The organism is Bradyrhizobium sp. 142 (genome assembly GCF_023074015.1).
Classification (GTDB): Bacteria; Pseudomonadota; Alphaproteobacteria; order Rhizobiales; family Xanthobacteraceae; genus Bradyrhizobium.
Window position 1 is genome coordinate 1 of record NZ_JADPKQ010000448.1, and the last position, 90,569, is coordinate 90,569.

The 90,569-nt window shown below is 63.1% G+C and carries 53 protein-coding genes and 4 pseudogenes; 43 read left to right on the plus strand and 14 right to left on the minus strand.

All coding sequences use genetic code 11. The features are described from left to right. Nucleotides 1-325, minus strand: a 325-nt coding sequence (locus IVA82_RS40965; RefSeq protein WP_247493871.1) for a hypothetical protein, incomplete at its 3' end; no start/stop codon positions are given. 156 nt (nucleotides 326-481) lie between these two features. Further along, nucleotides 482-2,221 carry a DUF87 domain-containing protein gene (locus tag IVA82_RS40970; RefSeq protein WP_148743211.1) on the minus strand — a complete coding sequence of 580 codons (1,740 nt, stop codon included), beginning with the start codon at nucleotides 2,219-2,221 and terminating at the stop codon, nucleotides 482-484. Between the two features lie 445 nt (nucleotides 2,222-2,666). On the opposite strand from IVA82_RS40970, the gene IVA82_RS40975 reads away from it, so the two are divergent. Continuing rightward, nucleotides 2,667-3,635: a catechol 2,3-dioxygenase gene (locus IVA82_RS40975; RefSeq protein WP_247385978.1), complete on the plus strand. Its 969-nt coding sequence runs from the start codon at nucleotides 2,667-2,669 to the stop codon at nucleotides 3,633-3,635. Between the two features lies 1 nt (nucleotide 3,636). Here the strand turns inward: IVA82_RS40975 and IVA82_RS40980 are convergent, their stop codons facing one another. Together IVA82_RS40980 and IVA82_RS40985 are read right to left on the minus strand one after the other, a co-directional pair. Next, entirely contained in the window at nucleotides 3,637-7,167 is a 3,531-nt protein-coding gene (locus IVA82_RS40980; protein ID WP_247385981.1) for a molybdopterin cofactor-binding domain-containing protein, read from the minus strand. After that, complete coding sequence (locus IVA82_RS40985; RefSeq protein WP_247385982.1) at nucleotides 7,167-7,649, minus strand: (2Fe-2S)-binding protein; 483 nt, start codon at nucleotides 7,647-7,649, stop codon at nucleotides 7,167-7,169. Before IVA82_RS40985 ends, IVA82_RS40980 begins: the two co-directional genes overlap by 1 nt. Nucleotides 7,650-7,915: 266 nt before the next feature. Between IVA82_RS40985 and IVA82_RS40990 the strand changes: the two genes are divergently transcribed. From IVA82_RS40990 to IVA82_RS41025, 8 genes are all read left to right on the plus strand, one after another. Further along, nucleotides 7,916-9,373, plus strand: coding sequence for a 6-hydroxynicotinate reductase (locus IVA82_RS40990; RefSeq protein ID WP_247385984.1), 1,458 nt, complete (start codon nucleotides 7,916-7,918; stop codon nucleotides 9,371-9,373). After that, nucleotides 9,370-10,269: a UPF0280 family protein gene (locus tag IVA82_RS40995; protein WP_247385986.1), complete on the plus strand. Its 900-nt coding sequence runs from the start codon at nucleotides 9,370-9,372 to the stop codon at nucleotides 10,267-10,269. The genes IVA82_RS40990 and IVA82_RS40995 overlap by 4 nt, the downstream gene beginning before the upstream one ends. Before the next feature lie 27 nt (nucleotides 10,270-10,296). Further along, the gene (locus IVA82_RS41000) at nucleotides 10,297-10,881 is read left to right on the plus strand and encodes an amino acid synthesis family protein (RefSeq protein ID WP_247385988.1); all 585 of its coding nucleotides are present in this window, start codon (nucleotides 10,297-10,299) and stop codon (nucleotides 10,879-10,881) included. Nucleotides 10,882-10,921: 40 nt separating this feature from the next. Continuing rightward, entirely contained in the window at nucleotides 10,922-12,124 is a 1,203-nt protein-coding gene (locus IVA82_RS41005; RefSeq protein ID WP_247385990.1) for an ABC transporter substrate-binding protein, read from the plus strand. A 145-nt stretch (nucleotides 12,125-12,269) separates the two neighbouring features. Beyond that, a complete protein-coding gene (locus tag IVA82_RS41010; RefSeq protein ID WP_247385992.1) occupies nucleotides 12,270-14,159 on the plus strand; it encodes an ABC transporter permease in 1,890 nt (629 codons plus the stop codon). Beyond that, nucleotides 14,156-14,947: an ABC transporter ATP-binding protein gene (locus IVA82_RS41015; protein ID WP_247385995.1), complete on the plus strand. Its 792-nt coding sequence runs from the start codon at nucleotides 14,156-14,158 to the stop codon at nucleotides 14,945-14,947. The genes IVA82_RS41010 and IVA82_RS41015 overlap by 4 nt, the downstream gene beginning before the upstream one ends. Beyond that, complete coding sequence (locus IVA82_RS41020; RefSeq protein WP_247385997.1) at nucleotides 14,944-15,648, plus strand: ABC transporter ATP-binding protein; 705 nt, start codon at nucleotides 14,944-14,946, stop codon at nucleotides 15,646-15,648. Before IVA82_RS41015 ends, IVA82_RS41020 begins: the two co-directional genes overlap by 4 nt. A gap of 16 nt (nucleotides 15,649-15,664) precedes the next feature. Next, nucleotides 15,665-16,120, plus strand: a complete 456-nt coding sequence (locus IVA82_RS41025) for a MarR family transcriptional regulator (RefSeq protein WP_247385999.1) — start codon at nucleotides 15,665-15,667, stop codon at nucleotides 16,118-16,120. Between the two features lie 164 nt (nucleotides 16,121-16,284). Here the strand turns inward: IVA82_RS41025 and IVA82_RS41030 are convergent, their stop codons facing one another. After that, nucleotides 16,285-17,481 carry an amidohydrolase family protein gene (locus IVA82_RS41030; RefSeq protein ID WP_247386001.1) on the minus strand — a complete coding sequence of 399 codons (1,197 nt, stop codon included), beginning with the start codon at nucleotides 17,479-17,481 and terminating at the stop codon, nucleotides 16,285-16,287. Nucleotides 17,482-17,638: 157 nt separating this feature from the next. Here IVA82_RS41030 and IVA82_RS41035 point away from each other — a divergent pair, with 157 nt between their 5' ends. The 8 genes from IVA82_RS41035 (at nucleotide 17,639) to IVA82_RS41070 (ending at nucleotide 21,624) form a co-directional block, all read left to right on the plus strand. Further along, nucleotides 17,639-18,412, plus strand: a complete 774-nt coding sequence (locus IVA82_RS41035) for a ferredoxin--NADP reductase (protein ID WP_247386003.1) — start codon at nucleotides 17,639-17,641, stop codon at nucleotides 18,410-18,412. A gap of 198 nt (nucleotides 18,413-18,610) precedes the next feature. Beyond that, the gene (locus IVA82_RS41040; RefSeq protein ID WP_247386005.1) at nucleotides 18,611-18,937 is read left to right on the plus strand and encodes a hypothetical protein; all 327 of its coding nucleotides are present in this window, start codon (nucleotides 18,611-18,613) and stop codon (nucleotides 18,935-18,937) included. 104 nt (nucleotides 18,938-19,041) lie between these two features. Further along, nucleotides 19,042-20,343: a cytochrome P450 gene (locus tag IVA82_RS41045; protein ID WP_247386006.1), complete on the plus strand. Its 1,302-nt coding sequence runs from the start codon at nucleotides 19,042-19,044 to the stop codon at nucleotides 20,341-20,343. Between the two features lie 104 nt (nucleotides 20,344-20,447). Further along, complete coding sequence (locus IVA82_RS41050; protein WP_247386007.1) at nucleotides 20,448-20,633, plus strand: hypothetical protein; 186 nt, start codon at nucleotides 20,448-20,450, stop codon at nucleotides 20,631-20,633. Nucleotides 20,634-20,643: 10 nt separating this feature from the next. Then, the gene (locus IVA82_RS41055) at nucleotides 20,644-20,841 is read left to right on the plus strand and encodes a hypothetical protein (protein ID WP_247386008.1); all 198 of its coding nucleotides are present in this window, start codon (nucleotides 20,644-20,646) and stop codon (nucleotides 20,839-20,841) included. Next, on the plus strand, nucleotides 20,747-21,082 hold the full coding sequence (locus tag IVA82_RS41060) for a hypothetical protein (RefSeq protein ID WP_247386067.1): 336 nt from the start codon (nucleotides 20,747-20,749) through the stop codon (nucleotides 21,080-21,082). The genes IVA82_RS41055 and IVA82_RS41060 overlap by 95 nt, the downstream gene beginning before the upstream one ends. Next, nucleotides 21,083-21,346: a hypothetical protein gene (locus tag IVA82_RS41065; RefSeq protein WP_247386013.1), complete on the plus strand. Its 264-nt coding sequence runs from the start codon at nucleotides 21,083-21,085 to the stop codon at nucleotides 21,344-21,346. 32 nt (nucleotides 21,347-21,378) lie between these two features. Beyond that, a complete protein-coding gene (locus IVA82_RS41070; RefSeq protein WP_247386014.1) occupies nucleotides 21,379-21,624 on the plus strand; it encodes a hypothetical protein in 246 nt (81 codons plus the stop codon). A gap of 35 nt (nucleotides 21,625-21,659) precedes the next feature. On the opposite strand, the gene IVA82_RS41075 is transcribed toward IVA82_RS41070, so the two are convergent. Further along, nucleotides 21,660-22,904, minus strand: coding sequence for a DUF763 domain-containing protein (locus IVA82_RS41075; protein WP_247386016.1), 1,245 nt, complete (start codon nucleotides 22,902-22,904; stop codon nucleotides 21,660-21,662). A 214-nt stretch (nucleotides 22,905-23,118) separates the two neighbouring features. Beyond that, nucleotides 23,119-23,927: pseudogene (locus IVA82_RS41080) on the minus strand (tripartite tricarboxylate transporter substrate-binding protein). A 114-nt stretch (nucleotides 23,928-24,041) separates the two neighbouring features. On the opposite strand from IVA82_RS41080, the gene IVA82_RS41085 reads away from it, so the two are divergent. The 8 genes from IVA82_RS41085 to IVA82_RS41120 all read left to right on the plus strand — a co-directional run bounded on the left by IVA82_RS41085 (nucleotide 24,042) and on the right by IVA82_RS41120 (nucleotide 31,239). Beyond that, nucleotides 24,042-24,752 (plus strand): TetR/AcrR family transcriptional regulator, encoded by a 711-nt coding sequence (locus IVA82_RS41085; protein ID WP_247386020.1) that lies wholly within the window; start codon nucleotides 24,042-24,044, stop codon nucleotides 24,750-24,752. Nucleotides 24,753-24,819: 67 nt separating this feature from the next. Next, a complete protein-coding gene (locus IVA82_RS41090) occupies nucleotides 24,820-25,779 on the plus strand; it encodes an amidohydrolase family protein (RefSeq protein WP_247386021.1) in 960 nt (319 codons plus the stop codon). Beyond that, nucleotides 25,779-26,663, plus strand: a complete 885-nt coding sequence (locus IVA82_RS41095; protein ID WP_247386023.1) for an amidohydrolase family protein — start codon at nucleotides 25,779-25,781, stop codon at nucleotides 26,661-26,663. Before IVA82_RS41090 ends, IVA82_RS41095 begins: the two co-directional genes overlap by 1 nt. Beyond that, nucleotides 26,660-27,961 (plus strand): C4-dicarboxylate transporter DctA, encoded by a 1,302-nt coding sequence (dctA, locus tag IVA82_RS41100; RefSeq protein WP_247386024.1) that lies wholly within the window; start codon nucleotides 26,660-26,662, stop codon nucleotides 27,959-27,961. The genes IVA82_RS41095 and dctA overlap by 4 nt, the downstream gene beginning before the upstream one ends. A gap of 67 nt (nucleotides 27,962-28,028) precedes the next feature. Next, entirely contained in the window at nucleotides 28,029-28,742 is a 714-nt protein-coding gene (locus IVA82_RS41105; protein ID WP_247386026.1) for a PIG-L deacetylase family protein, read from the plus strand. Continuing rightward, a complete protein-coding gene (locus IVA82_RS41110; RefSeq protein ID WP_247386027.1) occupies nucleotides 28,739-29,422 on the plus strand; it encodes a 4-carboxy-4-hydroxy-2-oxoadipate aldolase/oxaloacetate decarboxylase in 684 nt (227 codons plus the stop codon). Before IVA82_RS41105 ends, IVA82_RS41110 begins: the two co-directional genes overlap by 4 nt. 27 nt (nucleotides 29,423-29,449) lie before the next feature. Continuing rightward, a complete protein-coding gene (locus tag IVA82_RS41115; RefSeq protein WP_247386028.1) occupies nucleotides 29,450-30,319 on the plus strand; it encodes a hypothetical protein in 870 nt (289 codons plus the stop codon). After that, complete coding sequence (locus tag IVA82_RS41120) at nucleotides 30,316-31,239, plus strand: NAD(P)-dependent oxidoreductase (protein ID WP_247386062.1); 924 nt, start codon at nucleotides 30,316-30,318, stop codon at nucleotides 31,237-31,239. The genes IVA82_RS41115 and IVA82_RS41120 overlap by 4 nt, the downstream gene beginning before the upstream one ends. Here IVA82_RS41120 and IVA82_RS41125 read toward each other — a convergent pair. Beyond that, the gene (locus IVA82_RS41125; RefSeq protein ID WP_247386030.1) at nucleotides 31,223-32,497 is read right to left on the minus strand and encodes an amidohydrolase family protein; all 1,275 of its coding nucleotides are present in this window, start codon (nucleotides 32,495-32,497) and stop codon (nucleotides 31,223-31,225) included. The genes IVA82_RS41120 and IVA82_RS41125 overlap by 17 nt on opposite strands. Nucleotides 32,498-32,650: 153 nt before the next feature. Here IVA82_RS41125 and IVA82_RS41130 point away from each other — a divergent pair, with 153 nt between their 5' ends. After that, nucleotides 32,651-33,070 carry a nuclear transport factor 2 family protein gene (locus IVA82_RS41130; RefSeq protein WP_247386033.1) on the plus strand — a complete coding sequence of 140 codons (420 nt, stop codon included), beginning with the start codon at nucleotides 32,651-32,653 and terminating at the stop codon, nucleotides 33,068-33,070. Nucleotides 33,071-33,256: 186 nt separating this feature from the next. Beyond that, nucleotides 33,257-34,165, plus strand: a complete 909-nt coding sequence (locus IVA82_RS41135) for an amino acid ABC transporter substrate-binding protein (protein WP_247386034.1) — start codon at nucleotides 33,257-33,259, stop codon at nucleotides 34,163-34,165. A gap of 328 nt (nucleotides 34,166-34,493) precedes the next feature. On the opposite strand, the gene IVA82_RS41140 is transcribed toward IVA82_RS41135, so the two are convergent. Both IVA82_RS41140 and IVA82_RS41145 read right to left on the minus strand, forming a co-directional pair. Next, complete coding sequence (locus IVA82_RS41140; protein ID WP_247386036.1) at nucleotides 34,494-35,612, minus strand: glycoside hydrolase family 172 protein; 1,119 nt, start codon at nucleotides 35,610-35,612, stop codon at nucleotides 34,494-34,496. Between the two features lie 106 nt (nucleotides 35,613-35,718). Continuing rightward, entirely contained in the window at nucleotides 35,719-37,344 is a 1,626-nt protein-coding gene (locus IVA82_RS41145; protein WP_247386038.1) for a long-chain fatty acid--CoA ligase, read from the minus strand. Nucleotides 37,345-37,520: 176 nt separating this feature from the next. Here IVA82_RS41145 and IVA82_RS41150 point away from each other — a divergent pair, with 176 nt between their 5' ends. From IVA82_RS41150 to IVA82_RS41180, 7 genes and pseudogenes are all read left to right on the plus strand, one after another. Continuing rightward, on the plus strand, nucleotides 37,521-39,374 hold the full coding sequence (locus IVA82_RS41150; protein ID WP_247386039.1) for an NAD(P)/FAD-dependent oxidoreductase: 1,854 nt from the start codon (nucleotides 37,521-37,523) through the stop codon (nucleotides 39,372-39,374). A 39-nt stretch (nucleotides 39,375-39,413) separates the two neighbouring features. Further along, complete coding sequence (locus IVA82_RS41155) at nucleotides 39,414-40,244, plus strand: lytic murein transglycosylase (protein ID WP_247386041.1); 831 nt, start codon at nucleotides 39,414-39,416, stop codon at nucleotides 40,242-40,244. 108 nt (nucleotides 40,245-40,352) lie between these two features. Beyond that, complete coding sequence (locus IVA82_RS41160; protein ID WP_148741211.1) at nucleotides 40,353-40,574, plus strand: hypothetical protein; 222 nt, start codon at nucleotides 40,353-40,355, stop codon at nucleotides 40,572-40,574. 12 nt (nucleotides 40,575-40,586) lie between these two features. Continuing rightward, nucleotides 40,587-41,009 carry a hypothetical protein gene (locus tag IVA82_RS41165; RefSeq protein WP_148741210.1) on the plus strand — a complete coding sequence of 141 codons (423 nt, stop codon included), beginning with the start codon at nucleotides 40,587-40,589 and terminating at the stop codon, nucleotides 41,007-41,009. Between the two features lie 390 nt (nucleotides 41,010-41,399). Continuing rightward, a pseudogene (locus IVA82_RS41170) lies at nucleotides 41,400-41,836 on the plus strand (MaoC family dehydratase). Between the two features lie 89 nt (nucleotides 41,837-41,925). Further along, complete coding sequence (locus tag IVA82_RS41175) at nucleotides 41,926-42,417, plus strand: hypothetical protein (protein ID WP_247386042.1); 492 nt, start codon at nucleotides 41,926-41,928, stop codon at nucleotides 42,415-42,417. A 6-nt stretch (nucleotides 42,418-42,423) separates the two neighbouring features. Next, a complete protein-coding gene (locus IVA82_RS41180) occupies nucleotides 42,424-42,582 on the plus strand; it encodes a hypothetical protein (protein ID WP_247386045.1) in 159 nt (52 codons plus the stop codon). 22 nt (nucleotides 42,583-42,604) lie between these two features. On the opposite strand, the gene IVA82_RS41185 is transcribed toward IVA82_RS41180, so the two are convergent. Together IVA82_RS41185 and IVA82_RS41190 are read right to left on the minus strand one after the other, a co-directional pair. Further along, nucleotides 42,605-45,793: a multidrug efflux RND transporter permease subunit gene (locus IVA82_RS41185; RefSeq protein ID WP_247386046.1), complete on the minus strand. Its 3,189-nt coding sequence runs from the start codon at nucleotides 45,791-45,793 to the stop codon at nucleotides 42,605-42,607. Between the two features lie 184 nt (nucleotides 45,794-45,977). Continuing rightward, nucleotides 45,978-47,222 carry an efflux RND transporter periplasmic adaptor subunit gene (locus IVA82_RS41190; protein ID WP_247386048.1) on the minus strand — a complete coding sequence of 415 codons (1,245 nt, stop codon included), beginning with the start codon at nucleotides 47,220-47,222 and terminating at the stop codon, nucleotides 45,978-45,980. 204 nt (nucleotides 47,223-47,426) lie between these two features. On the opposite strand from IVA82_RS41190, the gene IVA82_RS41195 reads away from it, so the two are divergent. From IVA82_RS41195 to IVA82_RS41230, 8 genes and pseudogenes are all read left to right on the plus strand, one after another. Next, the gene (locus tag IVA82_RS41195) at nucleotides 47,427-48,044 is read left to right on the plus strand and encodes a TetR/AcrR family transcriptional regulator (protein WP_247386049.1); all 618 of its coding nucleotides are present in this window, start codon (nucleotides 47,427-47,429) and stop codon (nucleotides 48,042-48,044) included. 593 nt (nucleotides 48,045-48,637) lie between these two features. Further along, nucleotides 48,638-49,159, plus strand: a pseudogene (locus IVA82_RS41200) (IS5/IS1182 family transposase); the annotation flags it as partial. Between the two features lie 561 nt (nucleotides 49,160-49,720). Beyond that, the gene (locus tag IVA82_RS41205) at nucleotides 49,721-53,692 is read left to right on the plus strand and encodes an LEPR-XLL domain-containing protein (RefSeq protein WP_247386051.1); all 3,972 of its coding nucleotides are present in this window, start codon (nucleotides 49,721-49,723) and stop codon (nucleotides 53,690-53,692) included. Nucleotides 53,693-57,377: 3,685 nt separating this feature from the next. Then, nucleotides 57,378-80,627, plus strand: a complete 23,250-nt coding sequence (locus IVA82_RS41210; RefSeq protein WP_346659690.1) for an Ig-like domain-containing protein — start codon at nucleotides 57,378-57,380, stop codon at nucleotides 80,625-80,627. A 27-nt stretch (nucleotides 80,628-80,654) separates the two neighbouring features. Then, nucleotides 80,655-81,518, plus strand: coding sequence for an efflux RND transporter periplasmic adaptor subunit (locus IVA82_RS41215; RefSeq protein ID WP_247386052.1), 864 nt, complete (start codon nucleotides 80,655-80,657; stop codon nucleotides 81,516-81,518). Between the two features lie 40 nt (nucleotides 81,519-81,558). Then, complete coding sequence (locus tag IVA82_RS41220) at nucleotides 81,559-83,436, plus strand: HlyD family secretion protein (RefSeq protein WP_247386053.1); 1,878 nt, start codon at nucleotides 81,559-81,561, stop codon at nucleotides 83,434-83,436. Between the two features lie 25 nt (nucleotides 83,437-83,461). Beyond that, the gene (locus tag IVA82_RS41225) at nucleotides 83,462-85,609 is read left to right on the plus strand and encodes a peptidase M50 (RefSeq protein ID WP_247386055.1); all 2,148 of its coding nucleotides are present in this window, start codon (nucleotides 83,462-83,464) and stop codon (nucleotides 85,607-85,609) included. Beyond that, complete coding sequence (locus tag IVA82_RS41230; RefSeq protein WP_247386065.1) at nucleotides 85,602-87,599, plus strand: DEAD/DEAH box helicase; 1,998 nt, start codon at nucleotides 85,602-85,604, stop codon at nucleotides 87,597-87,599. Before IVA82_RS41225 ends, IVA82_RS41230 begins: the two co-directional genes overlap by 8 nt. Nucleotides 87,600-88,906: 1,307 nt before the next feature. Here IVA82_RS41230 and IVA82_RS41235 read toward each other — a convergent pair. Beyond that, nucleotides 88,907-89,416 carry a hypothetical protein gene (locus tag IVA82_RS41235; protein ID WP_247386056.1) on the minus strand — a complete coding sequence of 170 codons (510 nt, stop codon included), beginning with the start codon at nucleotides 89,414-89,416 and terminating at the stop codon, nucleotides 88,907-88,909. 152 nt (nucleotides 89,417-89,568) lie between these two features. Here IVA82_RS41235 and IVA82_RS41240 point away from each other — a divergent pair, with 152 nt between their 5' ends. Further along, a complete protein-coding gene (locus IVA82_RS41240; protein ID WP_247386061.1) occupies nucleotides 89,569-89,922 on the plus strand; it encodes a hypothetical protein in 354 nt (117 codons plus the stop codon). Nucleotides 89,923-90,124: 202 nt separating this feature from the next. Here the strand turns inward: IVA82_RS41240 and IVA82_RS41245 are convergent. Then, a pseudogene (locus IVA82_RS41245) lies at nucleotides 90,125-90,569 on the minus strand (transposase); the annotation flags it as partial.

Sequence of the window (90,569 nt, forward strand, 5' to 3'; positions counted from 1 at the left end):
GCCGATCCAGACGAGGCGAGTTCCAGATCAGGCGCAAGTCTCGCCGCGATCGCATGCGGGCAAAGTTGAAAGCCGTGAAGCGGGAGCTGCGACGGCGCAGCATCAGCCAGTTCTCGAACAGGGTAAATGGCTGCGGCAGGTCGTCACCGGCTACTTCAACGACCATGCGGTGCCGACCAACAGTCGGGCGCTCAGCGCCTTCCGCTTCTTCGTCATCGAACTCTGGAGACGCACGCTCCGGCGCCGCAGCCAGACCGATGGCATGGGGTGGGAGACGATCAGTCGCCTCGCCTGTGACTGCCTCCCCAGGCCCAACATCCGTCATCCTTGGCCGCGAGCACGCTTCGCCGTCACTCACCCGAGGTGGGAGCCGTATGCGGGAAAGCCGCACATACGGATCTGTGCGGGGGGCGCTCAGCAATGAGCGTCCCTACCGCGACCGCTGCGCTCGCAGTGACGAAGTTGGGGGACTAGCGCGCCCTTATCGCAGGGGCTTCTTCAGCAGCGAGAAGCGGTCCGGATCCAGCCCCATCGAGGGCTGCAGCATCGGCGCTTCGGCGCTCGCCAGCGTCTTGGCGGGCGGCGCCGAGAACACCGGATCGTTCGGCACGTCGCGCTGCGAGGTGGCGCCGCGCCAGCGTTCGAGCACGGCACCGACGAAATGCATGTCGTGACCGGCGGTCACGGAGGGAACGCTGCTGATGGTGGCTTCGCCGCGCGGCAATTGGTGCGGCGGCACCTCCTTGAAGCGCAGCCGCGTCGGCAGCGCGACGCCTTCGCCGAACGCCAGCACCTCGCGGGTGCCGAGCGAGGGCACGAAGGATAGCAAATTCGCGGCCGCATCCGACACCGCGGCGCGGAGCAGCGCCTGGTCGCGTTCGTTGGCAAGACGCATCGTGAACAGCGTGTTGCATTGGGAGATGATGGTGGCGTCGAGCTCGGCCGGACGCTGGGTGATGAGGCCGAGATAGACGCCGTATTTACGGCCTTCCTTGGCGATGCGCGACACCGCCTTGCGGGTCGGCCCGAAGCCGACATTGCGGTCGGCAGAGGCGTAGCGGTGGGCCTCCTCGCAGACGAACAGCATCGGCGAGACGCCGTCGCTCCACAGGCCGAAGTCAAAAGCCATGCGGCAGAGCACCGAGACGACGGAATCGATGACTTCAGCCGGGAAGCCGGCGAGCTGCATCACGGTCATCGGCTTGCCGTTGGCCGGCAGGCGGAACAGATGGCTGATCACTTCGGCCATGGTGTCGCCGCCGACATTGGCGTTGTCGAACATGAAGGCGTAGCGCGGGTCGTTGCGGACCGCCTCGATGCGGGAGATCAGCTTGTGATAGATGATGCGCGACGAGCGATTTTCCAGCTTGCCCATGCGCTCGTCGATCAGCGAGATCAGGTCGACGAGGCGGTACGGCACCGGCGTGTCGACGGTGAAGCCGATCTGCTTGGGATCGATGCGCTTCAAGCCGATGCGGTCGGCATTCTGGTACTGCGTGTAGACGCCCTTGGCGATCGGGATGACCTCGGCGAGAACGTCGAGCTCCTCGGGCACGCCGGCGCGGCCGGCGAACAGCACGTCGACGATTTCCTCGAAGTTGAACAGCCAGAACGGCAGCTTGAGGTTTCGCGGGTTCAGCACCAGTGCGCGGTCGCCGAAGCAGCGGCCATATTCGTTGTGCACGTCGAGCAGGAAGATGCGCAGGTTCGGGCGTGCCTTGAGGATCTCATTGAGCAGCAACGAGACACCGGTCGATTTGCCGACGCCGGTCGATCCCAGCACCGCGAAATGCTTGGACAGCATTTCCTCGACATCGACATAGGCGACGACCGAGCGGTCCTGCTGCAGGAAACCGACATTGATCTGGTCCGATCCGGTCGGCGCATAGATCGTGCGCAGCTCCTGGCTCGTGATCAGGTCGACCGAATCTCCGATGGTCGGATAGTTGGTCACGCCACGCTGGAATTTGGCTTTGTCCGACGCATTGAGGATTTCGCCGAGCAGATCGACAGACGCGATGGCGATGTAGTTGTCGGCGCTCGAAAGATTCTCGCAGGACACCTCGGTGATCATGGCGACGATGACCGAACTGGCGCAGCGGATGCTGACGAATCGGCCCACGGTCGCCCGCACCTCCGAGATCGGCATTTGGCTTTCCGCCAAAAGCCCGACCCTGGCGAGCGATCCGCGAACCGAAATCACGCGTCCAAAAGCTGTCACGATGGATGAACCTGGCAAGAACGAGGAGATTTGCTCCCAGACTATGCCCGGCGGTCGCTGCACAAACGGTTAAGCGGCAGGCGGCGGTGCTTCGTTAAATCCGCGACAATTCGGCCGGCAAGATTTGTTCCTAGTGCATACTTGCAGGGAGAAATGGCGGGAGAAAGCTGCATTTTGAGGTCGGTGGGCCGAAAATGCCCTTAAGGAAGATTTTACCATTCGAGCAGCTGGCCGGGGGCTTCCGTGCGGCCAAAGCGGACACCGACCGTGGCACGGGGTGCGGAACAGGGTCGCTTTGGTTTGTTGACGAGACCTAATCATTTGTACATTAGTACAAATGGAGGGCCGTCAGTAATCGCCGGGTATATGTGCACGCATTGTCGTTGCGCCGTGCCCGATCCCGCGATCCGGTGACGTGGATCGCACCAACGTCTTGGAGGAAACCATGCAGCCCGAACCGATCCTGGATCTCGCTCATCTCGGCCACATGGAACTGCTGACGCCGAAGCCGGACGAGAGCCTGAAATTCTTCGTCGACGTCATGGGCATGACCGTAAGCGGGCAGAAGGACGAGTCGGTCTATCTGCGTGGCTGGGACGATTACGAGCGTTATTCGCTCAAGCTGACAGCGTCGAAAACCTCCGGCATGGAACACATGGCGCTGCGCGCGCGCAGTCAGCAGGCGCTGGAGCGTCGCGTCGCGGCACTCAAGGGCTCCGGCTTCGACATCGGCTGGATCGACGGCGACATGGGGCAGGGACCGACCTTCCGCTGCCGCGATCCTGACGGCCATATCGTCGAGCTCTATTACGAGACCGAATGGTATCAGGCGCCGCCGGAGTTGAAGCCTGCACTGAAGAACCAGGCGCAGCGCTTTCCCGCGCGCGGCGTCAATGTGCGGCGCCTCGATCACCTCAACTGTCTCGCCGCCGACATCAAGGCCAACCGCGAGTTCTTCGAAAACTACCTCGGCTGCCGCCTCACCGAGCAGATCGTCCTCAATGACGGCCGCGAAGCTGCGATGTGGCTGACGATGTCAAACAAGAGCTACGACTTCGCCTATTCACTCGACCATTCCGGTGTGCCCGGACGTTTCCACCACGTCACCTACGCGCTCGACAGCCGCGAAGAGATTCTTCGCGCTGCAGATATCTTCCTGGAGAACGGCGTCCATATCGAGACTGGGCCGCACAAGCACGCGATCCAGCAGACCTTCTTCCTCTACGTCTACGAGCCCGGCGGCAACCGCGTCGAAGTCGCCAATGCCGGCGCGCGCCTGATCCTCGCCCCGGACTGGAAGCCGATCGTATGGACGGAGGAGGAGCGCAAGAAGGGCCAGGCCTGGGGATTGAAGACGATCGAGTCGTTCCACACCCACGGCACGCCACCGGTGGAGGTCAAGAAGCACGGCTAATCTAATGCGTGGACGATCGCACGCGTGTGATCGTCTCGCGCACGCCGGTCCAAGCCGGCTTGTCAGGCGCAAACTGCCCGCGCAGGAAGGTTACGAGCTCCTCGATCTGCGCGTCGCTCATGCTGTGCCTGAAGGCCGGCATGTAGCCGAGGTCGCTGGAGGCAGGCTCGCTGATGCCGTGCAGGATGACCTGCACGAGATTGTCCGGCGATGCGCTGTGCAGATTGCTGTTGAGCGCGAGCGAGGGCCGGCTGCCGAACAGCGGCAGACCGCCGACCTCATGGCAGACGGCGCAGGCGCCCTGATAGAGCCGCGCGCCGGTGGACGAGGCGAAGGTGACTTGCGTGGCGGCTTCGAGCCTGGCGGCATGCGCATCCTGCGCCTGCGCATTGCTCGCGGCATCGTTGAACGAGCCGAGATAGACCGCCATCGCGCTAATGTCCTGGTCGGGGAGGGCGGCAAGATCCCTGACGACCGGTGCCATTGGACCTGCGGCGACGCCGTGATAGCGCGAATGGCCGGTGCGCAAGTACGCGAAGAGGTCGTTCTCGCTCCAGGGCATCGGCGAATGCGAGAGCGACGTGAGCGGCGGCGCCTCCCAGCCCTCGGCAAAACCGCCGGCGAGATAGGCGCCGCGCTGCTCGGCGCCGAGCGCATTGCGCGGCGAATGGCAGGCGCTGCAATGGCCGAGACCTTCGACCAGATACGCGCCGCGATTCCACAGCTCGGATTTGGTGAAATCAGGTTTGAGCTCGCGCGTCTGGTGAAACAGCGCGTTCCATCCCGCGAGCAGCGGGCGAAGGTTGAACGGGAAGGCGAGCGTATTCGCCGGCGCTGTCGCACGCGCCGCCGGCTGCGCGATCAGATAGGCGTAGAGCGCCTGCATGTCGGCGTCGCTCGTCCTGGAAAAATGCGTGTAGGGGAAGGCTGGATAAAGTTGCCGTCCGTCGCGATGGATCCCGTCGCGCATCGCGCGCTCGAAGGCGGGATAGGACCAGGCGCCGATGCCGGTCTCGATGTCGGGAGTGATGTTGGTCGAGTAGATGATGCCGAACGGCGTCTCCAGCGCCCGGCCGCCGGCGTTGAGCGCACCGCCGATCGTGGTGTGGCACTCCGCACAATTGCCGAGCGCCGCCAATTGCTGACCGCGCGCAATGGTCGCGGCAGAATAGACCGACGCATCTGGACGCGCGATCGGCGCAATGGCGCGGCCCGGAAGGCACGCTGCACCGATGCCGATAGCGGCCGTGACGACTGCCGCAATCGCCGCGAAGACGCCGGTTCGTCCAGCGAGCGGATTTTGCCAGACGCGAGACGACTGCGAAGTGGCGGGCGCGGGCAGCGCCTGCGGTGTGACCGCACTATCGCCGTGCAGCCCCTTGAGAATGCGCTCGGGCGTAAACGGCGGCTCGCGAAAGCGCACGCCGGTGGCATCGAAGATCGCATTGGCGATCGCAGCCGCGCTCGGCACCGATGCGGATTCGCCGACGCCGAGCGGCGGCTGGTCCGGCCGCGGCAGCATCAACACGTCGATCTTGGGCACATCGGGGAATGGGATGATCGGATAGGCGCCCCATTCGCGCGCGGCTACCGCGCCGCGCTCGAACGAGACCTCTTCCATCAGCGCGCGGCTGGTGGACTGGATGACGTTGCCGTGGATCTGGTGGCGGACGCCGTCCGGATTGATCATCAAGCCGGAATCCTGCCCCGCGACGACCCGCGTGACGCTGACTTCGCCCGTCGTCTTGTTCACGGCAACGTCGGCAACCCAGGCCGACCACGCCGCGCCATAGCCGGGAAATTTGCTGTGGACGTAGAGCGCGTAGGCGAAGCCGCGTCCATGCACGACCTCGCCGTCCTGTTCCTGTCGCACCGGCCGCGGCGTCCAGCCCGCGCGCTCGGCGACCGCGTTGACGAGATCGACGGCGCGCTGGTCTTTCAGATAGCGCAGGCGGTATTCGATCGGATCGACGCCGGCCTCGGCCGCGAGCTCGTCGATATAGGACTCGTGGGCAAAGGTGTTCGGCAGCGCCGACACGCCGCGGAACCAGGCCGCGCGCACAATCGGCGCCATGTCATGTGCGACGACGCGCATGTGATCGTAATCGTAAGGCGGGATCGCCGTGCGATCGCCCATCTGCAGCACCGCAGGCTCCGGCGAAATCCGTCCCGTCAGCAACAGCGCCAGGGTCGGGGCGGCGTTCGAGGGGTAGCGTGTGGCGAGATCGTAACCGGCGACGCTGCCATCGGCGTTCAGGCCGCCATTGACGTCGATGAGCTGCGCGGTGCCCTTAGGCTCCCAGGCGTGCTCCTGCTCGCGCGTCAACTGCACGCGTACGGGCCTGCCGACCGCGCGCGACAACAGCAGCGCGTCGGCCGTGACGTCGTCGGCGCAGTTGCGGCCGTAGCAGCCGGCCGCCTCCAGCCGGATCACCTCGATTTCGCTTTCGGGGCGCTCGATCAGCAGCGCAAGGTCGCCGCGCAGCAAATGGGAGTTCTGCGTGCCCGACCAGACCCGGATGTTGCCGTCTTGAAAATCTGCGACCGCGCAGGAGGGGCCGATCGAGGCGTGCATCTGATACGGCCATACATAGGTCCGCGGCATCGGACTGGCGGCGTCGGCGATTGCAGCGTCAACGTCGCCCTTGTCGATCAGCGTGCGCGGCGTCGAAGGATTGGCGCGCAGCGCCTGCTCGACGTCGGCCAGATCGGTAAGCGCAGGCGTCGGCTTCCAGCTCAGCTTGAGCTGCATGGCGGCCAAAATCGCGTTCTCTTCGCGCTCGGCGACCACGCCGACGAAATCGCCGATGCGCACGATGGCGACGAGGCCGGGGATGTCGCGCACCGAGGATTCGTCGACCGCCACCAGGCTGGTGCCGACGAACGGTCCGGCATCGACGCCGGCATAGGGCGGACGGATGACGCGGCCGTGCAGCATGCCGGGCACGCGGATGTCGTGCACGAAGGTCAGCTCGCCCGTGGCTTTGGCCGGCAGATCGACGCGAGGCATCGACTGGCCGACGATGGCATAGTCGCTGACGGCCTTGACCGCGACGTCATCGAGAAGCTCGAGACGGATCGTCTCGCCGCCGATGAGTTCGCCGTAGCTGACGCTGCGATTGTCGTGACCCCGCACGAGGCCGTCCTCGATCCGGAGATCGGCGGCCGGCAATTCCAGTCGTTCGGCCGCGCGTGCGACCAGGAAATGCCGCGCTTGTGCGGCCGCCTTGCGTAGCGGCACGGCGGTAATCTGGATGGTTTCGCTGGCGATGGTCGCGCCCTGGTTGGGCACTACGGCCGTATCGCCGAGCACGACGACGACCCGCGCAAAGGACACATCGAGCTCTTCGGCGACGATCTGGCCCAGCGCTGTGCGGATGCCCGTGCCGAGATCGACATGGCCGTTATAGGCGGTGACCGAACCGTCCGCGGTGATGCGAACGAAGGTCTCGGATGTGATCTCGTCCACGGTGCGGACGACGACAAGCGAACCCGATGGCCGCTCAGTTTCGGTCGAGACAGGGGAGGCCATCAATCACCAGCCTCGGCAAGCTGGCCGGACGCCCGCATCACCGCACGAACAATCTCGACATGCGTGCCGCAGCGGCAGAGATTATAGCGCAGCGCCGCCATCGCCTCCTGCTCGGTCGGTTGCGGGTTGAGCGCGAGCAGCGCCTTGGCGGTCATGATCATGCCGCTCAGACAATAGCCGCATTGCGCTGCCTGTTCGTCGATGAAGGCCTGCTGGACCGCATCCGGCTTGTCACGCGTGCCGAGTCCTTCGAGCGTCACGATGTTGCGCCCTTCGCAACCGATGATCGGAATGACACAGGAGCGTGCCGCGGCGCCGTCGATCAGGACAGTACAGGTGCCGCATTCGCCAAGGCCGCAGCCATATTTCGGACCGTTGAGCGCCAGATCGTTGCGCAGCACGTAGAGCAACGGTGTCTGCGGCGCGGCCGCGACGTCGTGGATGCTGCCATTCACTGTGAGGCGGATCGGTTTCTGCGTCATCCTCGTTCTCAAGTCGGCCCGTCATGCCCCCGCGACGACACGGTCGCAAAAAATGTACGCCCCGACGATACCGTTTGTACACGAACGTGCAAGCCGGCATGCCGCGGTGCAGCGCAACTGCTCGCTTTGTGGACAGAGCCGGCACGCAAATGAGGGTTTATTCGGCAGCGGCGTCATTTCGCGGCACCGCCGCTTGACAGCCATCCGGAGCGCGCGCAACATCGTTCGTATACGAATGATAAGTCCCTTGATCCGCTGGCTTGCACATGGTGACTGAAACGACGAGCGCCGCCAACGACAAGATCCGCTGCGATGCCTGTCCGGTGATGTGCTACATCAAGCCGGGTGCGGCGGGCGCCTGCGACCGCTACGCCAATCATGACGGCAAGCTCGTCCGCGTCGATCCGCACGTGATTCTCGAGCGCACGGTGTCGCAGGGCGGCAAGCTGGTGCCGTTCAGCCGCACCGAGGATTGGGACGGCAAGATCGTCCACGGGCCCTCGACCTTCGTGACCGCGATCGGCGCCGGGACCACCTATCCCGATTACAAGCCGGCACCGTTCATCGTCTCCGCAGAAGTCGACGGCGTCGATATGGTGACGGTCGTCACCGAGGGCATCTTCTCCTATTGCGGCGTCAAGGTGAAGATCGACACCGACCGCTATCTCGGGCCGGAGACCGCGACCGTCCGTGCGCAGGGCGAGGCGGTCGGCCACGTCACGACCAGCGAATACGGCTCGCAGATGCTGTCGCTCGGCGGCGTGCACCATCTGACCGGCGGCTCCAAGAAAGAGGGCCGCGTCACCTGTGACACGCTGATGGATCTCGCCAACTGCAAGGCGGTCGAGCTCACCATCGACGGCGGCGCCAGCGTGGTGGTGCAGGCCGGCCAGCCACCGATCGTCAACGGCGTCAGGGAAGAGCGCATGCGCGTCGGCTGCGGCTCGGCGACGATTGGCATGTTCGCCAAGCAATGGCACGGTAAGGTCGACGAGGTCGTCGTGGTCGACGATCATATCACCGGCGTGCTTAGCGAGCACCAAGCCGGCAAACTGCTTGATATCGCCGACACCGGCATCAAGATGAAGGGGCGCCGCTCGACGCCGGGCCGCTATTTCCAGGTCGCCGATCCCGGCACGGGCTGGGGCGGCACCAACATCTCCGATCCGCTGTCGATTCTCGGGCCATTCGACGTCAAGCAAGCCAAGGCCGGCCTGACCATGCTGATGGTCTCCACCACCGGCGAGCATTCGTCCTATTACGTGCTCGACGAGGCCTTGAAGCCGGTCGAGACCGAGATGCCTGCCGATTTGAAATTCTCGGTCGAGCGGATCCAGGAGAATTGCGAGCCGGCGCTGTGCACGGTGCTGTTCATGGCCGGTGCCGGCGGCTCGCTGCGCGCGGGCGTCACCGACAATCCGGTGCGGCTGACGCGCTCAGTGAAGGACGCGCTGACCCGCGTCAGCAGCGGCGGTGCGCCGGTCTATGTCTGGCCCGGTGGCGGCATCACCTACATGGTCGACGTGACGCAGATGCCTTCAGGCGCATTCGGTTACGTGCCGACGCCGGCGCTGGTCGCGCCGATCGAGTTCACGATGAGGCTGTCCGACTATGCCGCGCTCGGCGGGCACATGGATTATGTGAAGCCACTCGCCGAGGTGAGGAGCGGCGATGATGTCCGCCAATTGCCCTGGCAGAACCCGATTCCGGGGCGCCCGGCATGACAAGGCTCCCGCAAATCGCATTGCTGTCTGATGGCCGGCGGCTGCATTTGCAGGATGGTCCGATCGATCTGATCGTGGAGGCGAGGGGAGACGCCGGTGGGGTCCGGGCGGCTTATGAGGCGGCGGCCCGGCGGTTCACCGGATTGCTCGACGAGCTTTGCGTGGAGTTGCCGGAACTTCGTAAGGCGGCGCAACGTGGAAAGTGCGCGCTGAACGGTGTTGTTGCGCGCCGCATGTATACCGCCGTCGCGCCCTATGCTGCCGATTGCTTCATCACGCCGATGGCGGCGGTGGCCGGCAGCGTCGCCGAGGAAGTCCTGGGGGCGATGCTGAACGCCGCATCGCTCGATCAGGCCTATGTCAACAATGGCGGCGATATTGCTCTCTATCTAGGCGAGGGCGAGCGTTTTTCGGTGGGCCTGATGGACCGGCCCGATCGCGATGGCGTGATGCAGACGATGAGGATCGATGCGAAAGATGCCGTACGAGGGATCGCCACCAGTGGTCGCCACGGCCGCAGTTTTTCGCTCGGAATTGCCGACGCCGTGACGGTGCTCGCGGCGACCGCGTCGCAGGCCGATGCGGCTGCGACGGTTATCGCCAACGCTGTCGATCTGCCCGGACATCCCGCCGTCGTCCGGCGGCCGGCCAATGAGCTTCAGCCTGACAGCGATCTCGGCGCGCGTCTCGTGACCCGCGAAGTCGGTGAATTGTCGCGGGCCGAAATCGCAGCGGCGCTGGAATCTGGCGTGGAATGTGCACGGCAATTGTTCGATCGCGGGCTGATCGAGGGTGCCGTGTTGCGGCTTTGTGGTGATATGCTTGTCATCGGGACCAGAGATATTGAACGGCAACGATCGCGCCCGCCCGTGCTGGAGAACGCGGTTCATGCCTGAGCAGGAAAGCGAGCCGGGGAGGCAGTCATGAGCGCGATCATCCGCAAGATCGTCACCGTCGTCGAAGAGACGCAGATGGAGATGGGCAGGCCCGTGTCGCCGCCGACCCGTCGCGCCGCGGCCATCGCCGTCATCGAGAATCCCTTTGCCGGAAAGTATGTCGAAGATCTCGCGGCGCTGATCGCGATCGGCGAGGAGCTCGGGGATCTCCTGTCCAAACGCGCGGTGGCCGCACTCGGCATCGAGGGCTCGAAGGTGCAGAGCTATGGCAAGGCGGCGGCCGTTGGCGAGAATGGCGAGCTGGAACATGCGGCCGCGATTCTTCACCCCAAAATGGGCGCGCCGGTGCGGAAGGTGCTGACCAAGGGCGCGGCGCTGATCCCCTCCTCGAAGAAGCGCAGCGGGCCCGGTACGACGCTCGACATTCCGCTTGGTCACAAGGACGCAGCCTTCGTGCGTAGTCATTTCGATGGCATGGAAGTACAGATCAATGACGCCCCGCGCGCCAACGAGATCATGGTTGCGGTCGCCGTCACCGACAGCGGCCGTCCGCTGCCGCGCGTCGGCGGGCTCACGGTTGCGGAGATCAAGGGCGAAGACGGTCTGAGATAGCGACGGTCTGGAACAGTGAAATTCAAAACTGGAGGTTGGGATGCGAGCAAGAAACTATTTTGTCGGCGCGGCCTTCGCGCTTCTGGCGGGCGGCATGGCTCATTCGGCCTTGGCGCAGGAGATCAAGATCGGCGAGATCAACAGCTATTCGCTGCTGCCGGCCTTCACCGAGCCCTATCGCAAGGGATGGCAGCTCGCGGTCGAGGAGATCAACGCGGCCGGCGGCATCAACGGCAAGAAGCTCGTCGTCGTCTCCAAGGACGACGGCGGCAAACCGGCCGATGCGCAGACCGCGGCCAACGAGCTGGTCTCGAGCGAGGGCGTGGCGATGCTCACGGGCACGTTCCTCTCGAACATCGGTCTTGCCGTCAGCGACTTCGCCAACCAGAAGAAGGTGTTCTTTCTCGCGGCCGAGCCGCTGACGGACGCCGTCACCTGGTCGAAGGGCAACAAATACACATTCCGCCTGCGTCCCTCGAACTACATGCAGGCGGCGATGCTGGTGGAAGCCGCCAGCAAGCTGCCGGCCAAGCGCTGGGCGACGATCGCGCCGAACTATGAATACGGCCAGTCCGCCGTCGCGGTGTTCAAGAAGCTGATGTCGGAAAAACGGCCTGACATCCAGTGGGTCGACGAGCAGTGGCCGCCGCAGGGCAAGATCGACGCAGGCCCCGTGGTGCAGGCTGTTGCCGCGGCCAATCCCCAAGCGATCCTCAACGTCACCTTCGGCGCCGACCTCGTCAAGCTCGTGCGCGAAGGCAACACCCGCGGCCTGTTCAAGGGACGTGAGGTCGTCTCGTTCCTGACCGGCGAGCCCGAATATCTCGATCCGCTCAAGGAGGAGACGCCGGAAGGCTGGATCGTCACCGGCTATCCCTGGTACTCGATCAAGACGCCCGAGCATGATGCGTTCCTGAAGGCCTATCAGGCCAAGTACAACGACTATCCGCGTCTTGGCTCGATCGTCGGCTACCAGACCATCAAGTCGGCGGCGGCGATTCTGGCGAAGGCCGGCTCCACCGATCCGGAGAAGCTGATTGCCGCGGCGGAAGGGCTGTCGATGTCGTCGCCGCTGGGCGAGATCACCTTCCGCAAGATCGATCACCAGTCGACGCTCGGCGCCTATGTCGGCAAGACCGCACTGAAGGACGGCAAGGGCGTGATGGTGGACTCTTCTTACAAGAAGGGCTCGGACTATTTGCCAAGCGACGCCGAGGTCGAGAAGCTGCGTCCGAAGGATTGATGCAAGAGACCCGGGGCCTCATGGTTCGAGACGCGCGGCGTTGCCGCGCTCCTCACCATGAGGATCCCGGACCTCATCCTGAGGAGGCGCGCAGCGCCGTCTCGAAGGATGAAGCCCCTTACCGACCTACCTAACCGGACCGCCGATGGCCTTTTATGTCGTACAGTTTCTGACCGGTCTCGCCAGTGCCGCGTCGCTGTTCCTGGTGGCGTCGGGCCTGTCGATCATTTTCGGCGTGACGCGGATCGTGAATTTCGCGCACGGTGCCTTCTATATGATTGGCGCCTACGTCGCCTTTACCCTGACGGAGCGTTTTTCGGGGACGTTCGGCTTCTGGGGCAGTATTGTTGCCGCCGCGTTTGCCGTGGCGCTGATCGGCGTCATCGTCGAGATGGTGTTGCTCCGCCGCATCTATCACGCCCCCGAGCTGTTCCAGCTGCTCGCGACTTTCGGTCTGACCCTGATGGTCGAGGATCTCGTGGTCCTGATCTGGGGGCCTGATGATCTCGTCGGCCGCCGCGCCCCGGGCTTCAAGGGTGCCGTCGATTTCTTCGGCCAGAACATCCCGAGCTACGATTTGTTCCTGATCGTGCTCGGGCCGGTCGTGCTCGGCATTCTCTGGCTCTTGTTTCAGCGCACGCGCTGGGGCGTGCTGGTGCGCGCAGCGACCCAGGACCGCGACATGGTGGCGGCGCTCGGCGTCAATCAGAAATGGCTGTTCACGAGCGTGTTTGCGGTCGGCGTATTCCTGGCCGCGCTCGGCGGCGCGCTCCAGATCCCGCGCGATGCCGTGCATCACGCGATGGACCTGCGCATCATCGTCGAGGTCTTCGTCGTCGTCGTGATCGGCGGACTCGGCAGCATCATCGGCGCCTTCGTTGCGGCGGTGCTGGTGTCCGAGCTCAACGCCTTCGGCATCCTGATCTTTCCGAAAATCTCCATCATCCTGGTCTTCCTGGTGATGGCAGTGGTGCTGATCGTGCGGCCCTGGGGCCTGTTCGGCAGGCCCGAGGCGCCCGCCCGCAAGACGCCGGGCCTGACCGTCAATCCGTGGCGGCCGCTGACGTCGAACCAGCGGCTGGCTGCGCTTGCAGCACTCGTCATCGCCGCGACGCTGCCGCTCTTCGCCGGCAATTATGCGCTGACGGTCGGCTCGGAGATCGCGATCTTCGTGATCTTCGCCGTCAGCCTGCATTTCCTGATGGCGGTCGGCGGGCTCGCGTCCTTTGGCCACGCCGCCTATTTCGGCCTCGGCGCCTATGGCGTCGCCTTCCTTGCCAAGATGGCGGGCTTGCCGATGATCGTGTGCCTCTTGCTCGGGCCGTTGCTTGGCTGCATGGGCGCCGCCGCGTTCGGCTTCTTCGCCGTGCAGCTCTCGGGCGTCTACTTTGCGATGCTGACGCTCGCCTTTGCGCAGATCGTCTGGTCGATCGCGTTCCAATGGGTGAGCGTGACCGGCGGCGACAACGGCATTTTGGGCGTGTGGCCGGAGAAATGGGCCGCGAGCCCGTCGCATTTCTATTGGCTGGCGCTCGGTGTCGCCGCCCTGGTGACGGTCGCGCTGCGCATGGCGGTGTTCTCTCCGTTCGGCTACGGCTTGCGCGCAACGCGGGATTCTGCGCTGCGCAGCGAAGCCATTGGCGTCAACGTCAAGCGCATGCAGTGGACGGCATTCGTGATCGCAGGAACGACAGCCGGAATCGGTGGCGCGCTGTTCGCCTACCTGAAGGGCAGCGTCTTTCCCGACAATCTCGGCATCTCGCTCTCGGTCGACGCGCTGGTCATGGTGCTGCTCGGCGGCGTCGAGACGGTGTCGGGCGGGGTGATCGGGGCGATCGTCTACAAGGCGCTCAATATCTGGCTGGTCAGCCAGACCGATCTGTCGAAACTGGTGCTCGGCGGCTTCATCGTGCTGATCGTGGTCGTCTTCCCCAAGGGAATCGTCGGCATGCTGGAGATGCTTGCGCAACGGCGCAAGAGCACGTCGCCGCCGGGGGCAACCCTGCTTGCCAAGCCGATCGGGTCCGCCGAATGAGCGTCGCCCCCCCACTTCTCGCGGTCGAAGGCCTGAGTAAATCCTACGGCGGCATCCATGCCGTGCGCGGCGTCTCGTTCTCGCTGCGCGCGGGCGAAATTTTGGCGCTGATCGGTCCGAACGGTGCGGGAAAAAGCACCTGCTTCGACATGCTCAACGGTCAGAACAGGCCGGACACGGGGCATGTCCGTCTTCTCGGCGAGGACACTACGGGCAAGAAGCCGCGCGAGATCTGGCGGATGGGGGTGGGGCGCACGTTCCAGATCACCGCGACGTTCGCAACCATGACGGTGCGGGAGAACGTGCAGGTCGCGCTGATATCGCACGGAAAGCAATTATTCAATATCTGGGGCTCGGCGCCGAATTTCGACCGCAGCGAGGCCGGCCGTCTGCTTGAGCTGGTCGGCATGGGCGGCTACGCGGATCGTCCGTGCGGCGAGCTCGCTTATGGCGACCTCAAGCGGCTCGAGCTTGCGGTGGCGCTCGCCAACCAGCCGAAACTGCTGCTGATGGATGAGCCGACCGCCGGCATGGCGCCGCGCGAGCGCGTCGACCTGATGCGTCTGACCGCGCAGATCGCGCGGGAAAAGTCGATCGGCGTGCTCTTCACCGAGCACGACATGGACGTGGTGTTCGAGCATGCCGACCGCATCCTCGTGCTCAACCGCGGCACGCTGATCGCCGAGGGCTCGCCGGCCGAGGTGCGCGGCAATCCGCAGGTGCAGGCGGTCTATCTCGGCGAAGGCCTCGTCTACGATTCCCGCCATCGCGAGGGAGCTTCGGCATGAAGCTGACGGTCGAGGCGCTCAACAGCCATTACGGTCCGGCGCATATCCTGTTCGATATCGGCTTCGAGGTCGGCGAAGGCGAGGTGGTTGCGCTGCTCGGGCGCAACGGCGCCGGCAAGTCGACGACGTTCCGCTCGATCGTCGGCCTCGTGGCGCAGCGCTCCGGCCGCATCGTGTTCGAGGGCAAGGACGTCTCGGTGCGGCCGACGCATGAGATCGTCCGCGGCGGTCTCGGCTATGTGCCGGAAGAGCGACGCATCTTCACCGATCTTACGGTCGAGGAGAACCTGGAGGTCGGCCGCCAGCCGAAGCGTCCGAACGCACCATCCTGGACCCGCGAAAAGCTGTTCACCTTGTTTCCGAATTTGGCTGAGATGCGCAACCGCCCGGGCGGCCGCATGAGCGGCGGCGAGCAGCAGATGCTGACCATCGCGCGCACGCTGATGGGCAACCCGTCGCTGGTGCTGCTCGACGAGCCGTCGGAGGGGCTGTCACCGAAGATCGTGGAGCAGATGGTCGATGCCATCCTGACCATGAAGAAGGAGGGCGTCAGCATCGTCGTCTCCGAGCAGAATTTGCACTTTGCGCGCTTGATCTCTGACCGCGCCTATATCATCGAGCGCGGCCGCATCTGCTTCGGCGGCACCATGGCCGAGCTCGACGCGCGCCCGGATATCCGCGATGCGCATCTGTCGTTGTGAGGAGGACGGGTAGTCGATGGCAAGAAGCGTTGCGGTGAAGAAAAGCGTCAAGCAGGCGAAGCCCTCCTACGTGCTCGACGAACAGGTCGGCTTCATCCTGCGCCAGGTCTGGCAACGCCACAGCTCGATCTTCGCCCGCGACATCGGCACCAACATCACGCCGACGCAATGGGCGGCGCTGTCGAAGCTCGCCGAGACCGGACCGTGCTCGCAGAACCAGCTCGGGCGGTTGACGGCGATGGACGTCGCGACGATCAAGGGCGTGATCGACCGGCTGACGGCGCGTGGTCTGACCGAGACGAGCCAGGATCCCGAAGATGGTCGGCGGCTTTTGGTGAGCCTGACGCGCGCCGGCCAGCAGCTTGCGGAGAAGGTCTCGCCGAATGCGCTGGCCATCACCCGCGAGACGCTGGCGCCCCTCGACGCCAAAGAGCGCGAGACGCTGATGGCGCTGTTGAACAAGCTGCGGTGAATACAGCGGTATCACCGTCCACCCTGAGGTGGCCGCTTCTTCAGCGGCCCTCGAAGGGCGACGGCCCGACTGCATCGTCTCGGCCGTTCATCCTTCGAGGCTCGCACGTGGCGCGTGTGCGCCGCGCACTCGCGCCTCAGGATGACGAATCACGCGAGGAGAGCTTACTTCGCCACCACCTCCGGCACCTTGCCCGCCGGGGGCGTGTTGCGGCTGCGCTGGGTGCGGACAATGCCGTCGATGATGGTCATGCCGATGCCGGGCAGATCGCCGAGCTGTACGCTCTCAAGGATATTCTTGCCGGGTGAGTGCTGTGCCTTGTCCATCAGGACGAAGTCGGCGGAGCGGCCGACCTCGATCAGGCCGCAATCGAGTTCGCGCATCCGCGCGGTGTTGCCGGTGGCAAGACAAAAGGCGAGCTCGGCCGGCAGCTCGCCGAGCGAGGACAGCATCGAGACCATGCGCAAGATGCCGAGCGGCTGCACGCCGGAGCCGGCCGGCGCGTCGGTGCCGAGGATGACGCGGTGCAGATCGCCCATCTCGCGCGCGGTGCGCAGCGTGAACAGGGCGGAGCGTTCGTTGCCGTTGTGAACGAGCTCGAGGCCGCGCTTGCAACCCTCGCAGATGCATCGGATCTGGTCGTCGGGCAGCGCAGTGTGGCCGCCATTGATGTGCCCGACCACGTCGGTGTCGGCCTCCAGCACCACGTCCTTGTCGATCAGGCCGGAGCCGGGGATCGAGGGGCCGCCGGTGTGGATCGTGCTCTGGATGCCGTATTTGCGCGCCCAGCCGACCATTTTTCGCGCGGTCGGGCCATCCTTGACGCCGCCGAGGCCGACCTCGCCGAGCAGCTTGACGCCGGCTGCGGCCAATTCCTTGAAATCCTCTTCGACCATCTCGCATTCAATCACGGGCGCCCCGGCATGAACCTTCACGCCGCCGGGCCGCAGCGTCCAGAACGCGCGCTGCGCGAAGATCGCCATGGCCTTCAGGCCCACGACGTCGCGGGGGCGGCCGGGCATGTGCACCTCGCCGGCCGAGATCATGGTGGTGACGCCGCCGTGGAGATAGCTGTCGATCCAGTTGGTCTGGTTCTGCCGCGGGGTCCAGTCGCCGGCGACGGGGTGGACGTGGCTGTCGATCAGGCCCGGCGCAACGGTCGTGCCGTTGGCATCGACGATGGTGGTCGCGCCCTCCGTGTCCAGATCCTTGAAGCGGCCGATCGCGGCGATCTTGCCGTTCTCGGCGACGATGGTGTCGCCGTCCAGGATCGGCTTTTCCAGCGCGCCGGACAGGATCAGGCCGATATTGCGGATCACGAGCTTCGAGGGTCCGGTGGCCTGGGGTGTGTCATGCGCCATGGAATGGGTCCTTGTCCTTAACTGCAACGCTGTCGATCTTGGGGCAGCCTTGACCGCCGGATCAAGTCGGATTATTCATTAGTATACGAATGATCGTGTACAAACGACGCATAGCTGAACCGCCTCGGACCGCACAGAAGCGACACGGAAGGGTGAGATGAGCAATTTCAACCAGGAAAGCGTTTTGAGCGTCCACCACTGGACCGACACGCTGTTCAGCTTCAAGACCACCCGCAGTCCGACCTTCCGCTTCCGCAACGGCGAATTCACCATGATCGGGCTCAAGGTCGGCGAGAAGGCGCTGCTGCGGGCCTACAGCGTCGCCAGCGCCAACTATGAGGACACGCTGGAGTTCTTTTCGATCAAGGTGCCGGACGGCCCGCTGACATCGCGGCTCCAGCACCTGAAGCAAGGCGACGAGATCATCGTCAGCCGCAAGGCGACCGGTACGCTCGTGATCGACAATCTGGAAGAGGGGCGCAACCTCTATTTGATCGGCACCGGAACGGGGCTCGCGCCGTTCCTCAGCGTGATCAAGGATCCCGAGACCTATGAGCGTTTTGAGAAGGTCGTGCTGCTGCACGGCTGCCGGCACGTCAAGGAGCTCGCCTACGGCGAGATGATCACCGAGACGCTGCCGAAGGACGAATTGCTCGGCGACCACATCCGCAACCAGCTCATCTACTATCCAACTGTGACCCGCGATCCCTTCCGCAACCGCGGCCGCATCACCGACCTCATCACCTCCGGCAAACTCTTCGCCGATATCGGCCTGCCGTTGCTGGAAGCGGTCCGCGACCGCATCATGATCTGCGGCAGCCCGGCGCTGGTTGCGGACACCCGCGTGCTGCTGACCGAGCGCGGCTTCGTCGAGGGCAACCATGGCGAGCCGGCCCAGTTCGTGGTCGAAAAAGCGTTCGCCGAGCGCTGAACGCGGGCTCCCTGTAAGGGCATGATCTATTCGGAAAAACCGCTTCACAGTTTATGCGAGGGCCCCGCTACTAAGGCGGCGCTACCGGTCCGGGCCATCCCCTCTGCGCAATAAGGCCGCATTTTCGTCGTCGCGCGGGCGTTGCGGTGCCGATTCGGCGCGCGATACTATGTGGGTGCGAATCAGCGGAGTTCCCACATGGTTGCGGACAGCGACAGCAACATCGCCTGGCACCGGGTCCAGTTGAAGAAGAACCGTGCCGAGTTGAAGGCGCTCGAGACAGCGCGCTTCATGATGGGTGAGATCGCCTCCTCGAAACGCGATGGCCGGGTCCAGAAGGCAATCGGGGAACTCAAGCGCAAGATCGCGCAGTCGGAGCGTTCGATCGCCGACCATGACAAGCGGACACGCCGTCCGCTCGGCACCGATCTGCAAAGTCTCAGCAATGGCAGCTGGAGCCATTGGGACGCCTATACCAGCCAGCAGCAGCGCAAGACCGGCCAGCGCTCACCGGGGCGTGGATAGTTCGTCTCGGTTCTTTCCGCCGCTGGACAAGGCAGGTTCCGGCTCTTGCGCGTTGCTCAACGCTTACCATCTGGTTGGTGCGCGACCAACCACGCCGGTGATCCGTGACAGCGCGTATCGACTTTACCAGTGAGGCCTTCTTTCGCGATCCGTCCAAGGCCATTGCGACGCTGCGGGCGTCCGGCCCCGGGGTCGCAACACGCTTTCCCCTGGTCGGCGACGTCTGGGTCACCACCACGCATGACGCGGCGGCGCAGGTGCTGAAGGACGGCGCGACGTTCACGCTGCGCAAGCAGGATGGTGAAGTCGCGGGGCTGCGCTGGTGGATGCCAAAACTCGTCACCACCATCGCCAACAATATGCTGACCATGGACGAGCCGGATCATAACCGGCTCCGCAGCATCGTGGACGAGGCCTTTCGCCGTCGTGCGATTATGGACATGCAGCCGCGTATTCGCGCCATTGCCGATGATCTTGCGGCCGACCTGTTTGCGGACGGCAGCCCGGCCGATCTCGTCCAGCGCTATGCGCGCATCCTGCCGCTGTCGGTGATCTCCGAACTCCTGGGGCTGCCGGCGGCGGATCGCCCGAGGTTCATCGCCTGGGCCAATGCAATGTCGTCGTTGACGAACGTATTGAGCTTCTTTCGACTGCTGTTCGCATTCCGAAGGATGCGAGACTATCTCGAAGAGCAGTTGCGGATTGCTCGCGCGCGGGGCGGTGAAGGCCTGATCGCCGAACTGGTCCAGGTCGAACGCGAAGGCGGCCAGATCACGCGGGACGAAATGGTGTCGATGGTATTTCTGCTGCTCGCCGCGGGCTCGGAAACCACCACGCATCTCATCAGCGGTTCGGTCTACGAACTCCTCAAAAATCCTGGTCTGCGCGATTGGCTGGAACAGGACTGGAGCCGTGTCGGTCTCGCCGTCGAGGAGTTCCTGCGCTTCGTCTCGCCGGTGCAGTTCTCCAAGCCGCGCTATGTCCGACGGGACGTCGAGATCGAGGGCGTGCCGCTGAAGAAAGGCGACCGCATCATGGTCATGCTCGCTGCCGCGAACATCGATCCGACGATCCACGACCAGCCCGAGCAGCTTGATCTGGCGCGAAAGCCAAATCGGCACATCTCGTTTGGCACGGGCATCCATTTCTGCCTTGGTCATCAGCTCGCGCGGATCGAAGCCGCCTGCGCGCTCGAGGCGCTCTTCGTACGATGGCCTGAACTCGGCCTGGCCGTCGATCCCATGCAGGTCCGATGGCGCAGGCGCCCGGGCCTGCGCGCGATCCGGCAGCTTCCAGTCGTGGCGGCTGGTCGTGGAACACAGGAAACGACGTGCCAACACAAGAGGCCGGCCGTTCCCTTAATGCGGCGAACTGACGTGGGCGCTCCTTCGGAAAATTGTCCCTGAGCGGGCCAGCCGGGAACGGTCTACGGCGCTTCCTGTTGTCATCAAGACCTTGAAGCAGCGACGAGTTTCTTTTCGCTCGCTTCGTCTTTGCAGGAGACAGGATCATGACCAGTAAGAAGCCACCTGTTCCCCCTCAAAATCAGAGCCCAAAGGGAACCGGCGACGACAAGCAGATGTCCGCGGACCAGGCGCCACACGGCCAGCAACGCGTGCAGAATCCGGATCAGCAGGGTCAGCAGGGCAACATCAAGCAGAACACCACCAATCAGGGCTACCAGCAAGACCGCTGAGGAGGGCCTTATGTCGACATCCACCAAGACACCCAACAGCATTCGTCAGGGCGGGCCGGGCGCGTCCCACGAGAACGCCAAGGCGCCGTTGGAAGTCAAGAAGCCGCCTGCCGATGATCCGCAGCGAAGGCATAGCCGCGTTTCCGGCGGCGGAGGCGAACGCGACTCCCATCACAGGCACGACGCCACAGATAAGGGCGGAGGGTAATCTGACCATGAGCAGCAAACAGCCAAAACTGTATACGCCGACAAGCAAGGATCTCCGGGACAATCCGCTGATCGGCGGATCAAAGGGAGCGAACATGGCGGGTGCGTCGCCCGATGATGTCGAGGATGCGCTCGGGGAGAACACGATCGAAGGCGACTCCGAGAACGACGTAAACTTCGCCGGCGGCATCGACAAAGACGTCGCACACAGCGGCGCCCCACGACGAGGGCGGAGGCCATAAATGCAAGGCAAGAAAACACACGAACAGCAGGTGCGCATCCTCGAGCGCAAACCGGATGTTCCCGATGCGCGAGAGCTAGACCGAGCGCTGGGCCGCAATCCCGAGGAACACCGCGCACGCCACGCGCGAAGCGAGGCGCGGCATAGCGAATTCCCCGTGAGCCGCGGTGGCCTCAACCAGGAAAGCGACCACAACAAGCATAACCGTGCTGGCCAGAGTGGCCACATGCGGCCGAAGCCAACGCCGCCGCAACAGAAGCACTGACTTTCGGGGTGATAGCGCAAGAGGAGAGACCGATGCCAGGTGGGCATGGCAGCAAGACGCATTTCAGATCCGGCATGCACGGCAAGGGCGATGGCACCGGCGCCTTCGCCGAAGTCCCAAAGGAGAAGATCGGCGACAACATGGTGCTGTCCAACCGAGATAAGGCCCAACATTCGGATATTCGCGGCATGGACGGGAAGTCCATCCAGACCGAGCAATACCAGGATCACTCGGCCAACCGGATCTTGCGCGAGGATAATGAAGGCGACGAGACCTGAGAGCTGTTCCTCCCGACCAACTCGCGGACCGGTGTTCAGCCGGTGCGCTTTTTTGTTGGCGCGAGATCGCGCTCCCAGCCGAACACGGAGCGGCCGTCGAGATCGGGCGAGGCAGCGCGTTCGCCGGCGATGTAGGACTCGACCGACGGACCGTGCGCGCTGCGTTCCAGCCGCCGCGCCTGATCGTCGAGCCGCCTGATCGCTTGCATCTCCTCCTCGCGCCCGAGCTTTGCGCTCTGGATTGCGTCCTTCAAGACGCGGATGGTCTCGTCATAGACCTTGATCGGAACGGGGTAGGGATGTCGGTCTTTGCCGCCGTGCGCCAGCGAGAAGCGTGCGGGATCCGCAAAGCGATAGGGCGCGCCATGCACGACTTCGGCGACCATGGCGAGCGAGCGCACGGTGCGTGCGCCGACGCCGGGCGTGAGCAGCAGTTCCGGAAAGTCGACCGGGCCGCGCTCAGCCGCCGCGGCGAGCGTGCCGTGCAGGCGCCGCGCAAATACATCCTTCGGCCGCACGTCGTGATGGGCAGGCATGATCAGGTGCGGCAGCATGGCTTGCGCGGGCTCTGTCCCGTTCAGCCGTACAAATTCGGTGATGATGCGGTCCGGGCCGAGCCCGGACAACAGTTCTAGCTGGGCCGTCCGCGAGACGTCGGCGCGGTGGTCGGTGAGGTTGACGATCTCGCCCTGCTCGGGGCCGTCGATCGCGCTGTGCGGCGTGTCGACAAAACTCGTCAGCGCCTCGGAATGCCAATGATAGCGGCGGGCCTGCCGCTTGTCGCCATTCATGCCCTGCTGCACCACTGCCCATTTGGCATCGGCGGTGACGAAGAAGCCATGCAGGTAAAGATCAAAACCGTCCTGCACCGCTGCGCTGTCGACCTTTGCCACAAGGCGGCTGGCGCGGGTGAGCTTCGCGCCGTCGAAGCCGACGCGGTCGCCGAGTTGCGTCAATTCCTCCGGTGTCTTGCGCGAGTGCTGGCCGCGCCCTCCGCAGACGTAGATTCCAAGCTCGTTCTGGAGCGGACCGAGCCCCCGCTTCAGCGCGCCGATGACCGATGTCGTGATGCCGGAGGAGTGCCAGTCCATCCCCATCACAGCGCCGAACGACTGGAACCAGAACGGATGCGACAGCCGCTGGAGGAACGCGTCGCGTCCGTAGTGATGCACGATCGCCTGCGTGACGATCGCCCCGAGCGAGGCCATCCGGCTCGCCAGCCAGGGTGGAACCCGGCCGTTGTGAAGAGGAAGGTCGGCGCTGCCGGTACGTCGAGTCATAATGCCCAGAAATAGCGCAGTTCGGCGGCGATTGCACCAGAAGGATGGTGCATTGCACTGAGGGGAGCGAAGCCGCTGTGAACGCGTTGAGCGCGGACGCCAACGCAATGCGGGGACACGGATGCATGGAGGACATCGCCTCGACCTATGTGGTGATCCGGCTTTGGGTTTGGCGCCGCGCCCGGCATCTGATCGGACACGCGACGAGTCCGCCTTACTGCGCGCGGATGTCGGCAGCCTTCAGCATCGGCTCCCATTTGGTGGCCTCGGCGTGCATGTAGGCATCAAAGTCCTTGGCGGACGAGCCGAGCGGCGCGGCACCGATCCTGCCGAGCGTCGAGAGCACATTCGGATCCTTCAGCGCACCGGGCCGCCTTCGAGCTGACCGATCGCCTCCGCGAGCGGATTGATGCTGAGCGGGATCTCGCCGGCGATCACGGCGGTCAGCGCCGGTGCGCCGCCCTTGTAGGGAATCGCGACGATCCTGGTGCCGGACATGTATTTCAGCAACTCGCCCGCGAGATGCGCCGAACTGCCGTTGCCGGACATGCCGTAGGAGAGCTTGTCTGGCTCCTTCTTCGCGGCGGCCAGGAGATCGCCGAGGGTTTTATAAGCACTGTCCTTGGCCACCACGATCGCAAGCGGCGACGACGCGACTTCGGTGATGGCGGTAAAATCCTTGAAGGTGTCGTAGTGCACGCTCGGATAGATGAACTGGTTCAGCGGATGGCCGCTCGCGACCAGGATCAGCGTGTCGCCGTCTGGCGCGGCCTGCGTCAGCGCCTGCGAGGCCACGATGCCGCCGGCGCCGGGACGATTGTCGATCACGGGCTGCTGGCCCCAGCTCTTCGCCAGGGCCTGGCCCAACGTACGTGCGAGCACATCGACCGCGCCGCCGGCCGCGTAGGGGACGAGAATGTGAACCGGCTTGCTCGGATAATTGTCGGCCTGCGCGGTGCCTCCTGCCAGCAGCAGACCGGCACCAAGCAACAAGCCGCCGATCTTCTTGTTCGAACCCAGCATTTTTCGGCACTCCTGAGGGCATTCGAGTCCGTGCGGCGAATTCCAAGCCGCTTCGGACGCTGCCAATGGTTTTTGTTGACGAGACCTGATCTTTTGTACGATAGTACAAATCACATGATACGCAAGCTCACCAACAAGGAAACGACCCGCAAGCCGAACATGCGCGAGGCGATCCTCGCCGCGGCCGAAGAGTTGTTCGCGACCAATGGCTTCAACGCGGTGTCGGTGCGCGACATCGCGCAAGCCGCCGGCGCCAATCCCGGCAGCGTCACCTATCACTTCAAGACCAAGGACGGCCTGTTGCTGGAGATCTATCGGCGCCATTGCGGGCCGATGAACCTTCGCCGCTCGGAGCTTCTCACCGCCGCCAGGCGCGTGCGCGATCTCCAAGACCGGCTGGAAGCGATCGTGCGAGCCTATGTGGTGCCGGCTTTCACCTCGGGCAGCGATCTTGCCGGCGGTGGGGCGCGCTTCACGCGGCTTCGCGCGGTGATGTCGGCGGAAGGCAACGAGGTCGCGCGGAAAATCATCGCGCAGACTTTTGACGACACCAGCCACGCCTTCATCGATGCCATCCACGACAGTCTGCCGCACGTTCCGCGCACCGACATCGTCTGGCGCAGCCACTTCCTGCTCGGCGCGCTCTATTATTCGCTGGTGACGCCGGAGCGCGTGTCGCGCCTGTCTCGCGGCGAGGCCGATGGCGGCGATCCCGCCAATGCCATCGAGCAGTTGGTGCAGGCAACCGTCGCCGCGTTCCAGGCGCCGGCGCTCGATCAAGCCGCGCCGACGCGCCGGCGCACGGTTGCGACCACCAAGACTTGAAAGAAACCGTCGAGGGGAGCGCGTCAGCGTTTTCGCTCGCAAGCGGTCCATGTGACGGGGTGAGGTAATGAATAGGCGGGAGTGCCTGCATCTTTTGACCGGGGTGGCCGGCACAGCGTTGGCGACGGACCTGCGTGCGCAGGCGGTCGAGCCAAAAGCGATTCCGACGATCGAGCCGCCGGATCCCAATCCAAAGACGCCTTCGTTCAAGCTGCCGCCGAAATCCTGCGACAGCCATACTCATATCTTCGGCCCGGCGGCGCATTATCCCTTCTCTTCGAGCCGGCCCTACAACACGGCTGACGCGCCGCTGGAGGCGTTCCGTAGCGTGCACGAGAGGATCGGCGTCGAGCGCTGCGTGATCGTCAACGCTACCGTGCACGGCACCGACAATCGCGTCGTAACCGATGCGATCGCGCGGAGTGAGGGCGCCTATAAGGGCATCGCGAACGTCAACGACGAGATGACCGAGAAGGAGCTGGCGGCGCTGGACAAGGGCGGCATCTGCGGCTGCCGCTTCGCCTTTCTCAAACGTCTCGGCGGCGTCGGCGACATGACCAAATTCCAGCGCATCGTGCACCGCGTCGCCGAGCTGGACTGGCACATCGATGTCTATTTCGAGCCCGGCACGATCGCCGAATTCGCGCCCATTCTCTCCGCGCTGCCGACGCGCTATGTGATCGACCACATGGGCACGGTGCAGGCAGGGAAGGGGTTCGAAGACCCCGGCTTCACCGCATTGCTCGATCTTCAAAAGAAGGACGAGAAGTGCTGGGTCAAGATCACGGGGCTCGAGCGCGCTTCTGCTGTTGGCAAGCCGTTCCATGACGCAGTGCCGTTTGCCAAGACGCTGATCGACAACGCGCGAGATCGCGTTATCTGGGGCACGGACTGGCCGCACCCCAACGTCAAGACCATGCCGAATGACGGCGAGATCGTCGACCTGATTCCCCTCTATGCGCCAGACAGCGCGATCCGGCAGAAGCTGCTGGTCGACAATCCGGCACGTCTGTTCAAGTTCAGCTGATGACGATGATGTACACGCCCACCATTCCGCCGCCCGACCCGAACACGCGCAGGCCGAAATTCAAGCCGCCAAAACTGTCCTGCGACGCGCATTGCCACATCTTCGGGCCAGGCGCGAAATATCCCTATGCGCCGGATCGCTCCTACACGCCGCCTGACGCGCCGCTCGAGGATTTCAGGGCGCTGCACGCAAAGCTGGGCGTGGAGCGCGCCGTCATCGTCAATGCCAGCGTGCATGGCACCGACAATACGGTGGCGCTCGACGCCATAGCGCAGAGCAACGGCGCCTACCGCGCAGTCGCCAACATCGACGACACCATCACCGAGCGCGGGCTTCGCGATCTGCACGAAGGCGGTTTTCGCGGCTGCCGCTTCAATTTCGTTCGCCATCTCGGCGGCGTGCCCGACAAGGGCGTGTTCGAACGCGTCATCGCAATGGTCGCGCCGCTCGGATGGCACATCGACCTGCATTTCGACGCGATCGATCTGCCCGAATATGCCGACATGCTGGCCAAGCTGCCGCTGAGCTACACGATCGACCATATGGGGCGGGTGAAGGCGTCTGAAGGGCTCGATCAGCTTCCGTTCAAGATCCTGATCGAGCTGATGCAGCGCGACGAGAAGTGCTGGGTCAAGATCTGCGGCTCCGAGCGCGTGTCCTCGGCCGGTCCGCCGTTCACGGATGCGGTGCCGTTTGCGCGCAAAATCGTTGAGACCGCGGTCGATCGCGTCATCTGGGGCACCGATTGGCCGCATCCCAACGTCAAGGCGATGCCGAATGACGGCGATCTCGTCGACTTGATCCCGCTGTTCGCGCCGGAGCCTGAATTCCAGAAGAAGATCCTCGTCGATAATCCGGCCCGCCTGTTCGAGTTCGACCGATGACGGAGCTAGCGATCGACAAGCCGCGCGGCCGCGCCTGGTGGAGGGAGCTCTGGATCCAGGTGCTCATCGCCATGGCAGCCGGCATCGTGCTTGGGATCGCCAGTCCCGAGGCAGGCGCCAAGATGCAGCCGCTCGGCGACGCCTTCATCAAGGCGATCCGGATGCTGATCGCGCCGATCATCTTCTGCACCGTCGTGCACGGCATCGCGCATATGGCCGACATGGCGCGGGTGGGCCGCGTCGCGGTTAAGGCGATCGTCTATTTCGAGATCATGACCACGATCGCGCTGGTGATCGGCCTTGTCGCTGTCAACGTGCTGAAGCCCGGCGTCGGCATGAACATCGATCCCGCCAGCATCAACGCCAGCGCGATCGAGCCCTACGTCAAGCAGACCGGCGCCATCGGCTTCGTGCCGTTCATGATGAACATCGTGCCCGCCACCTTCGTCGGCGCCTTCGCCGAGGGCAACATCCTCCAGGTCCTGTTCATTTCGGTACTATGCGGCTTCGCGCTGGTGCAGCTTGGCGAACGCGGAGCGCCGCTGGTCAATCTGATCGACATCGCGGCCAAGATGGTGTTCGCCGTCGTTGGCTTCGTGATGTGGGTGGCGCCGATCGGCGCGTTCGGTGCCATTGCGTTTACGGTCGGAAAGTTCGGTGTCGGCTCGCTGGCCTCGCTCGGCAAGCTGTTGGGTGGCTTCTATCTCACCTGCGTGATCTTCATCATCGTGGCGCTCGGCCCGGTCGCGCGTCTCTGCGGCTTCAGCCTGCTCAAGTTGATCCGCTATATCTGGGAAGAGTTGTTGATCTGCATCGCCACAACATCGTCGGAAACCGTGCTGCCGCGGATGCTGACCAAGCTGGAGACAGCCGGCTGCGAGAAGAGTGTGGCCGGGCTGGTGATCCCGACCGGCTATTCCTTCAATCTCGACGGCACCTGCCTGTACCTGGCGGCGGCCTCGGTGTTCCTGGCGCAGGCGACCAATACGCCGCTCGGGCTGGCCGAGCAGGTCGAGTTGCTATTGATCCTGCTGGTGACGTCCAAGGGTGCGGCGGGAATCGCGGGCGCTGCCTTCGTCGTGCTGGCGGCGACGCTGTCGGCCACCGGTACCATTCCGGTGACGAGCGTTGCGCTGGTGCTCGGTATTCACCGCCTGATGTCGCAGGGACTGACGCCGACCAATTTGATCGGGAACGCGGTGGCGACGATTGCGATTGCCAAATGGGAAGGCGCGCTCGATGGCGAGCGCTTGAAGCGCGTACTCGATGGCGAGGAACCCGCGGTCGCCGCGGCCTGATGAATTGGCTTCCCGCAGGACGCGGGCAGCCGATGATGCTTACGAATGAAAGAGGGGAGTTTGTCCCATGAAGACCGGTCTCGTAATCACGGCACATCCGGGTGACTTCGTGTGGCGCGCTGGAGGAGCCATCGCGCTGCACGCGAAGAAGGGCTATCGCATGAAAATCGTCTGCATGTCCTTCGGCGAGCGCGGCGAGAGCCAGTTCGCCTGGAAGGAGGCGGGGGCGACATTGGAGTCGGTCAAGGCTGGGCGCAAGAATGAAGCGGAGCGGGCGGCCAAGCTGCTCGGCGCCGAGATCGAGTTCTTCGACTGCGGTGATTATCCGTTGAAGCTAAACGAGGCGCATTTCGACCGCATGGTCGACATCTACCGCGAGCTCAATCCGAGCTTCGTGCTGACGCACGCGCTGGAAGATCCCTACAATTTCGACCACCCGAACGCGGCGCATTTCGCGCAGGAGACCCGCGTGGTCGCGCAGGCGATGGGCCACAAGCCCGGTGCGCAGTACAAATACTCGGCACCTCCTGTGTTCCTGTTCGAGCCGCACCAGCCGGAGATGTGCAACTTCAAGCCGAACCTGATCCTCAAGATCGATGAGGTCTGGAAGGAGAAATACGAGGCGTTCCAGATTCTCGCCGCGCAAAAGCACCTCTGGGGCTATTACGAGCGCGTCGCGCTGAACCGCGGCATCCAGGGCAGCCGCAACACCGGCGTGCCCATGACCTATGGCGAGGCCTATCATCGCCTGTTCCCGACCGTCGAGGAGATCCTGAAATGAAGCCGGTCGTCGTTCGCAACATCAATCGGGCCGATCCCGCCGGAATGGCCGAGTACGGCGTCTCGACCGTGCATGAGGCCTATGGCCGCATCGGGTTGATGAAGCCCTATTTGCGGCCGGTCTGGCCGGGCGCGGCGATTGCCGGTCCCGCGGTCACTGTGCTGGCACAGCCCGGCGACAACTGGATGATCCATGTCGCCGTCGAGCAGTGCAGGAAGGGCGACATTCTGGTCGTCGGTTGCACCACCGACAATGCCGACGGCATGTTCGGCGAATTGCTCGCGACCTCGCTTCGGGCGCGCGGCGTGCAGGGCCTGATCATCGATGCCGGCTGCCGCGACGTCAAAGCGCTGCATGAGATGAACTTCCCGGTATGGTCGCGCGCGATCTCGGCCAAGGGCACAGTCAAGGCGACGCTCGGCTCGGTCAACGTTCCCGTGGTCTGTGCCGGGGTCAACGTCGAACCCGGTGATATCATCGTGGCCGACGACGATGGCGTTGTGGCGGTGCCGAAGCGATACGCCGCTGAAGTCGCCGAGAAGGCAAACAAGCGCAATGCCGACGAAGACGGCAAGCGCAAGCGGCTGGCGTCGGGCGAGCTCGGTCTCGACATGTACACCATGCGCGAGGCGCTGGCGAAGGCCGGACTCGTCTATGTCGACAATCCCGAGGACGTCTGAGCGAGAAAAGAGAAGCGGAGCAAGCCGATGGATCGTCTCAAGCTTTGGGCCGTGCTCGGCAATCACCCGCATGTCCAGGCGGTGAAGCGCGGCGAGCTCCGCTCCGACCTTTTCGATCTCGAATTCATCGAGTACACGCCGACCAACACCGCGTTCAAGCCGATGGTACGTGAGCAGGCGTTCGACGTCTGTGAGATGGCGATCGTCACTTATCTGATGGCGAAGGCGCACGGCAAGCCGCTGGTGCTGCTGCCGGCGACCATGCTCGGCCGCTTCCAGCATGCTTACGCGCTGTATAATCCCGCGCGCGGAGCGCTCGGGCCGGGGGACCTGGAAGGCAAGCGCGTTGGCATCCGTTCGTTCACGACGACGACCGGCGCCTGGATCAGGGGCATCCTCGCCAACGACTACGGCGTCAATCTCGACAACATCCGCTGGGTCACGTTCGAGGATCCGCATGTCGCCGAATATGTCGACACCACCGAGCGCGCGCCGAAGGACAGCAAGATCCTGCAAATGCTGATCGACGGTGAGCTCGACGCCGTCCTTGGCGAGACCTCGAACGATGCGCGCCTGAAACCGTTGTTTCCCGATTCGGCTGCGGAGGCGGCGAGATGGTACGCCCGCCGCGGCGTCGTCCCCGTCAACCATCTCGTGGTCGTGACCGAGCAACTCGCGAAATCGTATCCCGACGTGGTCGCAGATGTTTATGATCTTCTCAAGCAGAACAAGATGCAGGCAGGGCCCACGGCAACGCCCGACCTCGTGCCGTTCGGCATCGAAGCCAACAGGAAACCACTGGAGCTGATCGTCGACTACGCCTTCCAACAGGCGCTGATTTCGCGCCGCTTCGAGGTCGACGAGCTTTTTGACGAGACCACACGAGGACTGAACTGATGTCGGATCCCAGGCGATGGCGGATAGGATTGGTCGGCTATGGCGAGGTCGGCAGGATCTTGGCCGAGGATCTGCGGCAGCAGGACATCAAGGTCGCAGCCTATGACATCAAGCTCAGTGGCGAGCAGGGCGCGCCGCTAAGGGATCATGCGGCGAAGTTCGACGTGGCGCTGGCGGCGTCTCATGCCGAGCTCACCGCGAAATCCGATTTTGTCGTCTCCGCCGTCACTGCCAGTCAGGCCGTGCCGGTGGCAGAGGCCTGCGCCGCGGCGATCAACCAGGGCACGTGGTTCCTCGATTTCAACTCGGCCTCTCCCGGCGCCAAGCAACGCGCCGCCGTGCTGGTCGACGATGCCGGCGGACGTTATGTCGAGGGGGCGGTGATGACGTCTGTGCCGCCCTATCGCATCAAGGTGCCGCTGCTGCTCGGCGGTCCCGGCGCGCGGGAGCTCGAGCCGCTTCTTAATGCGATCGGTTTTTCGGCCAAGGTTGCCAGCGACCAGCTTGGCGTATCATCCGCGGTGAAGATGTGCCGCAGCGTCATGATCAAGGGCCTAGAGGCCATGGTCATTGAAAGCTTCACCACCGCGCGTGCGTACGGCGTCGAGGACGCGGTATTGGCCTCTCTCGCAGAAACCTTTCCCACGATCGACTGGGAGAAGCAGGGCGCCTATTTCTTCCAGCGCGTGATTGAGCACGGCCGCCGCCGTGCCGACGAGGTGCGCGAGGTCGCGGAGACCGTTCGCGAGGCGGGGCTGACGCCGTGGTCCGCGCAAGGCACGGCCGAACGGCAGGCCTGGGTGGCCGACCTCGCCGACGAAGGTCTGTTCGGCGCCAAGGGAACAAAGGAGTTTGCCCGCAGTGCCGATTGGCGCACCGAGGCGGACCGCATCCTGGCCAAGATCAAGCGAGAGGGATGACGACCCGCACCTTACCTGACTCGGACGGCGGAAACAGCGCGGCTTGATGTCGCTCGAAGGTCTTCCGGCCGCTCTTGAACCCCATCAGGATTTCAGGCAGCTCCGCGATGGCGAAGCGGCTGTCGTGTGTGTCGAGCACGATGAGATCGGCGGGCTTTCCGACCTCGATCCCGTAGTCTTTCAAGTTCATCAGCCGCGCCGGCAGCTCGGTCACGAGGTCGAGGCAGGTGTCGAAATCGCTGATCGATGCATGCGCGACATTGGCGTAGAAATTCGCCATGCGCAGCAGCGAGGCATCTCCGAACGGCGTGAAGGGATTGAGCACGTTGTTGGTAGCGACCGAGCAGAGCACGCCGTTATCGACGAGCTTGTGGGCAAGAGTCAGCCCGCGCGGCGCGTTGTGGGTGGCTTCGCGTCCCATCAGATAAAGATCGGTTGCGGGCAGCACCGTGACGGCAACGCCGGCCTTCGCCAGCTGTGCGGTGGCGGCCTTCAGCCGCTCCGGTGGCAACGCCGAAAGTTTCGTGGCATGGCCGATCGCGACGCGCCCCTGATAGTTTCGGCGCTCGGTCTGCCGGCAAACCTCGTCGAGGTGCCACCAGGACGGATCGAGATCGAAATCGAGATGCAGATCGACGTCGACGTCGAATTCTTGTGCAAGATCGAAGACACGCGCGAGATGGGCGTTCGGATCGGTGTCCGTGTAGGGACAGCCGCCGATCGTTTGGCCGCCGTCGCGCAGCGCCTGGACCAGCAGCTCCTCAGCTCCGGGATCGTTGGTCAGGCCTTCCTGCGGGAAGACGCAGAGCGACAGGTCGATCGCCCAGGCGTAGTCGCGCTTGAGCGCCTTGACCCCCTCGAAGCCGCGCAAGCCGATGCGCGGATCGATCTCGACATGGGTGCGCATACGTGTCGTGCCATGCACGATGGCACGTTCAAGTACTTTGGCGCCGCGTGTGTAGACGTCCTCGACGGTGAAATCCCGCTTCATCCCGGCGACGGCGCGGATGGCTTCCGAGACGCTGCCGAGATTGTGCCCGCAGCGGCCGAGCAGGCAGGCCTTGTCGAGATGGATATGGCTGTCTACGAAGCCGGGCAGGGCCAGCCGGCCGCCGATATCGACTTCGACAGCCTCGCAGGCGAGCCTTGGTTCGATCGCAGCGATGCGGCCGTCCTTCACGCCGACATCGACGGGTGCGGCGGATGATCGCAACAGGGCGTTACGGAAGATAAGATCGAAGGCGGTGTGTGCGATCATGGTGCTGGATCTTGCGGAGCGTACCCTATAGCAGCTTGCTGCGTTCGGCACCTCGGCTTGGGCGGCAATGGAGTGTGGAAACTGATCAAAATATATGCACGCATTCCCCAAGGCGGGAGATAGTATTTCGCAGATTCCGCGGGAGATATAGCCATGTCCATTGCCGTGAAAAGCGAAAGCACGTCCTTGTCGGACGCGCAGATCGTGGAAGCCTATCTTACGGCGTCGATGATTCCAGATCCCGACGCCGCGGCGGCCTTTATGGCGCCGGGCACGATCATCACGTTCACGGGTGGGCGTGAGTTCGATCATCCGCGGGGCCCCACCTCCTTCAATGCGATGCGTTACCGCTGGGTCAAGAAGAAGATGGATCGGTTTGACGTCTGTCCAGGTAACGGCGAGACCATCGTCTACAGCGTCGGCACGTTGTACGGCGAGTGGAAGGATGGGACCGCATTCGAAGGCAATCGCTATGTCGATCGCTTCGTGGTGAGGAACGGCAAGATCACGAAGATGGACGTCTGGAACGACAGCGCGGAGCGCATTCTGGTGCGGCGCGGCATCGAAGCGTAAAGCGAATTTCGTCGATCGAACAGCTTAAAGGCTGCGCGCTTCGGCAGGGACGAATTGACGGTCATTGAAAGTCACGATGTCTGATAGACGAAAACTCGTCTGGCAGCGGGCGAGCGCCTGCGCTATCACCGATGTGGCTGCGCCCGGCGTGCAGTTGCAGTCGATCATCCCCTCCAGGAGCCCTTGATGCGTTTACTCTCTGTAGTTCTGGCCGTCACATGCCTTGCGGGCGCAGCTTCAGCCGAAGACCTGTCGGGCACGCTTCATAAGGTCAAGGAGACGAAGAAGATCACGCTGGGCTATCAGGAGGCGTCCGTTCCCTTCAGCTATCTGGATGGAAACCAGAAGCCGGTCGGCTTTGCGCTGGATATTTGCCTCAAGATCGTGGACGCTGTGAAGAAGCAGCTCGGGATGCCTGACATCACCATCGACTATACCGCGGTGACGTCGTCGAACCGCATCCCGCTGATGGTCAACGGCACGCTCGACCTGCATTGCTCGGCAACCACCAACAACGCCGACCGCCAGAAGCAGGTCGCCTTCACCAACACGCATTTCCTCAGCGCGACGAGGTTTGCGGCCAAGACGGCCGCAAAGATCAACACCATCGACGATCTCAAGGGCAAATCGGTCACGGCAGTGGCGGGATCGGTCAACCTGACCCAACTCGCCAAGGTCAACACCGAGCGCAATCTCGGTATCAATGTGATGCCGGCCAAGGACCAGGCCGAGGCCTTCCTGTTGCTGGAGACCGACCGCGCTCAGGCCTACGCGCTCGACGACGTCCAGCTTGCGGTGGCGATTGCGCGATCGAAGGAACCACAGCTCTTCATGACCAGCCAGGAGACCTTCTCCAAGCCCGAGCCGTACGGGATCATGCTGCGCAGGGAGGATGCGGCGTTCAAGGCGCTCGCCGATCGCGCCACGGCGGAACTCTATGCGAGCCCTGATATCGAGGTCCTCTACAAGAAGTGGCTGCAATCGCCAACGCCGCCGAACGGCCTGAACTACAACGTCCCGATGTCGCCGTCCCTGCGCAATGCCTTCAGGAAGCCAAGCTCGAGCTTCGATCCCGATGTGTATCTGGTGAACTGAGGCGAAGGCGCCGAGGCGCTGGCTGCGATTGCTTGCCGAGGAGCCGAAGCGATCGCGGTGCGCATTGTTGCGCCCTCTTCCTTTGTGGGAGAGGGCAACTCCGCTGGTGGATAGGCATTTACTCGGGTGAAGGATCTGTCTCCGCGGATGCAGACCCCTCATCCGGCGCGCTTACGCGCGCCACCTTCTCCCACAGGGGTAGAAGGGAAGACGGCACTGTGCTCTCGGCGAGCGCAGTGTTCTAAGCGTTCGAATATTTCTTCAGCTCCAGCCGCGCGATCTGGTTTCTGTGGACCTCGTCTCCTTGATCGAGAGGCGGCGGCAGCGTCTAGCCGATCTCGAGATAGTCCGGGCCGGGCAACTTTGGGAAAGGCGGCGTCGGCAGCGTTTGGTACCAGAACGCGACCGAGGCGATGTCATCCTGCAAAGGAAGATACTTCGCCTCCTTGGTGCCGGGCAGCCACCCCAGCGCCTGGATGGTCACGCGCAGATCGGATTGAAAGCGCACGGGGTCCGGGATATGCCAGCGATACATGCCGAAGCGCTGCTGCGACTTATAGACGCCGTCGGGTCGGATCACCTGCGGCAGGCCGGCATAGGGCGTGGTGAATTCCTGGTAGCGCGATTGCTGCACCGGGCCTTGGCCGGAATGGGCGACATAGGGATCGAAATTATAGGCGCCGCAGAAATAGTCCTCGGTGCCGGTGCCGCAGATGGTCGGAAATTCGCCGTCCCCGTCGATGAAGAATTTGATCTCGCCTTCGCCCCACCAGCCATTGTTGTTGACGCCCCAGGCCATATAGGTGCCGACATAATGGCCGCGGCCCGTTACGCCATCGAGGACGGTGTAACCCTCCTTGGAGGGCAGCGGGTTGGTGCGCCGGAACTGGGCATGGAAATAGGCGCAGTCCTCTAGCACCTCGGTCAGCGTATAATTGATCTGGTAGTAGACGGTCAGCGGCTCCTCGCTGCGGTTCTCCAATGTGAAACGTGCGCGCTTGCGGAACGGCATTTCCCAGTAGCAGTTGAAGGCGCGGCCGGGATTGACGCAGACCGCGAGCGAGGAGACTTGCGCAAACTCCTCCCATCCGCAGGCAAAGAAATCGCCGGCCGGGCATTCCACGCTTGGCAGCGTTTGATCGTCCCAATAGACGCGCAGAATCGAATGGCGCAGGCGCCCCCGTGCGAGCGTCATCCAGATCTGCTGGATCGCGCCTTGGCCGACGATGTCAGCAAGGCTGAACGTCGCGCCGGGTTCGATGACGACGTAGGGCGAGATCTTCCAGCCCTGCCCGAGATCACGGGCCTGACGCGCCGCGGGCCCATCGACGGACATGCCGCCTTTGCCCTTCTCACCAGTGAAATTCTCGGGGCTGATCGAGCGTGTCTGCGCATTCGACAGGCGCGAAAGGTTGCCGAGATGCATGCCCAATCCGGAAAACGCCATGATGTCCTCGATTCAGGGTTTAGCGAGGTCTCGATATATCGCTCCCGAATCTACCAAAAGATGAAGACCGCGCACGGCAATGGGGCGTTGCGAGATCGTGCGCCGGCTATGCGACGCGGTACTCCCTGAACTTGTCACGCAGGGCCGATTTGAGCACCTTGCCGGTGCCGGTCATCGGGAATTCGTCGAGGAATTCGACGGCATCAGGCATCCACCAGCTTGCAATTTTCGGGCGCATGTGGTCGAGCAGCGTCTTGCCGTCGATGGTTGCTCCCTTCCTGCGGACGACGAGCAGGAGCGGCCTCTCCTGCCACTTCTCGTGTGCGATGGCGACGACGGCGGCTTGCAGCACGTCGGGATGCGACAGCGCGACGTCTTCGAGCTGGATCGAGGAGATCCATTCGCCGCCGGACTTGATCACGTCCTTGGAGCGATCGGTCAATGTCACATGACCTTGGGCGTCGATCATGGCCATGTCACCGGTGATCAGCCAGCCGTCGCTGTCGAGACCTTCGTCCAGCTTCATGTAGCCGGAGGCGACCCAGGGACCACGGGCGCGCAGATGACCTACCGTCTTGCCATCGCGCGGCAGCTCGTTGCCGCCGTCATCGACGATGCGCAAACTCGTGCCGAAACAGGCGCGGCCCGACACCTGCCGCCGGTCGAATTTCTCCTTGTCGCTGAGATTCTCCGATCCGGGCCGCAAGCCCGGCATCGAGCAGCCCAGGGCCTCGGTCATGCCCCAGGCCTGGATGTAGTCAATATCGTAGTCGCGCTTCAGTTTCTCGATCATCGCGCGCGGCGGCGCCGAGCCCGACGACAATGTCGCCCTCAGGGTCGAGAATTTGTTGCCGGTGCGACCGAGCCAGTCGAGCAGAATCAGCCAGAAGCTCGGCACGCCCGCCGACAGCGTCACCTTCTCGCCCTCGAGCAGTTCGTAAAGCTTCTCCGGCTCGTAGTTGCGGCCGGGCAGCACCAGCTTGGAGCCGGTGTAGGGCGCGGTGAACGGCATGTTCCAGCCGTTGCCGTGGAATAGCGGCGCCATCGGCATCATCACCTCGCGTACGCCCTCGACATGTCCCGGCAGGAAATCGAAATTGCAGCAGGTCATGGTCTGCAGGATCGCGGCGCGGTGCGAATAGATCACCCCCTTGGGATTGCCTGTGGTCCCCGATGTGTAGCAGATGGTGGACGCGGACTTTTCGTCGAACAGCGGCCAGGCGAAATCGGCATCGCTCTCTTGTTCCAGAAGCTCTTCGTAGCAATGCGCGTTCGCAAGCCTGGTCTCCGGCATCCGCTCGCGCGAGGACATCACGATATACCCCTTGATCGTCTTGAGCTGCGGCGCGATCGCCTCGACGATCGGCAGCGTGGCGCGGTCGACGAACAGGAGTCGGTCTTCGGCGTGGTTGATGATGTAGACGAGTTGCTCGGGAAACAGCCTCGGATTGACGGTGTGCAGCACATAGCCCATTCCCGGTGCCGCATAGAACATCTCGAAATGGCGGTGGGTATTCCAGGCGAGCGTGCCGACGCGGTCGCCCGCCTTCATGCCGAGCCGCTGCAAGGCCCGCGCCATGCGCTTGATGCGCGGATGCGCATCGGCATAGGTGTAGCGGTGGATATCGCCCTCGATCTCGCGCGCGACGATCTCCGCTTCGCCGTGATAGTCGGCGGCGTACTGGATCAGGCCGCTGATCAGGAGCGGCATGTCCATCATCAATCCCTGCATCGTTTCCTCCGGATCGCCATGTCGTTGCATGGCGTACGCTTGTGATTTGAAGCCAGGGTAGCGGAACGTCACGCGACGTTCACGCAAAAAGCGGCGGACGCGATTGCATGCGTCGCTTTTTCGGGGCTAACTGATGTGAGCTGCCGGCGAAACGGCGTCCGCCGTGGAGGAGATGAATGTCAGCGGAAAAACACAAGACCGGCGCAGCCGGCGCCTCTACGATCGACCTCGCCTCACTGCGTGCGCGTTACCGCGACGAGCGGGATCGCCGGCTGCGTGCTGAAGGCAAGGCGCAATATGTCGAGGCCAGCGGCAACTTCAGCCGCTATCTCGACGATCCCTGGACCGATCCCGGATTTGCACGCGACGCCGTCAGCGAACGGACCGAAGTGCTCGTCGTCGGCGGCGGCTTCGGTGGCCTTCTGTGCGGCGCGCGTCTGCGCGAGGCCGGCATCGATGATTTTCGCATCGTCGAGAAGGCTGCCGACTTCGGCGGCACCTGGTACTGGAATCGCTATCCCGGTGCTGCCTGCGATACCGAGAGCTACATCTATCTGCCGCTGCTGGAGGCGACCGGCTACATGCCGGTGCGCAAATATGCGCGCGCGCCGGAGATCTACGAGCACTCGCGCCGCATCGGGCGTCACTTCGGTCTCTACGACCGCGCGCTGTTTCAGACCGTCATCTCGCGTATGGAATGGCAGGAGAGCGAGGGGCGCTGGCTGGTCGAGACCGACCGCGGCGATCGCATACGCGCGCGCTTCGTCGTTCTCGCAGGCGGTCCGCTGAGCCGGCCGAAGCTGCCGGGTATTCCCGGCATCGAAAGCTTCAAGGGCCACAGCTTCCATACCAGCCGCTGGGACTACGCCTACACCGGCGGCAACGCCGAAGGCGGTCTCGCCGGCCTTGCCGACAAGCGCGTCGGCATCATCGGCACCGGCGCCACCGCCGTGCAATGCGTGCCGCATCTCGGCCGCTCTTCGAAAGAGCTCTACGTCTTCCAGCGCACCCCATCGGCGATCGGCGTGCGCGATGACCGGCCAACAGATCAGTCCTGGGCGCAGAACCTCAAGCCAGGCTGGCAGCGCGAGCGCATGGACAATTTCACCGCGGTGATCTCGGGTGAGCCGTTCGAACAGGATCTGGTGCAGGACGGCTGGACCGGCTTGCTCGGCGAGATACTGCTCGCGCCGCGTCGGCAGCCGCAGCCGGTGACCTCGATGGATGAGGCGTTGAAGGTCATCGAGCAGGCCGACTATCGCAAGATGGAAGAGATCCGCGCCCGCGTCGATGCCATCGTGAAAGATGAAACGACTGCTTCGGCGCTAAAGCCCTGGTACAAGGCGTTCTGCAAGCGGCCGTGCTTCCACGACGAATATCTCGATACGTTCAATCGCGCCAACGTGCATCTCGTCGACACCAAGGGGCAAGGCGTCGAGCGCATCACCGAGAACGCCGTCGTCGTCGACGGCAAGGCCTACGAGCTCGACTGCCTGATCTATGCCAGTGGCTTCGAGGTCGGCACGGACTACGCCCGCCGGATGGGATTCGAGGTCTACGGCCGGGACGGCATGAGCCTGTCAGAACGCTGGCGCGAGGGCGTCAAGACACTGCACGGGTTCTACAGTCGCGGATTCCCGAACTGCTTCCTCATCGTCATGGTGCAGGCCGGCCAGAGCGCAAATTTCCCGCACGTCATCGACGAACAGTCTCGGCACATCGCCTATGTCATCGCAGAAGCGCGCAAGCGCGGCGCCCGGGCGCTGGAGCCGACACTAGCCGCCGAGAACGCCTGGGTCGACGAGGTCGTCAAGGCGGCGCTCGGCCGCCAGACCTATCTCGCTGAATGCACGCCGGGTTACTACAACAATGGGGGCGTGTTCGATCCGATCGCGGCAAGAAACAGTCAATATTGGCGCGGGCCGGTGGCGTTCCTGCGGCTGCTTGAGAAATGGCGGAAGCAGGGCAATCTGGAAGGCCTCGAATTGTCCTATGATCAGGCCATAGAGTCGGCGCCTTCCAGCGGGTAGGATTGCGGTACCGAACGGTACGGGACGGAGATAGCGGGTATGATCAGGGGCAGGGCTGTTGCGGCGGCGGTTTTTGGCGCGATTCTTGGCGCAATGGCGCTGCTTGGTTGCCTGGCGTCCCCCGCCGAGGCCGCGCAATGCGGCAGCTCGCCGGCCGGGTTCGAAGGCTGGAAGCGCGAGTTCAGTGCGGAGGCACAGACCAAAGGCATTGGCCCAACCGCACTCGCGGCGCTGATGCAGGCCAATTACGCCAGCGCCACCATTGCGGCCGACCGGAGCCAACGCAGCTTTTCGCTGTCGCTCGACCAGTTCCTGGCCAAGCGCGGCGCCACCACCATCGTCGCCCGTGGCCGCTCCCTGAAGCAGTCGCAGGCCGCCCTGTTCGCCTCGATCCAGCAGCGCTATGGCGTGCCGCCGGGGCCGCTGATCGCGATCTGGGGCATGGAGACCGGATTCGGCAGCCAGCGCGGCAACCAGAACATGCTGTCGTCGATCGCGACGCTCGCCTATGACTGCCGCCGCCCCGAATTCTTCGCCGACCAGCTGTATGCCGCGCTGAAGCTGATCGACCGCGGCACGCTGTCCGGGGCAACCCGCGGCTCCATGCATGGCGAGGTCGGCCAGACCCAGTTCATGCCCAAGAACATCCTGGCCTACGGCACCGGCAACCTCGAGGTCGCTGCCAACGCGCTGAGTTCGACTGCGAATTTCCTCAAGGCCCATGGCTGGCGCGCGGGAGCCGGTTACCAGCCGGGCGAGCCAAATTTCGCCGCGATCGAGGCCTGGAATGCCGCCGGCGTTTATCAGAAGGCGATTGCGCTGATGGGGCGGCAGATCGACGAAGGCGGAGAGGCGGCGGCGTCGAGGTGATTAGCTCCGCAAGGTGTGACCGCCGTACGCGAGAAAGTTGTTGCCGTCTGGAACCGTCGGCATGAGGATTGCTTGATCAGGGCAGGGCTGGGCATGAGGAGACTCAATATGGCTACCCAGATCGTGATGGACCAGACCGGCGACACGCGCCACGAGTTTGATCCGGACAATGCCGAAGCGCTGGCGCGGGCCGAACAGCGTTTTCGGGAGCTGACCGGAGCCGGCTTTACCGCCGCTTTGCGAACCGGGCCTGGCGAAGTCACCCGTATCCGGTCGTTCGACCCAACCGCACATGAAACGCTGTTCTATCCCCGCCTGGTTGGCGGTTGATCTGAGCTGCTCATGATCGCGGCAGTTTGGTTTCGCGCACCGGCGCGAGCGCGCTTGCACGCGCTGCGCGGGCTTTACCGGCGCTTTTTCGGCGAGAACACGCCGGATGCCCGCGGCCGCCGGCTGTTGTCCGAATGGCTGTCGCCAGCCCAGCGTACCCAGTTCGAGCAGCACCGGTATTTCGACGTGATCGGCTGCGATACCGGCAAGCGGTATCGCATCCACTACGGCACCGCCGCCAATGTTCACGAAATCGACGATGCCGGGGTTGCGACGATGGGCTGGTGCTTTGTCCCGTCAGGCTTCCTCGCGCCAGGCGACGTGATGCTGGCGCAGAAGATCGCGCTCGAGACGGACGAGAGGGGCGCGCTGGCGCTCGCCAACCGGTTTCCGGCGGCAACGCATTCGGAGCATTTCTACCGGCGGCCGTTCTAGATCAGCGCCGCCGGCGCCGGCCGGTCAGAAATGCGTGGTGCGGTAGGCATCCACGGCATGCGCTGCAAAGACGCCGATGCTGCAAAGGGCGAGCAGGGCCGAGATAAGTTCGATCATAGCTCGTCCTCCGGCAGCGGATGGGCGACGAGATGTTGGCAGCAGGAATAATCCCAGATGAGGTCGAGCAAGAATTGCATGGTGGCCGTCCCTGTCTGATTTTGACAACTAGATAACTGGCCATCTGTTTCAGGTGTGTTTCGTCGCACCTGGAAAGGGGTTTCGTGGGGAACCTAGGCTAGTTTGTGTCCAGCGAACGCCGTACATTCCTTAGTCAAACCCTTTAGCCTCGCGCCTCCGGCCGGGCGGTATATTTTATCGCGAGGCACAATAGTGGCTCAGGTGGAATGGTTCGACGATCTCACCGTCGGAATGCGTTTTAGGTCTCCCGAGATTCACGTCACCGAGAGCGCTTTGCCGCCGAGTTCGACCCGCAGCCGATGCATCTCGATCACGAGGCTGCCCAAGGCACCCCGTTCAAGGGCCTCGCGGCGTCGGGATGGCACACCGCGGCGATCGCCATGAATCTCGCAATCCAGGCCCGTCCCTTCGGCCCGCATCCGCTGATCGGCGCGGGCGTCGACGGCCTGCGTTGGACCATTCCGGTCCGGCCCAACGACTGCCTCCACCTCGAAGGCGAGGTTATGAGCCTGACGCCGTCGAAGTCGAAGCCGCAGGGCATCGCCCTGGTGAAATGGACGATGTTCAACCAGAACGACGAGGAGGTTCACACCTTCACCCCGATCGCGATCGTGCCGCGGCGAGGGTAGGGCTACCTGCCGACTGGCGCGCCTCGTGAAGCCCTTGCCGCCTGCCGGGAGAGGTGGTCATCTTCGGTCGGGGAACCCTGGAGGCTGACATGAAACGAATCCTTCTCGCCGCTTTGCTGTTCGCAGGCGTCGCGAGCGCCGGGCCGTCGCTCGCGCAACAGTCCAAGGTCGGCGACTGGACCATCGAGAAGCGCACCCAGGATACGCACTGCAACGCCAGCCGCGGCTACAAGGATGACGAGAACCGCGACTATGTCGTCGTCATCACCTATTCCGACAAAGCCATTGTGATCGTGATGATCTATGACGGCTGGGAGTGGGACAAGGTCGGCGAGATCCTGAAGGGCGATGTCGGCACCGATGACGTCGAGATCATGAAGAAGGCGAAGTGGGAGGTCATGGACAAGACCACCGTGCGCGGCATCTTCGAGTACGATCAGTCGATCATGGACCGCCTGTCGAAGGCCAAGCGCCTCACGCTCGATTTCGAGGACGATGACGACGACAGCATCGAGATGCAGATACCGCGCGCCGGCGAAGCGCTGGCAGCGCTGAAGTTTTGTGAGGAGAACCGGAAGTAAAGCGCGGTGAGGACATCAGGACCTCTCGTCGACGTCTTCGTCGATTTCGAGATCAGCCTGCCCGTCGGCTCCGCGCTTGGTGTGATCGCCTTTCACAACGCCAACGAGACGGTCCTTCGCAAGACCGCGCTCGTTCTTCTGTTGTCAGGCATTTCCTTGGTTTAATGCACAAGGCTAGTGCACACGGCTAATGCCCAAGGCCTTGAACCGGCGCCGCGCTAGTGTCGCTGCCGTGATGCGTCAGCGGCTTCATGCCGGTGATGGTGCGGAGCAGCACATAGAACACCGGCGTCAGGAACAGGCCGAATACTGTGACGCCGATCATCCCGGAGAACACCGCCACGCCCATGGCGCGGCGCATCTCGGAGCCGGCGCCGGTCGAGAGCACCAGCGGCAGCACGCCCATGATGAACGCCATCGACGTCATCAGAATCGGGCGCAGCCGCAGCCGGCTCGCCTCGATCGCGGCCCGGATCGGCGTGCGGCCCGTAAATTCGAGCTCGCGCGCGAATTCGACGATCAGGATCGCATTCTTGGCAGAGAGTCCCACGAGAACGATAAGTCCGATCTGTGTGAAGACGTTATTGTCGCCTTTCGAGATCCAGACGCCGAACATCGCTGCCAGCAGTCCCATCGGCACGATCATGAGGATGGAGAGCGGCAGGGTCAGGCTCTCATAGAGCGCTGCCAGCACCAGGAACACCAGCAGGATCGCCAGCGGGAACACCCAGAGCCCGGAATTGCCGGCGATGAACTCCTGATAGGTCAGGTCGGTCCATTCGAAGGCGAAGCCGGTCGGCAACACTTCGGCAGCAATCCGCGTCGCGACTTCCTGCGCCTGACCGGAGGAGTAGCCTGGCGCAGCCGCCGCATTGATATCCGACGACAGGAAGCCGTTGTAGCGGATCGCGCGCTCGGGACCCGCGCTCTGGCGGATATTGAGCAGCGCCGACAGCGGCACCATGTCGCCGGATGACGAGCGCACCTTCAACTGCCTGATGTCGTCGGCACGTGCACGGAACGGCGCATCCGCCTGGACATAGACCGAGTAGGTGCGGCCGAATTTGTTGAAGTCGTTGACGTAGTAGGAGCCGAGGTAGATCTGCAGCGTGTTGAACACTTCCGTCACGGGCACCCCGAGCTGAAGCGCCTTGGTTCGGTCGATGTCGGCGAAGAGCTGGGGAACGTTGACCTGGAAGCTCGAGAACACGCCGGCGATCTCCGGCGCCTTCTGCATCGCCGCCATGAACGCTTTCGTCGCCTCGTTCAGTGCCTCATAGCCGAGACCGGCGCGGTCCTCGATCTGGAGCTTGAAGCCGCCGATGGTGCCGAGACCATTGACGGGCGGCGGTGGGAACATGGCAATGAAGGCTTCCTGGATCCCGGAATATTTCTTGTTGAGATCGGCCGCGATTGCATTGCCGCTCAGGGCCGGGCTCTTGCGTTCGTCGAACGGTTTCAGCGTCGAGAACACGATGCCGGCGTTGGAGGAGTTGGTGAAGCCTGAGATCGACAGGCCCGGAAACGCGACCGAGCTCTCGACACCCGGCTGCGTCAGCGCGATGTCGCTCATCTTGCGGATCACCTCTTCGGTGCGGTCCAGCGTTGCGCCATCAGGCAGCCGCGAGAAGCCGACCAGATATTGCTTGTCCTGGCCCGGCACGAACCCGCTCGGCACCTGCTGGAAAAGGAGAGCGGTGAGGCCGACCAGGACCACGTAAAGCCCCATCACGGCGGCCTTGCCCGAGATCACCTTGGTGACGGTGCCGCTGTAATTCTCCGAGGAACGGGTGAAAACGCGGTTGAAGCCGCGGAAGAACCAGCCGAACGCCTTTTCGAGGATCAGGGTCAGCGTGTCCTTTGGCTCGTTGTGGCCCTTGAGCAGCAATGCCGAAAGTGCGGGCGACAGCGTCAGCGAGTTGACGGCCGAGATCACGGTCGAGATCGCGATCGTCAGCGCGAACTGCTTGTAGAACTGCCCGGTGAGGCCGGAGATGAAGGCGAGTGGCACGAACACGGCGATCAGCACCATCGCGATCGCGATGATCGGGCCGGAAACCTCGCGCATCGCCTGGTAGGTGGCATCGCGCGGCGACAGTCCGGCCTCGATGTTGCGTTCGACGTTCTCGACCACGACGATGGCGTCGTCGACGACGATGCCGATCGCAAGGACGAGGCCGAACAGGCTGAGCGCGTTGATGGAGAAGCCGAACATGTGCATCACTGCAAAGGTGCCGACGATCGATACCGGCACCGCCAGTAGCGGAATGATGGAGGCGCGCCAGGTCTGGAGGAACAGAATGACGACCAGCACCACCAGCGCGATCGCTTCCAGCAGCGTGTGGATCACCGCCTCGATCGAGGAGCGTACGAACTGGGTGGGGTCGTAGACGATCTGGTAGGAAACGCCCTCCGGCATGTTCTTCTTGATCTCGGCCATAGTGGCGCGGACGTGGTCGGAGATCTGGAGCGCGTTGGAGCCCGGCGCCTGGAAGATCGGGATCGCCACCGCCTGCTTGTTGTCGAGCAGCGAGCGCAGGCCGTATTGAGAGGCGCCGAGCTCGATGCGCGCGACGTCGCGCAGCCGCACCACTTCGCCGCGCGTTCCGGCCTTGACTACGATGTCGCCGAACTGCTCCTCGTTCGCGAGCCGGCCTTCCGCATTGACGGAGAGTTGCAGGTCGATGCCCTCGACGTTCGGGGAGGAGCCGACCACGCCGGCGGCGGCCTCGACGTTCTGCGCCTGGATCGCCTTGACGATGTCGCTTGCGGTCAGCCCATGCTCGGCGGCCTTCTGCGGATCGACCCACACCCGCATCGAATAGTCGCCGGCGCCGTAGAGCTGGACGTCGCCGACGCCGTCGATCCGCGCCAGCCGGTCCTTGACGTTGAGCACTGCGTAATTGCGCAAATACGTCATGTCGTAGCGGTTGTTCGGCGACAGCAGATGCACGACCATGGTGAGGTCGGGCGACGACTTCTTGGTGATGATGCCGAGCTGGCGCACCACCGCGGGGAGGCGCGGTTCGGCCTGCTGCACGCGGTTCTGCACCAGCTGCGTCGCCTTGTCGGGATCGGTGCCGAGCCGGAATGTCACCGTCAACGTCATTGCGCCGTCGGTGGTCGCCTGGCTCGACATGTAGAGCATGTTCTCGACGCCGTTGATCTGCTCCTCGATCGGCATCGCCACCGTTTCCGCGATCACCTTGGGATTAGCGCCGGGATAGGTCGCGCGCACCAGCACCGACGGCGGCACCACGTCCGGATATTCCGAGATCGGCATCGCGAACAGCGAGATCAGGCCGGCGAGGAAGATCAGGACCGACAGGACGCCGGCAAAAATCGGACGGTCGATGAAGAATTTTGAGAGATTCATAGCTTTGCCCCTGCGCAATTTCTTGCGAGTCTCCGATCACTCCGCCGTCGTTCCGGGACGCGAGCGAGGCGCGCGAACCCGGAAAGCCAGAGGCGATGTGCTCGGAGTTTTCAAACTTCGAGAGTCTCAGGTGCGCAAGCGCGCACCATAGCTCGTGCCAAGCGCACGTCCCGGAACGACGCAACTAGCGCTGCACGACGTCCTGGTTGCTGTGGTTGGAGGCCTGCTGCGGCTCGCGTGCCCCCATCGCCGCAACCTCGGTCTTGAGGAGGGCGCCCGGACGCACGCGCTGCAGGCCATTGACGATGATGCGGTCGCCGGGCTTCAGCCCCGCCGTCACGATGCGCAGCCCAGCGACGGAGCCGCCGAGCGTAACCGGCCGGTAGACCGCGCGGCTGTCGTCGCCGACCCCCATGACGAACTTCTTGTCCTGGTCGGTGCCGATCGCGCGCTCGTCGATCATCACCAGCGTTTGCTGCTTCGGCTGGCCCATGCGCACGCGGGCGAACTGACCGGGAATGAGACGCCCGTCCTCGTTCCGGAATACCGCGCGGACACGAATTGTTCCGCTCTGGCCGTTGACCTGGTTGTCGATGAGCTGGATGTGGCCCTTGGCCGAAAGTCCGCCGGAGGTCGCCATCTCCACCGGGATCTGGTCGAGATTGCCGCGCTTGCCCGAGGCGTCCGCGATCGAGTTCAGCGCCCGCAGCACGACCTCCTCATCCGCATCGAACGATGCGTAGATCGGATTGACCGACACTAGCGAGGTCAGGACCGGAGAGGCGGTGCCCGCGGCGACGAGATTGCCGACAGTGATTTCGATCTTGCCGACCCGGCCGGCGACCGGCGCGCGCACCTCGGTGTAGTCGAGATTGAGTTTCGCGGTCTGGAGCATCGCCTCCGCCGCCTTGACGTTGGCGATCGCCTCGCGATGCGCGTTCTCGCGCTGATCGTAGTCGCGGCGGGTCACCACGGCGTTACCGACCAGCTGTGCGCCGCGCTCGAGTTCACTCTGGGTGAAGACGACGCGCGCCTTGGCGGCTTCGAGCTGGGCGTTGGCCTTGTCGACCTCGGCCGCATAAGGCGCCGGATCGATCTTGAACAGGACGTCACCGGCCTTCACCAGCGCGCCTTCGGTGAAATTGGCCGACAGGATCGCGCCGGCAACGCGCGGGCGGAGTTCGACGCGGTTGATGGCCTCTAGCCGGCCGGAGAAATCGTCCCACAGCACGGCCTGCCGCGGCTCGATCATCGCGACCGTGACGGAGACAGCCTGCTCGGCGGCGGCGGCCGGCGCGGTCGCCTGCGCCGCGTGAAAGTAGCGGCCGGTTGCGATCGAACCGGCGACCGCGAGGGCGCCAACAATGGCAACACCACCGAGAAGACGGCGGACGCGGCCAGGGCGAGAGGTATTTTGGGAGGGGGGCATTTGCGCGCTCCAGATATGTAGTGTTCACTACAGATGTGGAGCTGGATGCCGCAGTGCAAGATACCTATGTACCTTTCACTGTAGAAAAATCTTAGCCGCGGAATGCGAAAAGTGGAAGACGGCAGAGAAAAGAAAGTTAGAACAAATAGATAGGATCAGGCGTTAGCGCGAGGCGCGACGCCGATTCTCAAGGAGGACAGGCACATGGGCATGGGACGCCCCCGGGAATTCGACGCCGAGACGGCGTTGGACCAGGCAATGGAAGTGTTTTGGCGCCACGGCTATGAGGGCGCGACCATTGCCCAGCTGACCGAGGCCATGGGCATCAACCCGCCGAGCCTTTATGCCTGCTTCGGCAACAAGGAAGGCCTGCTGAAGGCCGCGCTCGACCGCTACACCAAGCTGCGGGGCGTCTGGATGGACGAGGTGGTCGCCGCAGCGACCGCCCGCGACGTCGCAGAGCGGATGCTGATGGGCATCGCCGACAAGCAGACCGATCCCGCCAATCCGCCCGGTTGCCTGCTCGTGCAAGGCGGTATCGCCTGCGGCACCGGCTCCGAAAACGTCCCGTTCGAGCTCGCCGCACGCCGCAGCCAGAACGAAGATCAGCTCCGCGACCGCTTCATCCGGGCCAAGGCAGAAGGCGATCTCAAGCCGGCGTCGGATCCGGCAGCGCTCGCGCGCTACGTCTCCGCCGTCGCCGTCGGCATGGGCGTGATGGCGTCCTCAGGCGCGGACCGCGAGGCACTGCGGCAAGTGGCGAGCGTGGCCGTGCAGGCGATCGAGGCGCAATCGGGGAAGATTCTCCGAAATCGCTCTTAAAGCAGACAGCCTCGAAGCAGACCCGAAACGGGACGCCATGATCGACGCTTCGATCGCGCCGCCCAGGTATTTGGCTATCAGTTCACGCTCAAGAAACGAACCAGAGCCGGTCCGTTGCGGCGCAAGCAGTTATTCGGCTTCGCAGTAACGCAGCATTCGGTCGCTGACCCCGTCGTCAACGTAGCGGCCAGCGAGATACGTCGAGAAGCTAAGATGCTACGAACACGCGGGAACACACAAATGGCAAGCCCTGACCGCGGGTCGGGCCGAGTTGTTTCGTGTTATGCGGATTGCAGTAGATTCCGTAATCGCCCTTATGCTGGTGTCCAGCAAACTTCGTACCGGTCGCCGGGGCACGGCAACCTCTTGCGCGCGAGACGGTACGCCATTGGCAGGGAGAGAGTTGGTCCTCAGAGTCGAATTGTAGTCCAGCTTGCACGCTCCGCGAGTGCTCGCAAAGGGCCGTGACTACGACGCCAACCTCTTGGGCCGCACCGCATAAGAAACAGGGCCGGAAAGGAAGATCCAAGGTGGCGCAAACCGCTTCATCCCTTTGTCGATTCCTCTTGCAATGCGGGCGTGGTCCATAGATCGGTGTCAAAGCCTCTATCGTCACCAACAACCGCCGTGCTCCCGGTGGCCTGTTCGTGCTGCACGCCAGGGCGCTGCCCGATAACCCGTACGACGGTCACACCTTGCGGGATGTCATCGACCGCACCGAGACGCTCATCGGCTGTGCGATCGAGCGGGCCTATGCCGACAAGGGATACCGCGGCCACGACGCACAAAATCCCCGCCGAATCTTCATCTCTGGCCAGAAGCGCGGCGTCTTCGGTGTCATCAAGCGCGAGCTGCGCCGCCGCTCCGCCATCGAACCCATCATCGGACACCTGAAGACCGATGGCCACCTCGGCCGCTGCTACCTCAAAGGCCGCGCCGGCGATGCGGCCAACGTCATCCTCTCAGCCGTCGGCCACAACTTCCGCCGCATCCTCGCCTGGCTCAGAGAACTCTTGTGCCTGTTCCTGATCCAGCTCTGGCGCACGCGCGCCCTGTCGGGCCCCGCTCAATTCGGCTTCTTAACGGACGACAAAGTAGCGGCTCTTGCAAAGTAGCTCTTTCATGAAGATAAAATGGCTCACCATGGCGGTTGTTCCCGCTCCAGGTCGACGACACACTATGTAAAAGAGCGGCGTCAGAACAGCAATTAAGCTTGTTTTCGAGCCGTTGTGATACTTGCTGAGGCGCTCTCGGGGCGCTCGGGCATCACCGGGAATTAATCTTCCACTATCATTCTCGATCATTCGATAAGATGGGGGCAACGCGATTGGTTCGAAGCCGAAGGTGACGGCCCAGTCACCACCGAAATCCCATCCATTTGCTTGAGATGCCGAGTGCATCCAGATTATTTATCCCGTTTGTGGCGAGCTTCACATATCAGTTCGCCCGAAACCAGATATCTATGACGCGGACCTATCGCTCAAATCATCTCGCGAACAGACTGACGCCTTCATGCTTCTCGGGCAACAGCACGAGACGTGACGCCTCGCAGCGATTAAAAAAACGTCCGGTTGCGGGTTGCGCGGACACGTTAACGCAATTTAAATAATTGGTTGCTGAGTGCCGCTCCATATGGTTTGTTAAGTCCTAATTTTAAGTGACGCGTTTTTTGTGGATTGGAAATCATTGCGATGCATGGCCGATCCCGAAAACTTATCCGCAAATTGTTGCGTGAAAAGCGGCACAAAAAAACTTCGGCGTCTACTCCGCTCGATCAGCCCACAAGACCTGAAAATTCAGAAGTCTCCCAACGAATCGTGCTCGAGGAACTTGAGCAGCGGCTGCTGCTCTCGGCGGATCTGAATCCGGTCGCGGGCGCGATCGATGTTCCCGGAGAAACCGATCTCTACGTATTCACCCTCGACAAGCCGCAGACGGTTTATTTCGATAGTCAGACTTCGGTGTCGGGGCTCACCTGGAGCTTGAATGGGCCAAGCGGCACGCAGGTTACCGCACAGCCGTTGAACACCACGGACACCACAACGGCATCGCCCGTGTTGACGTTGGCTTCGGGTGACTACACGCTGAGTGTGAGCGGCGTGGGCAATGTGACCGGATCCTACCAGTTTCATCTGCTGGATCTTGCCAATGCAATGCCGGTCCAGACCGATAGCCCGGTCGTCGGCCAATTGTTTCCGGGGTCTGCCAGTAACCTCTATTCCTTCGATGCCACGCCGGGTCAGCACGTTTTCCTCGACCGTACCAGCGGAGGAGACGATGGCAGTCTCACATGGCGGCTGTTCGACAAGAACGGGACCCAGATATCCTACAGCGCCTTCGGCGATCGCGACCTTGCTTCCCTGACATTGGGCGGGAGGTACACGCTCGCAATCGAGGGCGCGGCCAACAACGATACGCCTGAAAATTATTCGTTTTCGGTCTCCAGCGTGAACGACGTCCAGGCGCCGCTGACGCTGAACGCAACGACGAGCGGAACGATCGCGAAGCCCGGTCAGCGTGACACCTACATCTTCACGCTGGCGGCGCCGACATCCGTCTATTTCGATTCCCTGAGCGATGACGCCAACCTGACCTGGAGCCTGACGGGCCCCCGCGGTGTCGAGCGCGGGCCGACGGCGTTCAATGCATCGGATGCCGGCGCCGCGGGAACAACCGGTTCCGTGCTCAACCTGGTAGCAGGAGACTATCGACTGAATGTGTCCGGGACCGGTGATCACACCGGCGATTTTGGGTTTCGGTTGTCGAGCCTGCCGTCCGGCAGCAATGTCGCGCTTGGTCAACCCATTACGGCCACGCTGGACACGGCGAATGCGACGCAATTCTACAAATTCGGCGTCAGCGCCCTCGACAACATTACCATCAATCCGCGGAGTGTCAGCGGGGAGACGCCGTATTGGCGGCTGTTCGACGGCTATGGGCGCCAGATTTGGGCGGCGGACGTCGGTGCGGGCAGCCAGACCATTGCATCCGCCCCCGGCGCGGGCACTTATACCCTGGCGATCGAAGGCCGGGTGTCGGCCACGACGCCCGCGGTGGTCAGTTTCGAGATCGACAAGGGTACACCCGACACCGCCCCGGCACCCGGCACGGCGCTGACGCTGGGCGCGCTCGTCAGCGGAACGCTGACCACGCCGACGCAGACCTACACCTTCACGCTAGCCACTGCGACCAGCCTGTATTTCGATGTGGTCAACTATACTAACGGCGTGCAGTGGTCGCTCGCGGGTCCACGCGGCATCGAGGTGCCGCCGTATCAGTTGTCCGCGTCCTATGCCAACAGCCCGACCGACCCTTATGGCATCGTCGATCTGGTCGCCGGCACCTATACGCTGACGCTGAGTACGACCGGCGCGCCGGCGTCTGCGGTGTATTCCTTCCGGCTGGACGATCTCGCGTCAGCTCCGACGCTCACATTGGGCCAGTCCACCACGGTGACCATGGGCGGCGTCAACACGCCCACCCCACTGTACAGATTCAACGCAACGGCCGGAGATCACTTCTACTTCGACGCCGCCACCTTCAACTATAGTTTGTATAGTCCGGTTAAGTGGCTGCTTTACGACCCCTACGGACGGCAGGTGTCATCCGCCGATTTCAACAACGGGGCTGACATGGACGTGCCGGCAATGCCGGTCAGCGGGACGTACACACTCGCGTTCGACGGTACCCCTACGGCAACCGGTACTTTCACGGTTTATCGCCCGGCCGACGTCAACACCTCCGTGACGATCGGTGCCCAGGTCACCGGTGGGATCGCGCGAGGGCAGGTGGATCGGTATGCGTTCCATCTCGCGCAGGATACCGAACTCTACTTTGACAGCCTGCTGACAAGCTCCAATACGCAGGTCAAATGGTCGCTCACGGGTCCGCGCGGCGTCGAAGCGACAGCCCAGTACGGCTATCTGGACGGCTCGGTTTTCAAGCTCGTGGCTGGCGACTATACCCTGTCATTCGCCGCGGAATTCGGCCAGACCGGCAACTATGCCTTCCGTCTGCTCGACCTTGCCGCTGCGACGCCGCTAACCATCGACAGCCTGGTCTCCGGCACGCTCGATTTGCCGAACGGAAGCAGGGCTTACTCGTTCACGGCCACCGCCGGCGATCACCTTTACTTTGACACCCAGACGTTCTCCGGCGGCGGCAACTGGCGACTCTTCAATTCCAGCGGGCATCAGATCTTCCAGCAGGACGCTCGCAACGACCAGACCACCCTGACGATGGCTGCCGGCGCCTACACGCTGCTGCTCGAAGGCAGCTATTTCAATTCGCAGGCGCCGTCCTACAGCTTCATGGTTCGGCGCGTGATCAACCAGACGACGCCGATCACGCTTGGCAGCAGGGTCGACGGCAGCGTAGCCGCCGGACAGCAAAACGACTACACCTTCACGCTCGCGGCCCCGACGACGTTGTATTTCGATAGCCTGAAAAGCAATTCCAACCTCAGCCTCGTCGTCACCGGTCCTCTCGGACAAGCTTTTTCGCGCGGTTTCAGCACCAGTTCTTCGGCCCCGGTCACGCTGGCGGCTGGGACTTACACGGCCACCGTGAAGTCGCAATACGATTACGATATCGGGAGCTACAGTTTCAGGCTGCTCGATATCACGACGACCACGCCACTGGTGAGCGGGCAGGCGGTCGCGGCGGCGCTCGACGTCCCGAACGGTGCCGTGGCGTTTCAGTTCGACGGGGTCGCCGGTGGTCGCTTTTATCTGGACAAGCTCAGCCTGACGGGAGGCGCCGGCAACTGGCTCCTGCTCGACACTTTCGACCGCGTCGTGAGCAGCGGCCAAATCAGCAGCTTCCCGAGTTACCAACTCACCGCGCTGCCCGCTACCGGCAGATACAGGTTGATCATCGACGGCGACATCTCGAATACCGCCGCAACGTCCTATCAATTCACCGCGGGCGTACCGACCAACCTGTCCACGGCAATTTCCCTAGGGCAGACCGTTACCGGAAACACCACGCAGCCCGGTCAGCGCAACGACTTCACGTTCACGGTCGCGAGCGACACCAGGCTGTATTTCGACTCGCTGACGAATGACTCTTCGTTCATCTGGGGTCTGGCGGGCCCAAATAGCGCGTTCAACAGCGGCAACACGCTCTACGGCACGACAACGAACTTCCAGAGCGGCGACGTCGCTGTTGCCGTAGCAGCCGGCCACTTACACGCTGAGCGTATTCAATGTATTGGGTCATACCAGCGCATTCTCGTTTCGGCTGGTCGATCTGTTGTCGACCGATCCGGCCATGGCGACGCCGCTGGCGATCAACACCCCGGTGTCGGGAACGCTGACCCCGGGGAATTCGACGGCGTTCTATTCGTTCAATGCATCCGCCGGCGACCATTTCTATTTCGATCGCCTCCTGCCTGCCTCGGGTGGCTGGGGATTCCGTCTGTGGAATGCTTTTGGCGCGGAAGTAGCCAACAATTCGAACGACATGGACCTGGTGTCGCTGCCTTTGACCGGCCGCTATACGCTCGGCATCGAGGGCATCCTGGCCAACGCCGTCCCCGTCAATTACAGCCTTGCTGCCGACCGCGTCGTCAATGGCGCGAACGCCTTGACCGTCGGCAGTACCGTCGTCGGAGCGATCTCCCAACCTGGGCAGACGCAGACCTATAGTTTCACGGCCGGCTCGTCCGGCCTTTATTATTTCGACAGTCTCACCGCCCTCAATACCGTCAATTGGACCTTGACCGGTCCGCGCGGCATCGAAGTGAACGCCGCTTTGTTCACCCAGTCCGATGCCGGCGGGGTGAGCATCGGCAATGGCAATCCGGTTCTAAGCCTTATAGCCGGCAGCTATACGATATCGGTCAAGGCGTCGGGCGACGCCCTGCCGAGCTACAGTTTCCGACTGCTGGACCTTTCCACCGCGACGAGCCTTTCGCTAGGCGTGCCGGTTTCCGGCACGCTGTCCTCGGGCCGCGATACCAACATCTACAAGCTTAGCGCCTCGGCCGGTGACAGCATCAGCTTCGTGCGCCAGGCGCTGAATGGGGGCGATACGCCCCAGGTGCGGCTGGTCGACCCCTTCGGCAAAGTGATCTTCTCACGTCCGTTCGATACCGTCACCTCCACCATCGCGCTGCCGCTGTCCGGCACTTACACATTGCTGATGGAAGGCCCGATTACCGCCGGCGGAGCCTTGAGTTACACCTTCTTCTCCAGCTTCCTCGGCCATACCGATCCCGCGCCTTTGACGGGCACGAGCCTGACGCTTGGTGCCATCACCAGCGGCACCATTGCAACCGCCGGACAGGTCAACGACTACACATTCACCGTTGCCGATCCGAGGCAGTTGATCTTCAAGAGCCTGACCTACACCTCGAGCATCGTGTGGACCTTGACCGGTCCCCGTGGCGAAGAAGTATCTTCGACGGGTTTCTCCTTCGACAATTTGTCGCTGATCAACCTGCCGGCGCCGGGCACCTATCAACTCCGCGTCTCGGGCTCGGGGTCGTCCACCGGCAGCTATACATTCAAGTTGAGCGATCTTGCCTCAGCCACCGCGCTGACGTCGGGCACTGCCGTGAACAACACCCTGACGGCGGGCAACGACATCGTGCTGTACAAGCTCGACGTTACCGCCGGCGATCACTTCTACATCGATTATACCGGCTCGAACCCGTATGCGGCCCAATGGCGGCTTTTCGATCCGTTCGGCAAGCTGGTCGCCGCGACCAATACGATCGATGATCTCGACCTTTCGACGCTTGCGATGAGCGGCAGTTACACCTTGGCCCTTGCGGGTTACGTGTACTCCTCGAGCCCGTTCGGCTACAGCTTCACGCCTTACAAGATCGCGGATACGACTCAAGCGCTGACGATTGGCGCGGTTGCCACCGGATCGATCACGCAACCGAACCAGAAGAACGTCTTTTCGTTCGACTTGGCGTCGGCAACCCAGTTGCTGTTCACCAATGCGGGCGCCGATACCAGCGTCCTGCTTGCGCTGAGCGGTCCGCGCGGGACCGAATTCACCGGTCGCGCCCTCTCCGACAAGGGCGTCCTCAGCCTGGTGGCGGGTCATTACACGCTCACTGTCACCGGCCCGGTCTATTCCACGCACGATTACGGGCTGCGCGTCGTCGACCTGGGGGCTGCGCCGCCTCTGCTGTTCGAAACGCCGGTGTCGGCAATTGTCAATCCCGGCAGTTCGGCGTTGGCCTATAAATTCTCGGGAACAGCCGGCCAACACATCTCCGTCGAACCGCTTGGCTTTGCGGGCGATCTGGCCTGGCGTGTCCTCGATCCCTCCGGAAAAGACCTCCCGGTCTTTACCTTCGGGAGTTCAGGTGACGTGCCGATACTGCCTTATACCGGCACCTATACCGTGATCTTTTCCGGCTATTCCTATTCGAGCTTGGCTCCCCTTAGTTTCTCTTTCATCGCACACAACGTGGTCGACACCACGACGGCACTGACGCTGGGCGCGCTGACGCAAGGCAATATCGCGCAGGTAGGTCAGCGGGACATCTATACGTTCACGCTGCCGAGCGCCGCGCAGCTGGTGTTCGACGCGCAAACCTATGACCCCAATCTGACCTGGACCATGACCGGGCCGCGCGGCCTCGAAGGATTCGGCAGCAATCAATTCTATGGCGACGGGCTGCTCTCCTCGGTCTTTCCCGCCGGGTCCTATACATTCGTCATCAAACGAACCGACAACCTGACCGGGCACTACGCGTTTCGCTTGATCGATGCGGCGACGGCCCCGCGCGCCGAGAACGGCGTCATCCAGAACGGCACGCTCAGTCCGGGCAACGCGCTTGCGATCTACAAATTCGACGTTCAGGCCGGCGATACCATCTATCTCAACGAGAAGAGCGTAACCGGAGGATCGCCGTACTGGTTCATCTACGACCCGAAGGGTCAGGCGCTGTTTTCCAAGCAGACCGTGACCGATGCCGAGTTGAACGCCGTCGCGCTCGGCGGCACGTATCAGCTGGCGATCCTCGGCGAGCCCGCCGCGACGCTGCCGGTCAGCTATAGCTTCGGCCTCTATGTCTCTCATGTCGCGGCGCCGATCCGGATCACGCCGTCGACCGCGCAACCGGCCCCCGACCTGATCGTCGCGGAGGTGAGCGTCAGTGCTGCTGGCCAGGTCGAATCCGGCGGTACAGTCACCGTGGCCTGGAAGGACACCAACATCGGCGCACTGCCGACCACGGGATCATGGACCGATCGGGTCGTCGTTACCAATTCAGGCGGCGAAATTCTCGTCACCTTGTCCTTGCCGTATGACGCGGCCGTCAGCGGCGCGCTGGCGTCTGGCGCGTCGAAGCAGCGCCAGCTCACGCTCAAGCTTCCCGATGGCGCGCGGTCCGTCGGCACGCTGACATTTACGGTCACCGCCGATACCGGCAACACCGTCGAGGAGCAGAGTTCGGCAGGAACCGCAGAGCAGAACAATTCCAGCAGCATCAAGGTCGTTTCGGCGCTCGCGACCTATCCCGATCTCCAGGTCAATACCCTCGGCGTCGATCCCGGGGCGGGCTGGCAAGCCGGCGATGCTATCACGGTAAGCTGGCACACCTACAACGCGGGGGGCCGTGTGGCGACCGGCAAGTGGACGGAGCAGGTGCGGGTCCACGATCTGTCGAACGACACCATCGTGGTGCTCAAGGATGTCCCATTCGACTCGGCGATCGACGGCACGATCGATCCGTTGCGGTCTGTGTCCCGTCAAACGGTATTGACCTGGCCGACCGGGCTTGCGCCTGCAGGCTCGTACCAATTCGAGGTCGTTACCGATACTGCCAACGACGTGATCGAAGCCAACGCCGGCGATACTGCCGAAACCAACAATTCAGGCGTGTTGGGGATCGTATCGGCTCCAGATTTCACAGTCTACGGCCTGGGTGTTGCGACGTCGAATGTCTCCGCCGGCGATGACGTCACCATCACTTGGACCGAAGGGAACCTGGGCACGATCGCAACGTATGCGGGCTGGTGGAACCACATCGTGCTCATCGGCGCTTACGGCACGGTGCTCGACACCTACGTGTTCTATGATCCGAACGCGCCCGGCAACGCGCCGCTCAAGGCCGACGGTACGCTTGATCGCTCGTTCAGTTTCCGGCTGCCCGACGGCGCGCGGGGAGCCGGCAATATCAGCCTGTACGTGGCGGCCAATGAGTCGCTCAATTACAACCAAAACCTCATCGAGGGCGCTGCTGGCGTCCAGTTCCCGCGGGAGAACAACAGCAGCCAGACGACGTTCTATTCAGCCCCGCGGCCGTATGCCGATTTGGCGCCGACCTTAGCGGCGCCCGCGACCGGCTTTGCGGGTAGCCCGCTTGCCATGAGCTGGACGGTGACCAATGCCGGCCAGTCCGATACCGCGGTCAGCAGCTGGACCGATCAGGTCATTCTCCGGAGCACGACCGGCAATTCACCCGATATCGTGCTTGGCAGCTTCCAGCATACCGGCGCGCTTGCAAGCGGCGGCAGCTATACCCAGAACGTGAACGTGATTTTGCCGGCGCAATTGAGCGGCGACTACAGTATCGGGGTCGTTGTCGACAGCGGCCTTGCCGTACTCGAGCCCGACACGCGTTTCGACAATACCCGTGTTTCGCCCATCACCATCTCGACGGCCGCCGCCGACCTCGCGGTCGATTCGATTTTCGTGCCCGGCGCCGCGCGAACCGGCGACACGGTCGATTTTTCGTGGACCGTGCATAACACCGGCGATGGTCCCACCGACGCTTCGAACTGGACCGATCGCGTCGTGCTGTCGACCGGCACCATGATCGACGACACCAGTATCGTGCTCGCCGACGTGGCGCATGCCGGGGCGCTTCAGGCCGGCAGCTCGTACACGCAGCATCTCTCGATCACGATTCCCAACAGCGTCGTCGGAACGTTCAACGTTTTCGTGATCACGGACAACGGCCGCCAAGTGTTCGAGAACGGCCGCACCGCGAACAATACCGCGAAGGCCACGACCCCGATCAAGATCATCTCCTCGGTTGCGCCGGATCTGACCGTCACCAACGTCACGGCGCCGGCATCGGGCGTTCCCGGCCAGCAGCAAACGGTGACATGGACGGTCAGCAATGCCGGCGGCGGCACCGCACGCGCGATCTGGTCCGACACGATCTATTATGCGCCGGAGAGCGACAGCCTGAAAAATGCCGTCGTTCTCGGCAGCGTCCAGCACCGGTTCGATCTGGCGTATGGCGAGAGCTATACCGAGACGGCCACCATCACCCTGCCGCTGGGGATTGATGGCAGCAGGCGAATCGTGGTGGTCACGGATTCGTCGCATCAGATCTACGAGGCAGGTCAGGAGTCCAACAATTCGGGCGATGCGGCCTTTACGTACCAGCATCCCGACCTGATACCGAGCGCCGTTTCGCTGCTGAACAGCAATCTCAATTCCGGCGACGCGGCGGTGCTGTCGTGGACGGTGAACAACACTGGCTCCGGCCCAGCGCTCGGCAGCTGGGTCGATTCGGTTTATCTGTCGCGCGACGATGCGCTCGGGCAGGACGACATCAAGCTGGCATCGTTCGCGCATGACGGCCCGCTGGCCGCCGGCGCGAGCTATAGTTTGCAGAAAAGCGTCGCACTGCCGCTCGGGGCCGCAGGCAGCTACAAGCTTCTCGTCGTCGCCGACCAGGCTACAGCCGTCGCCGAGCTCGGCGACGGCGAACTCAACAATCTGGCCTCGACGGACGTGCAAGTTTCGCTGTCGCCCTACGCCGACCTCGCGGTCAGCGGCGTGACGGCGCCGTCACGTGCTATCGATAATCCGGCTTCGATCAACGTGACCTGGACCGTCACCAACAACGGCACCGGAGTCGGACGCACCGGCACCTGGACCGATGCGGTCATCGCATCGATCGATGATATCGTCGGCGACGGCGACGATATCGTGCTTGGCACCGTGCAGCATTCCGGAGGGCTGCAGGTCGGCCAGAGCTACAGTGTCGATCAGCGCGTGTTCTTCGGCTCGAACTTCAGCGCGCGCGTCCACCTCTTCGTCACCACGGACTATGGCAACGCCGTGTTCGAGAACGGCAACGAGTCCAACAATCTTTCGGAGCTGGACCATCCGCTCGACGTTATGCCGGAGCCTTACGCGGACCTGGTGGTGAGTTCGATCAGCAGCAGCGCGACTGCGGAAAGCGGCAGCAAGCTGAATTTGACCTGGACCGTCACCAACCAGGGCATCGGCATCACCGATACCAATGCGTGGCAGGACAGCGTCACGCTGGTCGATTCGACTGGAAAGGAAACGCTGCTCGCCTTGCCGACGCATTTTGGCGCAGTGGCAAACGGCTCGAGCTACACGACCACGGCCGAGATCACCCTGCCGAACGGCATCTCCGGCATCTACCATATCAAGGTCGTTGCCGCGGACGATCGTGGACCGCAGCCGTTCGAGTTCATCTACAGCAACAACAACACACGGCTGTCGGACGCCATCGATATCGCTCTGGCGCCGTCGCCGAATCTTGTCGTGAGCCAGATCGCTGTTCCGGCGAACGCTGTCGAGTCCGATTATATCGACGTATCCTGGACGGTGACCAACACCGGCAGCGTGGCTGCCGATCGGCGCTGGCAGGACAGCGTCGTCCTGCAGCCGGTTGGGCGGCCGGAGCTCTCCAATATCTCGGTCGGAACATTCGTCTTCGAGGGCAGCCTGGCATCGGGCGCGAACTACACGCGCACCGAGCGTTTCCTGCTGCCGGCGAAGATAGAGGGCCTCTATCGCGCGGCCGTCCTGACCAATTCCGACCGCGGCCTCTACGAGTATGGCGCGGCCGCCCTCGACAATGCGACCGGCGACGACGCTTTGCTGTCGATCTCGCTCAAGCCGCGTCCGGACCTGCAGGTTTCAAGCGCGATCGTGCCCGCCCATGTGCCGGCCGGCGGCACCGCGTCATTGCAATTCACCGTGGTCAACCAGGGCACGGTTCCGGCTACGGGCCACTGGAACGATGCGGTCTATCTGTCGCTCGACGGCACACTGTCATCCGATGACGTGTTGCTGGGGAAATTCGCCAATGGCGCCGCGCTTGACCCCGGCGAGCCTTACACGACGTTGACGCCCGCCGTTAACATTCCGATCCGTTTCCGCGGTGATGCCTATTTCATCGTCGTCACCGATGCCGACAATACGGTGGACGAGCACCCCAACGATAACAACAACACCAGCGCATTCCGCTTTACCGTCGATCCAAAGCCATTCGCGGATCTGGTGACCAGCGCCGTCGTCGCGCCCACCCAGGCCGTTGCCGGTTCGCAGGTCGAGATCCGCTACACCGTCACCAACAGGGGGTCGGCGACCACCAACACCGAGACCTGGCACGATACGATCTGGCTGACGCGGGACGCAACCCGGCCGGCGCCTGGCTCCGGTGCAATCCTGCTCGGCACCTTCGACCACAACGGCGCGCTCGACATCAATGAGGGTTACGACCGCGTTGTCACGCTGACCCTGCCCGACAACCTCGCGTCGGGGCAATATTACATCACGCCCTGGAGCGACAGCTTCGACGCCGTCCTTGAGGATTCTCTCGCGACCAATATCAACCCCGACGATCCACACGAGATCGACAACAACAATTACAAGGCGCGGCCGATCGGCATCATTGGTGTCGAGGCTGCGCCGGTGAAGTCGGACTATGCCGTCACGTCCGTATCCGCGCCCACCCAGGCGGTGGCCGGCGGTCTCTATACCGCAACCTGGACCGTCGGCAATCTCGGACCCGGAGACACCCCCGGCAGTTGGACCGAAACCGTCTACTTGGCTGACCAGCCGACCTTCGGGTCTAACACCCGCGTCTGGCAGCTCGACTCGATTTCCCATGACAGCGGCCTGGCTGTCGGCCAGGTGCAGACCACCACCAAAACCTACGATCTCGGTCCGTCATCTGGGAGCGGCGCGCGATACTTCCTGGTTGCCGTCAACCATGCCGGGATCGACGCCGTCCCGGCGAATAACATAAAGGCGGTTGCGTCCGAGATCCTGACCCGGCCTTCGGATCTGCGCGTCACCCAGGTGCAGGTCCCACCGCAGAATTTCTCCGGCGAACTGACGACGATCGAATACCAGGTGACCAATTTCGGCGACGCCGTCTGGTCCGGCACGCAGTACTGGACCGACAGCGTCTATTTTTCGCGCAACCCGACCTTCAACCTGCAGGACGTCACGCTGCTTGGGTCGTTCATCCACGGCAATGCCGGCGGATTGGGGAACCGTGCCAGTTATACCGGCTCGGTCCAGGGGCACCTGCCGCCCGGTATCGAGGGCGATTACTTCATCTATGTCATGACCGACTCGGGCCAGTATACCAATCAGGCGGAACGAGAATCCGATTTCGCCTTCTACCCCGATGGTCTCGCTCAATCCCGTGAGCTCTACTCACATTCGGTGTTCGAAGGACTTCCGGATCAGTCGAATCAGAACGCTTCGAATCTGAACAACATTGCTCGCGCCGACCTTCCGGTGACCTATCGCGAGCCGGACCTCCAGGTGACCGCGCTCACCGTGCCACAGCAAGCTCCGCACTCCGGCGACACCATCACCGTCGGCTGGACGGTGTCCAATCTTGGCACCCGCGCGACCCGGCAAGGCGCCTGGGTCGACAACATCTTCCTGTCGCGTGACCCGACGCTCGGGCCGGATGATTTCCTGATCGGCTCGTTCGCTCACACCGGCGCGCTTGGGTTCGGCGCTTCATATGACGAGCAGCGCCAGATGCGCCTGCCGGACGAGATCGATGGCAGTTTCTACGTCATCATCGAAACCGACGCGCAATTCGGCAAGTCATTCCAGACGCCACTGCCGGTTCAGGGCATCGACCGGATCAGTGACCAGGTCGCCGAATTCCAGGGCGAAGGCAACAACGCAAAATCGGCCCCGCTCTCGGTCATCGCGCAGCCGGCGCCCGATCTCGTGGTCACGCAGGTCACCTCGCCGGAGCACGTGACCGTCGGGCAGCCGATCAATTTCAGTTTCACCGTCGCCAATCTCGGCGGTGCGACGCTGCCGACCCAAGGAAATTGGACCGATGCGGTCTACCTGTCGCGCGATCCGCATCTCGACATCCTGAGTGATCGCTATATCGGATCGTTGAGCCATGCCGGCGGGCTGCCGGCCAACGGCAGTTACACGATCAACGGCTCATTGCGGGCGCCGGGCGATTTGACGGGCGCTTATTACCTGTTCGTGGTCAGCGATCCCATGAGCGGAAGCCGCAGCGCGGTCTACGAGAGCGCCAACGAGCGCAACAACGCACTGTCCTCAGCCCAGCCGATCCTGCTGGAATTGCCGCCTCCCTCCGATCTGGTGGTCGATTCGGTCACGGCGCCCGCCGCCGGCAATATCGGCGACCCCGTTCAGATCACATGGACGGTGCGCAACCAGGCTGACAGCCCGGCCCAGGGCACCTGGTCGGATGCCGTCTATCTGTCCACGGACAGCGTCTGGGACGTCAATGATGTTCTGCTCGGCCGGCAATCCTTCTCCGGAACGCTCAACAAGGACGGCACCTACACGCTGTCGTTGACCGCTGCGATACCGCCGGTGAAGGACGGCCAATACCGGCTGATCGTCCGATCGGACATCTTCAAGGACGTCTATGAAGGCCCGCCCAACAGCGCGGAGGAGCGCAACAACGCAACCGCCTCGCTGGGCGCACTGACCGTCTCGGTCGACGAGATTCAACTCGACGTCCCCTTTGCGGCGACGCTCAGCACCGGTGAGTCGCGGGTCTATCGCGTCACCGTGCCGGAGGGCGAGACCCTCAAAGTGCGACTGATCGGCTCAAGCCAGAGCGCCTCCAACGAACTGTTCCTGCGCTATGGCGACGTGCCGTCCGGCTTCCAGTTCGACGCGATCTACCAGGATCAACTGCAAGCCGACCAGATCGCCGTGATTCCGCAGACCAAGGCCGGCGAATATTACATTCTGGTTCGCGGTAATTCCGAGCCGTCGGATCATACCCCGATCACGGTGCTGGCGCAGGTCGCTCCGTTCGCGATCACCAAGGTCGTTTCGGATCAGGGCGGCGACAGCCGTTGGGTAACCCTGGACGTCTACGGCACAAGGTTTGCGCCGAACGCGATCCTCAAGCTGGTGCGGCCGGACATCGCCGAATTCGAGCCGGCCACCTATCAGGTACTCGACTCAACCCATATCAGGGCAACATTCGATTTCACCGGCGCGCCGCACGGGCTTTATGACGTCGTCGTCATCAATCCGGACGGCAACGTCGCCATCGAAGCCTACCGCTATCTGATCGAACGCGCGGTCGAGCCGGACGCAACGATCGGCCTCGGCGGGCCGCGCGTCGTCCTGGCGGGCGACACCAATGACTATTCGATCGCATTCCAGTCGTTATCCAATCTCGATACGCCTTATGTGTATTTCACCTACGGCGCCACCTATCTCGGCACCAACAATGTCATCTACGATCTGCCCTACGTCACCTTCGCGACCAATTTGGGCGGTCAGCCCGATATCTCGAACGGCACCAACATTCCCTGGGCCAGCCTGTCTTCAGCTGTCAATCTCAACGGACGCAATCTTGCGCCTGGCTATCTGTATAATTTGCAGGCCGGCGGCTTCAATGGCTTATCCTTCGATCTGGCGACCTATCCGGGCTTGCGCGCACTCAACGATCGGGCCTGGGAACAGTTCAAGCAGGATGTTTACGCCAACATCCCGGCACTTCAGGGGCAGCTCGAGGATGGTCCGGCATCGCTCGACGCGCTGTCGCCGGGCCTCGCCGACCTCTACGCGTCGGCCGCCGCCGTGCCGAGTGAAAGGGTGGCCAGCACTTTTACACCGTTCAAGTTCAACGTCGTCGCCGCAGCAACGTCGCTGACGCGCGACGAATTCATCGCCAGGCAACGTACCGATGCCGAAGCGCTTCGTCTGAAGGTGCTGGCCGACCCCACGGCCAATCCGGCGCTTCAGGCGCTTGCAGCCGACAAGGATGCCTGGGGCAATGGTTTTCTGGCGGCGCTCGAAGACGCCGGGATACTTCAGCCGTCCGACCAGGCTCCGCCCATTCACAGCCAGCAGCAGGTTCAAAGCCTGGTATCCGTGCTGGCAACCGGGATTCTCTATGGTCCCGCCGGCGCACAGGTCGCGGGCACCGGCGATCTGGTGACCTTCTTCGGCAATATTCGCAGTTGGTACGGCGATACACCGGACGCCATCGCGCCGATTTCGTATTACGACCATCGCGAAGACATAGACCTGGGGCTTTCCCTTGACGTCCCGGTCCCGGCGCTCGCTAGCTATGCGGACTATAATCTCGGTCTGTCGCACCAGACCTATTTCCAGAACGTCAACGTCTATACGGCCTGGGTGCCGTTCGCGCAGCGCGGAGCCGGCCTCGTTATTCCCGACCCGGCTTCATCTTCGGCATCCAGCGCGCTTTCGCCGCTGGATTTCTCGGAGTTGCTGCGCAAGGCCGCCGGCGACGGCCAGCTTGCGGTGATCAGCGGTCCGCAAGGATACGGCGCGACCAATCTGGTGCCGGCGGCCACCGATCTGCCGTATTCGATCTCTTTCGAAAATCCGTCGACATCATCGACGCGGCCCGGCGAAATCCAGATCGTCACCAAACTGGACAGCGATCTCGATCCGCGCAGTTTCCGCCTCGGCGATCTGACGATCGGCGACATTACCGTCCATGTTCCAAGTGACCGCGCGATCTTCCAGGGCGACTTCGACTTTACCAAGAGCAAGGGCTTCATCCTGCGCGTCTCGGCTGGTGTCGATGTCTCGCAATCGCAGGCGACGTGGCTGCTGCAGGCGATTGATCCCACAACCGGCGAGGTGATCCAGGATCCGTCCATCGGCCTGCTGGCGCCGGACAATGCGCAGGGCATCGGTATCGGCAAAGTCGGGTACATCATCCAGCCGAAAGCGGACTTGCCGAGCGGCACGGAAATCGCGGCGCAGGCCCGCGTGGCGTTCAACACCATGGCGCCGCAGGACACCGCGAAAAACATCAGCACCCTCGACGCCTCGGCACCGGTCAGCATGTTGACGGCGCAGCTTGTCGACGGCACGACCGCGACCTATGACGTGCGCTGGAGCGCGCAGGACGAGGCGGGCGGTTCGGGCGTCGCCCACGTCACGGTGTACGTTGCGAGCGATGGCGGCGACTTCAAGATCTGGCAGCGCCAGAGCACGGCGTCGTCGGCGGTCTACCAGGGCGAAGCCGGACACACTTACGAATTCCTGGCGCTGGCGACCGACAATGCCGGCAACCAGGAGAAGCCGACCTTCGGCGTCAAGGCGCCAGGCGACGGCTCCCAGGTCAACCTCGGGTCCACGACGATCGGCGATACCACGCCGCAGGATCTGCAGGATCCGCCCGCGCCGACCCCGTCGAGCAACCCGCTGTTCATCGCCGCCAAGGCCGCGATCCCGGCGGCGCAGCCGCTCGCGCATCTGCCGGAATTCACCACCACGATCGCGCCGTTCGGCGCAGACTCCTTCGCGACGGGTATCGGCACCAGCGAAGCCGGCATCGGCTCGCTTGCCTTTGTCGTGACGCCGGATGGCGGCATCATCGCCAGCGGCGGCGCCAACCGCGGATCGCTGTATCGTTTCGGGCACGATGGGGGCGCCGCGGGTACGCCGCTCATCACCCTCGACGTTCCGATCTTCGATCTCGCCTTCGACCAGAGCGGCCAATTGTGGGCAACGACCGGGGGCGGCGCGCTGCTGCTGCTCGACGCCACCACCGGCGCCATCAAAGCGAGCTTCGGCGACGGCTTGACGCAGGCGCTGGCGATCGATCCCATCAACGGCCAGATCTACGTTTCGTCCGCCGACGGCGTCGAGATCTTCGATCCGGTCAGCCATAGCTTCCGGCATTTCAGCGACACCCGCGTCGACGACCTGGCGTTCTCGCCGACCGGCGAATTGTGGGGCACGAGCTGGCCCGAGCGCGGCGATGTCGTGAGCTTCGACGGGCATGGTCGCGCGCATCGCCAGTTGAGTTTCGACAGCAAGGTCGATTCGATCGCGTTCGGACAAGCCGGCACGCAGCTCGCCGGCATCCTGTTCATTTCGAACAATCTGGACCCCGCGAGCAACGCCGGGTCCAGCCTGATCGCGGTTGATACCGCAACGCTCGACCGGGTCATGATTGCGACCGGCGGAACGCGCGGCGAGACCGTGCAGACCACGGCCGACGGGCGGCTCTTGATCGCGCAGTCTCATCAGATCGATGTGGTGGCGCCCATCACGGCTCCCCATGTCGTCGCGGTCAATCCGCCAGACGGCTCGTCGGTAGCGCTGCCATTTACGAAAATCACCGTGCGCTTCGACCGCGATATGTTGCAGGGGGATCCCGCTGCGTCGGGTTCGGTACTCAACCCTGTCAACTACAGCATCACCTCGAGCTCGGGCGACATCGTACTGCTCAACGGCGTCAGTTACGACGTTGCGAGCCGTACCGCCACGCTGATATTCGATCCGGTGGGGGCAGCGTCCTACACGCTAGTGCTCGATTCACACCTCACGAGCGTTCAAAACGTTCAGCTCGGTGAGCCTTTCACGAGCTCATTCAGCACGATTGCCGACCTGTCGGCACAGCTCGATATCACCTTCACCAACGTGCGCTCGCAGCGCTCCGACGGTTCGATTTCCTACGACGTATCGATCAAGAACATCGGTGCGGACACGATCGTTGCGCCGATCACCCTGCTGGTCGATCCGGCCAGCTTCCTCCAGCAGACGACCGAATTTCATGGCACCCAGACGAGTTCGGGTGTCTGGCTGATTCAGCTTTCCAATCTGGTCGGCGGCGTGCTCCGTCCGGGCGAGACGACGGTGGCGCAGACAGTCTCGGTGCAGAATACGCTGTTCCAGCATCTGCTGATCGGCCACAGCGTCCTCGCGTTGCCAGCGAGTAACACGGCGCCGGTGTTCACCTCCGAGTCGCCCGCGATCATCGATGCCGGCGAGCTCTTCGAGTATCAGGCAACGGCAGAAGACGCCGATGGCAATGCGGTGTCCTTCGTGTTGCTCGACGGGCCGGACGGCATGACGGTGGATCCCCAGACAGGCCTCGTAACCTGGCAGAGTTCAGCGCAGAGTCCCAAAAACGTGTCCGGCACTCTGGCCGTATTCGACAGCCGAGGTGCGGCCTCAGCGCAATCCTTCGACGTGCTTGTGGTCGGCGGCAACAGGGCGCCGGACGTCGACGATCTGCCAGACCAGATATTGACCCCCGAAGGACAGCCTTTTTCGGTCGGCTTGCAGGTGACCGACCTCGATGGCGGACACCTGGTCTATTTTGCCGATCGTCTGCCGCCGGGCGCGCTGCTCGATCCGGTGTCACATCTTCTCACCTGGACTCCGGGCGCGGCCAGCGCTGGCACATATCAGAACGTCGTTCTCGGCGTGTTCGACGGCGTCAATAGGGTAACGCGCAGCTTCGACTTGATCGTGACGCCGGTCGATCAAGCGCCGACGCTCGTTCCAGTATCTGATCGGATCGTACGCGAAGGCGATCCGGTCCGCATCCAGTTGCGAGCGTCGGACCCCGAAAACAGCGACCTCACTTTCTCAAGTCCGCAACTTCCCACAGGCGCGGTTCTTGATCCGAACACTGGTGTTTTCGAATGGACGCCGGAGTACACGGCGGTCGGCAGCTATCACGTGACGTTCATGGTCAGCGACAGCAACAATGTGACGCAGTCGGTGGCGAATTTCACCGTGCTGAACGCCAACGGAGCGCCTGTATTCGACACGCTCGGTCCGTTCCAGTCGTTCGAGAACCAGCCGATTTCGTTCCGGGCTTTCGCGTTCGATCCGGACAATCCGGGCTTCGTGCCGCAAGACCGCATCGGTGGGGTGTTGAACGCATTGGACGGGACGGCTCCGACCGTCTCCTATCAGGTCGAAGGTCTGCCCACCGGTGCGACGTTCGATCCTATTACGGCCGTGTTCGCGTGGACCCCGGGCTATGAACAATCCGGAACCTATGTCGTGCGATTCATTGCAACCGACACCGGTGACGGCCTGGCCCCGGCCACATCCATCGTCGATGTGCCGATCAACATTCTCAATGCCAATCGCGCGCCGGTCATTTCGGCGATCGCCAATCAAACGGTCGGCTGCGGCGGCACCCTGGAGATACCCTTTACGTTCGCCGACGCCGACGCCGACGCTCTGACGCTCGATGTCACGGTGTCGCGCCTGGCATCCGCCGGCAGCGGTGCCGTCGACACCACGCCGGTCGCGCTGGGGGCAACCAGCGCGCTCGCGACCTTCACGATCACGTCGCCGGGACAGGGCCTGATCCGTTTCACGCCCGGCGACGGCGACCGCGGAAATTATCAGGTCACCATCACGGCCAAAGACAGTGGCGGCTCGGGCGGGCCCGGCGATGCGCTCACCACCCGGCTCAGCTTCATCGCGACGGTGGATATTCCGAACGAGCGGCCTGTGTTCGACGTCATCGGCGACAAGGTCGCGGTTTCCGGCCAGCCGCTGAGCTTCATCATCCAGGCCCGCGATCCCGATCAAAATCCACTGACCTTCACCGCCGACGACCTGCCGTCCGGCATGACCATCACCCCGCTCGCGACGTATGGGACCGCGCGCGTCGACTGGTTGCCCACTGGCGGCGATCTCGGAACGCGAACGCTGACCTTCCATGTCAACGACGATGGCAACGCCGGTGTCGCCATCGTGGGCGCCGATACACAGGTCATTCGGATTGTGACGCGCCTGGCCAATCAGGCGCCGGTGCTGCTGCCGGTCGGCGATCAGACCTTGAGTGAGGGCGTGCCCTTTACGCTGGCTCTGGCTACTTCCGACGCGGATGGCGATCCCATCACATACTCGGCGACCAATCTGCCGAACGGTGCGACCTTCGACGCCAAACTTGGCGTGCTGCGCTGGACGCCGAACTTTTTCACGGCAGGAGACTATTCCGGTATCCAGTTTACCGCGTCGGACGGCAACGCGACGAGTTTCGAGACCATCACGCTGCATGTCCTCAACGTCAACCAGGCGCCGCAGATTGTTCCGATGGCGACCCAGAGCGGGCGTGAAGCTGCAGAGATGCACTTCACGTTGCTCGGCGCCGATCCCGACTCCGCCTCGGTGCAGTTCACCGCCCTCTCGCCGTTGCCGTCCGGCGCGATCTTCAATCGGCAGACCGGCGAGTTCAAATGGACGCCGAGTTACGACCAGGCCGGCGAACGGACGATCCGGTTCGGCGTCATCGATCCGGCCGGCGCGTCCAGCGATGTCAGCGTGCACATCAGCATCGCCGATACCGATCGCGCTCCGACCCTCGCGGCGGCGCGTTACCAGGTTCTGCTCGGCCAGCCCTTGAGCTTCTTCCTGGCGGGCGGGGATCCCGATGCGGACAACACGCTGCGCTATTCCGCGACCGGACTGCCCTTGGGAGCGACCCTCAATGCCGTCACCGGCGAGATTCGCTGGACGCCAGACGCCGGCCAGGCGGGAGACTACCTGATCAAGGCGACGGTCTCGGACGGACGCATCAGCGTCCTCGCGCCGATCGTTCTTCGCGCCACGACGGAGCCCGAACTGCCGACCGTCGTCATCGAGCAGACACCGAGTTTTGCGGCCCTGCCGGGGCAGGATGTCCTCGTTCATGTCATCGCGACCGGATTTGCCGACATCGGCTCGATCGTGGTGACCTATCAGGGCCAGGCGTTGACGCTCGATGCGCAAGGCCGGGCGCACGTCTCTGCCGGCGCCCCGGGGGCGACCGATATTATCGCGCGCGCGACCGACACGCAGGGGTACGTCGGCGTCGCAGCTACGACGTTGAAGGTCCGCGATCCCAACGATTTTGTTGCGCCGGCCGTCAGCTTTGCACCCAACCTCGAGCAGATGCGGATCACGCAGGCGACCGATATCATAGGGACCGTGAGCGACACCAATCTCGAACATTGGTCGCTCGAAATTGCCCAGACCGGTTCGGATCGCTTCACGACGATTGCAACCGGTTCAGGCCCGATCGCCAACGCCCGCCTGGCGCTGCTCGATCCGGCGATGCTGGACAATGGGTTCTATACGCTGCGACTCACGGCGGCGGACTTTGCCGGACGCACCGGCAGCGCATTGACGCATATCGAGATCAGCAGCCAGGTCAAAGCCGGGCAACTCGTGTCCCCGCACACCGATCTCACCGCGACGCTGGCTGGCCACACCATCTCGGTCACCCGCGCCTATGACGGTCTGGCGCCCGGTGCGCAGGATACCTTTGGCAACGGCTGGCGTTTGATGGTGCGCGATGTCGACGTGGTGACAAACGTCGAGCAGACTGGCGACGAGGCCACGGGCGTGTTTAACCCGATGCGGGTCGGAACGCGGGTCTATGTGACGCTCCCCACCGGCGAACGGGCAGGGTTCACCTTCGCGCCGGTCGAACATCGCGTCGGCGGATTGGTCTATTACACGCCAAGCTTCACGTCGGATACGGGCGTGAACTGGACACTGCAATCGATCGAGGCAACATTAGCGCGCGTCGGCGATCGGTTCTACGACATCAATACGGGGGCGGCCTACAATCCGCAGGCCTACGACTCCAGCGCGCAGTACGCGTTGACCGCCCCGGACGGCACGGCTTACACCATCGCTGTCGATAGCGGCGTCACGGGGATCACATTCTCCGACGGCGTCCATCTGCTCGTCGCCGACAGCGGTATTTATGCGCCGAACGGCGACGCGATCACCTTTGTTGGCGGCGCGGCTGGTGTGTCGCGTGTGATCGGGCCGGACGGCAGCCCACTTGCCTATCAATACGATGCCGACGGCAACCTCGCGCTGGTGCGCAATGTCATCGCCGGCACTACCGTGCGTTATGGTTACACCGCCAGTGGATTGCTCGATCTCATCGCCGACGGTGGCGCCGGCGCCTTCATCGATCGGGCGGCGGGGACGCAAGCCCCGGTTACGGCCGATCTTGGAATTGCGACCGGCTATCTTGCGCGGGCTTACAGCGGCAGCGTCGCTGCGGGCGGCACCGATCGGATGACATTCACGGTATTGCCGTCCGAACTCTCCTCCACCGCGAACGGCAGCCTTTATCTCGGCATCGTCGTCAACGCGAAGTCGGGAACCGCCACCCCAGCATTGCCGTCGATCGAAGGCGCGACGCTGGTAGCGAGCAATGTACAGGGTTCACAGGCATTCGCGCTCTACAAAATCGGTTCGGCCGGCCTTAAATTGCTGACCGTCAAGAGCGCGACCGCCCAGGGCCTCGGTGCTTACACCCTGAGCATGTTTGTTGCTGGCGACACCAACCGCGACGGAACCGTTGACGGGACCGACGCCACCGCGACATTCGCTGCGATTGAAAAAGCGAGCGGCGATCCCGGATACAATGCCGCGCTCGATGCTAACCGGGACGGCAAGGTCGACACCACTGACGCGGTGCTGCTGTTCCAAAACCTCGGCTACCGCTGGAACGTCGCTCCGGTCGCGTTGACCGCGACTTTGAAGACACACACCGATCTTGAGATGACGGGTTCGCTTGAGAATCTCGTCAGTGATCCCGAGGGCGATCCGACGTATATCCGGGTGACCGGCGCAAGCCACGGCGTTGCCAAACTGAGCAATGATGGGCTTTCGGTCACCTTCACGCCGGAAGCAGGGTTTGCCGGTGCTGCAAGCTTCGCGTACCTGGCTGACGACGGTTATCAGACTTCGGCGCCGGTAACCGTCACGGTCAATGTGTCCGGCGCCGGCCTGCTTCGATTTGACACCACGACCCGCGCACCGCACGTCGGCGTCGGCGAACAGATCCAGATGCAGTGGATCGGCGATTTCGAAGATGAGACCGGTGTCATGTTGCCGGGATCCTATTTCACTAGTCTCACATCGACCGATCCGACGTCTGGCAGCATTGGTCTGAACGGCGTGCTGCTGGGCGCGGGTGCGGGCTATGGCACAATCGTTGCGGCGCGCGGTCATCTGACTTCTGCCACCGCGTTCATGATCGGCGGGCCCGGTCAGGTCAGCAGCGACGATTCACTGCTGCCGTTCTACGGCGTCACGCTGTTCCCCGGGGCCGTCACCATTTCGACTGACGGTGGTCAACGGCAGATTCAGCTCTTCACCAACCCTTACGACCTCTCGACGAATGTAGCCGCAGGATCGAGCGGCGTACGCTACTACGTCAGCGACGGCGATATCATCGGCGTTACCGCCGACGGTCTGGTCTACGCCAAGGCCGCCGGCCAGGCGACGGTTACCGCCGTCTACAGAATGGTCGAAGCGCAAATGCCGGTTACGGTGCGGCCGCCGGTTGTTGGCGCGACATCGGTGGATGCCGCGACCGGGGCCGTTGTTCGCAATGCCGACGGCTATCAGGTGACGGTGGCGCCGGGCGCGCTCGCCGACAACGCGACGGTCACGATTACCACCCGGGATCCCGATCAACTGGACATCCCGCCGTTACCGGTAGCGGACGGCTGGATCATCGGCGGCGCCTTTGAAATTGACACGCAGGACGTCGTGGTCGATCAGCCGATGCAGATCGCGGTGCCGACCACGCTTGCGCCAGGCACCCTGGTCAGGTTCTACAAGCTCGCCGACCTCTCCAACGACGACAACGTCGCCCAGCTCGGTTGGGCGGAGGTCGAAACCGGCATCGTGGGGGCCGACGGAATCGCGCGGTCGACTTCCTATCCGGAGCCCGGCGTAACGAGCGAAGGGACCTATATCGTCGCGGCCAAACAGGGCAACAACTTCCCGAACCTAATACCCGCCGAGACGATTGCGCTGCCGGTGCCGCGTGGCGCTGCCATCCTGCACCCGCCGGTAATCACCAACGCCGAGGTCCGCTTCGCGATACACGGCACCGATACGACGGTCGAACCCTGGCTGGTGATCACGGGCACGGATTTCGCCTACAGGTTCCCAAAGGCGCCGAAGCTTGCAGGCAGCGACCTCAGCTACCTGGCCGTCGTGTTCAATCCAAAGGGCACGCAAATAAATGGAGAGATCCTTGGCAGCGATGCTGGAATTATCCAGCTTCAGGATGGCTCGACCATCGTCAAGCCCGCTTCGCTAGGGCAGGTCGACACGGAATTGTGGGTCAGGGTACCCAACAGTCTGAATTTAGCGCTGGGGTCCTCGACATTCAAAGTCGTGCGCGAGACCTATATCGAAGTTCAATCCAACAAGGCGCATCCGAAATCGCGCTACGCCAAGACGACCAAGACGAGCGCGGCGCATCACAAGCATTGGGAGGCTGTTTCGGTCTACAGCGGCGAGGTGAAAATTACCCCGACGACCAACGATATCTATGTCGCGGTAGAGAATGGTGACTTACCTGGTTCGGCGGAAGGTTTCGGCGATCAACTCGCGGTGCTTCGCCCGGTCCTGCAAAGCAATGGTACCCTGCTGCCCGATTTGATCGCGCGTATTCCGGTCGGTGATATCGGGCAATTCCAGGGCGTGACGTTTGGATCATCGCAAACCCGGAATCCGTATGAAATAGCGATAACGCCGGACGGCAGCCGGGCCTACGTTACGATGAGGAACGGCGCCGGGGTCGCGGTCGTCGATACCTTGACGTGGCAGGAGATCGATGCCGACCCCACCACCGGTAACGTGGCCGACACCATCAAGTTCAAGAACGCGCCGAACGCCGCTCCGTTCGACATCGTCATCAGTCCCGACGGTAACTATGCCTATGTCAGCGAGCAGAACAGCTCGGGCGGCCACGGCACGATCTATGTCATCGACACCGACCCAAGGTCAAAGACCTTCAACAAGCATGTATTGACTCTTCAGGTTAACGACGCCGGGTTTGGCTTACGTGGTCTTGCTATGACGCCGGACGGCGAACAGTTGATCGCCTCGGCGCCGAGCGTGCCCGCATTCGAAGGGTTCAATGAATCAATCACGAAAAACGGGAAGGTCATTATCATCGATCTGCCGAACATCGCCGGAGCGATCGCGACCAAGAAGGTTCCGGTGCTTCAGCAGACGGAGTTTAAGGGCGGCGGCCTGCAGGATCCCGAAGGTGTTCGCGTCATCGCCGGACCGGATGGCCATCTGTATGCGAGCTTCGTCGACGCCACGCAGGATTTCGTCGGTGTCGTCATACTGAGCCGGGCCGCCGACGGTACCTGGAGCGAACTCAACCGTATCGCTCTCTCGCTTGGGGGCGATACCGCCGATTCGTTCGACGTCAACAACGGCGTCGACGTCGTGTTCACGCAGGATCTCGGCTACGGTTTTGTCTACGCACGCAACGACTTCACATCATTCACCGTCAAATCGGTGAATCCCGACCTGTATACCGCGGACCCCGCTGGCAGCAAGATTGGCATCATCCGCGATCCCTTCAAGATCAAGGGGGGAGTGTCGGGCCTGGTAGCTGCGACCCGGAACGTGCCTCTGGGATTTGGCGGCGACGTCGCGCTTTCGGCTGACGGCAAATACCTCTATGGCTCCTATTCTGACGGTTACGTCAAGCCGAACGGCAGCACGCGCGGCGGCGCCGTGTTCGTGTTCGGCGTCCAGGCAATCATCAACGAAGTGGAATCGTGGCTTCAGGCCAACGAACGGCCGGTTCTTGGGGAATGGGCCGTCGACGACCTGCGGTTCCCAGCTCCGTTGTCTAACCACCCGGGTTTTAGCAATATCTATGGAGGTCGCGGCGGCATCAATACGCTGATCGATATCCGCGCGGATTACGAGATCTGGCGCGGGGAGGACGATGCAAAGGTAACCGACAATAGCTACGGCTATCGGCCTTCGAAGCCCGGCGATCCCGGCAGCTTTACCGACGGACTGGTTACCGCCACTTCCAACGAGCATGCCCCGATCGATCTTGGCGGCCTGACCCGCGGCATCGCCGTACAGCGGCGCACGGTGACGGACTTGTCGATCCTCGACAGCAGCGGGGCCAAGGATGACAAGGTGCTGTTTTTTGCACCCGCCACGGTGGACGCGGCCAATCATGTGGTGGACGCCTCGACCCACGTCTTTACGGTCGCCAACAATGGCGCCGGCGACCTCAAGGTCACGATCGTAATTCCCGCCAACCAGTATCTCGTCTTGCTGGGCCAGTGGAACGCGAAGCTCATCATCGAAGGCTTCACCGATGAGGACTACGTGGCGCTGTTGACGCCGGCGGCCTACAACGACGATGCGCGCCACGAATTCCCGGTCACGATTCCTGCCCGATCGAAGATTCAGTTCAAGTTCCAGGCTGTTCTGACGCCGGATTATATCAAGAAGCTGAATATTTCGGATGATCCGTTGCTGTCTGCCGAGATACTGGTCATACCTGCCGGGAGCGCCCCGCTGGTCGTCAAAACCTACTATCTCGCCGATCTTGTCGACACCAATTCGGCTGATGGAGTCCTCTCTCTACCCGATGTTCATGAGGGCGGCACATCATCCATCAAGATTCGGAACGATAATGGAATAGCGGTGTCAGTCACCGAATTGGCTCCAACCGGTGGTCCATCGCCGTTTTCTGTTTCGGAAGTCACGGACCCCAGCGCAACGCGCAACGCGATCAGCTTCACGCGCACCACAAGGCTTCCAACTAGTCGCGCCACCGAAACCGCCGTTCTGCACTTTGCGCTGAACGGCCAGGAAATCGGTACCGCGACCGTGGCGGTGAAGGAGACTCCAGTTCAGACGATTGGTTTCGATTTGTTCGACCTGCGAACCCAAATGACCGACCAGCGCCTTTTATACAAGCAGGCCTCTGATGCTGCTCCGGCGAGTCGCGAGAACATTTTGCCTGGCTACAGCAGGTATGCCACGTTTGCGAAGACGTTCACCTTGACGGCTGACAGCAGGATCCCCGACTCGCAATGGGATCCTTTTGAGGCAAAGGTCAAGGAAGTGATCATGAATATCTACGAGCGCTATCGGGCTATTGGCGCAATCGTGATCGACTTCAGTACTGCAGGCACGGCGGCAGACAAGGCAATTATCACTTCCAATCCCTTTGATCCCTTGCATCCAATTGACCCGGCGAACGCCGAACAGGATTTTTCCGACGCAGACTTCCTTGCCAAGCTCACCATGATCGACCCGATGGACGATGGTAAGATCGTCTTGCGTGATGATCTGACGGCGGCGCAGATGCTGGCGACCTTGCTTCAACTCGTGAATCCGGTACGGGAAAATGACGTCAATTATCTGCTCGGTTCGGAGATACGCGATGCGAAACTGAGCTGGACCCTGAAGGAGTTTGCTCAGGATTTCGGCGGAACCTATTCGCACGAAACCGCCCATAATCTTGGGCTTTTTGACGAATACATTGAGCTGACGCCGAAAAATGGTCAGCGCCGGACTCCAACAATTGCCAGTGGTCCGAAAGGGATCATGGCGAACCTTTTCGCCAAAACGGTTAGCCCTCTTGAGGATTGGTTCTTCCTTGCGGGGCTTGACGAAGCAGGTCGCATGCAACAATTAGTGGAGAAAAACGAAAACTTCGGCAATAACGTAAGATTTATCGCTGAGCAGATCATCACACTCGTCCATAATCGTGCGTCTAATGCCAATCTGCAGACCAATCCCGGATTGCTTCCGGACAAGGTGGTCCCGGAAAATGTCATCTCTACTTCATTTGCGCCACCGTTGCTGGACGCTGATCCGTTTGCCACCGAGAATTTCACCGCCGCCCCGATCGTTCCGTTCGGGCAGAACGGCATCGGCCTGCCGCCGGCATCCTTCACGCTCTCCGAGGATGCGACCGTCGGCGCGCGGCTGACGGCTGACGTGGTCATGCCGGCCGATGCCACGGAATTGCGCTTCGTCATTCCCAGTCTCAATTTCTTCAGCAATGGCGACGGCCCGTCGGACGCGTTCGAATTTGCGATCGTCGGCGCCGACGGCGTGCCGCTCACCAGGATCACGTCGCTGACCGATACCGACGCTGCGCTTAATATCCAGGCCGATGGCACCGTCTCGACCAGCGATCTGGTCCATGTCAGCGGCCTGGATGGCCAGGGCCACGCCGGCCACGGCCCGCTCGTCGTGACGGTGGGCCTCTCGGGGTTCGCGTCCGGTACCCAGATTCGTCTGTATTTCGACCTGATCGGCTTTGGCAATGCGCAGAGCAATGTGTCCATCAACGACGTGCAATTCGTCGAGCCGGGCGCCGAGCAGGGGCCGATCGCAACCGGCGATCGGGCGACGACCGCCGAGGATAGCGTCGTCACCGTTGCGGCCGGGATCGGCCTGCTCAGCAACGACATCAGCCTCAACGAAAGTGCAAGCCTGGTCGTTGCCGCGATCAACGGTTCGGCGGCAGCGGTGGGCACGACCATCACGTTGGCCTCCGGCGCGCTGCTGAAGGTCGAGGCCGATGGCGCCTTCAGCTATGATCCCAACGGCCGCTTCAACAGCCTGGCCGCCGGGGCCACCGCGCTGGACAGCTTCACCTATACGATCGCCGACGCCGGCGGCCTGTTCTCCTCGGCCACCGTCACCTTGACCATCACCGGCGTCAACAATGCGCCGGTCGCCCATGCGCTCGAGGCGCAGACCGACGAAGACACCGTGGTCGGCGGCGCCCTGACGGCGACCGACGCCGAGAACGAGACCCTGAGCTACGCGCTGGTCACGCCGGTGTCGGGCGTCTCGCTGACATCTAACGGCAGCTGGAGCTACGATCCCCGCGGCCTGCACGACGCGCTGGGGCCGGGGCAGACCAATACCGTGACGTTCTCGTTTACCGCCAGTGACGGCCACGTGACATCGGGCGCGGCTCTGGTGACGATCACCATCGCCGGTCTCAACGATGCGCCGCTCGCGAAGGCCGCCGCGGCGCAAAGTGACGAGGATACTGTGGTCGGTGGCACGCTGACCGCGACCGACGCTGAGAATGATACCCTGAGCTACGCGCTGGTCACGCAAGTGCCGGGCGTTTCGCTGCAGTCCAATGGCATCTGGAGGTACGATCCCCGTGGGCTGCACGAAGCGCTGGCGCCGGGGCAGAGCGATACCGTCACCTTCTCGTTCACCGCCAATGACGGTCATGCGACCTCGACGGCGGCGCAGGTCATGATCACCATCACGGGCGTCAACGATGCACCGGTGGCGAAGCCGGTGGAGGCGCAGACCGATGAGGATACGCTGATCAGCGGCACGCTGACCGCAACCGACGCGGAGAACGATACCTTGAGCTACGCGCTGGTCGCGCCGGTGGCGGGCGTTTCGCTGCAGTCCAACGGCACCTGGAGCTACGATCCCCGTGGCCGGCACGATGCGCTGGCGCCGGGGCAGACCGATACCGTCAGCTTCTCGTTCACCGCCAATGACGGTCATCTGACCTCGACGGCGGCGCAGGTCACGATCACGATCACCGGGCTCAACGATCCCCCTGCCATTTCCGGCCCGGCGCGCGCCGAGGTCAAGGAAGGCGATCTCGTGGTCGCTGTCTTCACGACCAGCGATGTGGACGACGGCGCAGCCGTCACGCTGGAGTTGCTCTCGGGTCCGGCCGGGGCGTCGTTCGACCCGAAGACCGGAACCTTCATGTGGCGGGCGCCCGATGGTCCGATGACGGTTTCGGCGCTGATCCGTGCCACCGATGCGCATGGCGGCCAGAGCCAGCGCAGCTTCGATATCGTGGTCGCCGATGTTGCGCCGCAATTGCTGGTGAGCGGCGATGCCACGACGGTGGTGGGCGCCGAATGGACGCTGTCGCTGGGTGCGACCGACCCGGGTGACGATCCGGTGGATCATTGGACGGTTGATTGGGGCGACGGGACGGTCGAGCGCTTCAGCGGCGCAACCAGCCTTGCAAAACACGTTTTCACCGATGCCGGCGATTTCGTGGTGCGGACCCGGCTCACCAACGACGACGGCGAATTCGGCCCGGCGCTGGTCAATGTCACGGCGCGCGCGGCAGCGCTGCCTCCGCTGCAGGTGATCGATTTCGAAGCGTCGGCGACCGGCTTCCATGTCGCGTTCAACCACGCCTTCGTGCCGGGCGACGTCAGCCTCTATGGTGCCGACGCCAGCGGTATCTGGGCCGACGTCAAGTTCACCGATGCGTCCGGGCGGCCCGTCATCGGATCCATCGTGCTCGACCACGACGACAAAGGCTTCTCGTTCATCAAGAGCGGCGGTCTTTTGAGGCCGGATGCGTACAATGTGCGACTGGTCGCCGGCGCCCATGCGTTCCATGACACTCTGGGCGCTCTCGACGGCGATGCGGACGGCCAGGCCGGCGGCGATTATCGCGGCAAGTTTGCAATCCATGACTATGTCAATGTGATCCGCCTTCCGGACATCGTGACACCCCCGGGCAGCGCGCTGCGCGACGCTGCCGGACATGATGGTCTTGCCGTCACCCTGAGCAATCTCGGGGGCGTGCGCCAAATCATCTTCGACGTCGATTACGATCCACTGCTGGTGAGCTTCGACGGCGTACGCTCGGGTGCCGGCCTTCCGTCGGGCGCCACCGTGAAGTTCGAATTTGTCGACGGCGCCGCCGGACGCAGAATCCTGCGCGTGGCCATCGAAAGCCTGACGGCGCTCGAGCGCGGCGATGTCGAACTGGTGAGATTGCTCGGTCACGGCCGGGAAATCTATGCCGGAACCGAGATCATGCGGATCTCCGTTGAAAGCATCAACCGGGAAACCGCCCAGATCGTCGGCGACGACGCCATCCATGTCGTCGCCAATATCAACGATACCGACGGCGACGCCGTGGCGATGACCGCCCGCGATCAGGCGTTGATCAGTCGCTTCCGCAGCAATCTGCAGTCGGGATTCGAAGCTTGGTCTCTGATCGATCCGTTGCTGCTGATTGCCGACGGTCCGGCCCAACCGACCGCGGATACGCCTTCGACGCCGCGAATCATCCAAATACCGGTGCCGGTGGTCTTCTTCGAAGAACTCCAGGTCAGACTGCCGTCGTTGGGCATAAAGTTCGTTCAGGCCAATAGTGGCAGCGGGGCTACGATTGAAATCGCCGCGCCGGGACGCCACCAGATATTCAGTCCTGGTGGCTCGCCGAACGACTTCGACCGCCCGACCGGTTCGCTGGACGCCAATGGGGGATCTGGAAAGATTCGCTTCTGCAAAGTGACCAACATCACCTTCGGTTGGACTTTCACCGTCGATGAAATGCTGCACGCACTCGGCGTCGACCCGGCCATCGACCTGCACATCGAGCCGCCCCAAACCATTCCATCCCGCCCTGCACCGGGCGGCAGCACGCTTGGGATTCCGCCGGAGACACCGTTGACCTCGACACCGGGCAAATCGGGTCAACTCGAGCAGAGCCTGCCTCGGTTTGCGGCATCCGGCGGGGTCATCTCGGTCAAACCGGAAGACAAGGCCGATCGCGCGTCGGACACGGGTCGCGTCGTCATGGACGGCGGTTCAGCCGCGCTCGCCTTCTTCCCGGCGATGGTCGCGGGCAAACGACTGGCGCCCAGAAGCAGCAAAGGCGAGCCGCGACGCGACCGCAAATCCTGGCGGGTTGATTTCGTCAACGGCGCGGACGATGGTCGCGATCCCAATCAGGAGTTTTCGGTGCGCGTCTCCGGTCAAACTCGCGAAATTTTCCGGCCGCCGCCTTCGCTCTAATCTAAACCGGCCCAAGCAAGTGGAAACATGCAGCGCCATTATCGTTCGTTGAAATTGGTCGGGTTCCTGACCATCCTGAGTATCTCCGGTGCTTCCGGTGAGGAGCGCAGGGTGGCGTCGCAGGAAAAGCTCGACTGTCTCATCGAATCCAGCGCGACCCTGAAGATAGGCGCTCCGGTTCCCGGGTTGATTCGGAATGTGCTGGTGGATCGCGGCGACGTCGTGCGCCAGGGCCAACGGCTTGCCGAACTTGAAAGCGAAGTCGAGGAGGCCGCGGTGGCCGCGGCACGCTCGCGTTCCGAAAACGACAACCCCATTAGCAGTGGCGAGGCGCGTGTCGAATTTCTGCACCGCAAGTTCAAGCGGATGGAGACGCTGCGAGCGACCAACACCGTGACCGAAGCTGCCTACGACGAGGCCAAAACCGACGAACGTGTCGCCATTCTGGCCCTCAAGGAAGCACAGCTTAACCTCGACATCGCCAAGAGCGAGTTGCGCCGCGCTGAAGGGCTGCTGCGCCAGCGGGTCATTCTCAGTCCGCTCGACGCGGTGGTCACGGAAAGGGTGCTCGGGCCGGGTGAATATCGCACCGAGCAGGCCCACATCCTGGTGCTGGCGCGGATGAATCCGCTTTACGTGGAGGTGTTTGCGCCGCTGGCGATGTTCGGTCAATTGCGGCCCGGCATGATTGCCGACGTCGAACCCGAGGCGCCTGTCGGCGGCCATTATCGGGCCGCGGTGACCGTCGTCGACACGCTGTTCGATGCGTCCAGTGGTACTTTCGGCGTGCGCCTCTCGCTGCCGAATCCGGATCTCAGCCTTCCCGGCGGCTTGCGCTGCAAGATTCGGTTCCTCGACCAGGCAGGCGCGCTTGGAGAGGCGCCGAGATGAGTGCCTGTTTGAAATGAGCGTATCATCGACGATCGACCCCATGGCGCAAGACGCCCCAGGCACCGGGGGCGCCTCTTCGACCGACGATGCGCCGCAAGCCTCGGCCGAGAATGCGCTCTGGACGGCGTTCGCGGCGTCGGAAACCACCGGCAATCTGCTGAGCGCCTGGCTGGCGCTGCAATGCGTCGAGATAGGTACAACCCGTGCCGCGGCGTTGTTGCTGCCGCGGCCCGATGGTTCGTTCGGCCCTGCCGCGGTGTGGCCGGGACCGCTCACCGACGTCACCCATCTCGCGGTGGTCGCCGAGCGCGCGCTATCCGAACGACGAGGGATCACGGCCCCTGCCCAGGCAGGTGCCGGTCCCGATGACACCGGTTTGCATATTGCCTATCCGATCGAAAGCCGCGGTGAAATCCACGGCGTCGTGGTGGTCGATGCCGCGGCGAAGCCGGGTGCCGATCTGCAGCGCATCCTCCGCCGCCTGCATTGGGGAGCGGGCTGGATCGAGGGGTTCGTCTGGCGAAACCGCACCGAGGATGTCAAACACCAGCTCGACGTCGCCGCCATTGCGCTCGAGATGCTGGCTGTCGCCGATGAGCACGATGGCATCGATGGGGCCGCCCTTGCACTGGTCAACGAACTGGCGCAGCGGTTGAACTGCGAGCGCGTGGCCTTCGGCATGCTCGTCGGCGAGACCGTGAAGCTTGGTGCGATGTCGAACGCGGCCTGGTTTCAGGAGAAGGCGGACCTGGTCGCGGCAATCGAGAACGCGATGGAGGAAGCCTACGATCAGGCGGCTTCCGTCGTGTTGCCGCCGCTGCCCGAGGCAGGTAATCAAATCGCGATCGCGCATGCGGCTCTGATGAAAGCCTGGGATGCCGGCACGGTCGCCTCCATCGTGATGCGAGCGCGGACCGGCGCAGTCGGCGTTCTAACATTCGAGCGAACAACGGGAGAACCGTTCGATGCCGCCCATCTCGATGTCTTCGAGTTGGTAGGATCGTTGGTCGGGCCGGTCCTGAAGATGAAGGCGGACTCGCGCAGGCTTTTTGCCGGACGCGTTGCGACATCGGTTCAGGATGCGGTCCGCGTCGTGATCGGGCCCAGGCATCCGGCTGCCAAGCTCGGCGCGATCGCCGCGGCCCTTGCCGTCGCGGTGGCGGTTTTCTGGCAGGGCGAGTTTCGCATCACTGCCAAATCGGTCCTTGAAGGTTCGGTGCAGCGGGCCGCGGTCTCCCCGTTTCAGGGTTTCATTCAGCAGGCGCCGGCCAAGGCTGGCGACGTCGTGGCCGCCGGCGCGGTTCTGGCCGTGCTTGACGATCGCGATTTGCGCTCGGACGTGATGAAGTGGGAGAGCGAGCGGCAAAAGAACATTCAACGCGGACGTGACGCGCTTGCCAAGCACGACCGCGCCGGCAGTCTGGTTGCGGCGGCGCAGCTTCGTCAGGCCGAGGCGGAGCTGGCGCTGGCAACCGACAAGCTGTCCCGCACCAGGATTACGGCGCCGATCGACGGCCTTATCGTATCGGGCGATCTCAGTCAGTTGGTCGGCACGCCGGTCGAGCAGGGCAAGGTGCTGTTCGAGATTGCCCCTTTGAGTTCCTACCGGGTCGTCCTTCAGGTCAGTGAGTTCGACATCGGGTACGTGTCGCGCGCGCAGCGTGGTTTGCTCTCGCTCACCGGCGCCGCCGGGGCCACGGTGCCGTTCGAAGTGGAGCGCATCACGCCGGTCTCGACGACGCAGAACGGAAGAAGTGCGTTCCGTGTCGAAGCGCTGCTCGGCGCCACCGAAGTGCAGCTCAGGCCTGGAATGGAAGGCGTCGCCAAGCTTTCGGTCGGCGAGGCTTCGCTGTTCTGGATCTGGACCCGCGGCGTCACCGACCGGCTTCGCCTGCTGGCCTGGGAGTGGACGCCGTGAGGACCACCGCGATCGAGGCGGCGCGATGAGTGAGTCGTTCTTCAGCGCGACCTGGTACCGCGCCGCGCAGCTCAAGCCGCAGCTTCATCCCCACGTCGAGGTGCATCGCCATCGCTATCGGGGCGTCACGTGGTACGTTCTGCACGATCACGCCACCGGCCGGGTCCATCGCTTCACGCCGGCGACCTACCTCTTGATCGGCAACATGAACGGCGAGCGCACGCTCGACGAGCTATGGAAGGCGGCTGCTACGCAGCTTGAGGAAAACGCCCCCTCCCAGGATGAAGTGCTGCGGCTGCTGTCGCAGCTGCACAGTGCCGACCTCATGCAATCCGGCGATGCACCGGAGACCTCCGGGCTTCTGGAGCGGCTTGAGAAACGCCGCTGGATGCGGCTGACGCGTAACTTCAAGAACCCGCTCGCGATCTCGGTCTCGCTGATTGACCCGGATCGGATGCTGAGCCGGCTGGTCGACTTGATGCGGCCGTTTGGCGCGCGTCCGTTCGCGCTGCTCTGGCTCGCGATCGTGGTGCCGGCTGCCTTCCTGCTGGCGATCCACTGGCAGGAGTGGTCGGCAAGTCTGCCGGAAAGAACTCTCGCAGCCGAGAATCTGCTGCTGCTGGCGCTGATGTTTCCGGTCGTCAAGTTCCTGCACGAGCTTGGCCACGGCGTAATCGTCAAGGCCTATGGCGGCGCAGTTCACGACGCCGGCTTGATGTTTCTCATATTCATGCCGGTGCCCTATGTCGACGCTTCCGCGTCGCTGTCGTTTCGAAGCAAATATGCCCGCGCACTGGTCGGCGCGGCCGGCATGTTGACCGAACTGGCTCTGGCGGGCATTGCGGTTCATGTCTGGTTGTTTGCCGAAACCGGCGTCGTCCGGGCAGCCGCGCTCGATGTCGTGCTGATCGCCGGGTTGTCGACCATTGTCGTAAATGGAAATCCGCTGCTGCGGTTCGATGGTTACTACATTCTGACGGACTTGCTGGAAATACCCAATCTGGGCAGCCGCTCGAACCGTTACTGGGCCACCATGATCGAACATCGTCTGTTCGGTGTGCAACCCCCGCGCACCAGCTCAGTGTTGCCGTCGGAACGGCACTGGCTTCTTCTCTACGCCCCGCTGGCCTATATCTATCGCTTCATCGTGTTTATCGGCATCGCCCTGTTCGTCTCGACCGAGTATCTGGCAATCGGTGGCGCGATTGCGGCCTGGTCGCTGTTCACTGGGTTCATCGCACCGCTCGGACGCATCGTGCGTCACCTCGTGACCAGTCCTACATTGAACGATCGGCGCGGCCGCGCCATCGGTGTGTCGGTCGCCGCATGCCTGTCGATGGCTGGGCTCATTCTGCTAGTGCCGGCGCCCCTCGTCACGGTCGGCGAGGGTGTCGTCTGGTTGCCGGAAGATGCCCAGGTCCGGGCCGGAACCAGCAGCTTCGTCGAGCGTCTCGAGATGGCTTCGGGAAGCCAGGTTCGCGGAGGCGATAAGCTATTTCAGCTCACGGAGCCGGCGCTGGCGGCGCAGATCGTTGCCCAGGCGCAGCGGGTCGCCGAAGTCGAGACGCGGCTGCGATCCGAATTTGTCAGCGATCGCCCCAAGGCCGCCGTCACGCTCCAAGAATTGGAAGCCGAGCGGTCCGAGCTGCAGCGGCTGACGGTTCGCGTCGAACGCCTCGTGGTTCGAAGTCCACGAGCCGGAATCTTCGTCGCGCTTAAACCGGAAGATTCGGCTGGTCGCTGGGTCCAGGAGGGCTCGATGCTCGGGTTCATCATGGCGGACGAGCCGCGCACGGTGCGCGTCGTCGTTCGGCAGGACGATATCGAACTGGTTCGCGGCCATCTTCGAACGGCCGATGCGAAGATCGTGGATCGGCTCGCGACGACATTCGCGGCTTCGATCATCCGCGAAGTCCCTGCCGCCGGCAATGCGCTCCCGAGCAAGGCGCTGGGCGTCAATGGCGGCGGCCGGCTTGCCAACGACCCGCGGGATGCCGACGGCAATACCGCGATGGAGCGTGTATTCCAGTTTGATATGCGGCTCTCGCCGGCCCCCGTTGATCTTTATTACGGCACCCGGATCTATCTGCAGTTCCGTCACGACTGGGAGGCGCTCGGATTTCAGTGGTATCGCCGGCTGCGGCAAGTGTTCTTGTCCCACTTCGATGCTTGATGTCTCGCTCCGCCCCTGGCTTTCGCCAGAGATCGTCACGGCGCCCGCGCCGGAGCGCGACCGCGTCGACGTCAAGTGGTGGGATAGCGCATGCTATGCTGCGGTCGAACCGCTGCAACGTGTCCTGATCCGGCGTCAGTTGCTGCAAAGCGGTCTCGTGGCCCTGGTTGAGGCTCATCAACCCGAACTCGACCGCTTGGATGATGCGGGACTGCGGGCGGCGGCTGACCGCCTGCGGCCACAGTTGGTGGCCAAGGGGTTTGCACTGGAGCTGGTCGCGCGTTCCTTCGCTTTGATTCGTGAAACCGCGGCACGCAAGATCGCGATGCGGCATCGTCCGGTTCAGCTCCTGGGCGGCTTTGCGATGATCAGCGGTCATGTCGCGGAAATGCGCACCGGTGAGGGAAAGACCATCACGGCGTTGCTGCCGGCCGCCACCGCGGCCCTCGCGGGCATGCCGGTCCACGTCGTGACGATCAACGATTATCTCGCCGAACGCGACGCCAACGAATTGCGCCCGGTCTATGAAGCACTCGGCCTTGAAGTTGGCCTGGCGGTTCATGGCCAGCCGCGCCCGGAGCGGCGGCGCGCCTATTACAGCGACGTGCTGTACGCCTGCAACAAGGAACTGGTGTTCGACTATCTTCGTGATCGCCATGCCATCGGCCGGCCGTCCGCCGCGCGTCTTCGAGCCTCGTGCCTCGGGTTGCCGGCCGACAATTCTCAAACGCTGATGCGCGGTTTGCACTTCGCGATCGTCGACGAGGCCGACAGCATCCTGATCGACGAAGCTCGCACGCCGTTGATTATCTCCCGCGAGCACGAAGCCGAGATGAGCACGGCGCTTTGCAACGCAATTTTGCAGGCTGCGCGAAAGCTGAGCCCGGTTGTCCACTATGGCGTATCCGAGGTGAGGCGCTCCGTCCGCCTGACGCCGGAGGGGCAGGCGGCATTGCCGGGTTTGCTCTCCTCGCTGGAGGGGCATTGGAAGGCCAAACGCGCGCGGGAGGAGTTGGTCCAGCAGGCTTTGGCGGCGCTTTTGCTATACCGCAGGGACCAGCACTACATCGTTGCGGATCAGAAGATCCAGATCGTCGACGAATTCACCGGCCGAACCATGCCGGACCGGCAGTGGCAGCGCGGGCTGCAGCAGCTGATCGAGGCCAAGGAGAACTGCCCCACCACCGGCCGCCGCGAGACGCTGACCCAGATCACCTATCAGCGGTTCTTTCGCCGCTATCTCGGACTATGTGGCATGACCGGTACGGGCGCCGAGGTGGCGGCCGAATTCCGCTCGGTCTATGGCCTCAGCGTCATCCCGATTGCAACCCACAAGCCTGATCTGAAGCGCGACCTTGGCGTCGCCCTATACAGCGCCAGGTCCGAGAAGTGGCGGGCGGTGGTGGAAGCCTCTCGCATACTGGTCGATCAAAACCGGTCGGTTCTGATCGGCACGCGCTCGGTCGAGGCCTCCGAGCAATTGGCCGGCTTTTTTGCGCAAGGTGGTCTGGCCCATGTCGTCCTCAATGCGCGCAACGAACCAGAAGAGGCGGAACTCGTGGCCTTGGCAGGCCAACGCGGTCGCATCACCATTGCAACCAACATGGCGGGCCGCGGCACCGACATCAAGCTTGCGCCTGACGTCGCTCTCAACGGCGGCCTGCATGTGATCCTGACGGAATACCACGAATCCGGCAGGATCGATCGGCAGCTGTTCGGCCGCTGTGGAAGGCAGGGCGACCCCGGATCGTATCAAGCGATCGTATCGCTCGAAGACAACCTGTTCGAGGTGCATGCCGGTTTTCTGACGCGCCGGTGCCTTCGCGCGCCAGGCCTGGACCAAGGGCTGCCGCCATGGCTCGGCCGCATCCTGAAGCGCGTTGCGCAAGCGAAAGCCGAACGGCTGCACGCCCGTATCCGCAACGCGACGCTGCGGGCCGATAAAGACATGGAAAGGGCGCTTGCCTTCGCGCGGCAGACCAAGGCGTGACTGAACGAGGATCGCCTTCTCGCAGCAAAGGCCTGGCGATAAGCGAGACCGCTCAAGTGGTTTTCAAGCGAAGTGGGAAACCGTCGCGTGGCCGGTTTCGTCACTTGGGCGTACTTTAGCGAGACCGCGGCGGCTCGCCTTGCGGATCATCGCAATCCCGATTCGGAGGCCAGATGGCGTAGCCCCGCCAGTCGCATGATGGATTGCGCGGCAAGTTTCTGCGCCAATTCCATGCTCTGGTCCGTCGGGCGGCATCGAGATAGATGTTGGACAATTGCTCAGTGCGGCGTAGCGTACGGCGTCCTGATCGCGCTTATTCGCTGTCAGCTTGAACGGTCTCCTCCTGCGTTAGTCTTCGACGCTCCTCGTGCTCGGTTTCGACAAGGATTTAGCGTTTGGCGCGCAGTGTTTTAGCCGCTTCCGCTTCCGTGGTCGCGCGCAGCCAACGTGTAAATGTTGTATCTGTGAGGCGGTGGATCTGGCAGTAGCGGCGCTGCGACAAACCGCGGAGTTGCCACGCCTCGACATGAGCCGACCACCGCTCGCATCTGGCTTTGTTCTGGAATGAACCGGTATGGAACGACAGTGTACTCTCGGAAAGTCGTGCAAGAACCGGACGCTTACGACGGGAAAGGAGGACGGCAAGATAAAGCGGGATTCCTCGCTGCCGGAACTTCGTTCCTAAGTTTTTGTCTGCACATTGGTTTTACGCGGCTCGTTTTGAACGGGTGAGTTGAGCCGGGGGCGCTACTGACACTTTCTTCTTTGTCTTCAACGGTCCGAGCGGCGTCGCCCGCAATGTGTGGAAAGGGCGAGACCGAAGCGCTTACGCTGATGTAAGCATTTCTGCGGTCCTTTGCGATTGTCGCATATCGGCTCTTGCGGGATGCCTCTCGACTTCCAATCGTCGTCTCATGGCACGTGACGAAGACGACTTCCGCATCCGTCCCGGTAAGGTCCATGATCGCAGTGGTGCAAGGACGAGAGCGCGCCGGATCAGCGGGATGCGACGACGCCCGGCCAGCTTCCTCGGCCAGGTCCATCAGGCCATACGCCGGGGCAGGCGGCAATCCCGACCGCCCGGGTAGGGCCGGGAAGGGTAGCGGGCGGTTCAATGCGCGTGGGCGGGGTGCTGCAACGGCGCTGACGCTCAGGGATCGGAGCGCATGGAGCCGGGACGGGAGCGGGGTGCGCACCCGGTCGCGGCGCGTGGCGGTGGAGGCTCGCGTGGTGAAGCTCAATCCGCAGCGCGGTGCCACGCGAGGGCGGCAGTTCGTGAGCGCCAAGGCGGTGGACGCGCACCTGCGCTATCTCGAACGGGATGGTGTGACGAAGGATGGCGAGAAGGCCAGGTCTATTCCGGCGACCGCGACATGGAGGATGGCCGTGCTTTCCTCGATCGGGGCCGCGATGACCGCCATCAGTTCCGCTTCATTATCTCGGCCGAAGAAGGCGTTGAACTGGTCGACCCGCGCGAGACTACCCGCGATCTGATGAAGCAGATAGAAGCGGATCTCAAAACAAAACTCGACTGGATCGCGGTCGATCACCACAACACCGGCCACCCGCACACCCACATCATCGTTCGGGGTATGACCGACGACGGCAAGACCCTCATTGCTGGCGACTATATCGCTTACGGTATTCGCGAGCCGGCCAGCGAGATCGTTACCCGGGAACTGGGCCGCCAGACCGAGCTTGAGGTGGCAAAGCAGCTTGAGCGGGAAGTGGACGCCGACCGCTTCACCCGGCTCGACCGGATGCTGATCGCCGAACAGCAGGGGAAGGAGTTTACCGACCTGCGTCCCGACCAGCACATGCGCGACACGTTCCGCCAGAACCGCGCGCTACTGATCGAGCGCGCGCGCAAGCTGGAGCGCATGGGGCTGGCCTCCGAGGTCGAAACCGGCAAATGGATTGTATCGAGCAAGACCGAATCCATGTCGACGAGAAGCGCGCTAAGATCCAGTTGCCGGCGATCGACAAGACCGACGCGGCTGGCGCGGGCCTGCGGAGTCAGGTTCGCGATCGTCTCGCCGGCAAGTCCGCGCAGGAGCTGCGCGCCCTCATCCCGAGCATGTCCCTTCTGTTCCTGCAATCGATTCTCGAGGCTCCGGAGCTGGTCGGCATCGACCCCGCAACCACCGAAGCGGTGCGCAACCACGCGATCGATCTCGTCCACCCCGGCGCCTTGGCCGAGCTGAACGCCGAGCGCGACCGCGTTCGCCTGCTGGCCAATGCCACGGCTGCGCTGGCGGAAGCGGCCCGCGATCTCGCCGAGCTGCCGAACGCGGCCGCCCTAGCATTACAGTTGTCTTTTTGATTTGACATGAGCGCGTTGAGCGGCAGCCTGATGAGCTCTGCGCCAGAAAGACCATGCGATGATGCGTGCGGGTTGAATACGCTTTCGAGCAAGTCTGATGGCAATGCGGCGGATTTCCTGGATTGACCAACGGATCAGTGGCGGCGTGGTTATGCTTTGGCTTTTGCCGGGGGGCGAGGTTTCGTTTTTTTGGCGGTGGCGGATTAGCGCGATGTTGGATCGCGGCCATCATGGCGAAGGCGAGCATCACCAAGGACACATGACGGTGCCAGCCATGCCAGGATCTGCTCTCGTTGTGATCCAGCCCGAACTCGTTTTTCGCGGTTTCAAAGCTGTCCTCGATCGCCCATCGATGGCCTTCGACCGCGACCAGCGTTTCAATTGATGTTCCCGCTGGGCACCAGGTGGTGAAGAAGGCGAGGTCATCATCGGCGATGCGACGACGGATCAGTAGACCGCGCGTCCATAAACCATCATTTGCGCTGTTGAACTGCTCGGCCTCGAGGTCGGCCAATTCGAGATAACACCAGTCGTGCAGCCGCGGTCCCTTGGTTCCGGCTCCCGCCGACAGGCGCTTCCAGTCGGACGGGCGCCGCGTCCGGGCGAGGTCCGCGGCCGTACCGGCGACCGGCGGTCGCTTGCCCCAG

Excerpts from the sequence above, each read along its gene's own strand:
- IVA82_RS41155 (WP_247386041.1), top strand. The coding sequence starts at position 39,414 with ATGATCAGGGGCAGGGCTGTTGCGGCGGCGGTTTTTGGCGCGATTCTT.
- IVA82_RS41020 (WP_247385997.1), top strand. The coding sequence starts at position 14,944 with ATGAAGCTGACGGTCGAGGCGCTCAACAGCCATTACGGTCCGGCGCAT.
- IVA82_RS41145 (WP_247386038.1), bottom strand. The coding sequence starts at position 37,344 with ATGCAGGGATTGATGATGGACATGCCGCTCCTGATCAGCGGCCTGATC.
- IVA82_RS41005 (WP_247385990.1), top strand. The coding sequence starts at position 10,922 with ATGCGAGCAAGAAACTATTTTGTCGGCGCGGCCTTCGCGCTTCTGGCG.
- IVA82_RS41215 (WP_247386052.1), top strand. The coding sequence starts at position 80,655 with ATGCAGCGCCATTATCGTTCGTTGAAATTGGTCGGGTTCCTGACCATC.
- IVA82_RS41015 (WP_247385995.1), top strand. The coding sequence starts at position 14,156 with ATGAGCGTCGCCCCCCCACTTCTCGCGGTCGAAGGCCTGAGTAAATCC.
- IVA82_RS41050 (WP_247386007.1), top strand. The coding sequence starts at position 20,448 with ATGACCAGTAAGAAGCCACCTGTTCCCCCTCAAAATCAGAGCCCAAAG.
- IVA82_RS41105 (WP_247386026.1), top strand. The coding sequence starts at position 28,029 with ATGAAGACCGGTCTCGTAATCACGGCACATCCGGGTGACTTCGTGTGG.
- IVA82_RS40985 (WP_247385982.1), bottom strand. The coding sequence starts at position 7,649 with ATGACGCAGAAACCGATCCGCCTCACAGTGAATGGCAGCATCCACGAC.
- IVA82_RS41110 (WP_247386027.1), top strand. The coding sequence starts at position 28,739 with ATGAAGCCGGTCGTCGTTCGCAACATCAATCGGGCCGATCCCGCCGGA.
- IVA82_RS41135 (WP_247386034.1), top strand. The coding sequence starts at position 33,257 with ATGCGTTTACTCTCTGTAGTTCTGGCCGTCACATGCCTTGCGGGCGCA.
- IVA82_RS41150 (WP_247386039.1), top strand. The coding sequence starts at position 37,521 with ATGTCAGCGGAAAAACACAAGACCGGCGCAGCCGGCGCCTCTACGATC.
- IVA82_RS41175 (WP_247386042.1), top strand. The coding sequence starts at position 41,926 with ATGAAACGAATCCTTCTCGCCGCTTTGCTGTTCGCAGGCGTCGCGAGC.
- IVA82_RS41035 (WP_247386003.1), top strand. The coding sequence starts at position 17,639 with ATGAGCAATTTCAACCAGGAAAGCGTTTTGAGCGTCCACCACTGGACC.
- dctA (WP_247386024.1), top strand. The coding sequence starts at position 26,660 with ATGACGGAGCTAGCGATCGACAAGCCGCGCGGCCGCGCCTGGTGGAGG.
- IVA82_RS41210 (WP_346659690.1), top strand. The coding sequence starts at position 57,378 with ATGAGCTGGACGGTGACCAATGCCGGCCAGTCCGATACCGCGGTCAGC.
- IVA82_RS41095 (WP_247386023.1), top strand. The coding sequence starts at position 25,779 with ATGACGATGATGTACACGCCCACCATTCCGCCGCCCGACCCGAACACG.
- IVA82_RS41030 (WP_247386001.1), bottom strand. The coding sequence starts at position 17,481 with ATGGCGCATGACACACCCCAGGCCACCGGACCCTCGAAGCTCGTGATC.
- IVA82_RS40975 (WP_247385978.1), top strand. The coding sequence starts at position 2,667 with ATGCAGCCCGAACCGATCCTGGATCTCGCTCATCTCGGCCACATGGAA.
- IVA82_RS41195 (WP_247386049.1), top strand. The coding sequence starts at position 47,427 with ATGGGCATGGGACGCCCCCGGGAATTCGACGCCGAGACGGCGTTGGAC.
- IVA82_RS41065 (WP_247386013.1), top strand. The coding sequence starts at position 21,083 with ATGCAAGGCAAGAAAACACACGAACAGCAGGTGCGCATCCTCGAGCGC.
- IVA82_RS41140 (WP_247386036.1), bottom strand. The coding sequence starts at position 35,612 with ATGGCGTTTTCCGGATTGGGCATGCATCTCGGCAACCTTTCGCGCCTG.
- IVA82_RS41115 (WP_247386028.1), top strand. The coding sequence starts at position 29,450 with ATGGATCGTCTCAAGCTTTGGGCCGTGCTCGGCAATCACCCGCATGTC.
- IVA82_RS41165 (WP_148741210.1), top strand. The coding sequence starts at position 40,587 with ATGATCGCGGCAGTTTGGTTTCGCGCACCGGCGCGAGCGCGCTTGCAC.
- IVA82_RS41055 (WP_247386008.1), top strand. The coding sequence starts at position 20,644 with ATGTCGACATCCACCAAGACACCCAACAGCATTCGTCAGGGCGGGCCG.
- IVA82_RS41075 (WP_247386016.1), bottom strand. The coding sequence starts at position 22,904 with ATGACTCGACGTACCGGCAGCGCCGACCTTCCTCTTCACAACGGCCGG.
- IVA82_RS41230 (WP_247386065.1), top strand. The coding sequence starts at position 85,602 with ATGCTTGATGTCTCGCTCCGCCCCTGGCTTTCGCCAGAGATCGTCACG.
- IVA82_RS41000 (WP_247385988.1), top strand. The coding sequence starts at position 10,297 with ATGAGCGCGATCATCCGCAAGATCGTCACCGTCGTCGAAGAGACGCAG.
- IVA82_RS41010 (WP_247385992.1), top strand. The coding sequence starts at position 12,270 with ATGGCCTTTTATGTCGTACAGTTTCTGACCGGTCTCGCCAGTGCCGCG.
- IVA82_RS41220 (WP_247386053.1), top strand. The coding sequence starts at position 81,559 with ATGGCGCAAGACGCCCCAGGCACCGGGGGCGCCTCTTCGACCGACGAT.
- IVA82_RS41090 (WP_247386021.1), top strand. The coding sequence starts at position 24,820 with ATGAATAGGCGGGAGTGCCTGCATCTTTTGACCGGGGTGGCCGGCACA.
- IVA82_RS41125 (WP_247386030.1), bottom strand. The coding sequence starts at position 32,497 with ATGATCGCACACACCGCCTTCGATCTTATCTTCCGTAACGCCCTGTTG.
- IVA82_RS41160 (WP_148741211.1), top strand. The coding sequence starts at position 40,353 with ATGGCTACCCAGATCGTGATGGACCAGACCGGCGACACGCGCCACGAG.
- IVA82_RS40995 (WP_247385986.1), top strand. The coding sequence starts at position 9,370 with ATGACAAGGCTCCCGCAAATCGCATTGCTGTCTGATGGCCGGCGGCTG.
- IVA82_RS41130 (WP_247386033.1), top strand. The coding sequence starts at position 32,651 with ATGTCCATTGCCGTGAAAAGCGAAAGCACGTCCTTGTCGGACGCGCAG.
- IVA82_RS41185 (WP_247386046.1), bottom strand. The coding sequence starts at position 45,793 with ATGAATCTCTCAAAATTCTTCATCGACCGTCCGATTTTTGCCGGCGTC.
- IVA82_RS41025 (WP_247385999.1), top strand. The coding sequence starts at position 15,665 with ATGGCAAGAAGCGTTGCGGTGAAGAAAAGCGTCAAGCAGGCGAAGCCC.
- IVA82_RS41040 (WP_247386005.1), top strand. The coding sequence starts at position 18,611 with ATGGTTGCGGACAGCGACAGCAACATCGCCTGGCACCGGGTCCAGTTG.
- IVA82_RS41060 (WP_247386067.1), top strand. The coding sequence starts at position 20,747 with ATGATCCGCAGCGAAGGCATAGCCGCGTTTCCGGCGGCGGAGGCGAAC.
- IVA82_RS41085 (WP_247386020.1), top strand. The coding sequence starts at position 24,042 with ATGATACGCAAGCTCACCAACAAGGAAACGACCCGCAAGCCGAACATG.
- IVA82_RS41190 (WP_247386048.1), bottom strand. The coding sequence starts at position 47,222 with ATGCCCCCCTCCCAAAATACCTCTCGCCCTGGCCGCGTCCGCCGTCTT.
- IVA82_RS40980 (WP_247385981.1), bottom strand. The coding sequence starts at position 7,167 with ATGGCCTCCCCTGTCTCGACCGAAACTGAGCGGCCATCGGGTTCGCTT.
- IVA82_RS40990 (WP_247385984.1), top strand. The coding sequence starts at position 7,916 with ATGGTGACTGAAACGACGAGCGCCGCCAACGACAAGATCCGCTGCGAT.
- IVA82_RS41225 (WP_247386055.1), top strand. The coding sequence starts at position 83,462 with ATGAGTGAGTCGTTCTTCAGCGCGACCTGGTACCGCGCCGCGCAGCTC.
- IVA82_RS41070 (WP_247386014.1), top strand. The coding sequence starts at position 21,379 with ATGCCAGGTGGGCATGGCAGCAAGACGCATTTCAGATCCGGCATGCAC.